General features: G+C 67.5%; 106 protein-coding genes, 1 tRNA gene and 1 riboswitch (1 of these 108 cut by a window edge). Of the genes, 57 read left to right on the forward strand and 50 right to left on the reverse strand.

Annotated features, from left to right (window positions below; translation table 11 throughout):
• Positions 1 to 17: 17 nt before the first annotated feature.
• From ASE96_RS16350 to ASE96_RS16400, 11 genes are all read right to left on the reverse strand, one after another.
• Entirely contained in the window at positions 18 to 974 is a 957-nt protein-coding gene (locus tag ASE96_RS16350; protein WP_082492822.1) for an IS481 family transposase, read from the reverse strand.
• Positions 975 to 1,319: 345 nt separating this feature from the next.
• Positions 1,320 to 1,640 (reverse strand): ferredoxin, encoded by a 321-nt coding sequence (gene fdxA, locus ASE96_RS16355; RefSeq protein ID WP_056432881.1) that lies wholly within the window; start codon positions 1,638 to 1,640, stop codon positions 1,320 to 1,322.
• 6 nt (positions 1,641 to 1,646) lie between these two features.
• On the reverse strand, positions 1,647 to 3,125 hold the full coding sequence (locus ASE96_RS16360; RefSeq protein ID WP_056432883.1) for an aldehyde dehydrogenase family protein: 1,479 nt from the start codon (positions 3,123 to 3,125) through the stop codon (positions 1,647 to 1,649).
• Between the two features lie 35 nt (positions 3,126 to 3,160).
• Entirely contained in the window at positions 3,161 to 3,946 is a 786-nt protein-coding gene (locus ASE96_RS16365) for an SDR family oxidoreductase (protein WP_056432886.1), read from the reverse strand.
• Complete coding sequence (locus ASE96_RS16370) at positions 3,946 to 4,872, reverse strand: dihydrodipicolinate synthase family protein (protein WP_156367644.1); 927 nt, start codon at positions 4,870 to 4,872, stop codon at positions 3,946 to 3,948. Before ASE96_RS16370 ends, ASE96_RS16365 begins: the two co-directional genes overlap by 1 nt.
• Before the next feature lie 32 nt (positions 4,873 to 4,904).
• Positions 4,905 to 5,744 (reverse strand): enoyl-CoA hydratase-related protein, encoded by an 840-nt coding sequence (locus tag ASE96_RS16375; RefSeq protein WP_235500307.1) that lies wholly within the window; start codon positions 5,742 to 5,744, stop codon positions 4,905 to 4,907.
• Positions 5,741 to 7,006, reverse strand: a complete 1,266-nt coding sequence (locus tag ASE96_RS16380) for a CaiB/BaiF CoA transferase family protein (RefSeq protein ID WP_056432889.1) — start codon at positions 7,004 to 7,006, stop codon at positions 5,741 to 5,743. Before ASE96_RS16380 ends, ASE96_RS16375 begins: the two co-directional genes overlap by 4 nt.
• Entirely contained in the window at positions 7,003 to 8,385 is a 1,383-nt protein-coding gene (locus tag ASE96_RS16385) for an FAD-dependent oxidoreductase (protein ID WP_056432892.1), read from the reverse strand. The genes ASE96_RS16380 and ASE96_RS16385 overlap by 4 nt, the downstream gene beginning before the upstream one ends.
• An 11-nt stretch (positions 8,386 to 8,396) precedes the next feature.
• A complete protein-coding gene (locus ASE96_RS16390) occupies positions 8,397 to 9,716 on the reverse strand; it encodes an MFS transporter (protein WP_442853911.1) in 1,320 nt (439 codons plus the stop codon).
• 176 nt (positions 9,717 to 9,892) lie between these two features.
• A complete protein-coding gene (locus ASE96_RS16395; RefSeq protein ID WP_056432900.1) occupies positions 9,893 to 10,501 on the reverse strand; it encodes a helix-turn-helix domain-containing protein in 609 nt (202 codons plus the stop codon).
• Positions 10,502 to 10,951: 450 nt separating this feature from the next.
• The gene (locus tag ASE96_RS16400) at positions 10,952 to 11,356 is read right to left on the reverse strand and encodes a DUF4383 domain-containing protein (RefSeq protein WP_235500308.1); all 405 of its coding nucleotides are present in this window, start codon (positions 11,354 to 11,356) and stop codon (positions 10,952 to 10,954) included.
• A gap of 252 nt (positions 11,357 to 11,608) precedes the next feature.
• Here ASE96_RS16400 and ASE96_RS16405 point away from each other — a divergent pair, with 252 nt between their 5' ends.
• A complete protein-coding gene (locus ASE96_RS16405) occupies positions 11,609 to 12,925 on the forward strand; it encodes a cell division protein PerM (RefSeq protein WP_056432903.1) in 1,317 nt (438 codons plus the stop codon).
• A 58-nt stretch (positions 12,926 to 12,983) separates the two neighbouring features.
• Here ASE96_RS16405 and ASE96_RS16410 read toward each other — a convergent pair whose 3' ends face one another.
• A complete protein-coding gene (locus tag ASE96_RS16410) occupies positions 12,984 to 13,421 on the reverse strand; it encodes a hypothetical protein (RefSeq protein ID WP_056432905.1) in 438 nt (145 codons plus the stop codon).
• Positions 13,422 to 13,460: 39 nt separating this feature from the next.
• On the opposite strand from ASE96_RS16410, the gene purN reads away from it, so the two are divergent.
• A complete protein-coding gene (gene purN, locus ASE96_RS16415) occupies positions 13,461 to 14,033 on the forward strand; it encodes a phosphoribosylglycinamide formyltransferase (RefSeq protein ID WP_056432908.1) in 573 nt (190 codons plus the stop codon).
• A 147-nt stretch (positions 14,034 to 14,180) separates the two neighbouring features.
• The gene (locus ASE96_RS16420; protein ID WP_056432913.1) at positions 14,181 to 15,110 is read left to right on the forward strand and encodes a hypothetical protein; all 930 of its coding nucleotides are present in this window, start codon (positions 14,181 to 14,183) and stop codon (positions 15,108 to 15,110) included.
• 68 nt (positions 15,111 to 15,178) lie between these two features.
• Here the strand turns inward: ASE96_RS16420 and ASE96_RS16425 are convergent, their stop codons facing one another.
• The gene (locus tag ASE96_RS16425) at positions 15,179 to 16,531 is read right to left on the reverse strand and encodes an MFS transporter (RefSeq protein WP_056432916.1); all 1,353 of its coding nucleotides are present in this window, start codon (positions 16,529 to 16,531) and stop codon (positions 15,179 to 15,181) included.
• Positions 16,532 to 16,691: 160 nt separating this feature from the next.
• On the opposite strand from ASE96_RS16425, the gene purH reads away from it, so the two are divergent.
• Positions 16,692 to 18,377, forward strand: a complete 1,686-nt coding sequence (gene purH / locus ASE96_RS16430; RefSeq protein ID WP_056432919.1) for a bifunctional phosphoribosylaminoimidazolecarboxamide formyltransferase/IMP cyclohydrolase — start codon at positions 16,692 to 16,694, stop codon at positions 18,375 to 18,377.
• A 542-nt stretch (positions 18,378 to 18,919) separates the two neighbouring features.
• On the opposite strand, the gene ASE96_RS16435 is transcribed toward purH, so the two are convergent.
• Entirely contained in the window at positions 18,920 to 19,921 is a 1,002-nt protein-coding gene (locus ASE96_RS16435; protein WP_056432921.1) for a trypsin-like serine peptidase, read from the reverse strand.
• A 247-nt stretch (positions 19,922 to 20,168) separates the two neighbouring features.
• On the opposite strand from ASE96_RS16435, the gene ASE96_RS16440 reads away from it, so the two are divergent.
• Positions 20,169 to 22,388 (forward strand): NADP-dependent isocitrate dehydrogenase, encoded by a 2,220-nt coding sequence (locus ASE96_RS16440; protein ID WP_056432924.1) that lies wholly within the window; start codon positions 20,169 to 20,171, stop codon positions 22,386 to 22,388.
• Positions 22,389 to 22,519: 131 nt separating this feature from the next.
• Here ASE96_RS16440 and ASE96_RS16445 read toward each other — a convergent pair whose 3' ends face one another.
• From ASE96_RS16445 to ASE96_RS16495, 10 genes are all read right to left on the reverse strand, one after another.
• Positions 22,520 to 23,074 (reverse strand): hypothetical protein, encoded by a 555-nt coding sequence (locus ASE96_RS16445; protein WP_056432926.1) that lies wholly within the window; start codon positions 23,072 to 23,074, stop codon positions 22,520 to 22,522.
• On the reverse strand, positions 23,071 to 24,231 hold the full coding sequence (locus ASE96_RS16450; protein WP_442853912.1) for a serine/threonine-protein kinase: 1,161 nt from the start codon (positions 24,229 to 24,231) through the stop codon (positions 23,071 to 23,073). The genes ASE96_RS16445 and ASE96_RS16450 overlap by 4 nt, the downstream gene beginning before the upstream one ends.
• A gap of 700 nt (positions 24,232 to 24,931) precedes the next feature.
• Positions 24,932 to 25,486 carry a hypothetical protein gene (locus tag ASE96_RS16455; RefSeq protein WP_056432933.1) on the reverse strand — a complete coding sequence of 185 codons (555 nt, stop codon included), beginning with the start codon at positions 25,484 to 25,486 and terminating at the stop codon, positions 24,932 to 24,934.
• Positions 25,487 to 26,356: 870 nt separating this feature from the next.
• The gene (locus ASE96_RS16465) at positions 26,357 to 27,427 is read right to left on the reverse strand and encodes a Gfo/Idh/MocA family protein (RefSeq protein ID WP_056432939.1); all 1,071 of its coding nucleotides are present in this window, start codon (positions 27,425 to 27,427) and stop codon (positions 26,357 to 26,359) included.
• Between the two features lie 102 nt (positions 27,428 to 27,529).
• Entirely contained in the window at positions 27,530 to 28,237 is a 708-nt protein-coding gene (locus tag ASE96_RS16470) for an ABC transporter ATP-binding protein (RefSeq protein WP_056432941.1), read from the reverse strand.
• Between the two features lie 2 nt (positions 28,238 to 28,239).
• Entirely contained in the window at positions 28,240 to 29,691 is a 1,452-nt protein-coding gene (locus tag ASE96_RS16475; RefSeq protein ID WP_056432944.1) for an ABC transporter permease, read from the reverse strand.
• A 191-nt stretch (positions 29,692 to 29,882) separates the two neighbouring features.
• On the reverse strand, positions 29,883 to 30,983 hold the full coding sequence (locus ASE96_RS16480; RefSeq protein WP_056432947.1) for a substrate-binding domain-containing protein: 1,101 nt from the start codon (positions 30,981 to 30,983) through the stop codon (positions 29,883 to 29,885).
• 62 nt (positions 30,984 to 31,045) lie between these two features.
• Positions 31,046 to 32,314, reverse strand: coding sequence for a multiple monosaccharide ABC transporter permease (gene mmsB / locus ASE96_RS16485; RefSeq protein WP_056432950.1), 1,269 nt, complete (start codon positions 32,312 to 32,314; stop codon positions 31,046 to 31,048).
• A 53-nt stretch (positions 32,315 to 32,367) separates the two neighbouring features.
• Positions 32,368 to 33,924 carry a multiple monosaccharide ABC transporter ATP-binding protein gene (gene mmsA / locus ASE96_RS16490; protein ID WP_056432954.1) on the reverse strand — a complete coding sequence of 519 codons (1,557 nt, stop codon included), beginning with the start codon at positions 33,922 to 33,924 and terminating at the stop codon, positions 32,368 to 32,370.
• A gap of 130 nt (positions 33,925 to 34,054) precedes the next feature.
• Positions 34,055 to 35,245, reverse strand: coding sequence for an ROK family transcriptional regulator (locus tag ASE96_RS16495; RefSeq protein ID WP_056432957.1), 1,191 nt, complete (start codon positions 35,243 to 35,245; stop codon positions 34,055 to 34,057).
• A gap of 263 nt (positions 35,246 to 35,508) precedes the next feature.
• On the opposite strand from ASE96_RS16495, the gene ASE96_RS16500 reads away from it, so the two are divergent.
• Complete coding sequence (locus ASE96_RS16500) at positions 35,509 to 36,300, forward strand: nitrilase-related carbon-nitrogen hydrolase (RefSeq protein ID WP_056432960.1); 792 nt, start codon at positions 35,509 to 35,511, stop codon at positions 36,298 to 36,300.
• Here ASE96_RS16500 and ASE96_RS16505 read toward each other — a convergent pair.
• Entirely contained in the window at positions 36,279 to 38,051 is a 1,773-nt protein-coding gene (locus tag ASE96_RS16505) for a PucR family transcriptional regulator (RefSeq protein WP_056432964.1), read from the reverse strand. The two genes, ASE96_RS16500 and ASE96_RS16505, sit on opposite strands and share 22 nt — an antisense overlap.
• 109 nt (positions 38,052 to 38,160) lie before the next feature.
• Here ASE96_RS16505 and ASE96_RS16510 point away from each other — a divergent pair, with 109 nt between their 5' ends.
• Together ASE96_RS16510 and ASE96_RS16515 are read left to right on the forward strand one after the other, a co-directional pair.
• Positions 38,161 to 39,696 (forward strand): amino acid permease, encoded by a 1,536-nt coding sequence (locus tag ASE96_RS16510; RefSeq protein ID WP_056432967.1) that lies wholly within the window; start codon positions 38,161 to 38,163, stop codon positions 39,694 to 39,696.
• Positions 39,693 to 41,396: a flavin monoamine oxidase family protein gene (locus ASE96_RS16515; RefSeq protein WP_200913079.1), complete on the forward strand. Its 1,704-nt coding sequence runs from the start codon at positions 39,693 to 39,695 to the stop codon at positions 41,394 to 41,396. Before ASE96_RS16510 ends, ASE96_RS16515 begins: the two co-directional genes overlap by 4 nt.
• 14 nt (positions 41,397 to 41,410) lie before the next feature.
• On the opposite strand, the gene ASE96_RS16520 is transcribed toward ASE96_RS16515, so the two are convergent.
• Positions 41,411 to 41,929 carry a gamma carbonic anhydrase family protein gene (locus tag ASE96_RS16520; RefSeq protein ID WP_056432970.1) on the reverse strand — a complete coding sequence of 173 codons (519 nt, stop codon included), beginning with the start codon at positions 41,927 to 41,929 and terminating at the stop codon, positions 41,411 to 41,413.
• 159 nt (positions 41,930 to 42,088) lie between these two features.
• Between ASE96_RS16520 and ASE96_RS16525 the strand changes: the two genes are divergently transcribed.
• A complete protein-coding gene (locus tag ASE96_RS16525) occupies positions 42,089 to 42,361 on the forward strand; it encodes a hypothetical protein (RefSeq protein WP_156367646.1) in 273 nt (90 codons plus the stop codon).
• Between the two features lie 82 nt (positions 42,362 to 42,443).
• On the opposite strand, the gene ASE96_RS16530 is transcribed toward ASE96_RS16525, so the two are convergent.
• Both ASE96_RS16530 and purU read right to left on the reverse strand, forming a co-directional pair.
• Positions 42,444 to 42,869: a class I SAM-dependent methyltransferase gene (locus ASE96_RS16530; RefSeq protein WP_056432975.1), complete on the reverse strand. Its 426-nt coding sequence runs from the start codon at positions 42,867 to 42,869 to the stop codon at positions 42,444 to 42,446.
• Between the two features lie 40 nt (positions 42,870 to 42,909).
• On the reverse strand, positions 42,910 to 43,770 hold the full coding sequence (purU, locus tag ASE96_RS16535; RefSeq protein ID WP_056432978.1) for a formyltetrahydrofolate deformylase: 861 nt from the start codon (positions 43,768 to 43,770) through the stop codon (positions 42,910 to 42,912).
• Between the two features lie 72 nt (positions 43,771 to 43,842).
• A riboswitch (ZMP/ZTP riboswitch) is annotated at positions 43,843 to 43,928 on the forward strand.
• 169 nt (positions 43,929 to 44,097) lie between these two features.
• Here purU and glyA point away from each other — a divergent pair.
• From glyA to ASE96_RS16590, 11 genes are all read left to right on the forward strand, one after another.
• A complete protein-coding gene (gene glyA / locus ASE96_RS16540) occupies positions 44,098 to 45,399 on the forward strand; it encodes a serine hydroxymethyltransferase (protein WP_056432981.1) in 1,302 nt (433 codons plus the stop codon).
• 4 nt (positions 45,400 to 45,403) lie between these two features.
• Positions 45,404 to 46,348 carry a bifunctional methylenetetrahydrofolate dehydrogenase/methenyltetrahydrofolate cyclohydrolase gene (locus tag ASE96_RS16545; protein WP_056432984.1) on the forward strand — a complete coding sequence of 315 codons (945 nt, stop codon included), beginning with the start codon at positions 45,404 to 45,406 and terminating at the stop codon, positions 46,346 to 46,348.
• A gap of 272 nt (positions 46,349 to 46,620) precedes the next feature.
• The gene (locus ASE96_RS16550; RefSeq protein ID WP_056433254.1) at positions 46,621 to 47,532 is read left to right on the forward strand and encodes an ABC transporter ATP-binding protein; all 912 of its coding nucleotides are present in this window, start codon (positions 46,621 to 46,623) and stop codon (positions 47,530 to 47,532) included.
• Between the two features lie 40 nt (positions 47,533 to 47,572).
• Positions 47,573 to 48,421 (forward strand): ABC transporter permease, encoded by an 849-nt coding sequence (locus tag ASE96_RS16555; RefSeq protein WP_156367651.1) that lies wholly within the window; start codon positions 47,573 to 47,575, stop codon positions 48,419 to 48,421.
• Positions 48,418 to 49,266 (forward strand): ABC transporter permease, encoded by an 849-nt coding sequence (locus ASE96_RS16560; RefSeq protein WP_056432987.1) that lies wholly within the window; start codon positions 48,418 to 48,420, stop codon positions 49,264 to 49,266. Before ASE96_RS16555 ends, ASE96_RS16560 begins: the two co-directional genes overlap by 4 nt.
• A 24-nt stretch (positions 49,267 to 49,290) precedes the next feature.
• Positions 49,291 to 49,647, forward strand: coding sequence for a VOC family protein (locus ASE96_RS16565; protein ID WP_056432989.1), 357 nt, complete (start codon positions 49,291 to 49,293; stop codon positions 49,645 to 49,647).
• Positions 49,648 to 49,771: 124 nt separating this feature from the next.
• A complete protein-coding gene (locus tag ASE96_RS16570; RefSeq protein WP_056432992.1) occupies positions 49,772 to 50,347 on the forward strand; it encodes a hypothetical protein in 576 nt (191 codons plus the stop codon).
• Positions 50,348 to 50,357: 10 nt separating this feature from the next.
• Positions 50,358 to 51,191: an exodeoxyribonuclease III gene (locus ASE96_RS16575; protein WP_056432994.1), complete on the forward strand. Its 834-nt coding sequence runs from the start codon at positions 50,358 to 50,360 to the stop codon at positions 51,189 to 51,191.
• A 17-nt stretch (positions 51,192 to 51,208) separates the two neighbouring features.
• Complete coding sequence (gene trpS, locus ASE96_RS16580) at positions 51,209 to 52,336, forward strand: tryptophan--tRNA ligase (protein ID WP_056432997.1); 1,128 nt, start codon at positions 51,209 to 51,211, stop codon at positions 52,334 to 52,336.
• A gap of 4 nt (positions 52,337 to 52,340) precedes the next feature.
• Entirely contained in the window at positions 52,341 to 53,006 is a 666-nt protein-coding gene (locus tag ASE96_RS16585) for a 2'-5' RNA ligase family protein (protein WP_082492810.1), read from the forward strand.
• Positions 52,951 to 54,117 carry a YihY/virulence factor BrkB family protein gene (locus ASE96_RS16590; protein ID WP_056433000.1) on the forward strand — a complete coding sequence of 389 codons (1,167 nt, stop codon included), beginning with the start codon at positions 52,951 to 52,953 and terminating at the stop codon, positions 54,115 to 54,117. The genes ASE96_RS16585 and ASE96_RS16590 overlap by 56 nt, the downstream gene beginning before the upstream one ends.
• On the opposite strand, the gene ASE96_RS16595 is transcribed toward ASE96_RS16590, so the two are convergent.
• From ASE96_RS16595 to sdhC, 5 genes are all read right to left on the reverse strand, one after another.
• Positions 54,080 to 54,844 carry an alpha/beta hydrolase family protein gene (locus ASE96_RS16595; RefSeq protein ID WP_056433004.1) on the reverse strand — a complete coding sequence of 255 codons (765 nt, stop codon included), beginning with the start codon at positions 54,842 to 54,844 and terminating at the stop codon, positions 54,080 to 54,082. The genes ASE96_RS16590 and ASE96_RS16595 overlap by 38 nt on opposite strands.
• Before the next feature lie 98 nt (positions 54,845 to 54,942).
• Positions 54,943 to 55,725, reverse strand: coding sequence for a succinate dehydrogenase iron-sulfur subunit (locus ASE96_RS16600; protein WP_056433008.1), 783 nt, complete (start codon positions 55,723 to 55,725; stop codon positions 54,943 to 54,945).
• Position 55,726: 1 nt separating this feature from the next.
• On the reverse strand, positions 55,727 to 57,526 hold the full coding sequence (sdhA, locus tag ASE96_RS16605) for a succinate dehydrogenase flavoprotein subunit (RefSeq protein ID WP_056433010.1): 1,800 nt from the start codon (positions 57,524 to 57,526) through the stop codon (positions 55,727 to 55,729).
• 126 nt (positions 57,527 to 57,652) lie between these two features.
• Positions 57,653 to 58,150, reverse strand: coding sequence for a succinate dehydrogenase hydrophobic membrane anchor subunit (locus ASE96_RS16610; RefSeq protein ID WP_056433014.1), 498 nt, complete (start codon positions 58,148 to 58,150; stop codon positions 57,653 to 57,655).
• 2 nt (positions 58,151 to 58,152) lie between these two features.
• Positions 58,153 to 58,533, reverse strand: coding sequence for a succinate dehydrogenase, cytochrome b556 subunit (sdhC, locus tag ASE96_RS16615; protein WP_082492811.1), 381 nt, complete (start codon positions 58,531 to 58,533; stop codon positions 58,153 to 58,155).
• A 326-nt stretch (positions 58,534 to 58,859) separates the two neighbouring features.
• Between sdhC and ASE96_RS16620 the strand changes: the two genes are divergently transcribed.
• The 24 genes from ASE96_RS16620 (at position 58,860) to ASE96_RS16735 (ending at position 84,902) form a co-directional block, all read left to right on the forward strand.
• Positions 58,860 to 60,029 (forward strand): mannose-1-phosphate guanylyltransferase, encoded by a 1,170-nt coding sequence (locus ASE96_RS16620; RefSeq protein ID WP_056433020.1) that lies wholly within the window; start codon positions 58,860 to 58,862, stop codon positions 60,027 to 60,029.
• Positions 60,030 to 60,158: 129 nt separating this feature from the next.
• Positions 60,159 to 61,358 (forward strand): amidohydrolase, encoded by a 1,200-nt coding sequence (locus ASE96_RS16625; protein WP_056433023.1) that lies wholly within the window; start codon positions 60,159 to 60,161, stop codon positions 61,356 to 61,358.
• A gap of 200 nt (positions 61,359 to 61,558) precedes the next feature.
• Positions 61,559 to 61,951 carry a MarR family winged helix-turn-helix transcriptional regulator gene (locus ASE96_RS16630; RefSeq protein WP_056433027.1) on the forward strand — a complete coding sequence of 131 codons (393 nt, stop codon included), beginning with the start codon at positions 61,559 to 61,561 and terminating at the stop codon, positions 61,949 to 61,951.
• A gap of 152 nt (positions 61,952 to 62,103) precedes the next feature.
• A complete protein-coding gene (locus tag ASE96_RS16635; RefSeq protein WP_056433031.1) occupies positions 62,104 to 62,535 on the forward strand; it encodes an organic hydroperoxide resistance protein in 432 nt (143 codons plus the stop codon).
• A complete protein-coding gene (locus ASE96_RS16640; protein WP_056433034.1) occupies positions 62,532 to 63,563 on the forward strand; it encodes an NADP-dependent oxidoreductase in 1,032 nt (343 codons plus the stop codon). Before ASE96_RS16635 ends, ASE96_RS16640 begins: the two co-directional genes overlap by 4 nt.
• Positions 63,564 to 63,846: 283 nt before the next feature.
• Entirely contained in the window at positions 63,847 to 64,956 is a 1,110-nt protein-coding gene (locus tag ASE96_RS16645; RefSeq protein ID WP_442853907.1) for a BMP family lipoprotein, read from the forward strand.
• A 167-nt stretch (positions 64,957 to 65,123) separates the two neighbouring features.
• Positions 65,124 to 66,803, forward strand: coding sequence for an ABC transporter ATP-binding protein (locus ASE96_RS16650; RefSeq protein ID WP_056433037.1), 1,680 nt, complete (start codon positions 65,124 to 65,126; stop codon positions 66,801 to 66,803).
• Positions 66,796 to 68,199 (forward strand): ABC transporter permease, encoded by a 1,404-nt coding sequence (locus ASE96_RS16655; RefSeq protein WP_056433040.1) that lies wholly within the window; start codon positions 66,796 to 66,798, stop codon positions 68,197 to 68,199. The genes ASE96_RS16650 and ASE96_RS16655 overlap by 8 nt, the downstream gene beginning before the upstream one ends.
• Positions 68,196 to 69,521 carry an ABC transporter permease gene (locus tag ASE96_RS16660; protein ID WP_056433043.1) on the forward strand — a complete coding sequence of 442 codons (1,326 nt, stop codon included), beginning with the start codon at positions 68,196 to 68,198 and terminating at the stop codon, positions 69,519 to 69,521. The genes ASE96_RS16655 and ASE96_RS16660 overlap by 4 nt, the downstream gene beginning before the upstream one ends.
• A 2-nt stretch (positions 69,522 to 69,523) precedes the next feature.
• Positions 69,524 to 69,928, forward strand: coding sequence for a cytidine deaminase (locus ASE96_RS16665; protein WP_056433046.1), 405 nt, complete (start codon positions 69,524 to 69,526; stop codon positions 69,926 to 69,928).
• Positions 69,925 to 71,247, forward strand: a complete 1,323-nt coding sequence (locus ASE96_RS16670; RefSeq protein ID WP_056433049.1) for a thymidine phosphorylase — start codon at positions 69,925 to 69,927, stop codon at positions 71,245 to 71,247. The genes ASE96_RS16665 and ASE96_RS16670 overlap by 4 nt, the downstream gene beginning before the upstream one ends.
• A gap of 139 nt (positions 71,248 to 71,386) precedes the next feature.
• On the forward strand, positions 71,387 to 72,037 hold the full coding sequence (locus tag ASE96_RS16675) for a DedA family protein (protein WP_056433052.1): 651 nt from the start codon (positions 71,387 to 71,389) through the stop codon (positions 72,035 to 72,037).
• A 97-nt stretch (positions 72,038 to 72,134) separates the two neighbouring features.
• A complete protein-coding gene (locus ASE96_RS16680; protein WP_082492812.1) occupies positions 72,135 to 72,950 on the forward strand; it encodes a DedA family protein in 816 nt (271 codons plus the stop codon).
• A 71-nt stretch (positions 72,951 to 73,021) separates the two neighbouring features.
• Positions 73,022 to 74,182 carry an adenosine deaminase gene (locus ASE96_RS16685; protein WP_056433054.1) on the forward strand — a complete coding sequence of 387 codons (1,161 nt, stop codon included), beginning with the start codon at positions 73,022 to 73,024 and terminating at the stop codon, positions 74,180 to 74,182.
• Positions 74,183 to 74,249: 67 nt separating this feature from the next.
• The gene (locus ASE96_RS16690) at positions 74,250 to 74,951 is read left to right on the forward strand and encodes a MazG nucleotide pyrophosphohydrolase domain-containing protein (RefSeq protein WP_082492825.1); all 702 of its coding nucleotides are present in this window, start codon (positions 74,250 to 74,252) and stop codon (positions 74,949 to 74,951) included.
• Positions 74,952 to 75,068: 117 nt separating this feature from the next.
• The gene (gene eno / locus ASE96_RS16695) at positions 75,069 to 76,349 is read left to right on the forward strand and encodes a phosphopyruvate hydratase (protein WP_056433060.1); all 1,281 of its coding nucleotides are present in this window, start codon (positions 75,069 to 75,071) and stop codon (positions 76,347 to 76,349) included.
• A gap of 258 nt (positions 76,350 to 76,607) precedes the next feature.
• Positions 76,608 to 77,354, forward strand: coding sequence for an FtsB family cell division protein (locus ASE96_RS16700; RefSeq protein ID WP_056433063.1), 747 nt, complete (start codon positions 76,608 to 76,610; stop codon positions 77,352 to 77,354).
• Positions 77,355 to 77,504: 150 nt separating this feature from the next.
• Entirely contained in the window at positions 77,505 to 78,209 is a 705-nt protein-coding gene (locus ASE96_RS16705; protein ID WP_056433261.1) for a DUF501 domain-containing protein, read from the forward strand.
• Positions 78,206 to 79,153 carry a Ppx/GppA phosphatase family protein gene (locus ASE96_RS16710; protein ID WP_056433067.1) on the forward strand — a complete coding sequence of 316 codons (948 nt, stop codon included), beginning with the start codon at positions 78,206 to 78,208 and terminating at the stop codon, positions 79,151 to 79,153. The genes ASE96_RS16705 and ASE96_RS16710 overlap by 4 nt, the downstream gene beginning before the upstream one ends.
• 135 nt (positions 79,154 to 79,288) lie before the next feature.
• Positions 79,289 to 80,689 (forward strand): S8 family serine peptidase, encoded by a 1,401-nt coding sequence (locus ASE96_RS16715; protein WP_056433070.1) that lies wholly within the window; start codon positions 79,289 to 79,291, stop codon positions 80,687 to 80,689.
• Between the two features lie 38 nt (positions 80,690 to 80,727).
• Complete coding sequence (locus ASE96_RS16720; protein ID WP_056433073.1) at positions 80,728 to 82,197, forward strand: NAD(P)/FAD-dependent oxidoreductase; 1,470 nt, start codon at positions 80,728 to 80,730, stop codon at positions 82,195 to 82,197.
• A gap of 121 nt (positions 82,198 to 82,318) precedes the next feature.
• Positions 82,319 to 83,266 carry an N-acetyltransferase gene (locus ASE96_RS16725; protein WP_056433075.1) on the forward strand — a complete coding sequence of 316 codons (948 nt, stop codon included), beginning with the start codon at positions 82,319 to 82,321 and terminating at the stop codon, positions 83,264 to 83,266.
• Positions 83,267 to 83,298: 32 nt separating this feature from the next.
• A tRNA-Leu gene (locus tag ASE96_RS16730) sits at positions 83,299 to 83,372 on the forward strand.
• Between the two features lie 177 nt (positions 83,373 to 83,549).
• Entirely contained in the window at positions 83,550 to 84,902 is a 1,353-nt protein-coding gene (locus ASE96_RS16735) for an ABC transporter substrate-binding protein (protein WP_056433078.1), read from the forward strand.
• Between the two features lie 644 nt (positions 84,903 to 85,546).
• On the opposite strand, the gene ASE96_RS16740 is transcribed toward ASE96_RS16735, so the two are convergent.
• Genes ASE96_RS16740 through ASE96_RS16755 form a run of 4 tightly spaced genes read right to left on the reverse strand, consistent with a single transcriptional unit; the run spans position 85,547 to position 89,651 of the window.
• Positions 85,547 to 86,320 (reverse strand): ABC transporter ATP-binding protein, encoded by a 774-nt coding sequence (locus ASE96_RS16740; RefSeq protein ID WP_056433080.1) that lies wholly within the window; start codon positions 86,318 to 86,320, stop codon positions 85,547 to 85,549.
• Positions 86,317 to 87,393: an ABC transporter ATP-binding protein gene (locus tag ASE96_RS16745; protein WP_056433083.1), complete on the reverse strand. Its 1,077-nt coding sequence runs from the start codon at positions 87,391 to 87,393 to the stop codon at positions 86,317 to 86,319. Before ASE96_RS16745 ends, ASE96_RS16740 begins: the two co-directional genes overlap by 4 nt.
• On the reverse strand, positions 87,390 to 88,358 hold the full coding sequence (locus tag ASE96_RS16750; RefSeq protein ID WP_056433086.1) for a branched-chain amino acid ABC transporter permease: 969 nt from the start codon (positions 88,356 to 88,358) through the stop codon (positions 87,390 to 87,392). The genes ASE96_RS16745 and ASE96_RS16750 overlap by 4 nt, the downstream gene beginning before the upstream one ends.
• 9 nt (positions 88,359 to 88,367) lie before the next feature.
• Positions 88,368 to 89,651: a branched-chain amino acid ABC transporter permease gene (locus ASE96_RS16755; protein ID WP_156367647.1), complete on the reverse strand. Its 1,284-nt coding sequence runs from the start codon at positions 89,649 to 89,651 to the stop codon at positions 88,368 to 88,370.
• A 552-nt stretch (positions 89,652 to 90,203) separates the two neighbouring features.
• On the opposite strand from ASE96_RS16755, the gene ASE96_RS16760 reads away from it, so the two are divergent.
• A complete protein-coding gene (locus tag ASE96_RS16760; RefSeq protein ID WP_056433089.1) occupies positions 90,204 to 91,130 on the forward strand; it encodes a Bax inhibitor-1/YccA family protein in 927 nt (308 codons plus the stop codon).
• A gap of 146 nt (positions 91,131 to 91,276) precedes the next feature.
• On the opposite strand, the gene ASE96_RS16765 is transcribed toward ASE96_RS16760, so the two are convergent.
• Together ASE96_RS16765 and galK are read right to left on the reverse strand one after the other, a co-directional pair.
• Positions 91,277 to 92,515, reverse strand: a complete 1,239-nt coding sequence (locus tag ASE96_RS16765; RefSeq protein WP_056433091.1) for an acetyl-CoA C-acetyltransferase — start codon at positions 92,513 to 92,515, stop codon at positions 91,277 to 91,279.
• Positions 92,516 to 92,535: 20 nt separating this feature from the next.
• Positions 92,536 to 93,696: a galactokinase gene (gene galK / locus ASE96_RS16770; protein WP_056433094.1), complete on the reverse strand. Its 1,161-nt coding sequence runs from the start codon at positions 93,694 to 93,696 to the stop codon at positions 92,536 to 92,538.
• A gap of 88 nt (positions 93,697 to 93,784) precedes the next feature.
• Between galK and ASE96_RS16775 the strand changes: the two genes are divergently transcribed.
• Genes ASE96_RS16775 through ASE96_RS16790 form a run of 4 tightly spaced genes read left to right on the forward strand, consistent with a single transcriptional unit; the run spans position 93,785 to position 98,089 of the window.
• The gene (locus ASE96_RS16775) at positions 93,785 to 94,774 is read left to right on the forward strand and encodes an aldose 1-epimerase family protein (protein WP_082492826.1); all 990 of its coding nucleotides are present in this window, start codon (positions 93,785 to 93,787) and stop codon (positions 94,772 to 94,774) included.
• A 48-nt stretch (positions 94,775 to 94,822) separates the two neighbouring features.
• Positions 94,823 to 96,184, forward strand: coding sequence for an AI-2E family transporter (locus ASE96_RS16780; protein WP_056433097.1), 1,362 nt, complete (start codon positions 94,823 to 94,825; stop codon positions 96,182 to 96,184).
• Between the two features lie 33 nt (positions 96,185 to 96,217).
• The gene (gene ilvA / locus ASE96_RS16785) at positions 96,218 to 97,456 is read left to right on the forward strand and encodes a threonine ammonia-lyase (protein ID WP_056433098.1); all 1,239 of its coding nucleotides are present in this window, start codon (positions 96,218 to 96,220) and stop codon (positions 97,454 to 97,456) included.
• A gap of 9 nt (positions 97,457 to 97,465) precedes the next feature.
• Positions 97,466 to 98,089 carry a rhomboid family intramembrane serine protease gene (locus ASE96_RS16790; RefSeq protein WP_056433099.1) on the forward strand — a complete coding sequence of 208 codons (624 nt, stop codon included), beginning with the start codon at positions 97,466 to 97,468 and terminating at the stop codon, positions 98,087 to 98,089.
• Between the two features lie 114 nt (positions 98,090 to 98,203).
• On the opposite strand, the gene greA is transcribed toward ASE96_RS16790, so the two are convergent.
• Together greA and ASE96_RS16800 are read right to left on the reverse strand one after the other, a co-directional pair.
• Positions 98,204 to 98,698, reverse strand: coding sequence for a transcription elongation factor GreA (greA, locus tag ASE96_RS16795; RefSeq protein ID WP_056433100.1), 495 nt, complete (start codon positions 98,696 to 98,698; stop codon positions 98,204 to 98,206).
• Positions 98,699 to 98,893: 195 nt separating this feature from the next.
• Positions 98,894 to 99,352 (reverse strand): DUF4307 domain-containing protein, encoded by a 459-nt coding sequence (locus tag ASE96_RS16800; RefSeq protein WP_056433101.1) that lies wholly within the window; start codon positions 99,350 to 99,352, stop codon positions 98,894 to 98,896.
• Positions 99,353 to 99,489: 137 nt separating this feature from the next.
• Between ASE96_RS16800 and mca the strand changes: the two genes are divergently transcribed.
• From mca to ASE96_RS16815, 3 genes are all read left to right on the forward strand, one after another.
• Positions 99,490 to 100,395 (forward strand): mycothiol conjugate amidase Mca, encoded by a 906-nt coding sequence (gene mca / locus ASE96_RS16805; protein ID WP_056433103.1) that lies wholly within the window; start codon positions 99,490 to 99,492, stop codon positions 100,393 to 100,395.
• A 110-nt stretch (positions 100,396 to 100,505) separates the two neighbouring features.
• Positions 100,506 to 100,826, forward strand: a complete 321-nt coding sequence (locus ASE96_RS16810) for a hypothetical protein (protein ID WP_056433105.1) — start codon at positions 100,506 to 100,508, stop codon at positions 100,824 to 100,826.
• A gap of 8 nt (positions 100,827 to 100,834) precedes the next feature.
• Complete coding sequence (locus tag ASE96_RS16815; protein ID WP_056433106.1) at positions 100,835 to 101,494, forward strand: HAD family hydrolase; 660 nt, start codon at positions 100,835 to 100,837, stop codon at positions 101,492 to 101,494.
• Between the two features lie 57 nt (positions 101,495 to 101,551).
• Here ASE96_RS16815 and ASE96_RS16820 read toward each other — a convergent pair whose 3' ends face one another.
• Entirely contained in the window at positions 101,552 to 102,223 is a 672-nt protein-coding gene (locus ASE96_RS16820; RefSeq protein ID WP_056433107.1) for a M15 family metallopeptidase, read from the reverse strand.
• A gap of 140 nt (positions 102,224 to 102,363) precedes the next feature.
• Positions 102,364 to 103,026, reverse strand: coding sequence for a PAQR family membrane homeostasis protein TrhA (gene trhA / locus ASE96_RS16825; RefSeq protein ID WP_200913082.1), 663 nt, complete (start codon positions 103,024 to 103,026; stop codon positions 102,364 to 102,366).
• A gap of 214 nt (positions 103,027 to 103,240) precedes the next feature.
• On the opposite strand from trhA, the gene ASE96_RS16830 reads away from it, so the two are divergent.
• Both ASE96_RS16830 and ASE96_RS16835 read left to right on the forward strand, forming a co-directional pair.
• Positions 103,241 to 104,002 (forward strand): isoprenyl transferase, encoded by a 762-nt coding sequence (locus ASE96_RS16830; RefSeq protein ID WP_056433269.1) that lies wholly within the window; start codon positions 103,241 to 103,243, stop codon positions 104,000 to 104,002.
• Positions 104,003 to 104,235: 233 nt separating this feature from the next.
• Complete coding sequence (locus tag ASE96_RS16835) at positions 104,236 to 105,678, forward strand: PhoH family protein (RefSeq protein WP_056433108.1); 1,443 nt, start codon at positions 104,236 to 104,238, stop codon at positions 105,676 to 105,678.
• 221 nt (positions 105,679 to 105,899) lie between these two features.
• Here the strand turns inward: ASE96_RS16835 and lepB are convergent, their stop codons facing one another.
• The 5 genes from lepB to ASE96_RS16860 form a co-directional block, all read right to left on the reverse strand.
• On the reverse strand, positions 105,900 to 106,382 hold the full coding sequence (gene lepB / locus ASE96_RS16840; protein ID WP_235500309.1) for a signal peptidase I: 483 nt from the start codon (positions 106,380 to 106,382) through the stop codon (positions 105,900 to 105,902).
• A gap of 5 nt (positions 106,383 to 106,387) precedes the next feature.
• Entirely contained in the window at positions 106,388 to 107,992 is a 1,605-nt protein-coding gene (locus ASE96_RS16845; RefSeq protein ID WP_056433110.1) for a multicopper oxidase family protein, read from the reverse strand.
• A gap of 84 nt (positions 107,993 to 108,076) precedes the next feature.
• Positions 108,077 to 108,607, reverse strand: a complete 531-nt coding sequence (locus tag ASE96_RS16850; protein ID WP_056433111.1) for a hypothetical protein — start codon at positions 108,605 to 108,607, stop codon at positions 108,077 to 108,079.
• Positions 108,608 to 108,675: 68 nt separating this feature from the next.
• Entirely contained in the window at positions 108,676 to 109,326 is a 651-nt protein-coding gene (locus ASE96_RS16855; protein WP_056433112.1) for a GNAT family N-acetyltransferase, read from the reverse strand.
• Positions 109,327 to 109,374: 48 nt separating this feature from the next.
• Positions 109,375 to 110,202, reverse strand: a complete 828-nt coding sequence (locus ASE96_RS16860; RefSeq protein WP_056433272.1) for a hypothetical protein — start codon at positions 110,200 to 110,202, stop codon at positions 109,375 to 109,377.
• A gap of 59 nt (positions 110,203 to 110,261) precedes the next feature.
• Here ASE96_RS16860 and ASE96_RS16865 point away from each other — a divergent pair, with 59 nt between their 5' ends.
• From ASE96_RS16865 to ASE96_RS16875, 3 genes are all read left to right on the forward strand, one after another.
• Positions 110,262 to 110,822 carry a prepilin peptidase gene (locus tag ASE96_RS16865; RefSeq protein WP_056433113.1) on the forward strand — a complete coding sequence of 187 codons (561 nt, stop codon included), beginning with the start codon at positions 110,262 to 110,264 and terminating at the stop codon, positions 110,820 to 110,822.
• A gap of 55 nt (positions 110,823 to 110,877) precedes the next feature.
• Positions 110,878 to 111,348: an NUDIX hydrolase gene (locus tag ASE96_RS16870; RefSeq protein ID WP_056433114.1), complete on the forward strand. Its 471-nt coding sequence runs from the start codon at positions 110,878 to 110,880 to the stop codon at positions 111,346 to 111,348.
• 152 nt (positions 111,349 to 111,500) lie between these two features.
• Positions 111,501 to 112,169 carry a vWA domain-containing protein gene (locus ASE96_RS16875; protein WP_056433116.1) on the forward strand — a complete coding sequence of 223 codons (669 nt, stop codon included), beginning with the start codon at positions 111,501 to 111,503 and terminating at the stop codon, positions 112,167 to 112,169.
• Positions 112,170 to 112,277: 108 nt separating this feature from the next.
• Here the strand turns inward: ASE96_RS16875 and ASE96_RS16880 are convergent, their stop codons facing one another.
• Together ASE96_RS16880 and ASE96_RS16885 are read right to left on the reverse strand one after the other, a co-directional pair.
• Positions 112,278 to 113,714, reverse strand: a complete 1,437-nt coding sequence (locus ASE96_RS16880) for a class II fumarate hydratase (RefSeq protein WP_056433117.1) — start codon at positions 113,712 to 113,714, stop codon at positions 112,278 to 112,280.
• Between the two features lie 70 nt (positions 113,715 to 113,784).
• Positions 113,785 to 113,917 carry the 3' end of a carbonic anhydrase gene (locus ASE96_RS16885; protein ID WP_056433118.1) on the reverse strand. It continues 482 nt past the right edge of the window, so only the last 133 of its 615 coding nucleotides appear in the window; its start codon lies beyond the right edge, outside the window; its stop codon occupies positions 113,785 to 113,787.

The following is a 113,917-nucleotide window of genomic DNA, read 5'->3' on the forward strand; positions in this document are numbered from 1 at the left end:
CTAGGTGTACTGAGCCATCAGGTTGGTGACACCCGGATGATGGGTGTGGTTCCGATGCCGGTGTGGATGCGTTCAGTGTTGTAGTGCTGGAGCCAGGGCGCAAGTGCGGCTTGGCGGTGGTTGCTGCTGGTGAAGATCTGCCGGTAGGCCCATTCGGTTTGCAGGGTCCGGTTGAAGCGTTCGGCCTTGCCGTTGGTCCAGGGGCAGTGGGGCTTGATGAAGCGCTGAACTGCTCCGAGGTCCGTCACGGCCTGACGGAACGCGGCGGAGTTGCGGTAAGCGAAGGCGTTGTCCGTGATGACGCGTTCGATCCGGTGGATGCCGTGGCCGGCGAAGTAGTCTGCGGCGCGGGTGAGGAACCCGGCCGCGGTGGCACCCTTCTCGTCGGGGAGGACTTCGGCGTAGCCGACGCGGGTGTGGTCATCGATCGCGACGTGGACGTAGTCGTAACCGATTCCGCGTCCCTTGACCTGCTCCGAGCGGCCATGGGCCCGCCAGCCGCCGCCGTCCGGGATGCGTCCGAGCTTCTTGACGTCCAGATGGACCAGTTCCCCGGGCCGTGCCCGTTCATACCGGTTGGTCGTTGTCCTGGCCGCGCGGATCGGCGCACCGGTCAGCGGATCGCAGTCCGCCAGCCGCGGAACCCCGTGCCGGTGCAGGATCCGGGACACCGTCCGGGCCGGGACGCCGGTGAGCGCAGCGATCCGCAGCGGCCCGAACCGCACCGACCGCCGGGCGTCCAGGACGGCTTGCTCACGTTCGGAACTCGTCCGGGCCGGTGTTGACCTCGGCCGGCTTGAGCGGTCCGGCAGGCCGGCCGCGCCCTCGGCCCGGAAACGTCTGATCCACCGGTACGCGGTCTGCCGGGAAACGCCCAGCTCCGCAGCGATGTGAGCGACCGGGCGGCCGGCGGCCACACGGTCAACGATCAGGCGTCTTCCATGAACTGTCAGTCGGGCATTAACGTGGGACACGAGGACCTCCGAGCGCAAAGTGTGTGAACTAGACAGCTCCACTTAGCCCGGAGGTCCTCCTCGTTTTCAAGCCTTACATGTCAACAACGTCCCGGCTCAGTACATCTAGCCGCGGGAACGGTCGGAACNCCTCCGAGCGCAAAGTGTGTGAACTAGACAGCTCCACTTAGCCCGGAGGTCCTCCTCGTTTTCAAGCCTTACATGTCAACAACGTCCCGGCTCAGTACATCTAGGTCGCGCCCCTGGGCGTGGACGACTGAACGCAAACGGCCGCTAAGCGAGGAGGCTTAGCGGCCGATTGTGTCGGATGGCGGGGCCAGACGGAGCGGGTGCAGGACAGCGCAGTCAGCGGGCCAGCACCGGCTCACCCGCCACGACCGCGTGGTCGCGGCCCAGGTTCCCGAGCGCCGAGGCGCCCTGCGGCGACCCCAGCTCCTCGAAGAACTCCACGTTGGCCCGGACGTAATCGGCCCACTCGTCCGGCACGTCGTCCGAGTAGTAGATCGCTTCCACCGGGCAGACCGGATCGCAGGCGCCGCAGTCCACACACTCGGACGGGTGGATGTAGAGCGCGCGTTCGCCCTCGTAGATGCAGTCCACCGGGCATTCGTCGATGCAGGCCTTGTCCTTTACATCCACGCAGGGCTGCGCGATCACGTACGTCACGGCGCGCTACACACCCGTGTAGACGGTCTTGCCCCAGGTGAAGAAGTCCAGCGCGGACTTCCCCTGCTCCCGGAACGTGTTGGTGGAGGAGTCCTTCACGCCGCCGAACGGGACGTTGAGGTCCAGGCCGGCCGTCGGACGGTTGACCTTGATGACGCCGGCCTGCGCCCGCGCCGCGAAGTCCGTGGACAACGCCAGGGAGTCGGTGCAGATGCCGGCGGTGAGGCCGTAGCGGGAATCGTTGATCGCGGCCAGGCCGGCCTCGTAGTCGGCGACCTCCAGTACGGCCACGACCGGCCCGAAGATCTCCTCGGTGACGGCGGCGTCGTCGAACGGCAGGTCGGTGAGCACGGCGGCCGGGAAGAGGAGCGGCCCGGCGGGGTCGCCGTCGTACGCACCGGCCAGCAGGACAGCGCCGCGGTCGACGGCGGAGCGCACCGCGGCCTGGTTCTGCTCGAACTGCTGCGGGCTGACCACGGCCCCCATGGCCGCGCCCATGCCGTCGCCGGGGGTGTAGGCGGCGGCTTCCTCGGTGAGGGCCTCAAGGAACGCGGCACGGATGCCGGGGGTGACGTAGACGCGGGACGTCGCGGTGCAGGCCTGGCCGGTGAGTCCGAACGCGCCGGCGGCGACCACCTTGGCGGCCTTGCGGGGATCGGCGTCGTCCAGGACCAGCACGCCGTTCTTGCCGCCCATCTCCAGCTGCACCCGGGCGCGGCGGGCGTTCAGGATCTCCTGCAGGCCCAGGCCCACCGCCGTCGAGCCGGTGAAGGACAGCCCGGCGATGCGCGGGTCGCGGGCCAGGGCGTCGCCCACCACGCGGCCCTTGCCGTGCACCACGTTGAACACGCCGGCCGGCAGCCCGGCGTCCTGCAGGGCGCGGGCGAGGTGGGTGGCGGAGAGCGGGGTGAGTTCGGCCGGCTTGATGACCACGGCGTTGCCGCTGATCAGCGCGGGGGCGGACTTCCAGGCCGGGATGGCGATGGGGAAGTTCCACGGGGTGATGAGCCCGACGACGCCAAGTGCCTCGCGGCGGGTGGTGATGGTGGTGTCCGGCAGGCCGCTGGGCAGGACTTCGCCGGTGGCGGCCCAGCCGAGGGAGCCGAAGAAGCGCAACACGTCGGACGCGCGCTTGACCTCGCCCTTGGCCTCCGCGAGGGTCTTGCCTTCCTCGCGGACCAGGTCCTCGGCGATGGCGGTCTGGCGGTCCAGGAGCAGGTTGCCGGCGGCCATCAGGATGGCGCCGCGGGACGGGGCGGGCAGGGCGGCCCAGGCCGGCTGGGCGGCGGCGGCCGCGGTGATGGCGGCGTCGACGTCGGCGGCGGTGCCGCTGGGGGAGAGGGCGGCGAGCTCGCCGGGGCGGGCCGGGTTCATCCGTTCGATGTCCGCGTCGCCCAGCCATTCGCCGTTGATGAGGTGCCGGGCGGTGATGAGCGCACGGTCGGTGGAGGTGGCCGTGGTGTGGTCTGTTGCCGTGGAAGTCATGGGGTTCCTTCGGGTCGTGGGAGAGTGCGGGACGTTTAGAGGCTGCGGATCAGGCCGCCGTCGCACCTGAGCGCGATGCCGGTGATGTAGGACGCCGGGGCGCTGCAGAGGAACGCGGCGGCGGCGCCGAATTCCTCGGGTTCGCCGTAGCGGCGGGCGGGGATGGTCTTGCGGGATTCGAGCTGGATTTCCTCGACCGTGGTGCCGCGGCGTTTGGCGGCGGCCTGGTCCAGTTCGGCCACACGGTCGGTGGCGATCCGGCCGGGGAGGAGCATGTTCACCGTGACGGCGTCCAGCGCGACCTCGGCGGCGAGGGTCTTGAGGTAGCCGGCCAGGGCCGCGCGCCCGGTGTTGGACACGGCCAGGTTGGGCAGGGGAGCCACCACGCCGCTGGAGCCGACGGCGAGGATCCGGCCCCAGCGCCGTTCCCGCATGCCGGGCAGCACGTGTGAAACGAGCGCGTGGTGCGGTTTGACCAGCAGCTCGAAGGCCGCGGCGATGTCGTCGGCGCTGAGGGTGGCAGCCGCACCGGGCTTGGGGCCCGGGCCGTTGAGCACCAGGATGTCGATGGGTCCCAGCGCTTCGACCGAGCGTTCGACGGCGGTTGCCACCCCTGCCGGGGTGCTCAGGTCGGCCTCTATTCCGATGGCGTGGTGCCCGTCGGCCTCCAGCTCGGCAGCGATCTCCTTGGCACGGTCCAGCCGGCGCCCGGTGACGGCGACGCGCACGCCTTCCCCGGCGAGGGCGCGGGCGATCGCGAGTCCCAGGCCGCCGGTGGAGGCGGCGACGAGGGCGGTCTTGCCGCTGATTCCGAGATCCATCAGAAACTCCCCGCCGTGGTGAGGGCAGGGCGCGCTTCGAGGGCCGCCGCGGCTTCCGCCAGATGATTGAGCATGCTCAGCCGGAGGACCTCCGGGAACGGTGCACCGGGCGCGCGGACGCCGGCGTCGGCGATGAGTCCGCGCTGGCGCAGGCATTCCTTCCGGACGGGCAGCGCGATGCGGGCCTGCTGCTCGAAGTTGATGAGCGGCAGGTAGGGCAGCAGGGCATCGCGGGCGGCCTCGTACCCGTCGGTCTGCCAGGCGCGGACGCAGGCAATGAGCGCTTCCGGGTAGGAGAAGCCGGTCATGGCCCCGGCCGCCCCGGACAGGAGCTCGTCCAGCAGCCCCTGGCCGCCGAGGCCGCCGAACACGGACACGTCCAGCGCCGCGGTGAGCTGCGCGGTGGCCACGGACGTGGGCGGGGCCTCCGCCTTGACCGCGATGACAAAGCGGCAGGCCTGCACCACGTTGATGAGGGACCCGGTGCTGATGCTGACGCCGCTGGCCAGGGGATAGTCCTGCAGCACCACCTTCGCGCCGGTGGCCTGGTGGATGGCGTTCAGGTGCGCCACCACCACCGCGGGGTTCGCGGAGTTGGCCTGCACCATCACGGCGGCCAGGCGCTCGCCGGCCACCTCCTGCGCCGCCCGGATTTCCTCGACGGCGGTGCCGGTGTACAGCGAGGTCACGCCCACAACGAGGGGAAGGCCGGTCTCTTCGACGGCGACCTCGAGGACCAGGCTGCGTTCGGCTGCCGTCAGCGCCGCGGCCTCGCCGAACACGCCCAGGACCGTGAGGCCGGTGGCGCCGATGGATTCGTAGTACTCCACGAGCCCGGCCAGGCTGTCGGTGTCGACATCCAGGGTGCTGCCCTGGAACGGCGTGGCGACGACGCCCCACACTCCGGGTGCCAGTGACTCCCGCATCGGATTCTCCTTAACTGGTTGTTCGTGCATGGTCAGCGTCCCGGCCACACGGGCCGGCGCTTTTCCTGGAAGGCGCGGACGCCCTCGGCCGAGTCCTCGCTGTCCAGCGCCGCCATGAGGGCCGGCAGCCGGAGGCCGCGGGCCTCAGCGGCGGTCAGGTGCCCGGTCCGGGTGACCATCTGCTTGACGGCCCGGACGGAGGTGGGCGCGCAGGCGAGGATCTGGTCCAGCCAGCGCTGCACCGCGGCGTCGAGTTCCTCCGCGGGGACCACCTCGTTGACCAGGCCCATGGCCTGCATTTCCGCGGCGTCGGCCTTCCGCCCGGTGAGGAGCATGCCCATCGCCTGGGTGTAGGGGATGCGGCGCACCAGCTGGTGGATGCCGCCGTCGAGCGCCAACCGCCCGACGCGTGGTTCCGTCAGCCCGAAGCGGGCGGTGTCCACGGCGATCACGATGTCCGCGCCGAGCACCATTTCCATGCCGCCGCCCAGGGCGTAGCCGTTGACCCGGGCGATCACCGGAATATCCAGGCTGGTGCGCAGGCTGAGCCCGCCGAACCCGTTGGGGTCCAGCCCGGCCCAGTACTCGAGCCCGGTTTTGTCGACGGCGGAGGAGGACATGTCCGCCCCGGCGCAGAACGCCCGGGTGCCTGCGCCGGTGATGACGACGGCGCGGACGTCGGGGTCGGCTTCGAGCTGGTCCCAGATCCCGTTGAGCCGGGCCTGGGCGCGGCCGTCGACCGCGTTGAGCACGTGCTGGCGGTCGATGACCACGGTCGCGACGTGGTTCTCGATGGTCAGGGTGACCTGATCCACCGGCGCGGCGGCGGCGGACGCGGCGCCCGCCGTGCTTTCCACTGACACCGCGGTCACCGGAGCACCCCCAGCTGCTGCAGGCGTTCGATGGTCTCGGCGTCGAAGCCGTTCTCCAGCAGGACTTCCACGTTGTGCTCGCCGAGCCGTGGCGCCACGCGGCGGACGGTGGGCGGGGTGGCGGAGAGCCGGATCGGGGCGTTGAGCATACGCACCGTGCCGACGCCGGGGTGCTCGGCCTCCACCACCATGCCGTTGGCTTCGGTCTGCGCGTCGGCGAGGGCCTGTTCCAGCGTGTGCACGGGGGCGTTCAGGAGGCCCTGGTCCTCGAGCCGTGTGGTCCAGTACTCGGTGGTGTTGGTGGCGATGCGCTCGCGGAAGATCGCCTGCAGCGCCGGCTTGTGCTGGAACTGCTCGGCCAGGGTCGCGAATTCGGGGCGCTGCGTGAGGTCCTCGTCCAGGTCGAGCGCCTCGGAAATGCGGGCCAGCGGGTCCGGGGTGAAGCCGCCCACCATGCATACGGCGCCGTCGGTGGTTTCGAAGACGCCGCTGAGCGGCATGGCGCCCCAGTTGACCTCGTAGCCGCGGTTGAGCTGCATGCAGGCCTCCTGCATCTGCAGGTGCAGCATGGAGTCGTACATGGTCACCTCCACCTTCTGGCCCACGCCGGCGGTCTCCCGGGTGCGCAGGGCCAGCAGGATGCCCTGCATCAGGTGCATGCCGGTGATGTAGTCGCAGAGTGTGGTGGGGTAGATCGACGGCTTCTGGTCCTCGGATTCGCGGCGCCACATCACCCCGGAGTAGGCCTGGGCGATCGCGTCCTGGCCGCCCTTGTGCGAGTACGGACCCACGGGGCCGAAGCCCGTGCCGGAGGCCCAGATGATGCCGGGGTTCTGCGCTTTGAGGTCCTCGTAGCCGAAGCCCATCCGTTCCATGACGCCGGAGCGGAAGTTGCTGACCACCACGTCGGCATCGGAAAGCAGGCGGTGGAGCACGTCCTTGCCCTCGCCCGTGCGGGTGTCCACGGAGATGCTGCGCTTGTTGCGGTTGATGGACAGGAAGATCGGGTTGTCCTGGCCGTCCTTGTCCGGGAACGAGTTGCGGGAGATGTCCCCGGCGCCCGGGCGTTCCACCTTGATGATGTCCGCGCCGTAATCGCCCAGCAGCTGGGTGCAGGACGGGCCCATGAACACCTGGGTGAAGTCCACGATCTTGATCCCGTCCAGCGGCAGCGGGGTGCCGGGGCGTTCAGCGGCGGGGGCCGCCGTCGTGCGTTCTGAAGTCTCGCCTCCGGCGAGGAGTTCCTCGATCACGGTGCTCATACCCCCACCACCGCGTCCAGGTCCAGCGTGGCGTTCGACGACGGGACGTCGCCCGGGTCCGCGCCGTGCCGGCGCATGCCCTGCTGGATCTCCAGCGGGGAGACTTCGCGGACGGTGACGCCCTGTTCGATGGCGATGGCGGCGGCCACGCCGACCGCCTGGCCCATGGCCATGCAGGGCGGGATCTCGCGGGACATCTTCTGCGCTTCCGGGGTGGCGGAGTAGTGCCGGCCGGCGACCAGGAGCTGGTCCACTTCCTTGGGCAGCAGCGACCTGTACGGGTAGTAGTAGTCGCGGCCGCGGGCCACGGTGTCCGCGAAGTGCCGGCGGGACGTGACGTCGTCCTTGGTCATGACGTACTCGCCTTCGAGCAGGCGGGTCTGCCGGACGCCCATCTGGGAGGCGACGTCCAGCATGTAGCAGTTCTCGAAGCCGGGCAGGTTGGCGCGGACGTAGTCCACGGCCTCGGAGATCCGGTCCCGGGCGGCGAACTCGGCGGCGGTCATGTCCGCAGGGTCGACGCCGTCGAAGCCGGTCATGTGCGGGGCGTTGCACCAGACGACGCCGTCGATGGGGGTCTTGAGCCACCACAGTTCCCAGGCGCCGCCGAGGAGGCGCTTGATCTTGCGGTTGATGGCGCGGGCTTCTTTCGGGTTGGCCTGCTCGAACGCTTCGGCGGCGTTGGTGTCCACGTTGCCGAGGCGGAAGACGAGGGTGGTGAGGTAGCTGTCCTTGACGTAGCTGGCACCGGCCCGGGAGGCGACGTCGATGTCGCCGGTGGTGTCGATGACGATGTCCGCCATAAACGCCTGCGGGCCGGACTTGGTCTCGCAAATGACGCCCTTCATCACGCCGTTGTCCACGATGGGGCGGGAGAACCAGGAGTGCAGGCGGAGGTTGACGCCGGCTTCGCGGACGAGGTCGTTGGAGACGCGCTTCCAGCCGTCCGGATCGAACGCCGCGGCGTAGCAGACCGGCTTCGGGGTGGTGTGGGAGTGGAAGTCGAAGGTGCCGTAGCGGCCCCACTTGTTCCAGAGTTCCTCGGAGGTCTTGCGGTCATCGGCCGGCGGCACAATGGCCAGGCCCAGCTTCTGGAGACGTTCGACGTACTCGGAGACGATGCCGGTGACGGTAATTTCCTGGCCGTTGATCATGTCATCGAGCACCAGGACCATACCGCCGGAGGCGAGGCCGCCGAGCGAGGAGTAGCGTTCCAGCAGCGTGACCGAGGCGCCGGAGCGGGCGGCCGTGACGGCGGCGGCCACACCTGCGGGGCCGCCGCCCACCACGAGGACGTCGGAGCGGGAGATGACCGGGGCGGTGAGGTCCGCCGTCGTGGTGCGGAGGTCCAGGGAGATTTGGGGGTCAAGGGAGTTCATGGGAGGGATCCTTACTTTCCGACGAAGATGCCGTTGGTGCGGCGGGCCGCGAGGTACAAAACGATGCTGAGGATGGACAGGACGGCGACGTACACCGGGAAGACCCAGCTGAGGTTCATGGACTGGAGCCAGACCAGCAGGTAGGAGGCGGTGCCGCCGAAGAGGGCGACGCCGATCCCGTAGCCGAGGGCCACGCCGGTGCCGCGGCAGTTCTTGGGCATCAGGGACGTGCTGACCACGTTGTAGAGGGTCATGTTCAGAACCAGAACCAGGGAACCGCCGAGCAGGACCGCCGCGAAGCCGCCGATGCCGGGCTGGACGTACATCAGCATGAGGAACACGGAGGGAATGGCCAGGATGCGGGTGATGAGGAACCAGCGGGACATCGACTTGCCGTCGGCCAGTTTGCCGATGATCCAGCTGCCGGCCACGAGGATCACGCCCAGCGCGGTGGTGAGGGCGAAGACCGCCGTCGGGTCTTCCTTGAAGCCGCTGCGGGCGGCGCTGGGGAGTCCGACGTTCCAGGCGTAGTTGTAGGCCTGCGCTGCACCGACGACGAAGATGATGGCCAGGACGGAGAGCCAGTGCTTGCGGACCCCGGTCCAGACGGCGCCGGAGGAGTTGTTGGCCATTTCTTCCGGCTTGAGGGTTTCCGGGAGGGCCCGGCGGAGGTATACGACGACGAAGCCGAAGGCCGCGCCGATGATGAACGGCACACGCCAGCCCCATTCGGCCATCACGGCGCCGCCGAGGGTGAGGCTGCACAGGAAGCTGACCAGCGAGGCGAGCAGGATGCCGATGTTGACGTAGAACGACATGATGCCGGCGACGTAGCCTTCGCGGCCGTCCGGGACCAGTTCCACGGCGTGGGAGGTGGAGAGCGGGGCTTCGATGCCGGTGGAGATGCCCTGCAGGATGCGGCACGCCACGAGGATGATGCCGGCCCAGACGCCGATCTGTTCGTAGCTGGGGCAGACGGCGATGACCAGGGTGGTGCCGGCCATCAGCATGATCGACATCAGCATCACCCGGCGTCGACCGATCCGGTCCGCGAGGGTGCCGAGCATGATGCCGCCCAGCGGCCGGAACGCGAAGCCGACGGCGAACACGGCGAGGGCGTTCAGCGTGGCGGAGAGGGGATCGGTGTTGGGGAAGAAATTGGGGCCGATGAAGGCGGAGAGGAGGCCGAAGACCATCCAGTCGTACCATTCCAGGGCGTTGCCGAGGCCGAGGCCCAGGAGGCCTTTGCGGACCTCGGGGGTGAATTTTTTGGTGTCTCTTGCGTTTTTCGGGGCCGTGACTGCGCTGTCAGGCCGGGTGCTGTCGAGCATGCGGGTGTCGAGCATGGAATTGTCCTTACGCTGACGCCATTGGGAGGCGGGGGAGGGTATGACGCATCGCCGTCCGGGGTTAAGGGGCGGTGGCTGCGAATGTGGCAAGGACTGTCAGCAGGCCGTGGGGGACCGCGACAGTGGGAAACGATAGGGGCCGCTTGGGGTCGGCGCCGCTACCACGCGTGAGGTGCGTTGACCCAGATCGCTACGCATACCTCTTCGTAGCTGTTCTTGTACCAGTGCGGGGTGTCCGAGGAGAAGGTGATGGAATCGCCTTCCTCGAGCGTGTAGCACTCGCCGTCCAGGAAGATGTCCTTCCGGCCGGCGAGGATGATGCCGAATTCCTCGCCGCTGTGGCGGAAAGGGGTAGCGCTGGTGTCATGGCCGGGCGGGCTGACGATCCATTGGGCTTCCAAGGCGCCGTTGAGGTCGGGTGTGAGCAGTTCATAGACTGCCTCGCCCACGGATTTCTTGGTGACGCCTTTCAGGTTGCGCCGATCGGCCTTGCGGACCACGGGGGACCTGGTTTCTTCCTGGCCGATGAAGAATTTCCCGACCGGGATGTCCAGGCCGTGGGCCAGCTGCGCCAGGGTGGTGAAGGACGGATTCGCCAGGCCGCGTTCGATCTGGCTGACGATTGCCGGGCTGAGGCCCGTGATCTCCGAGAGCTTGGCGAGCGTCATGCCCTTTTCCTTGCGCATGGAGCGCACCTTGTTGCCGACCGTGGCCAACAAGGCGCTGGTGGCAAGGGGGGCACTGCCCGTGGTGCTCTCGGCGGTCATTCGATGTCCTTCACTTAGTGAGCTGACTCACATAACTATAGTGAAGATTTTTAGCAGGTCAATGATTCAGTCCTAATTAAAGTGAAAATATTTACAGGAGTGCGGTTTCGTGGGTGAGAGTTGCGCGGGTCGGGCGTGCGGTGCGTTGGGGATTTGCGGGCGTGCGGGCACCGGAGGCTGACGTGGACAAAGGATGCGGGGTGACGGCTCTGCGCCGGTGGGAAGGGCCGCAGGCCGACGCGGAGGGGCGGTGATGTTTCGACCGCTCTCGCGTCGCGCGACCAACGCCCTAACCATCAGGGACCCCACGCGCCGCCACCAACCCCAACCACAAAGAAAGCTGGTGCAGCCGCTGCGTTTCCGCGAGGCGACTGCACCAGCAGGTAGTACGAATTTTCAGATTGCTATGAAACGTTACTCATTCGCGGCTCCCTTTTTCCCGGTGTTCGCTTACCGGGTTTGTGCATCGTCGGCCAGATGCCTCGACATCAGCCAGCCGGCGACTACCATTGCTACGCCCAAGATCATAAAACCCCATACACCCATGACATTCAGCGACAGGAAATTGGCCGCCGCCCCCACACCGACAATGAGCGTGTAGGCGCTCAGGACGACGTACAGCAGGCCAAAGCCCATGAGGAAGTTCCGGGCGCCCATGGGGTTGTTCCGGGACATCACCACGCCGATGGTGCCGATGAGGGCCTGGATCACGTTCAGCAGCATCGATACCTGGAACAGGCCCAGGAACAGGGCCGTGGAATTCGGTCCAACGATCGCCAATGAGTTGTACTGCGTGGTGATGCCGGGGATGAACCCCAGGATGCCCACGACTATAAGGACGATACCTACACCCATGCCGACGTTCTGGACATCTGTGCGTCCGAAGTGAACGCCATGTGCATGTGGAGATGCGGTAGTCATTTTCTGCCTCCAACCACTGATTGCGGACATTCCAATTTTACGGCCGGGTAGGGAAAAAAGCGCTGGATAGGGGAACAGTTGAACTGAGGGCGCACTACCTGAAACGGGGAAGAATCCCTGCCGAAATCGGCACTTTGAGCCTGTCGTACCGGGCGGGAACCCCTGCACATGGCACGATGGAACACGATGAAACTGCGCGCTGATCAGACCGGGGAACGTGGACTTCCGATGCCGTTGTGGCTGCAGGGAGCCCTCGAGTCCGCGCAGGCAGCCTTCATCTCCGCCCTGGTGGTGGCGGCGCCGATTCTCGCCGTGTGGGCCACCGCCGGTTTCCTGAATGGGGCGCCCGATGCCCTGGCCCGCCTCGCCGGCCAGGCCTGGCTGCTGATCCACGGCGTTCCGCTGCTTCTGGACACCGCCGGCGTCGGATCCGCGGCCCAGCCGGAATCCGGCGTCCTTTCCCTAATCCCGCTCGGGCTGACGCTCGTCCCGTTCCTGCTGGCCTGGCGCGCGGGCCGGCGGCTCGCCCGGGCGTCCTACACAGACCAGCTCTGGCAGGCGCTGCTCGGCTCGTGGCTGATGTACGCCGCTTTCGGCCTGACCACGGGCTTTGTCTGCCGCACGCATGACGTCGGCGTGGGCCTGTGGTCCGCCGCCCTCATTCCGCTGATCCCGTTCGCGCTCGGCATGGTGATCGGAGCCCGCCGCGAGGCCGGCTCCTGGAGCCGGCTGATCGGCGTCGACGCCGTCGCCTGGCTCTCCCGTACCAGCCAGCACTCGCGCTGGGCCGGCTCCTACCTCGGGTCCGCGATCAAAGCCGGCTTCGTGGCGCTGATGGCCAGCCTGGCGATGTCCTGCGTGCTGCTCGCCGCCACCTTGTTCATCCACTGGAACCTCGTGATCGCGGTCTATGAAGCGCTCGACGCCGGAGCCTGGGGCGGTGCCGTGCTTACCATCGCGCAGCTCGGCTTCCTGCCCAACTTGGCGCTGTTCGCGCTCGCGTGGACGTCCGGTGCGGGCTTCGCCCTCGGTGTCGGCTCCCAGGCTGGGGCGCTCGGCACCGCCGTCGGGCCGCTGCCGTCGATCCCGGTGTTCGCTGCGCTGCCGGCCGGATCGATGGAGTTTGGTGCCGCGGCGCTGGTGGTACCGGTCCTCGCCGGGATCCTGGCCGGCTGGTGGTTCCTGCGGGAGGGCGAAAACCACTTCGACGAATGGCTCTCGATCAAGGTCCGTGCGCGCTGGTTCACCGCCACGGTGTCCACCCTGGCGCTCGGCGTGATGGTCGGCGGCGTCGCCGGGCTGCTCGCGGCCGGTCTGGCCTGGTTGGCCCGCGGCTCCGCCGGCATCGGGCGGCTCACGGACATTGGACCCGATCCGCTCCGGACGGCACTGTTCGTGGCCGCGGAAGTGGGGATCGGCGTCGTGATCGGTTACGCCGCCGGACCGTGGCTGGAACGCCAGCAGAAGCTGCGCGAAGCGGACCTGGAGCCGGCGTCCCTGTGACGCGGCTCTGCGTTTAGCGGGACTGCGTTCAGCGGCACCGCGTTCGGCGGCACCGCGCTTAGCGGAACCGGGGCAGCGATTCTTCCAGCTGGGTCTGGCACTTGGAGGCCGCCTGCTGGGTCAGGGCCTGTCGGCTGCACTGCTGGTAATCCCGGACCTGGTTGAAGAACAGGGCCGAGGATACAAGCAGCAGCACCTGCACGGCCACAACCACCAGCCCGGAAATCGTTCCGAACAGCACAAACCTGGATTCCTTGAACTTGGCGTACCGGATCAGCACCATGATGCCCAGCACGATCGCGGCCACCGTCAGGAGTGCACTCAGCCAGAGGTAATTGATGTCCAGCTGGTAGACGAAGAACGACCCCAGCACCGCCACGATGAAGCTGCGGAACAGCATGTGGGTTTTCGCCTGCGAGGCCTTGGCCGCGTCGCTGAGCGGATGCTGGCCCTGCGGCTGGCCGCCCTGCCTGCCGGAGTCGTTCGGGGGATTCATGTTTTCCAGCCTACGCGAGCGGCCCCATAAGCTAAGACCATGCGCATCGTAGTCCTCGTCTCCGGCACCGGCTCCAACCTCCAGGCCGTCATCGACGCCGTGAAAGAGGGCAGGCTCGACGTCGAGATCGCCGCGGTCGGCGCGGACAGGCCGGGCACATACGGGGTGGAGCGCTCCGCCGCCGCCGGCATCCCGACCTTCGTCGTGGACTTCAAGGCCTACCCGGACCGGGCTGCGTGGAACACGGCGCTCACCGAAGCCGTGGCCGCTTACGCGCCCGACGTCGTCGTGTCGTCAGGGTTCATGCGGATCGTCAGTGCGGACTTCATCGACGCGTTCGGCGGCAAATACCTCAACACGCACCCGGCCCTGCTGCCCGCGTTCCCCGGCGCGCACGGCGTCCGCGACGCGCTGGCCTATGGCGTGAAGGTCACCGGCTGCACGGTCCACTGGGCCGACGCCGGGGTGGACACGGGCCCGATCATCGCGCAGGAAGCCGTGACGGTCGCGGACGGCGAGACCGAGGACTCCCTGCATGAACGGATCAAGGTGGTGGAACGCCGGCTCCTGGTCTCCACGCTGGCGTCCCTCGCCGCCGCAAAGACGCCCTGACCGCGAGTAGCCTGCCCACCCAACTGACTCGCAGCAGGGGCCGTTTTGGACGCTTAAAACGGCCCCTGCTGCGAGTCACTTTCATAGGCCGGCGAATGCCTGTGGATAACTCTCCGGAGCAGTACCTGGCTTTGCGACGATGGGTCGATGAAGACACCCCGACCGCTCCCGGCGGCGTTGTCGGCGCCGTTTACCGTCCAAGAGGCAGCCGAGGTCGGGGTCAGCCGGCGCCGGCTCAAGCACAGCTCCCTGCACATTCCGAGCCGCGGGATCCGATTGCTGGCTGAACTGCCCGATTCACTGAACCTCCAAGCCCGGCCCCTGACCCTAGTGACGCAATTCTCCGCGGCCTCCCACGCGACAGCATTCCTGATCTGGGACTTTCCGGGCTTCCTACCGGGCTCGCATGCTCCCGGCATCCACATTTCCCGCCCTGACACGATGGCGATACCGCGGCGAAGGGGCGTGATCGGCCACGTCGGGCAGTTCTTCGACGACGAAATCACCAGGGTCGACGGCGTGCTGGTCACCACGCGGACCCGGACGTGGCTGGACTGCGCGCGGAAGATGAGCGTTGACGAGCTGACCGTGGTGGCGGATCACCTATTGCGCCATCCCCGGCCTGCAATCGAGAACCGGACGAAGCCCTACGCCAGTCCGGGGCAACTGGCCGAGATGCTGGATCGGCACAAGGGTACGCCCGGCATCCGCAAGGCGCGGCTGGCCCTCGAACAGGCCCGGATCGGTGCGGACCCGGCCCCCGAGACGAGGCTCCGGCTCGCGCTGTGCCGTTCGGGACTGCCGGAACCGGACCTAAACGTGGGCACGGTCCTGCGCCCCGGCGTCGTGCGTCAACCTGATCTTGCCTATCCGAAGTACCGAATTGCTGTGGAGTACGAGGGCGCCGTGCATTCCGAAGCAGCCCAAGTCATCCGCGACATCGCCAAGGAAGAGGACTTCAGCGGGGCTGGGTGGATCCTTGTCCGGATCTCCAAACGGCACATGGCGAACGACGCACGCGCCGCCGTCGCCAAGGTCCGGGCCGCTCTCGCCAGCCGTGGCTGGCAGCCCAACTGACTCGCAACAGGGGCCGTTTTGGACGCTCAAAACGGCCCCTGCTGCGAGTCAGTTGGCGGAGTGAGCGCCTAGGCGAGCTGGCGCTGCTTGGTCTCGGGCGCGAAGAACGCCATCCACAGCACACTCAGGAGCACCAGCACACCGGCGATGGCGAACGACGTCGCGAGCCCCAGTTCCGGCCAGAGGAACGCCGCGAAGACCAGCGGGCCGAAGCCGGCGCCGAGTCGGGAGAACGTCGAGGCCCAGCCGAAGCCCGAGCCGCGCAGCTCCGTCGGATACAGCTCGGAGACATAGGCGTAGAGCACCGGGATGGCCACCTGCACCACAAAGCCGAACACCAGCAGCCAGAACACGGCCGCCGTCGGGATGTCCACCACGATCGCGACGATCACCAGGGTCAGCGCGGACAGCGGACCGGTGATCGCCAGGATCCACTTGCGCCCCACGCGTTCCACCAGCAGCGCCGCCACCACCACCCCGAGGAGCCCGACGGCGGCCATGGAGGCGGTGGTGAGGAACGCCTTGTACTCCTCGAATCCGGCGCCGATCAGGATCCGCGGCATCCACGTCAGCGACAGGTAGTAGACCAGCAGGATGCTGAAGAACAGGGACCAGGCCGCCGTCGTGATTTTCCAGTCGTACTGCCAGAGCAGGCGCAGCTGGGTCCAGGCGCTGCCGGCGGAGAGCCGGGGCGCATCCTGCGCCTCGGGCAGGCTGTAAACGCGGGGCTCCGCCCCGGTCGCGGCGACGAGGTCATCGATCACCTTGGCGGCCTCGTCCCGCCGGCCCTTGCGGATCAGGAACAGCGGGGATTCGGGGACGCTGCGGCGGACCCAGAAGACCAGCAGCGCCGGCAGCACCATGACCAGCATGGTCAGCCGCCAGTCCCCGTACAGGGCCACGAGCCCGGCGGACACGAAGCCGCACAGCGCGGCCCCGATCGGCCACCAGCCGTCCATTGCGGTGAGCACCTTGCCGCGCTGCTTGCGGGGCGTGAACTCGCCCACCAGTGCGTAGTCCACCGGGATGCAGCCGCCCAAGCCGAAGCCGGCCATAAACCGGAAGGCGACAAACCAGAGGAAGTCGGGGGAGAAGGCGCCCAGCACGGTGAAGAGCGAGAAGATCAGCAACGTGGCGGTGAAGGCCTTTTTGCGCCCGATCGTGTCCGCTATGGTGCCCCAGATGAAGGCGCCCAGGGCCATGCCGATCAGGTTCGAGGCGCCGATCCAGGCGGCCTCGCCCGGGCTGAGGGACCAGTGCTTGGACAGCAGCGGAATCAGGATGCCGTTGAGCGTGACGTCCCAGGCGTCGAACATAAAGCCCAGGCCGCCGATCAGGAAGATCCGGCCCTGCACCTTCCAGCGCCAGGGCAGTTCCTGGACCACCTGTTCGCCGCTGGGCACCGTGGTGTATGTATTCATCTCAGCCTCCTGGGAAAACTCTACGTGGCCGCGCGCGGGTGCGGCGCGCTTCATACTCCGGCGCGCGGGCATCCCGGCGGACGGCAGAGGGCGCTGACGCGATAAACTGGCCGCATCCCCACCACCCGCGGCCCCGCCGCGATATAAGACGGAGACTTTTGTGAGCTTCACGCAGCTTGACCGTGTATCCATCGACCGTGTTCCCATCCGCCGGGCCCTGATTTCGGTCTACGACAAGACTGGTCTGGAGGAGCTCGCGAGGGGCCTGCACGACGCCGGCGTCAAGATCGTCTCCACCGGCTCCACTGCCAAGAGGATCGCCGCCGCCGGCATCCCGGTGCAGGAAGTCGAGGAAGTCACCGGCTCCCCGGAAATGCTGGACGGCCGCGTCAAGACCCTCCACCCGCGCGTCCACGGCGGCATCCTCGCCGACCGCCGCGTCCCGGCCCACATGGAGACGCTCGCGTCGATGGACATCGAGCCGTTCGACCTCGTCGTCGTGAACCTCTACCCGTTCGTGGAAACCGTGAAGTCCGGCGCCGCGCAGGACGACGTCGTCGAGCAGATCGACATCGGCGGCCCCGCGATGGTGCGCTCCGCCGCGAAGAACCACGCCGCCGTCGCGATTGTGGTGGACCCCTCCTCGTACCACGACGTCGTGGCTGCCGCCGCTTCCGGCGGCTTTGACCTGAAGGCCCGACGCCGGCTGGCCGCCAAGGCCTTCGCGCACACCGCGACCTATGACACCGCCGTGGCCAGCTGGACCGCGAGCCAGTTCCTCGACGAGGACGGCGACGGCGTCATCGACTGGCCCGCCTACGCCGGGCTGGCCCTGGAGCGCTCCGAGGTGCTCCGCTACGGCGAAAACCCGCACCAGCAGGCCGCCCTCTACGTGGACAAGGCCGCCCCGGCCGGCATCGCGCAGGCCGACCAGCTGCACGGCAAGGCCATGAGCTACAACAACTTCGTCGACGCCGACGCCGCCCTGCGCGCCGCCTTCGACTTCGCCGAGCCGGCCGTCGCGATCATCAAACACGCCAACCCCTGCGGTGTGGCCGTGGGTTCGGCCTCCGCGGCGGACCCCATCGCTGACGCGCACGCCAAGGCGCACGCCTGCGACCCGGTCTCCGCGTTCGGCGGCGTGATCGCGGCGAACCGTACGGTCACCGCGGGCATGGCCCGGACCGTCGCGGGCATCTTCACCGAGGTGGTCATCGCCCCGGGCTTCGAAGACGAGGCCGTGGAGATCCTGTCCAAGAAGAAGAACATCCGCCTCCTAGCCCTGCCCGAGGGCTACGGCCGCTACCCCTCCGAAATCCGCCAGGTCTCCGGCGGCGTGCTGGTGCAGATGTCGGACCGGGTGGACGCCGACGGCGACAACCCCGCCAACTGGACCCTCGCCGCCGGTGACGCCGCCGCCGCCGGCACCCTGGCCGACCTCGCGTTCGCCTGGACCGCCTGCCGCGCCGCCAAGTCCAACGCCATCCTGCTGGCTTCGGATGGCGCCGCCGTGGGCATCGGCATGGGCCAGGTCAACCGGCTCGATTCCTGCAAGCTCGCCGTCGAGCGGGCCAACTCGCTGGGTGTAACTGTGGACTCCGATGTTGACGGTGCGGGCGGCGCTTCCAACGCCGACGCCGCCGGAGCCCCGGAACGTGCCCGCGGGGCCGTCGCGGCGTCGGACGCGTTCTTCCCGTTCGCCGACGGGCTGCAGATCCTGATCGACGCCGGCGTCCGCGCCGTCGTCCAGCCCGGTGGCTCGGTCCGGGACGACGAAGTCATCGCCGCAGCCAACGCCGCGGGCATCACGATGTACTTCACCGGCGCCCGGCACTTCTTCCACTAAGTAGCTGCTGGCGGGGTTGCTCGTCGCGGAGCCCGGCGCGCGGTCGGTCGCCCGAGCGGCGGGTGTCGCTGAGCCGCGGACCGGCGCGGCCGCAGCACCAAGAATGGACATGCCCTCCCCTCGCGGAGGGCATGTCCATTTTTTGTGGCCGCGGATGGGCATAAAGGGATTGTGCCCAGTCCTTCGTTCCGGGCGAGGGCATGTCCGGCGGTGCCCGGGGGATTGCGCCCAGTCCTTCGTGCCGTGGGAGGACATGTCCCGTGGCTAGGCCGTAGTTGCCAGGATTATTGGGGTCAGGCTGGACGCGCGTAGCGAGCAGGGCGGGGACAAGCTCATTGTTCGAGCCCAGGACTGGGCACGAGGGGTATATGTCCAAGCCAAGGCGCCAAGGGAGGACATGTCCCGTAGTGCCCGGGGGAGGGCATGTCCCGTGGCCGAGGGCACGATACGAGGCCGAACGCCAAAGCGGGGCCACCTGGGCCCATCCCCGCTGCTGGAGATGGGCCTCGAGTGACCCCGCGTCTGTGTAGCCGGGTGGACGTCTAGGCGGCGGCCGCGCTGCTGTAGGCCTGCTGGATGACGGAGCCCCAGTACGGGCCGTACATCGTGGTGGACTTGCTGCCGTAGCCGTAGCTGTTGACCGAGTTCTGGTAGCCGGTGGAGCTGGTGCCGATGAACCACGGCCCGCCCGAGGACCCGCCGGTCATGTTGCAGGGAATGCCCTGGCTGTTGAACTGCGGGTTGTACGGGTCATTCGTGGCGGTGCCGCTGCAGCTCTTGAGGGACTCGCCGTTGAAGGGCGCCGCTGCGGGGTAGCCGAAGGCCTTGTAGCTCAGGCCGCGTGCGGCGTTGAACTGTACGCCCGAGGCACCCACGACGTCGGCCAGTTTCTGGCCGTTGAGGGTGTTCATAACGGCGAAGCCGGTGTCGTACGTCATGTCGCCGCCGGAGCTCCACTGGGTGGGGGCGTGGAGGGACTTGGCCGTCCACATACCGTAGGGCGCGGAGCCGTTCAGGTAGGCGGGGACAAACGTGAACTTGGTGGCGAAGGCGCCCGGGCCCTCGTTGACGCAGTGGCCGGCGGTGGAGACGGTGCTCTTGTTCGTGGAGGAGACCGAGTTGCCCGAGCAGACGTAGTTGGTGCCGCCCAGGGTGAAGAAGACCTTGCCGATGTGCTTGACCGGTGTCTCGCTGGCATTTGCCTTGGGCTGGACTTCCTTGGCCTGGCGCAGCGGGCTCTGGGCCTCCACCGTGCTGGGCGCCCCGGCTTCGGCCGGCCGGCTCAGGGCGGCCGTGGAGTTGGCGCTCCGCTGTTTGGCCTTTTCGGCCAGCACGTCACCGGGGATGGCGTTGCGCATCCGCTCGGCCGTCCAGTACTCCGCTCCGCCGGTCTCGACGACGGTGTGGCTGCTGACCCCCGACGTCTCCGTCGGTGCCTTGCCGGGTGCCGGGGCTGCGCTGGCTGCCCCCGCAGCGCTCAATGCCAGGAGTGCTGCGGCCGAGAGGCTCAATAGGCTGGTGGCCAGAGTTTTGGGTGTTCTCATGGTTGTCCTAACCGGTGGAAAGCGGTGCGGCTGCCGGTGGCGTCCGCTGTGATGGGAACGAAACTACGGGACTTTGACCAATCTGTAAAGCATCTTGTCAAGTCTTGTCATGACGGGTTGTGCGCTTCATGGAGTCCGGGGCGGACGACGCCGGTAGGCGGCAACCCGGCTCCCTCGGGTAAGTTAGTGATGTTGAGATAACACAAAATTCCGGAAATACCCAGACCTTCAGGGAGACGCCCGAGCAATGGCAAAGATTATCTATACCCACACCGACGAAGCGCCGATGCTGGCAACCTATTCGTTCTTGCCGATTGTCGAAGCCTACGCTTCGACGGCCGGTGTGGAGGTGGAGACCCGAGACATTTCGCTGGCCGGCCGCATCATCGCCGCGTTCGGCGACTACCTCACCGAAGAGCAGCGCGTCAGTGACGCCCTGGCCGAGCTTGGCGGCCTCGTCAAGAAGCCCGAGGCCAACATCATCAAGCTGCCCAACATCAGCGCCTCGACGCCGCAGCTGAAGGCCGCCATCGCGGAACTCCAGGGCCAGGGCTACGCCCTTCCGGACTACCCGGACAACCCCTCCTCGGACGAGGAGACGGACATCCGCTCCCGCTACGACAAGATCAAGGGTTCCGCCGTCAACCCGGTGCTCCGCGAGGGCAACTCGGACCGCCGCGCGCCGCTGTCGGTCAAGGCCTATGCCCGCCAGAACCCGCACAGCATGGGCGCCTGGACCCCCGAGTCCAAGACCAACGTCGCCACCATGGACGCCGATGACTTCCGCTCCAACGAGAAGTCCGTGGTCATCAAGGCCGACGGCAACGTCAAGATCCAGCTGGTCAAGGAGGACGGCACGGTCAAGGTGCTCAAGCGTGCCTTCCCCGTCCTCGCCGGCGAGGTCATCGACGGCACCGTCATGCGCGCCGCCGCGCTGGATACCTTCCTCGCCGCACAGGTGGCCCGCGCGAAGGAAGAGGGTGTGCTGTTCTCCGCCCACCTGAAGGCCACCATGATGAAGGTCTCGGACCCGATCATCTTCGGCCACGTCGTCAAGGCGTACTTCGCCGACCTCTTCGACACGTACGGCGCCCAGATCGCCGCCGCCGGCCTGAGCCCGAACAACGGCCTCGCCTCCATCCTCAACGGCCTCGAGGACCTCCCCGAGGAGATCCGCGCCGACGTCGAGGCAGCCATCCAGAAGGGCCTGAACGATGGCCCCGAGCTGGCCATGGTCGATTCCGACAAGGGCATCACCAACCTGCACGTCCCCTCCGACGTGATCGTGGACGCCTCCATGCCGGCCATGATCCGCAGCTCCGGACACATGTGGGGCCGCGACGGCCAGGAAGCCGACACGCTCGCCGTCCTCCCGGACAGCAGCTACGCCGGCATCTACCAGGTGGTCATCGACGACTGCCGCGCCCACGGCGCCTTCGACCCCACCACGATGGGCACCGTCCCGAACGTCGGCCTGATGGCCCAGGCCGCCGAGGAATACGGCAGCCACGACAAGACCTTCGAGATCCAGTCCGCCGGCACCGTGCAGCTGATCGGCGACGCCGGCACCGTGCTGATCGAGCACCAGGTCGCCCCGGGTGACATCTGGCGCGCCTGCCAGACCAAGGATGTCCCGGTCCGCGACTGGGTCAAGCTGGCCGTCACCCGCGCCCGCGCCTCCGCCACGCCGGCCGTCTTCTGGCTGGACAAGAGCCGCGCCCACGACGCCCAGATGATCGCCAAGGTGGAGGAATACCTCAAGGAACACGACACCGAGGGCCTGGAGATCGCCATCCTGTCCCCGGTCGAGGCTACGGCCTTCACACTGGAGCGGATCCGTAAGGGCGAGGACACCATCTCGGTGACCGGCAACGTGCTGCGCGACTACCTTACGGACCTGTTCCCGATCCTGGAACTTGGCACCAGCGCCAAGATGCTCTCCGTGGTGCCGCTGATCAACGGCGGCGGCCTCTTCGAAACCGGCGCCGGCGGCTCTGCCCCGAAGCACGTCCAGCAGCTTCTGAAGGAAAACCACCTGCGCTGGGACAGCCTGGGTGAGTTCCTGGCACTGGCCGTCAGCTTTGAGCACCTTGCCACGTCCACGGGCAACGCCCGCGCGCAGATCCTTGCCGACACCCTGGACCGCGCCACCGGGACGTTCCTGCTGGAGAACAAGTCCCCGAAGCGCAAGGCCGGCGAACTGGACAACCGCGGCAGCCACTTCTACCTGGCCAAGTTCTGGGCCCAGGAACTGTCCCGCCAGACCGACGACGCCGAGCTGGCCGCGGCCTTCGCCGCCGTCTCCGGCGCGCTGGATGCCGGCGAGGAAACCATCGTCGGAGAGCTCCTGGCTGCCCAGGGCTCGCCGGTGGACCTCGGCGGGTACTACCACCCGGACGAGGCCAAGGTCACCGCAGTCATGCGGCCCTCGGCCAAGTTCAGCGAAGTCCTGTCGATGCTGGGCTAGGACCGCCACGCCGTTTCACCGGCGACAGGCAACGCCGAACGGCGCAGCGGAAACTTCCGCTGCGCCGTTCGGCGTTTTTTGCCCTGTCAGGGCCGCTGCCGGCGTCGCCGTCGGAACGGCCCGGCGCGGCTTCAGCCGTTCTTGCCCTTACCCTTCGGCTTGCCCTTGTCGGCCGGCGCGGGCGCGACGGCGGGCGGGGGAGCCGCAGCGGCTGCAGCGGCCTGCGCGGCTGCTGCCTGCGCCGCCGCTTTTTCTGCTTGCGCCTTGTCTGCCGCGGCCTTGTCTGCCGCCGCTTTGTCTGCGGCGGCCTTGGCCTTCTGCTCGGCGGCAACCCGGGCGGCTTCGGCCTGCCGGGCCTTGAGGTCCGCTCGGACGGCGTCGACGGACTTGCTGATGCTCTGGTGCCGTTTGAAGGACACGTCCCCGCGGGCAGCCGCCTCATCCAGTTCCAGCACGAACGCGTCAAGGTGCTTCAGTGATGCGGCCGGATCGTTGGCGGCGGCAGCCCCGGTCAGGGCAAGGACCTTGGATTGCAGCTGCCGGGCAGCGTTGCGGTCCAGATCCGGGGCGGCGGCGCAGCCGCCAAGGGTGGCGGTGACGAGCGCCATGCCAAGGACCGCGCCGGCGAGGCGCAGACGACGGCTGTTGCGCCCGGCGCCGCGGGTCCGCCGGTTAATCAGGCTCATGGTTCCACGCTCTTCTGCAGCTCTTTCAGGTGCTCGCCAAGCTCCCCGGGCACAGCCGGATAGGGGGCGACGTCGGGCGGTTCAGGGGTTGCCAGGGCGACGACGGCGGCGACGCCTCCCGTCACGACGGCCAGCAACGCTAGGGACAGCAGGATCCGGGTGCGGCGGCGGGACCGCCTGAAGCGTGCAGCGGACCGCATCAGGAGTGACCTACGGCCTGGGCGGGCCACTGCATCCGGGTCCAGCCGGTGCAGGGCCAGCGTCCCCCCGCCCGAGCGGGTGGGGGAGGCGTCATCGGGAGCCGGTGCCGCGGCAGGCAGCCGCGGTGGCCGGGCCGGAGGGGCGGGCAGCACCCGGGTACGCTCTTCGGCCAGGAGGCCGGGAAGGGCACCGGGCGAGATCAGGGCATGCCGCAGCGCCACCTCGAGGTCCGCTGCAGACGGACGGTCCAAGGGGTCCAGCGCTGTCATGGACCGGATCAGCTTGGCCCATTCGGCGGGGACGGAATCGGGGATGCCCGGTGCCCTGTGCAGTCTCGCCACCGCGGATTCCACGGCGCTGCCGGGATATTCGATCTCGCCCTTGAGGCATTCGAGCAGGACCAGCCCCAGGGAATAGATGTCGCTGGCTGGGCCCAGGTCCGCGCCCCGGGACTGTTCCGGGCTCAGGTACGCGGCGGTGCCCACCATGGTGCCCGTCGCTGTCAGCCGGGTGCCATCCATCATGCGGGCGATCCCGAAGTCGGTGAGTTTGGGCCGCAGCGGTTCCCCGGGACGGACCGGAACCAGGAGGATGTTCGCCGGCTTGATATCCCTGTGGATGATGCCGAGCGAGTGCACGTAGGCCAGGGCGTCCGACACTCCGGCTCCGATGACCGCGATCTCAGCCAGGGGCAGCGGGCTGTGCCGGATCCGCGTCCGGAGGTCCTGTCCGTCAACGAGTTCCATCGTGAGGAAGGGGCGGGGTTCCCCGGGGATCCGGGTGTCCGTGCCGGCGTCGAACAATGTGACCAGGCTCGGATGGTTCAGGGTTGCCAGGAGTTGAATCTCGGCTTCCTGGCGCTTGAGTTCGTCGGCATCGGCGGACTGCGGCGCAAAGAGTTTGAGCGCCACGTCGCGGCCCAGGTTCATGTCCTTGGCGGCGTAGACGGAAGCCATGCCGCCCCGGCCGATCACTTCCCCCAGTTGGTATCGGCCGCCCAGGAGCTCGGCCGTGACGATATCGGGCGAACTGTCCACGTTTGTCCCCGTCCCTTCTCCGTGCGCCACGGCGGCGCACCTCCTGAATGATACCGGGACGGGTATCGGCTCCCCGCACGGCGGCCAAAGACCGATGGCCGCTGTGGGGGGGCAGAAGCTTCCGCAGCCTGTCTGCCGTTGAGTCCCCCAGCGGACCCAACGACGGATTGCCTTGCCGGAGCCTGTTCACCGTTGAGTCCCCCAGCGGACCCAACGACGGATTGCCTTGCGGGGCCTGTTCACCGTTGAGTCCCCCAGCGGACCCAACGATGGACTGCCTTGCCGGAGTTGTGGGCCGTTGAGTCCCCCAGCGGACCCAACGACTTCGCTCCGGCCTCACAAAGACCTGGCGGGAGCGGGGCTCTTAGGGCGGGCGTTCCTCCTGCTGGGGGCAGGGTTTGCGGCGCGCAGGGGGGCCTCCGGGGCTGGCCGGCGCGGCGTCCGGTCCTGCAGGCGCTGACGACGTCAGTCCCGAGGCGGGGGAGGCGAAAGAGGCAAACGGGGTGCCGGAGTACCGGCGGTGGACGGTGGCGTCCATGGGGAATCTCCTGAATGACTGTTAACGGGCGCTCAACGGCAGCCCGAATGGCCGTGCTCTGTGGAAGGCAGAGACGGCTAACTAGTCAGGGGAGGAACCGGGGTCAGCAGCGTCGGCGGAATGGACGTGCTGAAGCGGGCCGCGGATTGGTTCCGCGCCGGCGGTGGGAATGACCAGGTACTGGTTGGGAAGCCAGGCGGCTCCACATCCGGGGCCGCCGGACGAGACCGTATTTCCGGTTCCGGAGCCGGGAGCCGCGGGCAGGGCGTTGGGGGCGGGCAGACCTGTCCCGTTGGGCATGGGGCCAGGGCGGTGCTTACCGCTAGGGGCCGGCGGCGCAGGTTCTCCCGGTGCCTTTTCCTGCGGGGGCGTGCTGCCGGGCTGCTGGACCTTCCCCGTCAGGCTGATCTCTCCTGCCAGCACCGGGAGGTACAGGACCCTTCCCAGGAACTCGTTGCCCGACGCCCACCTGGCGCGCTGCAGGTCCCTCAAAGCCTGGCCGCCGACCTGGCAGCCGGCGGGGATTCCGGATGCACGTGCATCCGCGGACGCCGGAGAGACCACCGTTGCCGGTGCGACCACGGACGCCGTCGAGACCACAGGTGCCGGTGCGACCACGGGTGCCGGTGCGACCACGGGGCCCGGGGCAGGGGGAGACGTTTCGGGGAGAACGACGTCCTGGAGATCCGGCCCAGGACCGGTTGGATCAACGGGCGGTGCCGGGCTTGTCGCTGGCGGCACTGACGGCACCTGGCCCGCCCCCACCGGATCGGCGGGCACCGAATCCGGGACCGGGGCCGGGGTTGTGCCTGGAGGCGTGGGGTCCGGGGCCGGGGCGGTCACGGGAGGGGATGGATCGGCAGCCGGCGGTGCGGGATCGGGCGCCGGAGTGGTCACGGGTGGAGCTGGATCGGGTGCAGGAGCGGGCGGAGCGGGCTCCAGCACAGGTTCAGGAACGGGAGGAGCGGGAGGAGCCGGCGGTGCGGGAGGAACAGCAGGGGCCGGAGGGTCGGGCGCCAGAACGGGCGCGGGGACAGCAGGCTCGGGCGGAGGCGCCGGAGTTGGGGGGTCTGGAGTTGAGGGGGTTGGGGCTGGTTCACCGTCGGGGGTCGGAACCGGAACAGCTGCCCAGGTGGTTTCCGCGGCCGTGGGCACGGCAGCGACAATGACGTGGGCTACCGTCAAAACCGTTGGAACCGGGTTCGCTGTCGCCGGCGCTGCTCCCGCGGGGACCGTCATGACTGTGGCGGCCGCCGTCGGAGGGGGAGAAGCAGCCTCGTCAGCGCTGGCCGCCGTCGCTGCGAGCGTCAGCCAGGCGATCCCGGCGACACCGCCCAGAATCACCCGCCGGAAGGTTCGGCGCGCGCGTAGCGGGACAGCTGCTGGGTCCAAGTGCACACCCCATTCCCCGAACGCTCGATGGTTCCCTATAGGGTAAGTCCGCGCGCGGTGGAGAGTCCAGAGTGCATCACAAACTCGGCTGGCCCCAATCGCCGAAAACGGCCGTCACCGGGCGTCGTTGGGATAAATCACGCCCAGCTGCGCGCGCACCCCGTCGAACAACCGCATGGTGTTGAGGGAATCCTCAAGCGGCATCACGGGGCTCTCGGTGAGTCCTTGCTGGATGCAACGGGTCACCTCGCGCAGTTCGTAGCTGTAGCCCCGCCCAACGACGTCGAAGAATTCGCTGCGCGGCTCATCGAAGCCCACCCGGACCAGAAGCTCCTTGGGGTTGTTGATCGAACCGAGGGACTGCAGGAAGCCATGGCTGCCGGCCACCGTTGCGGTGCGGGGGCCGTGCGCCAAAAGGGAGGAGGTCAGCTGCGCCTGGGCGCCGTGGTGGTAACCGAGCGTGAGCGCGTTCTGGGCGTCCACGCCGTCGTCGTTCAGCCAGCCGGTGGCACTGACCGTCTGCGGGAAGCCCAGCGTGCCCAGGGCCCAGAGCAACGGGTAAACGGTGAGGTCCAGCAGCGCGCCGCCTCCGTCCTTGGGTGCCCAGAGGCGCGAGGCGGGCGAATACGGCGCCGGGAAGCCCAGGTCCGCCCCCACCCACTTGACCTCCCCGATCTCGCCGGAGGCGGCGATCTCGAAGGCCCGTTGCATGCTGGGCAGGAAGCGGCTCCACATGGCCTCCATCAGGAACAGGCCCTTGTTGCGCGCCAGCGACACGAGCTCCGAGGCCTCCCGGGCGTTGACAGTGAGCGCCTTCTCGCAGAGGACGTGCTTGCCCGCGGTCAGGGCCGCCAGCGCGATCTCATGGTGGTGGGCGTGCGGCGTAGCGACGTAGACGACGTCGACGGCGTCGTTGGCAAGCAGCCGTTCATAACCGGTCTGCCCGTTCTGGTCCCCGTACGCACGCGCGAAGCCGAAATCGGAGGCGAAGGCATCCGCTGCCGCCTGCGTGCGCGAACTGACGGCGTGGAGTTCGGCATCCGCCAGGAGTTCCAGGTCGCGGGTCACGGACGCCGCGATGCCTCCCGTGGCGATGACACCCCAGCGCAACCTGGCGCCTGTTGCAGTCCGGGGATCGGTGTCCGGCTGACTGAACAACCAGGGCTTGGCGATGAGGGCGGTCATGGTGCCATCTTCTCACCCGGGGCAGGGAGCGTCGGGGAGGGAGCCGCGGAAGCTGAGGGAGCGTCGGGGAGGGGAGCGCCCCGGGCTTCCGCGGCCGGCAGGTCAGGCCGGGGAGCCTGCCGCGGCCCGGTTGCGCGCGCCCTCCTCCGTCAGCCGGCCCTGCTGGAGCCGGAACCTCCGGTCGGTCTTGTTCGCCAGGGAGCGGTCGTGGGTCACCACGAGGATGGTGGTGTTGTGGTCCCGGCTCAGCGAACTGAGGAGCTCGATGATGTGCTCCCCGGTCTGTTCGTCGAGGTTGCCCGTGGGTTCGTCCGCCAGGATCAGTTGGGGGGAGTTGGCCAGCGCGCGGGCGATCGCCACGCGTTGCTGCTCGCCGCCGGAGAGCCGGTTGATACGGCGGACATGCTTGTCCGGATCGAGCTGCACCTGCTCCAGCAGTTCCCGGGCACGCCCCAGGCGGACGGCCTTCCGGATCCCCGCAAACTCCATGGGCAGCATGACGTTGTCCACCGCGGACAGGTTGGGAATCAGGTTGAACTGCTGGAACACGAAGCCGATGTCCCGCCGCCGGTACTCGGTGAGCTTGCTGTCGGGCATGCCGGCCAGGCTCACGCCGTTGACCAGCACATCCCCGCTGGTCGGCTTATCGAGGGCGCCGAGGAGGGACAACAGGGTGCTCTTGCCGCTGCCGCTCTTGCCCACGATGGAGGCCAGCGTGCCCTGCTCGAGCTCGAAGCTGACATCATTGACCGGCTTAATGGTGCGGTCGCCGGACTTGAACGTGCGGACCAGGTTCTTGACTTCAATCATGGCTACTCTCCCCGGAGGACTTCGATGGGACGGATGCGGGCGGTCAGGAGGGCCGGAACCAGCGCCCCGATGATGGCGACACCAAACACCGCGGCAATACCGGCGGCGATCACACCGGGCGAGGCGCTCGCGGTGACGGACGTCAGCAGCTGGCTGGCCCCGCCGAGGGGTCCTTCGCCGGGCGCGCCGGGGAATCCGCCGGCCGGCGCGCCGGGGAATCCGCCGGGCGTGCCGCCAGGGATGCCGCGCTGGCCGGCCACGGTGGTGGCGGTGGCCGTGTTGGAGCTGATCAGCGCGGAGGCGATGCCGCCGCTGGCGAAGGACGCGACGGCGGCACCCACCGCGCTGCCCAGGGCCACCAGGACCAGCGCCTCCAGCACGAACTGCAGCCCGATGGTACGATTCCGGGCGCCGATCGCCTTCAGCACGCCGATTTCCCGGCGGCGCTCGCGGACCAGCATGACCATGATCAGCAGGATGATCAGGCCCGCGGTGGCGAGGGCCGCCACGAAGGCGATGAAGGAGATGTTCTTGACGCTGCCGAGCGAGCTGACCGCGCTTTCAAGGTTGCGCTGGCCCTGGCTGACGTCGGCCGCATCGGAGCCCAGCGCCTCCTGCAGGGCCGTCTTGGCGGCCTCGACGTTTTCCATCGAATTCACGGTGGCGATCATCGTGGAAAGTTCCCCGGGGAGTTCCGCGAGTGTCTGGGCCGCAGGGAGTGTCAGGTACAGGGCGTTGTTGCCGAACGCGGTGCCGGCGTCGAACAGGCCAGCCACGGTGAAGCTCTGGTCGTTGATGGTGAACGTCGAGCCGACGGCAAGGCCGTTCTTCTCGGCCAGGGTGGTACCGAGCAGGGCACCGGTGGAGGCGGCCGTGTAGTCGCCCAGCCCCGTGCCCTCCGTCAGTTCCAGTGCCTTGCCGGTGGTGTCTACCTCGGCGCCGATGCCGGTGGCTGTGATGGGCACCGAGAACGCCGGCGCCGTCCCCGACGTCCCGGACGTCCCGGTGGAGGCCTGGTTGCGGGCGCCGAGCGTTCCGGCGTCGACGGCGGCCGTGAGACTCGTAGTCAGCGTGGTGGCGGCCTGCCCGCCCGGTCCACCCTGTCCGCCAAGACCTCCCGGACCTCCGGTCTGGGCGGCGGCCGCATCGGCGTTGCGGAGCCGCAGCGCCTTGGTGCCGACCACCGTGCTCACGTTCGGCACGGAGGCCGCCGTCGTGGCCTGTTCCGCGGTCAGCGGCTCGCCGCCGCCTTCGAAGCCCTGGCCGCCCGCAGGATTGACGGTGAGGACGGTGCCCACCGAGGCATTCAGTTCCGCGACCTTCCCCGCGACGGCCTGGTTGGCCACCAGCATGGCCAGTGCGAGGCCGATGGCAACCGCCAGAACGGCCACCACGGCAGCTGTTCGGACCTTGTTTCTGAAGGCGTTGCCTACACTCCGGGCAAGGACGCTCACGTGACTCCTAGGGATCTTGGGTCGGCCGGAATAGCCGGCGGTAGACACCACACTGGTACGGGCTGCTGTGCGGACCGCTTTCCGGAGCTATGGATCCGCTGTGAAGGTCTGCCCCGGAGTGAGGGCAGCAAAAAGCCCCGGCCCGCCAGGAGGCGGAGCCGGGGCTCCTTGAGGTGCTGTCTACACAGGAACTACTGCGTCAGCGGTCCAAGGACCGGATCGTTGACGTAGGCCGTCTTGACGTTTTCCTGCGTCACGATGACCGGTTCCAGCAGGTACGCGGGAACAATCTTGACCTTGTTGTCGTAGGACTTGTCATCGTTGATCTCCGGCGTCTTGCCGGCCTGGAGGTCCTTGACCATGGTGATGGCATGCTCCACGAGCTTGCTGGTGTCCTTGTTGATGGTGGAGTACTGCTCACCGGCCATGATGGACTTCACGGACTCAACCTCGGAGTCCTGGCCTGTGACAACCGGAATCGGCTTGCCGGCGGCCTTGACGGACGTGATGATGGCGCGGGCCAGGGTGTCGTTCGGGGACAGCACACCGTCAAGGGTGGCGCTCGCGTAGGTTCCGGCGAGCAGGGTGTCCATGCGCTTCTGGGCGTTCTCTGCCTTCCAGCCCTGGGTAACGGCCTGCTCGAAGGAGGTCTGGCCGGAGAGCACCTTCAGGGTGCCGTCGTCCATCTTCGGCTTCAGGACGCTCATGGCGCCGTCGAAGAAGACCTTCGCGTTGGCGTCATCAGGCGAGCCTGCGAAGAGCTCGATGTTGTAGGGGCCTTCCGGCTTCTTGGTCTTCATGCCCTCCAGCAGGGCCTGGCCCTGGAGCTCGCCGACCTTGAAGTTGTCGTAGGCCACGTAGTAGTCCACGTTCGGGGTGTTCAGGAGCAGCCGGTCATACGCGATGATCGTGGCGCCGGATTCCTTGGCCTGCTGGAGCTGGGTGCCCAGCTGCGCACCGTCGATGGCGCCGACGATGATGACCTTGGCGCCCTTGGTGATCATGGCGCTGATCTGGTTCTGCTGTTCCGAAACGCCGCCGTTGGCGAACTGCACATCCGGCTTGAAGCCGGCTTCCTTGAGTCCGTCATTGAAGAGCGTCTCTGCCAGCACCCAGTTTTCGCTGGTCTTCTGGGGGAGCGCGACGCCGATCAGGGAGTCCTTCGGGAAGGCCTCGCCGCCGGTGGTGGAACCGCCGGTCGCCCCGCTGTCGGAGCGGCCGCAGGCTGTCAGCGCCAGTGCCGCAATAGCAGCGATTGCTGCTGCCTTTCCTGCTTTACCAATCATTCGCATTGCTTGGTTCACTTTCTTTAGATGGTGTGCGGAGAATCGTGATGGAGCGGATCAGGGGCGGACTAGGCGCCGCGGGAGATGACCTCTTTGGTGGAGGTGGTCTCGTCGGCCTTCATCTCGCTGCTGCGGCCGAAGTTCTTGAACATCAGGCCGATGATGGATTTCTTGCCCTGGGTCTTGTTGTAGACATCGAACGCGACGGCGATCAGGAGCACCAGACCCTTGATGATCTGGGTGAGGTCGGCGCCGACGCCGAGGAGCTGCAGGCCGTTGTTCAGCACGGCCATCACCAGGCCACCGACGATCGAGCCGATCACGGTGCCGACGCCGCCGGTCACCGCTGCGCCGCCGATGAAGACGGCCGCGATGGCATCCAGTTCCCAGCCGACGCCGTCGAACGGGCCCGACGCGGTGGAGCGGCCGACGAAGATCATGCCGGCGAGGCCGGCCAGGATGGACATGTTCATCATCACCAGGAAGTTGACCTTCTTGGACTGGACGCCGGAGAGCTCGGCGGCGTGGCGGTTGCCGCCGACGGCGTAGATGTGGCGGCCGATGACGGTCTTGGAGGAGATGAAGCCGTAGACGATGACCAGGACGGCGAGGATCAGCCCGGGGATCGGGAAGGACGTGCCCGGCCGGCCGGTGGCGAAGAGGTAGGTGGCGTACAGGATGGCGCCGCAGATCAGGACCAGCTTGACGACGCTGACCCAGGCTTCGGGTACCTCGGCGCCGAGGGCCTTGGCGTTGCGGCGGGAGCGGATCTCGCTGAAGACCACGAAGGTGACGGCGGCCAGGCCCAGGAGCAGGGTGAGGTTGTTGTAGCCGGTGCTGGGTCCGATTTCGGGAAGGTAGCCGGAGCCGATGTACTGGTAATCCCCGGGAACCGGGATGGTGTTCGACTTGCCGACGAACTGGTTGGCGCCGCGGAAAATGAGCATGCCGGACAGCGTGACAATGAACGCCGGGATGCCGACGTAGGCCGTCCAGAAGCCTTGCCAGGCGCCGATCAGGACGCCCAGGAGCAGCCCCATGAGGACACCCAGGTACCACGGGATGCCCCAGTCCCTGATGAACAGGGCCACACAGACGCCCACGAACGCCGCAACCGAACCGACGGACAGGTCGATGTGCCCGGCGATGATCACCAGCACCATACCGATGGCGAGGATCAGGATGTAGGAGTTGCCGTTGAAGAGGTTGATGACGTTGCCCGGGGTGAGCGTGCGGCCATCTGTTGCAATCTGGAAGAAGATGATCAGGGCCACCAGGGCGAAGATCATGCCGAATTGGCGGGTGTTGCCGCCAAAGAGCTTCTTGAGCGCGTTCATTGTTTCAGTCCTTGTTTCCGGAGGGTTCGGAGTGTTCTGGATGGCCCAGCGGGTCAGGCGGTCTTGCGGGCGGAGGTCATGAGCTTCATGAGGTTTTCCTGACTTGCTTCGTCCTTGTTGAGCACGCCGGTGATGGCGCCTTCGAAGATGGTGTAGATGCGGTCCGAGAGGCCCAGCAGCTCGGGCAGCTCCGAGGAAATCACAATGACGCCCTTCCCCTGGTTGGCCAGCTGCTGGATGATGCCGTAGATCTCGTACTTGGCGCCGACATCGATCCCGCGGGTGGGCTCGTCGAGGATCAGCAGCTCAGGATCGGTGAACATCCATTTCGCCAGCACCACCTTCTGTTGGTTGCCTCCGGAGAGTTTTGCCACGCCTTCCTCCACCGAGGGCGCCTTGGTCCGCAGCGATTTGCGGTACTGCTCGGCCACGGTGAAGACCTTGTTGGCGTCGATGACGTTGTGCTTGCTGACCTTGCGCAGGTTGGCGGAGACCGTGGTGGCTTTGATGTCGTCCAGCAGGTTCAGCCCGAGCATCTTGCGGTCCTCGGTGACGTAGCCCAGGCCGGCGTCGATGGCCTGGCGGACGCTCTTGAGCTCCACCTCCTTGCCGTCCAGGTACACCTGCCCGGAGAGGAACCGGCCGTAGGACCGGCCGAAGACGGAGCGGGCCAGTTCGGTACGGCCCGCGCCCATCAGCCCGGCGAAGCCGACGATCTCGCCGCGGCGGACGAAGAAGTTGGAGTTCTTGCAGACCATGCGGTCCTGGACCTGCGGGTGGCCCACGTTCCAGTTCTTGACTTCGAAGAAGACCTCGCCGATCTTCGGCTCGTGGTCCGGGAACCGGGATTCCAGGGTCCGGCCCACCATGCCCTTGATGATGCGGTCCTCGTCGACGCCGTCGGCCTTGACGTTCAGCGTCTCGATCGATTTGCCGTCACGGATGATGGTGATGGAGTCCGCGATCTGCTCGATCTCGTTCAGCTTGTGGGAAATGATGATGGACGTGATGCCGCGGCCCTTCAGGCCGAGCATGAGGTCCAGCAGGTGCTGGGAGTCGGATTCGTTCAGTGCCGCCGTGGGCTCGTCGAGGATGAGCAGCTTCACCGACTTGTTCAGGGCCTTAGCGATTTCTACAAGCTGTTGCTTGCCGACGCCGATCTCCTTGATCGGGGTTTCCGGGTCCTCACGGAGCCCCACCCGGGCCAGCAGTTCGGTGGAGCGGATCCGGGCCTCGGCCCAGTCGATCACGCCGCGCTTGGTGGGCTCGTTGCCCAGGAAGATGTTCTCCATGATGGACAGCTCGGGGATCAGCGCGAGTTCCTGGTGGATGATCACGATGCCGGCGTGTTCGCTGGCCCGGATGTCCTTGAATTCCTGGACTTCGCTCTGGTAAACGATGTCCCCGGTGTAGCTGCCGAAGGGGTAGACCCCGGAAAGCACCTTCATCAGGGTGGACTTGCCGGCGCCGTTCTCACCGCAAATCGCGTGGATCTCACCGGCCTTCACCCGCAGGTTCACCTCGGCCAATGCTTTAACGCCGGGGAACTCTTTGGTGATGGAGCGCATCTCGAGGATTACCGGATCGCTGTGCGTGTTGAGGGACGTCATCTGCCCTTACGCCTCCAATGCATGACTTCGTTGTCCGCCCCTGCAAACCGCAGGGCCGTCTGATGAGAAAGTAAACTGGATCACAGGCGTTGTCGTCAAGTCTTTAACGCAACGGCCCGGTAACGAAAACTTAGTTCCGCCGGATTCCGGCGTGCTGGAAGACCAGTGCGGTGGCCCCGAGGGCCTCGGCGCGGTCACCCAGCGAGGACATGGTGAGCGTTGTCGTCTCGCCGATCACGGGCACCGCGTGCCGGACCAGGCCGCGCCGGATCGGATCCAGCAGCAGTTCGCCGAGCCCTGCCAGCGGCCCGCCGACCACAATCACTTCGGGGTTGATCAGGTTGGCCACATTGCCCAGCGCGCGGCCGACGGCGAGCCCGGCGTCGTCGACGACGCGCAGGGTCGCGGAGTCCCGCGCGATGGCCTTGCGGACGATGTCCTCGGGGGTGATCGGTTTGTCCTCGCCGCGGCTCAGGAGCTCGATCATGGTGGTGGTCGACGCGATGGTTTCCAGACAGCCGCGGTTGCCGCAGCGGCAGACCAGCCCGTGCTCGTGGATGGTCGCGTGGCCGATTTCGCCGGTGATGCCCACGTTGCCGTAGTAGGGCATGCCGTTCAGGATCAGCCCCGCGCCGATGCCGGAGCCGATCTTGAGGAACATCAGGTTGCTGATGCCGGTATGCGGCCCCCAGGTGACCTCGGAGAGGGCGCCCAGGTTGGCGTCGTTGTCCACGAAAACCGGGAGATTCAGGGCGTCCTCGAGGCGCTGCAGGATGTTGATGCCCACCCATTCGGGCAGGATGGCGCCCTGCGCCACCGTGCCCGTCCGGCGGTCGATGGGGCCGGGGATGCCGACGCCGGCCCCGACGACGGCGCTGCGTTCCACGCCGCTGTTGGCCAGGAGCCGGTCAAGGAGTCCGACGGCGGCCACGATGCCCTCCTCGGCGTGGTGGCCCAGGGGGAGCAGGATCGATTCTTCGGCGATCACGTGATAGCTCAGCGAAGCCAGCACGACGCGCAGGTGCCGGCGGCCGAAGTCGATGCCGACGGCCACGGCGCCGTTGCTGTTGAGCCGGACGTTCAGGGCTCGCCGCCCGGAGCTGGTGATCGGTTCGGTGGAGGCCAGCCCGGCGTCCTGCATGATCTTCACGATGTTCGAGACCGTGGCCGTGGAGAGGCCGGTCTGCCGCGCGAGTTCCGCCTGTGTGGAGGGACCGGCGAGAAGGCATTCGATGATCCGCTGTTGGTTCAGATGCCGGAGTGCGGATTGAGATCCGGGGTTCTTGGTTCGGCTCCTCGTTGAGCGCGTTGGTGAGGGCATGCAATGAAGATTGCCCCATCCGCCTCTTGTAGTCAAGAAGTTAACGCATGGCGGGTCGGGGGAGTCCGCCGGTGGGCCTCTGAGGGCCGGTGCGCGGGCTGGTGCCGCGGCTGCCGGGGCACCTGCCGGGCCCGGTGGGGCATTCCGCCCTGCTACCCGGACGGGCGGGCGGAAATGCACCGGGACGGCGATGCCGGCGGGTGGCTACGCTTGGGGAGCGAGAGTCCGCCGCCAAGGGCGGACCCCGGGATCCTGAGGTGGTAATGGTGCTGCTGGCCCTGATGCAGGCGAATGCCGCCGTACTGGATGTTGACGCCAATTGCGCCGCGGTGGATGCCGCCGCCGGCAAGGCTGCGGCGGCCGGCGCCCAGTTGCTCCTCACCCCGGAGCTCTTCCCGGTGGGGTATGCGCCCCTCCGGCTGCGGGCGGAGTTCGACCCGGCGGCGCTGCCTTCCCTCCGGCGCGCCCTGGCAGACGTGGCCCGCCGGAACGGCATTGCGCTGGTCTACAGCCTCCCCGCCGTCACCGCCGCGGGGGACTGGCAGATCACGGCCACCCTCGTCGATAAGGACGGCGACGAGCTTCTCAGCTATGCCAAGGTCCATCTCTTCGGGCCGGAGGAGCGCCAGGCCTTTGCCCCCGCAGGCGCCAGCCCCGGCGTCGTGGACTTCCACGGACTCAGGACCTCACTGGTGATCTGCTACGACGTGGAGTTCCCCGAGGCCGTCCGCGCCGCCGCGGTGCGCGGGGCCGAACTCTTGCTGGTGCCGACCGCCCTCGCGAAAGGATTCGACGCCGTGCCGCAGGTGCTGATCAGGGCGCGGGCGCTGGAGAACCATCTGACGGTGGCCTATGCCAACCACTGCGGGACGGAGGAGGGCTGCGACTTCCTGGGCGGCAGCGTCATCGCAGCCCCGGACGGCGGTCTCCTGGCCTCGGCCGGCACCGGAGCCGAACTGCTGTTCGCCGAGCTGCAGGAGCCGGGCGCGACCGGGCCCGAGGTCGCATACCTGGATGATCTCCGGCCGGAGATCTACCGTTCCTGGGGCGGCTGACCGGCGCCGGACTCCGGGGCCTCCGGCGCCGCCCGCATCCCGGGCAGTTCGTCCGTGTACTGCAGGGCAATCCAGAGCTCGGCCCGGGCCTGCGCGTGATTGAAATCCAGGTCCAGCAATTCCGCGAGAGTGCCGATCTGCCGGCGGATGCTGTTGCGGTGCAGGCCGGTGGCTTTGGCCGTGGCATCCCAGCTGCCGTTCGCGCCGAGCCAGGCACGGAGGATGCCGAGCAGGGCGTCCCGCCGTTCCGGTGCCAGCGCCAGCACGGGCGCCAGCAGCCGGGCGGTCAGCATGGCGCCGGCCTCCTTGCCGAGCAGCCCGGCCACGGACCACGTCACGTCATCAACCCGCACGCTGCGTCCGGTGGTCCCGACGCGGCCGCGAAGGGACCAGGCCCGCTGGTAGGCCTCCGCCAGACCGGAGAGCTCGGTGGCGCTCCCGACCACCAAGCGCCAGCCGAGCCGTTCCGCGGCGGCCAGCAGGGCGTCGTCGACCTTCAGCCGGGTGATGGTGGCAAAGCCGAAGTCGGTGATCTCCACCAGCTTGGTATCAAACATCCGGCGCCACTCCAGCAGCTCCCGCACGGGACTCTCGCCGGAGCGGCCGGCGCGGCCCGGTGCGGCGGCGGCGCCTGCCGGGACCGCGGTGGCTGCGGCGGCTGCCGGGGCGTCCGGCGCCCCTGCAGCCTGCGGGCGGATGCCCAGCACCACGCGCAGCTGGCCGGACCGGGTGGAGGAGACGCTCTGCGCCAGCAGGTCCTTGAGTCCGTTGAGTTGGCGGGTGCCTCCGGACGCCACGCTGTCCGGATGCAGCAGCAGCGCGGTGGCCAGCTGGCTGGGGGCCAGTGAGCCGCTGGTGCGCTGGCGCACCAGCAGTTCCAGCAGCCCGACGGCGGTGGAGACGACGCTGTTCTGGGCGGGGGTCAGCGGGGCGTCGGTGCCCAGGACCAGGGCGCCCAGGTTGGCGTCCCGGGTGCTGCGCAGGGGATACCCGAAGACCAGCGCCGAACCTGCCGTGCCAAACGAGTCCAGCTCCACCCGCGGGCCGCTGCCGGACAGCAGCCTTGCCAGCAGGGGCGCCAGCGCTGCCGCATCCGCGCCGGGCGTGGCGGGGGCTCCGGCTGCGCCGGCGGTTCCGCGGGCGCGCACCCGTCCGTCCGCGCCCACCAGGACTGCCCAGACCGGAACCCGCTGTACGAGGGCGGCCAGGAGCTCGTGCTCCGGCCGCGCCGACAACACTGCACGCATCAGCTGCCGGTTCGTGTCCGCGAGCTGCCGGAACGTCGCGGCGTTGTCCGATTCCAGCAACTGGGAGAACTCCAGGCCGACGGCGGCGAAGGGAACGGTTTTCGGGACGGCCACGAGGGTCAGGTTGTGGCGCCGGCAGGCCTGCACCACAGAATTGGGTACCGCGTCGAAGTACGGTTCCAGGCCGAAGCCCAGGGCGGAGACGCGCGCACGGACCAGCCGCCGCACGTAGGCGTCCACAAATTCTTCGGCGCCGCCCCCGCCCAGAAACGGCAGGCCGGCGGTGAGCAGGAACTCGCCGTCGAGCAAGTATGGGGTGGGATCCTCCAGCTCGCTCGGCTCCACCCAGCGCAGCCGTTCCGCCCCGTTGCCGCCGTCGTGCAGAACCGACAGGTCCGGCGGCAGCTGGCGCAGGAACTGCGCCAGGGTGACGAAACCCAGCCGCTCGGCGTCGTCAGCAGCCACGGCCGCCACGGGCGCCCGGGGCCGGGAGCTGCGGTGCATTAAGTCTCATGACTGAAGACTACAGGTCATTTTGCACAACCGTGAGAGCTGGCTCACAAGCCTAGGCTGGACGCGGGGAAAGACCACTACTGAAGAACGGACGTCAACGATGACTGTGCCAACTCTTATGGGAGAACGGCCACCGGTCACCACGGGCCGTCCCGGACTGACCGCGCAACTGCTTCGCCGCAAGCCGATCGGGCAACTCGTCAGCGAAGCCGAAACCGGCCACGGCGGCACGCGGCTGGTCCGCAGCTTCGGCGTGCTGCAGCTGACGATGATCAGCGTCGGTGCCACGCTCGGCACCGGTATCCTGGTCATCCTGGGTGAATCCGTGCCGCTGGCGGGCCCGGCCATCTGGATCTCCTTCGCGATCGCCGGGGTCGCTGCGCTGCTCTCCGCCGTCTCCTACGCCGAAATGGCCGGAATGGTGCCCGCGGCAGGGTCGAGCTACTCCTACACGTACGCGACCATGGGCGAAGGCATGGCCTGGATCTGCGGCTGGTGCCTGGTGCTCGAATACGCCGTCTCCGTCGCCGCCGTCGCCGTCGGGGCCGGCCAATATGTCAACGAAGCCCTCGCAGTCTTCGGCCTGGCGCTGCCGGACGCAATCTCGCAGCCGCCCGGGGACGGCGGCGTGCTGAACGTGCCGGCGATCGTGATCGTGGTCCTGGCCACGGCGCTGCTGGTCCGCGGCGCCAGGGAAAGCGCCTGGATCAACACGGCCATTGTGGTGATCAAGGTCGGCATCCTGGTGTTCTTCTGCGCCGTGGCCTTCACCGCGTTCAACGCCGCACACTTCGAACCGCTGCTGCCGATGGGAGCAGCCGGCGTCTCCGCCGCGGCCTCCCGGGTGTTCTTCTCCTACATCGGGTTCGATGCAGCCTCCACGGCCGGCGAGGAAGCCCGCAATCCGAAGCGCGACCTGCCCCGGGCCATCCTGCTTTCGATGCTGATCGTCACCACCATCTACGTGCTCGTCGCGGTCGCCGCGATCGGCGCGCGGCCCTGGGGCTGGTTCGACGGCACCGAAGCCGCCCTCGTGAAGATCCTGGAAGAGACCACCGGGCAGCCCTGGATTGCGCTGGTGTTCGCCGTCGGGGCCGTGCTGGCCATCGCCAGCATCGTGCTGACGGTCCTCTACGGCCAGACCCGCATCCTGCTGTCGATGTCACGGGACGGCATGGTGCCCAGAATCTTCGGCCGCGTCTCGCCCCGCACCGGCACTCCGGTGGCCGGGACCCTGATTGTGGGCACCGCCGTCGCCCTCACCGCGGGCCTCGTCCCGCTCGGTGCGCTGGCGGATGCCACCAGCATCGGCACGCTCTTCGCCTTCGCCCTGGTCAACGTCGCCGTCATCTACCTGCGGCGCCACCGGCCCGAACTCACGCGAAGCTTCCGCGTCCCGCTGTTTCCGCTGACCCCCATCCTGGGAGCCGCCATGTGCGGCTACCTCATGCTCAACCTGGGCGCCGACACGTGGGTGGTCTTTGGACTGTGGATGCTGGTGGGACTGGCCGTCTACTTCGGCTACGGCCGCAGGCACTCCAGGGTAGCGGCGCTCAGCCACGAGGAATACCGTGAATTATCCGCCGCAGCCCCGTCCGACCCCACACCCGAACCGATGAAAGCACACCACTCATGACAACCGCCACAGAATTCCCGGCCCCCGGACCGGCAGCGCCCGGCTCCGGCGACCGGGCCCCGATCACCATGCTGAATCCCGACTTCCCGTTCAGCTACGACCACTACCTGGCCCACCCGGACGGCCTGGGCACCGTCCCGGCCGGGCTGCACGGAACCGAAGTTGCCGTGGTCGGCGCAGGGCTCTCCGGACTGGTGGCGGCCCACGAGCTGATGAAACTGGGCCTGCGCCCGGTCCTCTACGAGGCGGACCAGATCGGCGGCCGGCTGCGGACCGCGAGCTTCCCCTCCGCCGCCGGCGTGGTCGCCGACCTCGGCGGGATGCGCTTCCCGGTGTCGGGCAAGGCGTTCTACCACTACGTCGAGCTGCTCGGTCTGGAAACCCAGGAGTTCCCGAACCCGCTGGCGGCGGCGACCTCCAGCACGGTGATCGAGCTCGCCGGGCAGAGGCACTACGCCCGCACCCCGGCGGACCTCCCGCCGTTCTTCCGGGAAGTCGCCGAGGCCTGGAAGGCCGCCGTCAACGACGGCGCCAAGTTCACCGAGATGCAGGACGCCATCCGCGCGCGGGACACCGCCCGGATCAAGGAGCTGTGGAACGGGCTGCTTCCCCTGCTGGATGAACAGACCTTCTACGGCTTCATCGCCGGCAGCGACTCGTTCAAGCAAGCCGGTTTCGCGCACCGCGAGGCGTTCGGCCAGGTGGGCTTCGGCACAGGCGGCTGGGACACGGACTTCCCCAACTCCATCCTCGAGATCCTGCGCGTCGTCTACACCGACGCCGACGACGCGCACCGGCTCATTGCCGGCGGGGCGCAACGGCTCCCGGAGGCACTCTGGCAGCACGCGCCGTCGGGCATGGCCCACTGGCCCGAGGGGACGTCGCTGGCGTCGCTGCACGCCGGTGCCCCGCGCGGCGCCGTGGACCGGATCGCCCGGGACGGCAGCGGCGACTTCCGCATCAGGGAGCGGTGGGGCCGCGAGGCTGCCTATCCGGCCGTGATCACCACCTGCCAGTCATGGCTGCTGTCGACACGGATCCACACCGAGGAAACCCTGTTCCCGGCAGAGCTGTGGACCGCGATCGAACGCTCCCACTACATGCAGTCGTCCAAGACCTTCGTGATGGTCGACCGGCCCTTCTGGAAGGACATCGATCCCGCGACGGGCCGCGAGGTCATGTCCATGACGCTGACCGACCGGCTGAACCGTGCCACGTACCTGCTGGACAACGGGCCGGACCAGCCCGCCGTCATCCTGCTCTCCTACACCTGGAACGACGACGCGCTGAAATGGCTGGCCCTGGACGCGGACCAGCGGGTGGAGCTGATGCTGCACTCGCTCGAGCAGATCTACCCGGGCGTGGACATCGCCGGCCACATCGTCGGCCAGCCCATCACCGTCTCGTGGGAAGCGGACCCCAACTTCATGGGGGCCTTCAAGGCCAACCTGCCGGGACACTACCGCTACCAGCAGCGCCTCTTCAGCCACTTCAAGCAGGACCGGCTCCCGGAGGAGCAGCGCGGGATCTTCCTGGCCGGCGACGACGTGTCGTTCACCGCCGGGTGGGCCGAGGGCGCGGTGACCACCGGACTGAACGCGGTCTGGGGCGTCGTCAACCACCTGGGCGGGGCCTCGGCGGCCGGGAACCCGGGGCCGGGCGATGTGCTGGACGAACTGGGCCCGATCTCGCTGGACTGAGTCTCCCAGCGTGCTTAGCCGTGCAGGTCGCGGTGCGCCCGGGCCAGCTCCCGGTAGTGCGCCGCGTTCTGCTGCACCCCGGCGAATTCCTCGTCGCTCAGCTCGCGCCGGACCTTGGCCGGCACGCCGGCCACCAGCGAGCGGGGCGGGACTACGGTTCCTTCCAGGACCACGGCGCCGGCCGCGACGAGCGACCCGGCGCCGATCACGGCACCGTTGAGGATGGTGGCGCTCATGCCGATCAGGCAGTCGTCCTCGACCGTGCAGCCGTGCACCACGGCGCTGTGCCCGACGCTGACCCGGGCGCCGACGGTGCAGGGGAAGCCGGGGTCCGCGTGCAGCACCACGTTGTCCTGCAGGTTGGTGCCGGCCCCCACGGTGATCGCGGCGGTGTCGGCCCGGACGGAGACGCCGTAGAAGGCGCTGGAGTCCTCGGCGAGGGTGGCCTTGCCGATCACCGAGGCGCTCGGTGCGATGAAGGCGGATTCGTGAACGGCCGGGGTGTCCCCGGCGAAAGCGTAAATGGGAGCCATGCCTCCAGCCTAGGACACGCCCCCGGCCCGTTGCGCTATCACTTGTGGTGGTTCTCCGGGCTGAGAACCACCAGAAGTGATGGGTCAACGGGGGTTGAACCGTGCCCGGAGCTGAGTAGGATCGGGCCATCAAATGCGCCGTCCGGGAGGTGGTCCGTGGTGACCGAGAACGTGTTCCTGCGAACGATGCGGCGGCTGGAGAACGCGGACCGCCTTGACCCGGCCGTCCGGGTTGCGGACCGCGCCACCCGGCGCGTCGGCGTCGTCCATGCCGCCGCCAACCTCGCCGCCACGCTCATCTTCCTGGCGTCCTGGGCCGCGCGGACCCGGGACCGGCACGGGTTGGGCGTGGGACTGGCCCGCGCAGGCGGAGCCCTGCTGATCATCGGCGGTTTCCTGGGCGGGTACATGGGCCGTGCGCGCCGCCCCTGAGCCCGTCCACCCACCGTTGAGCTATCACTTTTGGTCCCTTCCGGGCCCTCAGAACGACAACTACTGATAGGTCAGCGGGGGGTTAGGCGGGGGAGCGCAGGACTGTGAAGCCCGGTCCCTGGCCTGGTCCCTGTTCCGCAGAACCCGGCTCCGGGAGCACGACGGCGATCGGGGCGCCGGGCGCCGCCACCCGCTCGAGTTCGCGGACGACGTCGCCCCATTCCTCCGGCGGCAGGCCGGCCAAGGCGTCAACCGCCCATACGGATGGGAAGGCCGAATCGGCGAACGGCAACGACGGGGGGCCGGCCACCGAGGCTTCCAGCCCGTGGGCCCGGGCGGAATGGATGTGCTCCTCGGACCGGTCGACGCCGGTGAAATGGATGCCGGAGCGCACAAAGCGCAACCCGTCCTCGCCCTGGCCGCAGTCAAGGCCCAGCACACCGTTGCGGCCCTCGGATTTGAGCAGGGCCACAAATTCCGAGAGCGGGTCTTCCGGGGAAAGTGCCATACCCCTATTCAATGACCAGCGTCAGGTGAATACAACAGGGTCAGTTGAATACAACCGTCCGGTTTCCGTCGAGGAGGACCCGGTGCTCGGCATGCCACTGCACCGCCTGGGCCAGCGTGCGTCCCTCCACGTCGCGGCCCATCTGGACGAACTGCTCGGCCGTCCGCCGGTGGTCCACGCGGATGACTTCCTGCTCGATGATGGGGCCCTCATCCAGGGCCGCGGTCACGTAATGCGCGGTGGCGCCGATGAGCTTCACACCGCGGGCGTGCGCCTGGTGGTAGGGCTTGGCCCCCTTGAACGACGGCAGGAAGGAGTGGTGGATGTTGATGGCCTTGCCGGTCAGCTCCTGGCACAGGTCGTCGGAGATGATCTGCATGTAGCGGGCCAGGACCGTGAGCTCGACGTCGTGCTCGGCCATGAGTGCCCGGAGCTGGTCCTCGGCCTGGACTTTGGTTTCCGGGGTGACCGGGATGTGGTGGAAGGGGATGCCGTAGAACTCGGCCAGGCCCGCCAGGTCGCGGTGGTTGGACACGATGGCCGGGATCTCGATCGGCAGCGTGCCGGAGCGCTGCAGGAACAGCAGGTCGTTGAGGCAGTGCGCCGACGTGCTGGCCATCAGCAGGGTGCGGACCTTCCTGCCGGCCGGGTTGAGGCTCCACTGCATGCCGAACGCCTGGGCCACGGGCTCCAGGGCGGCCTGCAGCTCCAGCTGGGAGGCCGCCGTCGTGGCCTCGACGCGCATGAAGAAGGTGCCGGTGCTCTGGCTGCCGTACTGCTGTGAGTCGGTAATGTTGCACCCCGCGACGAGCAGGGCGCCGGCGACGGCGTGCACGATTCCGGGGCGGTCCGGGCAGGAGAGGGTGAGGATATAGGAAGCAGTCAGCTGGTGGTCAGTCACGGAGGATAGCCTACCCGCGGCGGCGCAGGGGCAGTGCGCAGGCTGTGGCCGGGAGCCCGGCCTGGGGTAGGCTGGAAGGGTCGCAACTGGCGTTGGGTGGCTAACCACCAGGGAGCGGCAATCACGAAGACCACGGATCGTACGCCTGGGCCGAGGGTCATGTTTTCCGGTCGGGAGCACCTGCTGCCGGTCCGCGTCGGTACCCCGCATACGGGTGCCGGTCCCTTGGCACGTCCCGTCTTCCGGGGCCGTAATCTAGGGGCGCCGCCGCGGACGAGCCGGTAACCTGACCTTAAGCAGTGCCCGTTGCCTAGCCAGGAGTTCCCCGTGACCACCTCTCTTAGCCTTTCGTCAGCCGCCGTGAGCAACCAGCCGCTGGCCGACCTCGATCCCGAAATCGCCGCCGTCCTTGCCCAGGAGCTGGGCCGCCAGCGCGGCACCCTGGAAATGATCGCCTCCGAGAACTTCGCCCCGCGCGCTGTAATGGAAGCCCAGGGCTCGGTCCTGACCAACAAGTACGCCGAGGGCTACCCCGGCCGCCGCTACTACGGCGGCTGCGAATACGTGGACATCGCCGAGCAGCTGGCGATCGACCGCGTGAAGGAGCTGTTCGGCGCCGAATACGCCAACGTCCAGCCGCACTCCGGCGCCCAGGCCAACGCCGCGGCCCTGTCCGCGATGATCAAGCCGGGCGAGAAGATCCTCGGCCTGTCCCTGGCCCACGGCGGGCACCTGACCCACGGCATGAAGCTGAACTTCTCCGGCAAGCTCTACGACGTTGCCGCCTACCAGGTCGAGGAAGGCAACTTCCGCATCGACATGGACAAGCTCCGCGAGCAGGCCATCGCCGAAAAGCCCCAGGTGATCATCGCCGGCTGGTCCGCCTACCCGCGCCACCTGGACTTCGCCGCGTTCCGCTCCATCGCCGACGAGGTCGGCGCCCTGCTCTGGACGGACATGGCGCACTTCGCCGGCCTCGTGGCCGCCGGACTGCACCCCAGCCCGGTCCCGCACTCCGACGTCGTTACCTCCACGGTGCACAAGACCCTTGCGGGGCCCCGCTCCGGCGTGATCCTGGCCAAGCAGGAGTGGGCCAAGAAGATCAACTCCAACGTCTTCCCGGGCCAGCAGGGCGGGCCGCTGATGCACGTCATCGCCGCCAAGGCCGTGGCGTTCAAGATCGCCGGTACGGAGGAATTCAAGGAGCGCCAGGAGCGCGTCCTGGAAGGCGCCCGGATCATCGCCGACCGCCTGAACCAGGCCGATGTGTCCGACGCCGGCGTGTCCGTCCTCACCGGCGGCACCGACGTGCACCTGGTCCTGGTGGACCTGCGCAACTCGCAGCTCGATGGCCAGCAGGCCGAAGACCTCCTGCACTCGGTGGGCATCACGGTCAACCGCAACGCCGTCCCGTTCGACCCTCGCCCGCCGATGGTCACCTCGGGCCTGCGCATCGGCACCCCCGCCCTGGCCACCCGGGGCTTCGGCGCCGAGGAGTTCACCGAGGTCGCGGAGATTATCGCCACAGCGCTGAAGGCCGGCTCCGCCACGGACGTGGAGGCGCTCCAGTCCCGTGTGGACAAGCTCGCCGCCGACTTCCCGCTGTACCCGCAGCACGAGCAGTGGTAAGCGGATGACAACGGAGACCACAAGCATCCCCGCAAACACCGCCCGGATCCTTGACGGCAAAGCCACCGCCGCGACGATCAAGGCCGAACTGACCGAACGGGTCGCCGTCCTCAAGGCCCAGGGCATCGTTCCGGGCCTCGGCACCATCCTGGTGGGCTCCGACCCGGGCAGCACCTGGTACGTGGGCGGCAAGCACAAGGACTGCGCCGAGGTTGGCATCACGTCCATCCGCCGGGACCTGCCGGAGGACACCACCCAGGAGGAGCTGCTGGCCGTGGTCCGGGAGCTCAACGACAACCCGGAATGCACCGGCTACATCGTCCAGCTCCCGCTGCCCAAGCACATCGACCAGGACGTCATCCTGGAGGCCATGGACCCCGAGAAGGACGCCGACGGCCTGCACCCGATGAATCTCGGCCGGCTGGTGGCCAACGTCGGCGGCCCCATGAAGTCCCCACTGCCCTGCACCCCGAAGGGCTGCGTGGAACTGCTCACCCGGCACGGCATCGACCTCAACGGAAAGCGTGTGCTGGTGGTGGGCCGCGGCGTCACCATCGGCCGACCGGTGGGACTGCTGCTTACCCGCAAGGACGTCAACGCCACGGTCATCCTGGCCCACACCGGCACCGTCGACCTGCCTGCCGAACTCCGGCAGGCCGACGTCGTGATCGCCGCGGCCGGCCAGCCGCACATGATCAAGGCGGCGGACCTCAAGCCGGGCGCCATTGTGCTCGACGTCGGCGTCAGCCGCGTCGAGGACGGCTCCGGCAAGGCCGTGGTCACCGGAGACGTGGACCCCGCGGCGGCCGATGTCGCCGCCTGGCTCTCCCCGAATCCCGGCGGAGTGGGCCCCATGACCCGCGCCATGCTGCTGGCCAACGTGGTGGAAACCGCGGAACGGCACGCTGCCGCAGGCAGTAGAGAAAGCAGCAGCTCCGGCCACGCCTAGTCTCGGAGACGGAACGATCGACCCCAGGGCGCCGCCTCCTTCGAAGGAGGCGGCGCCCTGGACGTTTGAGCCCGGGAGATAACGGAACGGCAAACGTCTGGATTTTTTACGAAAAGACTCTTTCATAGTTCGGCTGTTTCCATTACCGTGTTCGGGTGCCTGAACTCGCCTCAAAGCAAACCCCACCCTCGGAAGCCTCCCAAAAGGACGCCACCCAAAGCCGTCCCTCAAGTGCCGGCAGCCCCTCCGCTACCGGCGCTCCGCAGTACGTCATCACTGCCGAAAACCTGACCAAGCGCTACGGGGATGTCGCCGCCGTCGACGGTATCTCCTTCTCCGTGCCCGCCGGCGAGGCGTTCGGCCTGCTCGGCCCGAACGGCGCCGGCAAGTCCACCACCATGAAGATGATCGGCGGGGTGTCCCAGCGGACCTCCGGAAACCTCACCATCATGGGCCTGGACCCGGACCAGAACGGCCCGGAGGTCCGCGCGCACCTTGGCGTCGTCCCGCAGCAGGACAACCTGGACGAGGAGCTCAAGGTCCGGGACAACCTGCTGGTCTACGGCCGCTACTTCGGCCTGCCCATGAGCTACCTCAAGCCCAAGGCCGATGAGCTGCTGGAGTTCGCCCAGCTCACGGACAAGGCCAAATCCAAGGTCGATGCGCTCTCCGGCGGCATGAAGCGCCGGCTCACCATCGCGCGCTCCCTCATCAACGAACCGCGGATCCTGCTGCTGGACGAGCCCACCACCGGGCTGGACCCGCAGGCCCGGCACATCCTCTGGGACCGGCTCTTCCGGCTCAAGGAGCAGGGCGTCACCCTGATCCTCACCACCCACTACATGGACGAGGCCGAGCAGCTCTGCGACCGCCTGATTGTGGTGGACAAGGGCAAGATCATGGCCGAGGGCTCGCCCGCCAGCCTGATCCGCGAGTACTCCACCCGTGAAGTCCTGGAACTGCGCTTCGGCTCGGAACGCAACGCCACCGTCGGCGCCGAACTCGAAGGGATCGGCGAACGGCTGGAAACCCTGCCGGACCGCGTCCTGATCTACGCGCACGACGGCGAGGCCGCCCTCGAAGAGGTCTCCGCCCGCGGACTGCGCCCGGTGACCTCGCTGGTGCGCAGGTCCTCGCTCGAGGACGTCTTCCTGCGCCTGACCGGCAGGAGCCTCGTTGACTAAGAAGGCAGAGCTGACGAAGAAGGCAGAGCTGACTCACTCAATTCCGGCCGGCACGACGGCGGTGCCCGCCCTCCGCGCGCATTCGCCGGAGGTCTCCGCGGCGAAGGCCCGGAAGTGGGGCGCGTTCTACTACGCCGAGCAGGTCCTGCGCGTGATGAAGGGCTACGGCTGGACCATCGTGATGTACGGCGTCGGGCAGCCAGTCGCCTACCTCTTTGCGATGGGCGTCGGGCTCGCCACCCTCGTGGACACTAACAGCACGGCGGCGTTCGGCGGGGTCAGCTACCTGGTGTTCATCGCGCCGGCGCTGCTGATCTCGGCCGCCGTGATGACCGCCGCGAACGAGTTCACCTTCCCGGTGATGGACGGTTTCAAATGGCGCCGGGTCTACTACGGACCGCACGCCTCCCCGTTGACGCCGGAGCAGATCGCGCTCGGACAGATCATCGCCGTCACGGTGCGCCTGCTGCTGCAGTCCGCCATCTACTTCGGCGTGGTGGCGTTGTTCGGCGCGTCCCCGAGCCCCTGGGGCTGGGCCTCCGTCCTGGTCGCCACCCTTGCCGGGCTGTCCTTCGGCCTGCCGCTGATGGCCTATGCGGCTTCCATCAAGGAGGACAAGGGCCAGTTCGCCATGGTGATGCGCTTCATCGTGATGCCGTTGTTCCTGTTTTCCGGGACCTTCTTCCCGCTGGACACCCTTCCCCTCGCCGTGCGCTGGATCGGCTGGATCTCCCCGATCTGGCACGGAACGGAGCTGGGCCGGGTGCTTAGCTACGGCTACGAGGAGCCCCCGCTGCTGACCATCGCGCACGTTGTGTTCCTGCTGGCGCTGTGCGTCGTCGGCTGGGTCCTGACCAAACGCCAGTTCGTCAAAAGGATGGGCGGATGAGCGCCATCACCACCGGCCCGGGGCCGGGGAACACCAGCGTCACCGAGGCGGCCCGCAACCGGCACTTCGGGTCGCTCTACTCCCGCAACGTCCGCGCCGTCGTAGCCCGCGGGCTGATGGCCACCAAGAGCAGCAACTGGATGGTGATGCTCTCGGGCTTCTTCGAGCCGGTGCTGTACCTGATCTCGATGGGCGTGGGCCTGGGCGCGATCGTCGGCTCGGTGCAGGGGCCCGGCGGCGGGGAAATCTCCTACGCGGCGTACATCGCCCCGGCCCTGCTGGCCGTGTCCGCGATGAACGGCGCGGTCTACGATTCCACCTGGAACGTGTTCTTCAAGATGAACTTCGCCAAGCTGTACCAGGGCATGCTGTACACCTCACTGGGCCCGCTGGACGTCGCCATGGGGGAGATTTTCCTGGCCCTGCTCCGCGGCCTGATGTACGCTACAGGATTCACCGCGGTGATGGGCCTGATGGGGCTGATCACCACACCGTGGGCCATCCTGATGATCCCGGCCGCGGTGCTGATCGCCTTCGGCTTCGCGAGTTTCGGCATGGGCATCACCAGCTACATGAAGACGTTCCAGCAGATGGACTGGATCAACTTCGTGATGCTGCCGATGTTCCTCTTCAGCGCCACGTTCTACCCGCTCAGCGTCTACCCGCAGTCCATCCAGTGGCTCATCCAGGCCATGCCGCTCTGGCACGGCGTGGAGCTGCTGCGGCAGATCAGCGTGGGAGTCTTCACCCCGGCCACCGCAGTGCATATTGGCTACTACCTCGTGATGATTGCCCTCGGCGTCCTGCTCACCACCGGCCGCCTGCGCAAGCTGTTCCTCAAGTAGGCATCCTTCGAAATAAGGAGAACCATGATCGGCAAATGGCAGGCCCTCGTCATCGACTGCGAGGACCCGGACAAACTCGCCAGCTTCTACCAGGAGCTGCTGGGCATGATCCGGGTGCAGGAGGAAGACGAATTCATTTCCATCGGCGACGCCGCCGACCGTCCCGCCATCGCGCTCCAGCGCGTTGAACGGCTGGTCCGTCCGCAGTGGCCCGACGCCGACCACCCGCAGCAGATGCACGTGGACGTGCTCGTCGGGGACCTCGACGCCGCCGAAGCGGAGGTGCTCCGGCTCGGCGCGACCAGCCTCGACGCCGGCACGGACACCTTCCGCGTCTACACGGACCCCAGCGGCCACCCGTTCTGCCTGGTCCTGTCGTAGAACCAGTCCTGTCGTAGAACCAGTCCTGTCGTAGAACCTGTCCTGTCTTAAAGCCGTGTCCCACGTCTGTTCGCCCGGGGTGGAAGCGGGCCGGGCCGCGGCGGGGGTTTGCGATAATGGGCTCATGCAATCTCTGGGCAACTCCGAGTCTTCCAAGCCGTCCGCGTACAACACCGCCACGGGCAAGTTCTCCATGCTCCGCATCAGCGGACCCGGAATGATGGTGTTTATCATCGCGTTCGTCGTCGCGGTCATCTTCGCTGCGAACCAGAACGACGTAGTCGGCTGGATCGTGGCGATCATCGCCGGCTTCTGGCTCGCCCTGGCCGCCTTCGTCGTCTTCAGCATCCAGAAGGCGGCCCGGAAGGCCGGCGCCAAGCTCACCGAAGCGCAGAACGCCTTCAACGCGGCGGCCGGCCGGGCGCCGTCGTCGGGCAGTGTTGACCACGGCAGCACCCGCGTCGTGGAGGTCCGCCGGGAAGCGGACGAGGTCCGGGACCTGAAGCTGGACCACTCGTTCAAGATCGTGCAGGTGCAGGTCCGCGTCGTCGAGCAGGAGCGGGCGAAGGGCTCGGCCTCGGACCAGGACACGATCCGGCGCGCGCTCGAGACCATCGAGATCACCGCCACTAACGCCCGGGACATGATCAAGTCCTCCGGCGGCAGGGACGAGCCCGTCTCCGGAACCATTGTCGACTAGAGTGGATCGGGTGAGCTCGGCATTGAAGAAGGACAACCTTCGCATCGCATCAGTCAACGTCAATGGCCTCCGTGCCGCCTACAAAAAGGGCATGGCGGAGTGGCTTGAGCCGCGAGAGGTGGACATCCTCTGCCTGCAGGAAGTCCGCGCGCCGGACGCGATCGTCCACGAACTGCTCGGCGAGGGCTGGTACATCCTGCACGCTGAGGCCGAGGCCAAGGGCCGCGCCGGCGTCGCGATCGCCTCCCGCACCGAACCCCAGCAAACCCGGGTGGGCATTGGCGATGACTACTTCGCCACCGCCGGGCGCTGGGTCGAAGCGGACTACACTGTCCGCAACTCGGCAGGGGAGGCCTCGCAGCTGACCGTGGCCAGCGCGTATGTGCACTCCGGCGAGGCGGGCACCCCCAAGCAGGACGACAAGTTCCGTTTCCTCGACGTCATGGTCAGCCGGCTCCCCGAACTGGCCAAACACAGCGACCACGCCCTGGTGGTGGGCGACCTCAACGTCGGCCACACGGAGCTGGACATCAGGAACTGGAAGGGCAACGTCAAACGTGCCGGCTTCCTGCCGGAGGAGCGCGCCTACTTTGACCGCTTCTTTGGCGAGGAGATCGGCTGGAAGGATGTTCACAGGGGCCTGGCGGGTAACGTCGACGGCCCCTACACTTGGTGGTCGCAACGGGGACAGGCCTTTGATAACGACACCGGCTGGCGCATTGATTACCACATGGCCACGCCCGACCTCGCTGCTGCCGCAGTGTCGGCCGTTGTTGACCGCGCACCGTCCTGGGACACCCGCTTCTCCGACCACGCCCCGCTGGTAGTGGACTACCGGCTCTAGTCTTAAGGCCTCCACGAATGACCTCTTCTTCCACTGTGACTCCCGTGAACGACCCCGGCGCCGCACCCGCCACGGCTGCCTCCGCCGCTGCCGTCCGCGCCGCCGCCCCCGTTCCCTCAACAGGGACGCGCCAGCGCATCCTCTCCGGCATGCAGCCCTCGGCGGATTCCCTGCACCTGGGCAACTACCTCGGCGCCCTGGTGAACTGGGTCCGGATGCAGGACGAGTATGACGCCGTCTTTTTCATCCCGGACCTGCACGCGATCACGGTTCCGCAGGATCCGGCCGAACTGGCCCACCGCACCCGCGTCACGGCCGCACAGTACATCGCCGGCGGCGTGGATGTGGACAAGTGCACGCTCTTTGTCCAGTCCCAGGTGCCCGAACACGCCCAGCTGGCCTGGGTCCTGAACTGCATCACCGGCTTCGGCGAGGCCTCCCGTATGACCCAGTTCAAGGACAAGGCCTCACGGCACGGCTCGGACCAGGCCAGCGTTGGGCTGTTCACCTATCCCATCCTGCAGGCCGCGGACATCCTCCTCTACCAGCCGCACGGCGTTCCGGTGGGCGAGGACCAGCGCCAGCACGTGGAGCTCAGCCGCGATCTGGCCCAGCGCTTCAACTCACGTTTCGGGGAGACCTTCAACGTTCCGGCGCCCTTCATCCAGAAGGAATCGGCGAAGATTTACGACCTGCAGCACCCCACCGCCAAGATGTCGAAGTCGGCGGAATCACCGGCGGGCCTGATCAACCTGCTGGATGATCCCAAGGTCATCACCAAGCGGATCAAATCCGCGGTGACGGATGCGGAAACGGAGATCCGGTTCGACCGCGAGGCCAAGCCGGGGGTCTCCAACCTCCTGACCATCTACTCGGCCATTACCGGCCAGAGTGTTGAGGCCCTCGTCGCCGCCTACCAGGGCAAAATGTACGGCCACCTCAAGGTTGACCTGGCCGAGGCTGTCGCGGAGCACCTGACCCCCATCCGCGACCGGGCCAACGAACTGCTGAATGACCCCGCGGAGCTTGACCGGCTGCTGGCCCTCGGCGCTGACAAGGCCCGCGAGATCGCCGCGGTCACCCTGACCGATGTCTACGCGAAGGTGGGTTTCCTGCCCTACGCCGGAACCCGGGGAGTCCGCTAGGCCAATGTCCTCCGTCAGCAAAGTCACCGCCAGCGAGCCGAAACGCGCCACCGCGCGTGCCGTCAGGCGCGCCGCTCCGGATGCCGCGGACGCGGGGGACAACGGACAGGGCAGCGAGGGCATCGGCGTCGGCGTGATCCTGGGGTTCCCGGACGAGATCGCCGAGGAGCTCCAGCGCTGGCGTGCGTCGTTCGGTGATCCCATGGCGGAAGTCATCCCGGCCCACATCACGCTGGTGACCACCACCATGACCCAGGACTGGGAAGCGACCCGCAGCCATGTCCGCGAGATCGCCAGCCAGCAGGAGCCGTTCAACGTGACCATCGCGGGCACCGGATCCTTCCGGCCGGTGTCCCCGGTGGTGTTCCTGAACGTCGAGGACGGTTTCGGGGATTGCGTGAACCTGCACCGTCAACTGCAGTCCGGACCCCTGGAACGGGACCTGCCGTTTGCCTATCACCCGCATGTCACGGTGGCCCACGACGTCGCCCCGGAAAGTCTCGACGAAGCCGAAGCGGTCCTCAAGGATTACCGGGCCACGTTCCCGGTGGCTAGCATGGGACTCTACGAGCACGATGACAACGGCATTTGGCAGCTACGGGAAGAGCTTGACTTTGGGACCAAACCTGACGACGACAGAGGCCAGGACGGCACCGCAGGCGCCCGGTAAGCCGCCCCTTCCCACCGACCTGGCCGGGCTGAAACTGGAGGTCATCCGCAAGCGGGTCGATTGGGGCAAGGCCCGGCGGTCCGGCGGCGGGCGACTGGCGTCGCTCATGGCCATGGTCGGGTGGATGCTGGCCCGGCTCAACACCTTGTTACCCCTGCGCGCTTTCCAGCACTACGGCCGCCAGCACGGCCCGCTGATGAGTGCCGGCATCGGGTTCAGGATGTTCTTCTCCATCACAGGTCTGTTGGCCACGGGGTTCTCTCTGGCCGGCCTCTTCCTGAGCGGTCAGCCGGCGCTGCTGGACCAAATCATCAAGAGCGTGGCCCTGACCGCGCCCGGCCTCCTGCAGGTGGACGGCAGCGAGGGCCTGGTTGACCCGTACGCGCTGTTGAACCCCACCAGCCTGGGCTGGGCGGCCGTGATCGCCGCCGTGGTGACGGTGTTTACGTCCCTGGGCTGGATCAGCGGCATCCGCGACGGCGTGCGGGGCATGATGCAGCTCGGCCCGCGGGGCATGAACCCGGTCCTGCAGATACTGCTCGACGTCGGCGCGCTGATCCTGCTGGGAGTGGCCCTGGTGATCAGCGCGGCAGCGTCGCTGGTGTTCGGCACGGCGGCCGACTGGGTGACGGAGCAGCTGAGCCTCGATCCGTTGCTGGCCGGCCCCCTGACCACCTCCGTGACGATCCTCGTGCCCCTGCTGCTCGGCTGGGGAACCGCCCTGATCATGTTCCGGGTGGCGGCGGGGCTGAAGCCGGCCCGCCGCGCCCTCCTGGAAGGCACCATCCTCGCCGCGGTGGGCACCACCGTGCTGCAGATTTTCAGCACCCAGCTGCTGGCCAGTGCGGGCAAGAACCCCATTCTGGCGCCCTTCGCCATCATCATCGGCCTGCTGATCTGGTTTAACCTGGTCAGCCAGGTCTACGTCATCTGCGCCGCGTGGATGGCCATCCGGGAGCAGGACCGCAACACGGCGCCGGGTACCACAACCACCGGGTGGGGCGCCCGGCGCGTCCAGCCGGGCAAAACGCCGGCGGAGCCCCGGCCCGGGCGGACGGCCTGGTCCGCGGCGTTCAGGCGTCGAGGTACTGGTCGGCCCACGCCGAAATAATCTTCCCGGCACGGGCCGCCTGGCCCTTGGCCGTCAACAGGTGATCGCTGCCCTCAAGGGACACAAAACTGCGCGGATGCCGCGCCGTCTGGAAGATGGTGCTGGCGTTCTCGATCCCCACCGTGTTGTCCGTGGGGGAGTGCATCACCAGCAGCGGCTTGCCGAGCCGCTTGATGCAGTCCGTGAGGTCCGCCTTCTCCAGGTCCTCCACGAAGTGCCGCCGGATCTCCACCCGTTTGCCGCCAAGGTCCACTTCCGCGCTACCCTCACTGAGGATCCGGTCCAGGGCGGCGTCAAACACGTGGGCCACGTGTTTGGGCGAGAACGGCGCCCCCACGGTCGCGACGGCGTCGAGTTCCGGGATGGCGCCGGCGGCAGCCAGGACGGCAGCCCCGCCGAAGGAATGGCCCACCAGCAGCGAGACGGGCCGGCCCGAGTCCCGCATGAACTCGGCCGCCTTGACGGTGTCGGCCACTTTGTGGCTAAAGGACCCCTCCGACCACATCCCCGCTGACTCGCCGAGGCCCAAGTTGTCGAACCGGAGCATGCCCACGCCGTTGTCCGCCAGGGCCTTGCACAGCCGCGACGCCGAGGGACTGTCCTTGCCCAGGGTGAAACCGTGCGAGAAGACGCCCCAGCCCTTCACCGGGCCCTCCGGGACATCAACAATGCCGGAGAGCAGTTCGCCGGTGGAACCCTGGAAGCTGACTTTTTCGGAGCGGGACACGGTGTCCCCTTTCGTGAGAGCGGGAGGACGACGACGGCGCCCCCACCCGTGAGGTGAGAGGCGCCGTCGTCGTGATGAATGCTGTGAGTGGCCGGTGGCTAGATCTTGCGGGACAGAATGGCCTGCTTGACCTCGGCGATGGCCTGCGTGACCTGGATGCCGCGCGGGCACGCTTCGGTGCAGTTGAAGGTGGTGCGGCAGCGCCACACGCCTTCCTTGTCGTTGAGGATCTCCAGGCGCATGTCGCCGGCGTCATCGCGGGAATCGAAGATGAAGCGGTGTGCGTTGACGATCGCGGCCGGGCCGAAGTACTGGCCGTCGGTCCAGAACACCGGGCAGGACGAGGTGCACGCGGCGCAGAGGATGCACTTGGTGGTGTCGTCGAACCGCTCGCGGTCCTCGGCGGACTGCAGGCGTTCCTTGGTGGGCTCGTGGCCCCGGTTGATCAGGAAGGGCATAACCTCGCGGAAGGACTGGAAGAACGGCTCCATGTCCACGATCAGGTCCTTCTCCACCGGAAGGCCCTTGATCGGCTCGACCGTGATGGGCTTGGACGTGTCCAGGTCCTTCAGGAGGGTCTTGCAGGCGAGGCGGTTGCGGCCGTTGATGCGCATCGCATCGGAGCCGCAGACGCCGTGGGCACAGGACCGGCGGAAGGAGACGCTGCCGTCCATCTCCCACTTGATCTTGTGCAGGGCGTCGAGGACTCGGTCGGTGCCGTACATGGTGACCTTGAAGTCATCCCACGTGGCGTCCTCGGAGACCTCAGGGTTGTAGCGGCGCACGCGCAGGGTCACATCGAAGGACGGGATCTCCCCGCCGCCTCCGATGTGGGCGGGCAGTTCGATCTTGGAGGCTGGCTCAGCGAGTTCAGCGGTCATCTTAGTACTTCCTCACCATCGGCTCGTAACGCGTAAAGACCACCGGTTTGGTGGCAAGCCGGATGCCCGCAATGGCCTCAGCGGAACCATCCGCCGGAGCATGCTCATCCTTATACGCCATGGAGTGCTTCATGAATTTTTCGTCGTCGCGTTCGGGGAAGTCCTCGCGGAAGTGTCCGCCGCGGGATTCCTCGCGGTGCAAGGCCGCCACGGTCATGACCTTGGCGAGCTCCAGGAGGAAGCCCAGTTCCACGGCTTCGAGGAGGTCAAGGTTGAAGCGCTTGCCCTTGTCCTGGACGCTGATGCGCTGGTACCGCTCCTCGAAGGACGCGATGTCCTTCAGGACCTGGTTCAGCGTCTCGGCGGTGCGGAACACCTGCATGTTGGCGTCCATGGTGTCCTGCAGTTCCTTGCGGATCGCAGCGACCTTCTCGGTGCCGTCGGAGGTGCGGACGTGGTCCAGCAGGTTCAGCGTGTAGGCCTCCGGGTCAGCGGGGAGCTCCACGAAGTCCGCGGTCTTGGCGTATTCCGCGGCGGCGATGCCGGCGCGCTTGCCGAAGACGTTGATGTCCAGCAGGGAGTTGGTGCCCAGGCGGTTGGAGCCGTGCACGGACACGCAGGCCACCTCACCGGCGGCGTAGAGGCCCGGGACCACGGTGTCGTTGTCCTGGAGCACCTCGGCGCTGATGTTGGTGGGGATGCCGCCCATGGCGTAGTGCGCCGTCGGGAACACCGGAACCGGCTCCGTGTACGGCTCGACGCCGAGGTAGGTGCGGGCGAACTCGGTGATGTCCGGCAGCTTGGCATCGATGTGCGCCGGCTCAAGGTGCGTCAGGTCCAGGAGGACGTAGTCCTTGTTGGGGCCGCAGCCGCGTCCCTCGCGGACTTCGTTGGCCATGGAGCGGGCCACGATGTCGCGGGGGGCGAGGTCCTTGATGGTGGGGGCGTAGCGCTCCATGAAGCGCTCACCCTCGGAGTTGCGCAGGATGGCGCCTTCGCCGCGGGCAGCCTCGGAGAGGAGGATGCCCAGGCCGGCGAGGCCTGTCGGGTGGAACTGGAAGAACTCCATGTCCTCCAGGGGGATGCCGCGGCGGAACGCGATGCCCATGCCGTCGCCGGTGAGGGTGTGCGCGTTGGACGTGGTCTTGAAGACCTTGCCGGCGCCGCCGGAGGCGAACACCACGGACTTGGCCTGGAAGACGTGCAGTTCACCGGAGGCGAGGTCGTAGGAGACGACGCCGGCAACACGCTTCTGCTTGTACGCGGTGCCGTCCTCGCGGACGGCGTCTTCCTCGACGGTCAGCAGGTCAAGGACGTAGTACTCGTTGTAGAACTCGACGTTGTGCTTGACGCAGTTCTGGTACAGGGTCTGGAGGATCATGTGGCCGGTGCGGTCCGCGGCGTAGCAGGCGCGGCGGACCGGAGCCTTTCCGTGGTCGCGGGTGTGGCCGCCGAAACGGCGCTGGTCGATCCGGCCCTCGGGCGTGCGGTTGAACGGCAGGCCCATCTTTTCCAGGTCCAGAACGGCGTCGATCGCTTCTTTCGCCATAACCTCGGCCGCGTCCTGGTCGACCAGGTAATCGCCGCCCTTGATGGTGTCGAAGGTGTGCCACTCCCAGTTGTCCTCTTCGACGTTGGCCAGGGCTGCGCACATGCCGCCCTGCGCCGCGCCGGTGTGGGAGCGGGTGGGGTACAGCTTGGTCAGTACTGCTGTTCGGGCGCGCTGACCGGATTCGATCGCCGCGCGCATCCCGGCGCCACCGGCACCGACGATGACGACGTCGTACTTATGGACCTGCATACCAGACGCTCTTTCTCTCAAAATTCGCTAACAACACCGGCCGGCGGAGCCAGCCCGGTGAAATCTCGTGGAACTCCCTGGCCTGCACCGGGCAGGCAGGGATCGGTTGCCGCTGGGGTCGCGCCGCTACGGGGCGGGGCAGAAGCCGCCGGGCAGCTGGACGCCGTTCACGACGGGGCAAGGGTCAAACGTGAAGATGACCAGGGTGCCCAGGATGATGATGACGGTGGTGGCCGCGTAGAGCACGATCTTCAGCCACAGGCGCGTGGCGTCCTTTTCGGCGTAATCGTTGATGATGGTGCGCACACCGTTGGTGCCGTGCAGCATGGCGAGCCACAACATGGCCAGGTCCCAGATCTGCCAGAACGGGTCGGCCCACTTGCCGGCCACAAAACCGAAGTCGATCGCGTGGATGCCTTCGCCCACCAGGAGGTTGACGAACAGGTGTCCGAAGATCAGCACCACCAGGACAACGCCGGAGAGCCGCATGAAGAGCCATGCGAGCATTTCGAAGTTCCCCTTGGAACTGCCGTTGCGGCGGTACTGAGGAGCGATCCGGTTGCTGCCCACCTTGGCGGCGGGCGCCTTGGCGCTGCGCGGGCTCTGAATCTCAGTTGCACTCATGGCTAGTGACCTCCAAGGGCGAGGGAAAGGTGGCGGATGGAGAAGCCCACCATGACGACAGCCCAGAGAATGAGCACCGTCCACAGCATCTGGCGCTGGTACTTGGCGCCCTTCTTCCAGAAGTCGACGGCGATGATCCGCAGGCCGTTGAAGGCGTGGAACACGATCGCTGCGACAAGGCCCGTTTCACCCAGGGCCATCAGGGGGTTCTTGTAGGCACCGATCACGGCGGTGTAGGCCTCGGGGGACACACGCACCAGTGAGGTGTCCAGCACATGGACCAACAAGAAGAAAAAGATCACTACACCGGTAATGCGATGTCCAACCCAGGACCACATGCCTTCACGGCCGCGGTACAAGGTGCCAGCTGGTTTTGTCGGCACTGAATAAACCTCCCTGCAACACAGCGGCGCTGGCATGGGATCCACGCGGGGGGAACGCCTGCTGCGAGAGCACTCGTAAGCTCAAGCCTAAATCTAGGCTTCGCTTACAGCTTATTCAATTCAGCCACCCCTCGGTGACGGCGCCCGGCGGGGATTTTCCCGGGTTTTGAGACGAACGCCACATTCGTTGGGGTGCTGGGCCCCCGGGGAGTTCCTTCCCAGCGCTCCGGCGCCCGGTGCAGGATGCGCCTTCCTGTGCAGAGTGCGGTGTCGTGTCCGCCGCCGGATCAGGGACCGACGCATCACGGTCGGCTAAAGTAGCGGTGATGACTACAGACAATGTGACAAGCCAGGACTCGCCGCAGGTATCGGCGCAGGTATCTGCTCAGGGTTCGGCCCTGGGCCGCTTTATCGCGGTGATTCCTGCCGGCGGCGTGGGAACCCGGCTCTGGCCGCTGTCCAGGGCAGCAGCCCCCAAGTTCCTTCACGACCTCACGGGCTCGGGCAGCACCCTCCTGCGTTCCACCTACGACCGGCTTGAGCCGCTCGCCGGCAAACACATCCTTGTGGTGACCGGCATGGCCCACCGCGACGCTGTCTGCAACCAGCTCCCCGAGATCGACGACGCCGACCTCGTGCTCGAGAGCGAACCCAAAGACTCCGGCGCCGCCATTGGCCTGGCCGCGGCGATCCTGCACGAGCGCAATCCCGACACCATCATGGGATCGTTCGCCGCGGACCAGGTGATCAGCCCCGATGAGCTGTTTCACGATGCTGTCCGTGAGGCCATCCACGCGGCCGCGGCCGGCAAGATCGTCACGATCGGCATCAAGCCCACCCACCCGTCCACCGGCTTCGGCTACATCCGGGCCGGGAAGAACCTCGGGGTGGACGGCGCCCCCAGCGCCCAGGCCGTCGTCGAGTTCGTGGAAAAGCCCAGCGAGGAGATCGCCCAGGAGTACCTCGACAGCGGCGAATATGTCTGGAACGCCGGAATGTTCGTGGCACCCGTCTCGCTGATGCTCAAGCACCTCGAAGCCAACGAACCCGAGCTTTTCGCCGGGGTCCAGGAAATCGCCCGGGCCTGGGACACCCCGCAGCGCGACGAGGTCAAGTCCCGCGTCTGGCCCACCCTGCCCAAGATTGCGATTGACTACGCGGTGGCCGAACCGGCCGCCGCCGCCGGTGATGTCGCCGTCGTTCCCGGCACGTTCCGTTGGGACGACGTCGGGGACTTCGCCTCGGTGGGCCGGCTCCACAGCGCGAAGGAAGTCAAGGACGTCACCGTGATCGGTGAAGGCGCCCGCGTCTTCACCGAGGACGCGAGCGGCGTGGTGGTCTCCGATACCCAGCGCGTGATCGCGCTGATCGGCATCAAGGACGTGGTCGTGGTGGACACCCCTGACGCCCTCCTGGTGATGCACAAGGAACATTCGCAGCGCGTGAAGCAGGCTGTCGACGCGCTCAAGGCCAGCGGCGACACCGACGTTCTCTAATTCCGGCGTCCTTTCGTTCCGGCGTCCTCCGGGCCCTTCGGCCCTACCGGGGGCGCCGGAAGTGTTTCCCGGTTCGTAACGCGCCGGACGCGATGCCGCTATTTATTGTCCGCTCGCTAGAGTTATTCTGTGCGCAACTACTCTACTGAAGCTGAGCCCACCACATTGGTGGGGCCGTGGCTCGAGCCTCTCCTGCCGGAGCTGATCGCCTTCCGGCGGGACCTGCACGCACACCCGGAGCTCTCTTTCAAGGAATTCCGCACCACGGACAAGCTCGCCAAGCGGCTCGAGGAAGCCGGACTCAAACCCCGGCGCCTCGAAGGGACGGGCCTGACGGTTGACATCGGCGACGGCCCGATCGCCACCGCCCTGCGCGGCGACATTGACGCCCTGCCCATCATCGAGGAAACCGGGCTGCCGTTCGCCTCGAAGAACCACGGCGTCACCCACGCCTGCGGCCACGATGTCCACACCGCGACCATGCTCGGGGCGGCCCTGGTGCTGCAGCGGATGCACGAGGAGTCGCCGCTGCGCGGTTCCGTGCGGATCATCTTCCAGCCGGCCGAGGAAACCATGCCCGGCGGCGCCCAGAGCTGCATCGAGCAGGGCGTCCTCGAGGGTGTTCCCCGGATCCTGGCGCTGCACTGCGACCCCCGGATCGAGGTGGGAAAGATCGGCACCCGGATAGGTGCCATCACCTCCGCCTCGGACACCATCAAGATCGAGCTGACCGGCCGCGGCGGCCACACCTCCCGCCCGCACCTGACCGAGGAACTCGTCTTCGCCCTCGCCCAGATTGCGGTCAACGTTCCGGCGGTCCTGTCCCGCCGGGTTGACGTCCGCAGCGGCGTCTCGGTCGTCTGGGGCCACATTTCGGCCGGCTCCGCCCCCAACGCGATCCCGGCCAGCGGCTACATGGCCGGCACCATGCGCTGCCTGGACCGCGACGCCTGGCACAGCGCCGGCAAGATCCTCGACGAGGTGGTGCAGCAGATCGCCGCACCGTACGGCGTCGACGTGCACCTGGAACACACCCGCGGCGTGCCTCCCGTGGTGAACTCCGAACACGAGACCGCCCTGATCGAAGCCGCCGCCCGTGCCGAGATCGGCGAAGGCGCCGTTGTCCTGACCCCGCAGTCGATGGGCGGCGAGGACTTCGCCTGGTTCCTCGCGGACCTCCCTGGCGCCATGATGCGCCTCGGCACCAAGACCCCCGGCGGCGAGGAGTACGACCTGCACCGCGGAGACTACATCCTGGACGAACGCGCGCTGGGCCTGGGCGTCCAGGTCCTCACCGCCGCGGCGCTGCGCACCATCCGCGACCTCTAACCGGGGCGCGGGTGGGCACGCCCCCGCCCAGGTGAGACTTCGCGCCCATCCTGCGGAGTGTTATGGCGCGAACCCTCACCTCGGCGCAACAAGGGCAGCGTATTTGAGTTGTGCACAATTTAATTGTGGGCTATCTTATTTATGTGACCAACGCTCCCCGTGACAACGCCCCCCGACTCGACAAGCAGTTGTGCTTCGCCATGTACTCGGCTTCGAGGGCGGCGACGGCGGCGTACCGCCCCATCCTCGACGAACTCGGCCTGACGTACCCGCAGTACCTCGTCATGCTGGTGCTCTGGGAGGCTCAACCCCGCAGCGTCCGGGAACTGGGGGAGGAGCTGGGACTCGACTCTGGCACACTCTCGCCGCTGCTCAAGCGGCTCGAGGCGCTGGGCTTCGTGGAACGGCGCCGGTCCGCGGCGGACGAACGCCGGGTGGAGGTCTTCCTGACCGACGCCGGCTCGGCACTCAGTACGCGGGCGTCCGCCATCCCGCAGCGCCTCGCTGACGCCGCCGGGCTTTCGCCCGCCGAACTTGAGCAGCTCCGCGAGACCCTCGGCCGGCTCACCGCCGCCCTGCACGGCTCCCACTGAAGCCCTCGCGCCAGCGGCCGACGTCGAAACCCGCACGCCGACGTCGAAATCGCCGGGGGCGCGCCAGTTCGCCGGAAGCATACGGCGCCTGCGCAGGTTTCCGGCGTGTTCGCCGCCGGCCACCAGATTTTTCCCAACAGATTGGATTTCCCATGAAGACTCTCTACACAGCCGAGGCCCTGGCTTCGGGCGAAGGCCGCGACGGCACCGCCGTCACCAAGGACGGCCGGCTGAGCGTGGCCCTGGCCAGCCCGGTGGAACTCGGCGGCAACGGCGAAGGGACCAACCCGGAACAGCTCTTCGCCGCCGGTTACGCCGCCTGTTTCCACTCCGCCCTGCGCCTCGTGGGGCGGCGGCAGAAGGCCGACCTCACGGATTCCGCCGTCGCCGCCAAGATCCACCTTGGCGCCCTCGCCGACGGATCCGGCTACGGCATCGCCGCTGAACTCGAGATCGCCCTGCCTGCCGTTGACCGGGAAACGGCGGAGGCCCTGGTCGCCCAGGCGCACGACGTCTGCCCCTACTCCAACGCCACCCGCGGAAACATTACTGTCGACATCAAGATCCTGGAGGTCGCCGCATGAGCGCCAACACCGAAACCACCACCCGTCCCGCCACAACCCGCGAGATCCAGCTGGCGTCCCGCCCGCACGGCCGGCCCGTGCCGGAGAATTTCCGCCTGGCCGAGACCGCCTTGCCTGAACTCCAGGACGGCCAGGTCCTGGTCCGCAACCTCTTCATCTCGGTGGACCCCTACATGCGCGGCCGGATGAACGATGTCAAGTCCTACTCGGCGCCGTTCGCGCTGGACGCCGCGCTCGACGGCGGCGCCGTCGGCGAGGTCATCGCCTCCCGTTCCGCTGACCGCCAGGTGGGCGACGCCGTCGTCCATTCCCTGGGCTGGCGTGAATATGCCGTGCTCGACGCCGGCGCCACCACCCCCGCCCGCACCGATCTGGCCCCCGCGCAGGCTTTCCTCGGCGCGCTGGGCATGACCGGCCTGACGGCGTATGCCGGCCTGCTCAAGGTCGCGGACTTCAAGGCCGGGGAAGTCGTCTTCGTCTCAGGCGCCGCAGGTGCCGTCGGCTCCCTCGTGGGGCAGATCGCCAAGGCCATGGGCGCCTCCCGCGTCATCGGCAGCGCGGGGTCGCCGGAAAAGGTGGCCCGGCTGCTGGAGCTGGGTTTTGATGCGGCGTTTAACTACCACGACGGCCCGGTGGCCAAGCAGCTTGCCGAGGCTGCCGGCGAACGCGGGATCGACGTCTACTTCGACAACGTCGGCGGGGAGCACCTTGAAGCTGCGCTGTCGGCGCTCACGGTCGGTGGCCGCGTGGCCATGTGCGGAGCGATCTCGCAGTACAACGCGACAGAGCCCACGCCGGCTCCGCGGAACCTCATGCAGGCCATCGGCAAGCAGTTGACCCTCAAGGGATTCCTGGTCGGCGGCTACTGGCAGCACATGGCCGAGTTCGTCGAAACCATGTCCGGCTGGCTCGCGGACGGCACCGTGCGCTACGACGAGACCATCGTGGATGGACTGGAGAACGCTCCACAGGCGTTCATGGACCTCCTGGACGGCGCCAACACCGGCAAGATGCTGGTCCGCCTCTAAGCCCGTAGGCCCCACCCCGCCCACTCGCGGAAAGCCCCGCTCCGGAATGCCGGTGCGGGGCTTTCCACGTCTACCGCTTGGTAACAAGTTCTCAACAATCTGTGGAATCGCTGTGAACTGTGCTACTTGGACGTGTCTCAGGCCACTAAAGTGTCTTGCATCAGTGCGCCTTGGCGCAGTGCTGCGAAATCCATCAGTGAAAACAGCGTTTCAGCGGCCACGCCGCCAACAGACACTCATTGAGCACCCGTCGTAGCGCCTACTTTTTCTTCCTGGAGGAACATTGAAGAACTCTCTGCGTGCAACCGTCAAGCGCGGTTCGATGGCCGGAGTCGCCACCGCCGGTGCGGCTGCACTTCTGCTGACCGGCTGCGGCGCCGCCCCGACGACCGGCAGCAGCGCGGCCCCCACGGCCAGCGACTACACAGGCTGCATCGTCTCCGACTCGGGCGGATTCGACGACCAGTCGTTCAACCAGTCCTCCTACGAGGGTCTGAAGAAGGCTGAGCAGGACCTGGGCATCAAGGTCAACCAGGCCGAGTCCAAGACCAACAACGACTTCGAGCCGAACCTCCGCGCCATGGTCTCCGCCGGCTGCGACCTGACCGTCACGGTGGGCTTCCTGCTCGGCGACGCCACCAAGTCCCAGGCCACGGCCAACCCGGACAGCCACTTCGCCATCATCGACTTCGGCTACGAGACCCCGATCAGCAACGTCAAGCCGATCATCTACGACACGGCCCAGGCTGCGTTCCTCGCCGGCTACCTCGCCGCCGGAACCACCAAGACCGGAACGGTTGCCACCTTCGGCGGCATCAAGATCCCCACGGTCACCATCTTCATGGACGGCTACGCCGACGGCGTCAAGTACTACAACGAGCAGAAGGGCAAGGACGTCAAGGTTCTTGGCTGGGACAAGGCCAAGCAGGACGGTTCCTTCACCGGTGACTTCGAAAAGCAGGACAAGGGCAAGCAGTTCACCCAGAACTTCCTGGACCAGGGCGCGGACATCGTCATGCCCGTCGCTGGCCCGGTCGGCAAGGGTGCCGGTGCGGCCCTGAAGGAAGCCAAGGCCGCAGGCAAGGACGTCAAGCTCATCTGGGTTGACTCCGACGGCTTCCTCACGGCACCGGACTACAAGGACATCATGCTCTCCTCCGTTATGAAGCTGATGGGCGAGGCCGTTGAAACCGTTGTGAAGCAGGACAAGGACGGCGAATTCAACAACACTCCGTACGTTGGCACCCTCGCAAACGACGGCGTCCAGCTGGCTCCGTTCCACGACCTGGACTCCCAGGTTCCGGCGGAACTGAAGTCCGAGCTGGAGCAGATCAAGAAGGACATCGCCGACGGCAAGCTGAAGGTTGAATCCGCAGCCAGCCCGAAGGTCTAACGTCCTTTCGCTAAGCGCCACGGCCCGTCCGGTCACCACCGCACGGGCTGTGGCGCTTTTCGTTGAGCGGACCGGCTCCGCTTCCGGCTGCAGGCACTAGGCTGGGTCTGCAGCCCCATCATCCGTCCGAGCCATGACTGCCGGACACTTCGAGATTGGTCAGAGTTTTGAAACTTGAACTCAAGGGGATCACCAAACGCTTCGGCTCCCTGGTAGCCAACGATCACATTGATGTGGTTGTTGAACCCGGGCAGATTCATTGTCTGCTCGGCGAGAACGGCGCGGGTAAGTCCACGCTGATGAACGTCCTGTATGGACTGTACGAGCCCACCGAGGGCCAGATCCTCATCGACGACAAACCCGTCACTTTCCGCGGCCCCGGCGACGCCATGGCCGCGGGCATCGGCATGGTGCACCAGCACTTTATGCTGGTCCCGGTTTTCACGGTGGCCGAAAACGTCGCGCTGGGCGCCGAAGCCACCAAGGCCGGCGGATTCCTGAACCTGGATGACACCCGCCGGAAGATCAAGGAGATCTCGGACCGCTACGGCTTCGACGTCGACCCCGATGCGATGGTCGAGGACCTCCCGGTCGGCGTGCAGCAGCGTGTGGAAATCATCAAGGCACTGGTCCGCGACGCCAAGGTGCTCATCCTCGATGAGCCCACGGCCGTGCTGACCCCGCAGGACACCGATGAGCTGCTGGACATCATGCGCCAGCTCAAGAGCCACGGCACCTCGATCGTCTTCATTTCGCACAAGCTCCGCGAGGTCAAGGCCGTCTCCGACACCATCACCGTGATCCGGCGCGGCAAGGTGGTCGGCAGCGCCGATCCCGGCGCCTCGACGACAGAACTGGCTTCCTTGATGGTGGGCCGGGCCGTGAACCTGACCCTGGACAAGGCCCCGGCCAAGCCCCAGGAGACCACTTTCCAGGTCAAGGACCTCACCGTGATCGCGCCCAGCGGCCAGCACGTCGTGGACGGCATCAGCTTCGACATCGCACGCGGCGAGATCCTCGCCGTCGCGGGCGTCCAGGGCAACGGCCAGACGGAACTGACCGAGGCCATCCTGGGCCTCCATGAACGCGCCCAGGGATCGATCCTGCTGGACGGCGAGGAACTCCTGGGCCGCAGCGTCAAGGACGTCCTCAACGCCGGCGTCGGCTTCGTGCCGGAAGACCGCTCGGTGGACGGACTGATCGGCACCTTCTCGATCGCCGAGAACCTGATCCTGGACCGCTATGACAAGGCCCCGTTCGCCAAGGGCATCAGCATGAGCCCGGCCACGGTCCTGGAGAACGCCAAGACCCGGATCGAAGAGTTCGACGTGCGCACCCCGTCAGGGTCGCTCGCGGCCGGCACACTGTCCGGCGGCAACCAGCAGAAAGTCGTGATGGCCCGGGAACTCTCCCGGCCGCTGCGGCTGTTCATCGCCTCCCAGCCCACCCGCGGCGTGGACGTCGGATCCATCGAATTCCTGCACAAGCGCATCGTGGCCGAGCGCGACCACGGCACCCCCGTGATGATCGTCTCCACCGAACTGGACGAGGTGATCGAGCTCGCCGACCGGATCGCCGTGCTCTACAAGGGAAAGCTGGTCGGGATTGTCCCGGCCGGCACCGGTCGTGACGTCCTCGGCCTGATGATGGCGGGGCTGTCCCCGGAGGAAGCCCTCGCGGACGCCGCGAGGAAGCAGCCGGCCACGGATCCCGGGGGAGCGGCTGCCGCCGACGCTGCCGCCGGCGCTGCCGCTGGACCCGCCCCAACCAAAGAATCGAACCAGGCGCCCGCCGCCCACCCCGTGCAGGAGTCCAGCTCCGGCGCTGTAGGAGACGACCATGAGTGAGAACAACCAGCCGCGACACTCGGCTGAACCGGATCCGGAGCGGATTCCCACAACCCAGTCCCCGGATGCGGGGCCCCAGGACCCCCTGGGGGACGACGCCGAATTCGTGACCACGCTGGACACCGCCGGCGGGGCGATGCGGCCATCGGCTGTCCCGGTCTCCGCCCAGAGCGGGAAGATCCCCGGCGCTGAGGAACCGGATTCGGTGCTGCGCAAGATCTTCACCGGCAACGGCATTGTCACCATCCTGGCCGTCCTCCTCGCCCTGTTCCTTGGCGGACTCCTCATTGCCGCCACGGACAAGGTGGTCGCGGCCACGTCGAGCTACTTCTTCGCCCGGCCCACCGATTTCCTCGCCGCGGTCTGGTCAGCGGCCACGGGCTCCTACGTCGCGCTCTTCCAGGGATCGGTCTTCAACCCCCGGGGCAACGGCGTTGCCGGACAGTTCGCCCCGCTGATGGAAACCCTCACCATCGCCACACCGCTCATCACCGCCGGCCTCGGCGTCGCACTGGCCTTCCGTGCGGGCCTGTTCAACATCGGTGCGCAGGGGCAGATCATCATGGCCGGCATCCTGGCCGCCTGGGTGGGCTTCGCCCTGGACCTGCCGGTGGGGCTTCACCTGCTGCTCGTCCTGATTGCAGGCATCGTCGGCGGTGCCGTCTGGGGCGGCCTCGTGGGCGTGCTCAAGGCGAGAACCGGCGCCCATGAGGTCATCGTGACCATCATGTTCAACTACATCGCCCTCTACTTCCTGCGGTACCTGCTGGACACGGACTTGTTCCAGCGGCCGGGGGAGACCACCCCGATTTCCCCGATCCTGGACCCGTCTGCCCTGTATCCGCAGATCTTCGGCAGCCAGTACCGGCTGCACCTTGGCTTCCTGCTGGCCATCGCGGCGACAGTTTTTGTCTCGTGGCTGTTGAACCGGTCCACGATCGGTTTCGAATTCCGCGCCGTCGGTGCCAACCCCAAGGCGGCGCTGACCGCCGGAATCAACGTTCCCCGCGCCACCATTCTGGTCATGACCCTGGCCGGCGGCCTGGCCGGCCTGGCCGGCGTCGCGCAGGTGGCGGGCACCGAAAAGGTCCTCACAGACGGTGTCGCGGCGACCTACGGCTTTGACGCCATCACCGTCGCACTGCTGGGACGTTCGACGCCGTGGGGCACGTTCGCCGCCGGCATCCTGTTCGGCGCCTTCCGCGCCGGTGCGGTCCAGATGCAGATCCAGACCGGCACCCCGATCGACATCGTGCTGGTGGTCCAGTCGCTCATCGTGCTGTTCATCGCGGCGCCGCCGCTGGTCCGGGCGATCTTCGGAATGAACCCCCGCAAGAAGAAGGCCGCAACCGCCGGCAAGACCCAGAAGGCAGCAACCACCGGAGGTGCAGCATGAGCACAACAGCAACAGCGCCCGTACCGGGTGGCCCGCAGGGCAAGCCGGAGCAGGCAAAGGAACGCAAGCAGACAGTATCGGCCAAACCCGTCACGTGGAAACTGCCCGTGACACTGATGGTGCTGGCCGTCGTCGCGTTCATCTTCTTTGGCCTGATGGGTCCCCAAAAGACCGCCAAGTTCGGCGTATCCTCCGGCGGGGACTTCTTCCAGTTGCCCGCGATCGAAGTGCCCGCCTTCCTGTCCGGCATCGTGCTCTCCGTGATCTTGCTCGTCCTGGCCGGCTACTCGATGGTCCTGAAAACGAACAACCGGCATTCCCCGCGCTGGTTGCCGGTGGTGTTCACTGTCATCTTCGTGGTTGCCTTCCTGATTTGGGTGGTCGGCGGCGCCAGGACCCCCAGCATCTCGCTGGCCGGCCTCATCGCCGGGTCCGTGACCCTCGCCGTCCCGATTGTCTTCGGCTCCCTCTCCGGTGTCCTGTGCGAACGCGCCGGCGTCGTGAACATCGCCATCGAGGGCCAGCTCCTCGGCGGCGCCTTCACGGCCGCGATTGTCGCCAGCCTCACCGACAACCCCTACCTCGGCTTGGTCGCGGCCGCCGTGGCGGGCGCCCTCGTGTCGATGGTGCTGGCCGTGTTCAGCATCAAGTACGTCGTCAACCAGATCATCGTCGGTGTGGTGCTCAACGTCCTGGTCTCGGGCCTCACCGGCTTCCTGTTCAGCACCGTGATGCAGGCGAACAAGGAAATGTTCAACTCGCCCGGCAGGCTACCCATCATCGAAATCCCGATCCTGTCCAGCATTCCGGTCATCGGTCCCATCCTGTTCAAGCAGTCCGTCGTGGGCTACCTCATGTACGTCGCCGTGATTGTTGTATGGATCGGGCTGTTCAAAACCAAGTGGGGCCTGCGTGTCCGCTCCGTCGGTGAACACCCGCAGGCCGCCGACACCCTGGGCATCAAGGTCAACGCGACCCGCTTCTGGAACGTCACGCTGGGCGGCGCCGTCGCCGGCATCGGCGGATCCTTCTTCACGCTCGTGGCGATTGACAGCTTCACGAAGGAGATTTCCGGTGGCCGAGGCTTCATCGCCCTCGCCGCAATGATCCTGGGCCGCTGGAACCCGATCGGGGCGTTCTTCGCCGCGCTGCTGTTCGGCTTCGCCGACAACCTGCAAAGCATCGTGACGATCATCGGCACCCCGGTGCCGAGCCAGTTCATGGCGATGCTGCCATACCTCGTGACCGTGTTCGCCGTCGCCGGGCTCGTCGGCCGCTCGCGGCCACCGGCCGCAAGCGGCATACCGTACGTCAAGGGTTGACGATGGACAGCGCCGACGTCGACTGGGCCGCCCTCGAGGCCGCCGCGGTCGCCGCCATGGAGAACGCCTATGCGCCGTATTCGAAGTTCGCGGTGGGGGCAGCAGCCCTCACCGCGGACGGCCGGATTGTCAGCGGCTGCAATGTCGAAAACGCCAGCTACGGGCTGACGCTGTGCGCCGAGTGCGCCCTTGTGGGCAATCTGCACATGACCGGAGGCGGCCTGCTCCGCGCCTTCTACTGCGTAGATGCTGGCGGTAATGTCCTGATGCCTTGCGGACGTTGCCGGCAGTTGCTGTACGAATTCAGGGCTCCCGACATGGAGCTCATGACCACCCAGGGAATCAAGACCATGGACCAGGTCCTTCCCGATGCCTTTGGCCCCCAACACCTGGAGGAACCCCGGTGACACAGACCACCAGCAACACTGAAGCATTCGACGCCGTCGACATCATCCGCATCAAGCGGGACAAGGGTGTCCTCAGCCCGGCCCAGATCGACTGGACCATCGACGCGTACACCCGCGGCGCCATCGCCGACGAGCAGATGGCCGCACTGAACATGGCGATCCTGCTCAACGGCATGGACCGGGCCGAGATCTCCCGCTGGACGGCGGCAATGATCGCGTCCGGCGAGCGAATGGACTTTTCCAGCCTGCGCCGCCCCGACGGCAGTGGGAAGCCCACCTCCGACAAGCACTCCACCGGCGGGGTGGGGGACAAAATCACCCTCCCGCTGGCACCCCTGGTGGCCGTCTTCGGCGTTGCCGTGCCGCAGCTCTCGGGCCGCGGCCTGGGCCACACCGGCGGCACGCTGGACAAGCTCGAATCGATCCCGGGCTGGCGCGCCGCACTGAGTAACGAGGAAATGCTGGCCCAGCTCCAGGACGTCGGCGCGGTCATCTGCGCCGCCGGCGCGGGACTGGCCCCGGCGGACAAGAAGCTCTACGCGCTCCGCGATGTCACCGGAACAGTGGAGGCCATCCCGCTGATCGCGTCCTCGATCATGAGCAAGAAAATCGCCGAAGGCACCGGTTCGCTGGTGCTGGACGTCAAGGTGGGCAGCGGCGCTTTTATGAAGGACGAGGCCCGCGCCCGCGAACTCGCCGAGACCATGGTGGCCCTGGGCAAGGACGCCGGCGTCAACACGGTGGCCCTGCTCACCAACATGAACACGCCGCTGGGCCTCACCGCCGGCAACGCGATCGAGGTCGAGGAATCGGTGGAGGTCCTTGCCGGCGGGGGACCGGAAGACGTCGTCGAACTCACCGTCCGGCTCGCAGAGGAAATGCTGGCGTGCGCCGGCGTCCGCGACGCCGATCCCCGGGCCGCGCTCCGCGACGGCCGGGCCATGGACGTCTGGAACCGGATGATCGAGGCGCAGGGCGGGGACCCTCGCGCCAAGCTTCCGGTCGCCCGGGAATCCGAGGTCATCTACGCCCCGGCCGACGGCGTGCTGGTGGAGCTCGACGCGATGGCCGTCGGCGTCGCGGCCTGGCGCCTCGGCGCCGGACGTGCCCGCAAGGAGGACCAGGTCCAGGCCGGCGCCGGCGTGCGGATGCACGCCAAGCCGGGCGCCACGGTCAAGGCCGGTGAGCCGCTCATGACGCTCCTGACGGACACCCCGGAGAAGTTCGAGCGGGCCCGGGAAGCGCTGGAGCACGCCGTCGTGATTGCCCCGGAAGGCTCCCGCCCGGCGCAGCAGCTCATCATCGACCGCATCTCCTAGCAGCCGGCAGCAGCCCGTTGCCCCATCACTTGTGGTCGCTAAACCCCCGGGTTGGCGACCACAAGTGATAGGGCAAGCTGCGGCCTGCCCCGCAGTACACTGGCACGACAGCCGTCCTCCCGTTGTTTGTTAGGAAACCGTGCAGGCAATCAACGACTTCATCCTGGCCGCAGCCGGGCAACCCTGGGTACTCGTCCTGGTGTTCGCGTGCTGCGTGATTGACGGCTTCTTCCCGCCCATTCCGAGCGAATCGGTCGTCGTGGGACTCGCCGCCGTGGCCGCCACCGCCGACGTCCCCAACCCGGCGCTCCTGGCCGTGACCGCCGCTGCCGGCGCCTTCATCGGCGACAACATCGCCTACCTGATCGGCCGCAGCACCGGCACGCGGCGCTGGACCTGGATGCGCGGCCAACGAATGCAGCGGGCCTTCCGGTGGGCGGGCGCGGAACTGCGCAAACGGCCCGCCTCGCTGATCCTCGTGGCGCGCTTCGTGCCGATCGGCCGCGTCGCCGTCAACCTGACGGCCGGCGCCACACACTTCGCGCAGTCACGCTTCGTCGCGCTGACCGTCCTCTCTGCCGTCCTGTGGGCCGCCTACTCTGTCGCGATCGGCCTCTTCTTTGGCCAATGGTTTGAAGAGAACCACCTGCTGGGCGTCATCGTCGCCGTCATCTGCGCGGTCGGCCTGGGCATCCTGGTGGACGTTGTCATCAGCAAGGTCCGGGGTCCGCTTCCCGGGGACGCCGGACAGCCGGTCCCTCCGGCGGAGCCCAAAAAGACGGAGCCCTGAAACGCATCAGATTTATCCTGATGGAACGTAGCGCATCCCTGTCCGTCATGGGACACTGAAGAGCGCTTTTCGTCACTTTCCTAGGAGCAACGCCCGCGTGGAATTTATCAATGAGGCTATTCTCCATGCCGCGGGACAGTGGTGGATTTATCCGATTCTTACGATCTTCTGCTTCATCGACGGTTTCGTTCCGATTCTGCCGAGCGAAACCCTGATCGTCGCTTTGGGTGCCCTCTCTGTCACGTCCGGCCAGCCGAACATGTGGTGGGTCATGGCCGCGGCAGCCGTCGGGGCCATTGCCGGGGACAACATGGCGTACATGCTGGGCCGTCATATCGGCGTCGAACGGTTCCGCTGGATGCGCAAACCCAAGATCCACCGCGCCCTGAACTGGGCGCGCTATGAACTCGACAAGCGCGGCGCCATGTTGATCTTCACCGCACGGTACATCCCGGTGGGGCGTGTGGCCGTGAACTGGATCGCCGGCACCACCGCGTACCCGCGCCGCCGCTTCGTCGTTCTTGACGTCTTCGCCTCCGTCACCTGGGTGGCCTACTCGGCCGGCGTCGGCATCGTCGCCGGCAACTGGGTCCACGAACACCCGCTGCTCGGGGTCGGGATCGCCATCGCTTTTGCCATCGTCCTCGGCATCGTGATCGACCACCTGCTGACCTGGCTGCACCGCTGGCGCGACACCCGTGGCGCTGCCGCGGCCGCCAGCCGGGCCGCCACGCTCGCGGCAGAAGCCAAATTGGCGCACGCCCAGGCCCAGGACGCCCAGGCCCCGCACGCCCAGGTTCCGCAGACCACGGTTGGAGCTACGGAAACGGGCGCTGCGCCCGCGCACCGGCACGGCTCCGGCACCACCCCGTTGCCCGCGAAGATGGCCGCACCGGCCGACGTCGAGGCCTGATCCCACCGCCCGGACGGCGTCTGCCGTCGGACCGGCTGGTGTTGCCCGGCCTCCGACCCTAAGGTTGGAACGTGACTGAGATAATTCTTGACGCTGCCCCTGACCTCGAATTCGACCTGAAGGGCCTCCCCAAGGTTTCCCTTCACGACCACCTGGACGGCGGACTCCGTCCGGCCACCATCATTGAACTTGCCGAGGCCGTGGGACACACGCTGCCGTCCACGGATCCCGTCGCCCTGGGGGAGTGGTTCCGCGAATCCGCCGACTCCGGCTCGCTGGTCCGCTACCTCGAGACGTTCGACCACACCATCGCCGTGATGCAGACCAAGGACGGGCTCTTCCGCGTCGCCAAGGAATTCGTCGAAGACCTCGCCGACGACGGCGTTGTCTACGGTGAAGTGCGCTGGGCCCCCGAACAGCACCTGACGAAGGGCCTGAGCCTGGACGACGCCGTCGAGGCCGTGCAGGCGGGCCTTGATGCCGGCGTCGATGCCGTCGCCGAGACCGGCCGCGACATCCAGGTCGGCCAGCTCATCACCGCCATGCGCCACGCCGACCGCGGCCAGGAAATCGCCGAGCTGGCCGTCCGCCACCGCAACAACGGCGCCGTCGGCTTCGACATCGCCGGCGCTGAGGACGGCTTCCTGCCGTCCCGGTTCAAGGACGCCTTCACCTACCTGGCCGAGCATAACTTCCCGGCCACGGTCCACGCCGGCGAAGCCGCCGGACTTGAAAGCATCCAGTCCGCCCTGGTCGACGGACGCGCGCTGCGCCTGGGCCACGGCGTCCGCATCGCCGAGGACGTCACTGTTGAATTCGAGTCGGACGATGATTCGGCCGATAACAGCGGCGACGAGCTCGACGACAACATCGGCATGGTGACCCTCGGCGAGCTGGCCAGCTGGGTGCGGGACCGGGGTATCGCCCTGGAGATCTGCCCCTCCTCCAACCTGCAGACCGGCGCTGTCGCCGGCTTCGGCGAGGGCATCGAAAGCCACCCGCTGGACATGCTCTACCAGCTCGGCTTCAACGTCACCATCAACACGGACAACCGCCTCATGAGCGGCGTGACGCTCACGGACGAGTTCGAACTGCTGGTGGAGACGTTCGACTACGACCTCGACGACCTGCTGGAGCTGACGCTGAACGCAGCCGAGGCCGCCTTCCTGCCGCTCGAGGAGAAGGAAGCCCTCGTCGAATACATCAACGAGGCCTACGCCGATCTTGGCTAACAAGGACTCCAATGCGGTGGGTGCGCTGGTCGAGTGCATTGGCGAACTGCGCGCCCACTGCCCCTGGATGGGTGCCCTCACCCACGAATCCCTCGTGGAGTACCTGCTCGAGGAGGCTTACGAGGTGGCGGAAACCATCGAGACGGCCGGCGGCGACGCGGAGCTGAAGGCAGAACTGGGCGACGTCCTGCTTCAGGTGGTCCTCCACTCCCGGCTCGCCGAGGAGCGGGGGGCCTTCGGTCTCGACGACGTCGCCCGCGGCCTCACCGCCAAAATGGTCCGGCGCAACCCGCACGTGTTCCGTCCTGACGGATCCCTGCAGGAGTCCTTCCCGGCGACGGTGGAAGAAATCGTCCGCACATGGGACGCCGTCAAGCGCTCGGAGCAGGTCCTGCACTCCGGGGCTGCGGATGCGGGCGCTGAAGGCTCCCGCGTTGATCCTTCCCGCGCTGATCCCTCCCGGCTGGGGGCACTCGGGGGCGTCCCCGGCGCGCTCCCGGCGTTGGCGCGGGCGCAGAAACTGCTCGACCGCGCCGAACGGGCCGGACTGCCGGCCCCCGCCAGGCCGGTTGACGTCCCGACGTCGGAGGCGGACCTGGGGGAGTTGCTGTTCGCGATCGCGGCCTCCGCACGGGACCAGGGGCTGGACGCCGAACGCGCCCTCCGCGGCGCCAACCGCCGCTTCCAGGCGGGACGGCCAGCGGCTCCGCCGCATGAACCGTCCCGTAATCCGCCAAATGACGTCCGGGGACTGGATAGGTTTCTGTAACTTATCCCACTCTCGACTAGGCTGGGTAGCGACGAGGACGTCGGTTTTTCAGCTTGATTACCAGCTAGATTTCCCATCAGATTCCCAGCAGATCGCTTCACCCAAAGGAGCCTATCCATGGCGCTTATCGATGCCATCCACGCCCGCGAGATCCTCGATTCCCGTGGCAACCCCACCGTAGAAGTTGAAGTCCTGCTCTCGGACGGTCAGATCGGCCGCGCAGCAGTTCCCTCCGGCGCCTCCACCGGCGAGCACGAGGCCGTGGAACTCCGCGACGGCGACAAGGGCCGTTACCTCGGCAAGGGCGTCCAGAAGGCCGTCGACGCCGTTATCGACCAGATCGCCCCGGCCCTGATCGGTTTCGACGCCACGGACCAGCGCAGCATCGACCAGTCGATGATCGACCTGGACGGCACCGCCAACAAGAGCAAGCTCGGCGCCAACGCCATTCTGGGCGTGTCCCTGGCCGTCGCCAACGCCGCCGCGGCGTCCGCCGACCTGCCGCTCTACAAGTACCTGGGCGGGCCCAACGCGCACGTCCTGCCCGTACCGCTGATGAACATCCTCAACGGCGGCTCGCACGCCGACTCCGACGTCGACATCCAGGAATTCATGGTTGTCCCGCTGGGTGCCGAGACCTTCTCCGAAGGCCTGCGCTGGGGTGTTGAGGTCTACCACGCCCTCAAGGCGGTCCTGCAGGCCAAGGGCCTGTCCACCGGCCTCGGCGACGAAGGCGGCTTCGCGCCGAACCTGCCGTCCAACCGCGCCGCCCTGGACCTCATCCAGGAAGCCATCCGGAACGCCGGTTACACCCCGGGCCAGGACATCGCCCTTGCCCTGGACGTTGCCTCCTCCGAGTTCTTCAAGGACGGCGCCTACCAGTTCGAAGGCAAGACCCTCAGCTCCTCCGAGATGAGCGCCTACTACGCCGAACTCGTCGCCGACTACCCGCTGGTTTCCATCGAGGACCCGCTGGACGAAAACGACTGGGAAGGCTGGAAGACCCTCACCGACGCCATCGGCGACATGGTCCAGATCGTGGGTGACGACCTCTTCGTCACGAACCCGGAGCGACTCCAGACCGGCATCGATTCGAAGACCGCCAACTCGCTGCTGGTGAAGGTCAACCAGATCGGTTCCCTGACCGAAACCCTGGACGCCGTCTCCCTCGCCCAGCGCGCGGGTTACACCACCATCACCTCGCACCGCTCCGGCGAGACCGAGGACACCACGATCGCGGACATCGCCGTTGCCACCAACGCGGGCCAGATCAAGACCGGTGCCCCGGCCCGCTCCGAACGCGTCGCCAAGTACAACCAGCTGCTGCGCATCGAAGAGGAGCTCGACGACGCCGCACGTTACGCCGGCCGGAGCGCTTTCCCGCGTTTCAACGGCTAGTAACCGCCGGAACCGCGAACCGGTGGCTATGGTTGAAAGACCATGGCCACCGGTTCCTTTTTTGGCACTGTTCCTTATTTGGCACCGTTCCTTTTTGGCACCGTTCCTTTTTGGCGCGGTTCCGCTTCTGGCGCCGCGCCGGCGCCGCTCAGCCGGCTTTTGCCGGTGCCGGTCCGGGCCACGGGGATGAGCATTGAATAGCGCTGAATCAGCAAGCCCCAAGCCAGCCGGATCAGCGCCCGGCATTACAGGAGTGACATGGCCACCCGCCGACCCAAGGTTCCCCGGGCCACGCCTGCGGCGCCGAAGTCTCCGGATACCGGCGACGGCGGCGACGTCATCCAGGCTGATTTCGGCAACTCCCGCGGGACCCAGCCGAACCCGGCCGGCACGGCTGTTCCGGCCCCCCGCCAGCACACCGGCAACGCAGCCACCGCCCGTCCGGCTGTAACCCGCCCGGCCGCAGCGCCAGGTGCAGGAACGCCGGCGTCCGCAACCGCTCCGGGGGCTCCCCGGCCGGGTGAAGCAGCGCCGGGTGCAACAACGCCGGCGGCAGCCGGGAACAGCACTGCCCCATCCTCCGGGAAGGGCGCCGCGCCGGCGGAGGACCACCCCGTGCCGGCCAAGGCATTCTCCGGCCGCATGCTGGCGCTGCTCGTCGTTATGATTGCCATCACCATCATGCTGGCGCCCACCGTCAAGATCTTCTTCGAAAAACGTGCCGAAATCGCCGAGCTGCAGGCGGACATTGCGGCGAAACAGTCCGAGCAGAATGATCTCCGGCGCCAGGTCTCCCGGTGGCAGGATCCTAACTACGTGAAGCAACAGGCCCGCGACCGCATTAACATGGTTATGCCCGGCGAGACGGGCTACTGGGTCTTTGGCAGCGATCTTCCCGCCGGATCAACCAGTGGCGCGGCCGGTACAGGATCAGCCCAAGACCCGGCCGAGCTGCCCTGGGTGGATTCCCTCTGGGAGTCCATCCGGCGCTCGGCAACAGATTAAGAAGCGGCGCCCGCCGCAGGATTGTCCGCCGGACAAAGCCAGACAGGGCAGGAAGGTGCCGCCCCCGTGGACGAGAACCGAGTGGACGAGGCCCCCGCGGCAGCGGACCCGAGCGCACACAACCCGGCAACCCCGGATTTATCCGGCTCCGTGGCGGATTCCCGCCGGCCCTCGCCCCGCGACCTCGATGTCCTGAGCAGGCAACTAGGGCGCCCGGTGCGTGACGTCGTCGAGATCCCGGCCCGCTGCGTCTGCGGCAACCCGCTGGTGGCGGCCACTTCGCCGCGGCTGAGCAATGGCACACCGTTCCCCACCACCTTCTACCTCACGCACCCGGTCATTACCTCGGCGGTGTCACGGCTGGAGGCGGCGGGCCTGATGAACGAAATGAATGAGCGGCTCGGGGGAGACGCGGACCTCGCGGCGGACTACCGCGCCGCGCATGAGGCCTATCTGGCCTCCCGCGCGGAGATCGGTGCCCGGTCCGGCATCGGAGCTGTGCCCGAGATTGACGGCATCTCCGCCGGCGGCATGCCTACCCGCGTCAAGTGCCTGCACGTCCTGGTGGGGCATTCGCTGGCCGCCGGACCGGGCGTGAACCCGCTCGGGGACGAGGCCATCGCAGCCGTCAGCGAGTGGTGGACACCAGAGCGCTGCTATTGCGACGGCGCGTGGGACACCGGCGGCGAAGCCCCCTCCCAGGACCTCAGCCGGCACGGCCCGCAGGGGCTTCCGGAGATCGTGGGTCGGCCGGCCCCGGTCCGGAAGCCGCGCACCGAAGACCCCGGCAGCGCCGGAGACGCCGGCGCCGCCGGAACCGCCGGTTCAGCGGACGCCAGCGGGGCCGGACAGTGACCCGCGTGGCCGCCGTCGACTGCGGCACCAACTCGATCCGCCTGCTCATCGCCGATGTGGAATCGGACGGCGGTGCTCCCCGACTGGCCGACGTCGTGCGCGAAATGCGCGTCGTCCGGCTCGGCCAGGGCGTGGACGCCACGGGCGAGCTCGCACCGGAGGCCCTGGACCGGACCTTCGCCGCGGCCGCGGACTATGCCGGGCTGATCGAGAGCCACGGGGCCACCAGGGTGCGCTTCGTCGCGACCTCGGCCACACGCGACGCCCGCAACCGGCAGGACTTCGTGGACGGCATCCGCGGGCTCCTCGGCGTCGAACCCGAAGTGATCACCGGGGACGCGGAAGCCGCGCTGTCCTTCGCGGGCGCCAGCAGCGTCCTGCCCTCGCGCGGCGAGGATCCCGTCCTCGTGGTCGACCTCGGCGGCGGGAGCACCGAGTTCGTGCTGGGCAACGCCGACGGCGTCATCGCTGCCAGGTCCGTCGACGTCGGGTGCGTCCGGATGACAGAACGCCACCTGCGCAGCGACCCGCCCACAGCCGAGCAGATCGCCGCAGCGGAGGCCGACGTCGACGCTGCCCTCGATGAAGCAGCGATGACTGTTCCGCTGGACCGCAGCACCGCCGTCGTTGGTGTGGCCGGTTCGGTCACCACCATCACGGCCCACGCGCTCCGGCTGCCGGAATACTCCGCGGAGGCCATCCATGGCACCGAACTTTCGCTCGACGACGTGCGCCGGGCCTGCACCGAACTGCTCGCCATGTCCCACGCGGAGCGCGCCGCCCTGCCCTACATGCACCCCGGCCGCGTGGACGTGATCGGGGCAGGCGCCCTCGTCTGGCGGCGCGTCCTGGAACGGCTGGCCGACGCCACCGGCCACAGGGTCACGACGGCCGTCACCAGCGAACACGATATTCTTGACGGAATTGCCTTGAGTATCAGCTAGGCCGCAGGCCGGCCGCATGGCCGGCGGACGCCCGCCCGAACGGCGCCCGTTCGCACCTCCCCACCACGATCCCTCGGCGTTCCGCAGCGCCACCGCAACCGCAGCGCCACCAGCTGTCCCGCCGATAGGACCCGAATGACCAGAGCAACAGACCGGCGACGCCGGGCCGCCTCCGCGTTGATGGCCTTGGCCCTTGCGGGCGGTACCCTTGCGGCCGGCTTGACGGCCGCGCCCGCCGCGCACGCCGATGACTGGCGCAAAAAGCAATACTGGCTCGCGGAGTCCGGCATCACCAAGGCCTGGGAGGTGTCCAAGGGCGCCAACGTCAAGGTCGCCGTGATCGACAGCGGCGTGGACGGCAAACATCCCGACCTGGCCGGCGTCCTGACCGGCGGCGTCGATGTCTCCGGTGCCGGGAGCACGGACGGCCAGAAGAGCATCGGAGCGAAGCCCGAGCACGGAACCCTTGTCGCCACTATGCTCGCAGGCCGGGGCCACCAGCCCGCGAAGTCGACGGAAAAGGCGAGCCCCAGCCCCAGCCCCAGTGCCGGGCCGACCGTCGGACCGGACGGAATCGTCGGTGTGGCCCCCGAAGCGGAGCTGCTGTCCGTTTCGACGTGGCTCGGATCGGCGAACCCGGGCGGCAAGAGCGACCAGGACCAGATTCCCCAGGCCGTCCGCTGGGCTGTCGACAACGGGGCCCGCGTCATCAACATCTCCCTCGGCAGCACCTCACCGGAATGGCCGCAGAGCTGGGACGCGGCGTTCCTGTACGCCGAGCAGAACGACGTTGTGATCGTTGCCGCCGCAGGCAACCGTGGCGGCGGCAACGTCCAGGTCGGGGCCCCCGCCACCATCCCTGGTGTGCTTACCGTCGCGGGCCTGGACCGCAAGGGAAAGGCCAGCGTCGATTCCTCGTCCCAGGGGATCAGCATCGGCGTGGCGGCCCCCGCAGAAGACCTGATCGGGGGTATGCCCGGCGGCGGCTACGTGGAATGGGCGGGCACTTCCGGCGCCACCCCCATCGTCGCCGGTGTTGCCGCGCTCATCCGTTCCAAATGGCCGGACATGACGGCCAATCAGGTCATCAACAGAATCGTGAGCACCGCGAAGGATGCCGGCGCTCCGGGGAAGGACCCGCTGTACGGATTCGGGATCCTCAACGCCGAAGCTGCGCTGAAGGACGATGTGCCGGAAACCCGGGTCAATCCGCTGGGGTCGATTTCCGACTGGATCCGGGTGCACCGTCGGGGCAACCTGTCCAGCGCACCGGCCGCAGCCGCGCCGACCCCGTCCAGCGCCGCGCCCACCCTCCCGGAGCCCACTGTCCCGGTGGCGGAGGCCCCGTCCGGGCTGGACAGCGCCGTGCCGGCCATGGTGGTGCTCGGCTTCGGCGGACTGTTCCTGTGCATCGTGGGAGCCGCCTTCTTCCGGCTCCGGCGTGCGGTCCGGACGGACCCGAAGGCCGGGTCCGACAGCTCCGGAAACCCGGAAACCGGGGTGCTTGATTCCGCGGATTCCAGCGGGAAGCCGTAGTTAGTGAAGTTTTTCACAAAGTGCGGTATTCTTGGGGAATGGCATCCTCCCCTCAGCTCCAGGACCGTCCCAGGGTACTCGTCGTCGGCGGCGGGTACGTCGGCCTGTACGTAGCCCTCAAACTGCAGAAGAAGATCGCGAATGCCGGTGGCATCGTCACCCTCGTTGATCCCCTGCCCTACATGACCTACCAGCCCTTCCTCCCCGAAGTTGCCGGCGGCAACATCGAGGCACGCCACGCCGTTGTCTCGCACCGCAAGCACCTCAAGCAGACGGAACTGATCCAGGGCCGCGTCACGTCGATCGACCACGCCAGCCGCACGGCTGTTGTGGCCCCGGCCGACGGCGGCGAGACCTTCGAGGTTCCGTACTTCGACGTCGTGGTGGCCGCAGGCGCGATCACCCGCACGTTCCCGATCAAAGGGCTCGCGGACAAGGGCATCGGCCTCAAGACCATCGAGGAAGCCGTCGCCCTGCGCAACGGTGTGCTCGAGCGGATCGAAGCCGGCTCTCTGATGACCGACCCGGTGGAACGCGCCCGGGCCCTGACCTTCGTCGTCGTCGGCGGCGGCTTCGCCGGCATCGAATGCATCACCGAAATGGAAGACCTGGCCCGCGCCGCGGTCAAGAACAACCCGCGCGTCAAGCAGGAGGAAGTCCGCTTCGTCCTGGTCGAGGCCATGGGCCGGATCATGCCGGAAGTCACCGCCAACCAGGCCGAGTGGGTTGTCGAGCACCTCCGCAGCCGCGGCATCGAGGTCTTGCTCAACACCTCCCTCGACAACGCCGAGGGCTCCTTGAAGCTCATCAACCTCCCGGACAAGACCCCGGCCCAGGAATTCGAGTCGGACACCCTGGTCTGGACTGCCGGTGTGCAGGCCAACCCGATGATCCGTTCCACTGACTTCCCGCTGGAGCCCCGCGGCCGCGTGCGCGTCCTTCCGGATCTGCGCATCGCCGGGGACGAAGGCATCATCGAAAACGCTTGGGCCGCCGGCGACATTGCAGCCGTGCCGGACCTCACGGGCAGCGGGCTGCCGGACGGCACCTGCGTCCCCAACGCCCAGCACGCCCTGCGCCAGGCCAAGCGGCTTGCCAAGAACCTGTGGGCATCCCGCTGGGACAAGCCCCTCAAGGACTACAAGCACAAGAACCTGGGCGCCGTTGCCGGATTCGGCGAATGGAAGGGTGTCGCCAACCTCAACATCGTCGGCCGGATTGGTCTCAAGGGACCCCTCGCCTGGCTGGCACACCGCGGCTACCACGGCCTGGCCATGCCCACTGTGGAACGCAAGCTCCGCGTGATCTTCGGCTGGATCCTGGCGTTCTTCGTCGGCCGCGACACCACCCAGCTGGTCGATCTGGACAACCCCCGCGGTGCGTTCGTTGCCGCCGCGACGCCGGCACCCAAGCCGGCTGCGGCTCCCGCCGCACCTTCGGCTGAGAAGCCGGCGGCCGGGGCGGGCAAGGCTGCCAACAAGGAAGCCGTGTCGGCAGACTCGAAGTAGCCTGCATCACCGTTCGACGGCGGCCGTTCCCCTGTGGGGGAGCGGCCGCCGTCGCTGTTAAGCCGTCATCATCCGCCGGATCCCGTCCCGCACCCGGCGGTGCCCCGCCTAGACTTGCCCCATGACAGCTGAAAAGGACCTCCACACCCTGCTGGCCACCATGCACCCGGAACTCCGTGAGGGCGAGTTCGTCTACGTCCTCTGGCCCCACGGCAGGCCCCTCGCCGGTGCGGTCGCTGCCGCCGTCCGCGAGGCAGAGGGCCTGACCGTCGTCCTGCCGCGGGCCGAAGCCGACAGCCTCGGACTGTCCTACGACTTCGTCGGAGCATGGATCACCCTCCAGGTGCACTCCTCCCTCGAGGCCATCGGTCTGACCGCCGCCGTCAGCGCCGCCCTGACCGAGGCCAAGATCAGCTGCAACGTCCTGGCCGGCTTCCATCACGACCACATTCTGGTCCCTGTCGCGGACGCCGACCGGGCGCTAGAGGTGCTGCACGAGCTGGTCGCGGCCAGCGGGGAGCACAAGCCCGCCCCGGAACTGGTGTTGCGCAGTGAACAGCACGCGGACCGGCCTGCCGTCCTGGCCCTCACCGCAGCGGCCTTCGCGGTCTCACCGGTCACCGGGCTGCCCGTCCAGGGCGAGCCCGAGGAAGTGGCACTCCTGGCCGCGCTCTTCGAGTGCGAGGACTACCTGCCGGAGTTCAGCGTCATCGCTGAGCTCGGCGGCGAGATCGTCGGTCACGTCATCAGCACCCGTGCCTGGGCGGGGGAGCTGGCGCTATTGGGCCTGGGCCCCATCGGCGTCGTCCCGCGCCTGCAGCGGCACGGCATCGGCAGCGCGCTGATGAAGGAAACGATCGCCCGGGCCAACGCCGCGGGGGAGCGCGGCATCGCGCTGCTGGGCGATCCGGAGTACTACTCGCGGTTCGGCTTCGTGGCGTCCACCTCCCTCGGCGTGGAGGCCCCCGACCCGGCCTGGGGCGGGCATTTCCAGCTGCTGCCGCTGGCCGTCTGGCCCGGCGGCGTGAGCGGGACATTCCGCTACGCCAAGCCGTTCGGCGTCGCCTAGCCGGCGGTCCGGCGGGATACCATTGACCGGGCGCCCCAGTAGCCCAATTGGCAGAGGCAGCGGACTTAAAATCCGCGTGTTGTGGGTTCGAGTCCCACCTGGGGCACTGTTCCTGGCGCGCCCGGGTCCGGCGGCCAGATTTCCTCTATGCAACGAGTGTTATAAGGATGTGACCGTAGTCACTTTGGATCGGGCCGGAATTGCACTAGCTTGAAGTTAAATCAGGAACACCTGATCATTCGCATCAAAGGCCGTTCGCACCTTTAGATCGAGGAGATTGTAAATGACTTCACTCCCCCAGGTGGCACCCCGCATCGCTAAGCTGACCGCGCTTAGCATCGGCGTCGCCCTTCTGGCTACGGCTTGTGGTGGCTCGTCCACCCCGACGTCGACCGGATCCGCCTCTGCCAACGCCGCGGGCATCGCCTGCCCGGCACCCAGCGCTGGAGCTGGCGCCGGAACATCGGCCGCGACCAACACCGGCCAGGTTCCTGCTTCCACCACCACCACTGACACCCCGCTGAAGATCGGCTCGCTCCTGCCGACCACCGGGTCGCTGGCCTTCCTTGGCCCGCCCGAGATCGCGGGTGTCAACCTTGGCATCAAGGAAATCAACTCGGCCGGCGGTGTGCTGGGTAAGCCGGTGCAGGTCATCCACCGCGACTCCGGCGACACCAAGACCGACATCGCCACGCAGTCCACCACCGCCCTCCTGGGCCAGGGCGTCGGCGCCATCATCGGTGCCGCATCCTCCGGCGTTTCCAAGACCGTGATCAACCAGATCACCGGCGCAGGCGTCATCCAGTTCTCCCCGGCGAACACCTCGCCTGACTTCACCGACTGGGACGACAAGGGCCTCTACTGGCGCACCGCTCCCTCTGACGTGCTCCAGGGCAAGGTCCTCGGCAACTACATGGCCACCTGTGGCGCCCAGACCGTTGGCATGATCGTCCTGAACGACGCTTACGGAACAGGCCTCGCGAAGAACGTGAAGTCGGCGTTCGAGGCAGCCGGCGGCCAGGTCGTCGCAGAGGAACTCTTCAACGAAGGTGATTCCCAGTTCAGCAGCCAGGTGGACAAGGTCATCGCCGCGAAGCCGGATGCCATCGCCCTGATCACCTTTGACCAGGCCAAGAGCATCGTGCCGCTGATGACCGGCAAGGGCATCAAGCCCACGCAGCTCTTCCTCGTCGACGGCAACATGTCCGACTACAGCAAGGACTTCCAGGCCGGAACCCTGAAGGGCGCCCAGGGCACCATCCCGGGCACCTTCGCGAAGGAGGACTTCAAGAAGAAGCTCCTGGCCATCGATCCCGCGCTGAAGGACTACAGCTACGCAGGCGAATCCTACGACGCCGCAAACCTGATCGCACTGGCTTCCGAAGCCGCCAAGAGCACCAAGGGCGTCGACATCGCCAAGCAGCTCAAGGCAGTCTCGGAAGGCGGCGAAAAGTGCAGCGACTTCCCGACCTGCGTCACCCTGCTCCGCAACGGCAAGGACATCGACTACGACGGCCAGTCCGGCCCCGTAACGTTCTCCGACGCCGGTGACCCGACTGAAGCATACGTCGGCATCTACGAGTTCCAGGATGACAACACCTACAAGGCATCCAAGGAAGAGTTCGGCAAGCTCTAAGCCCACCCTTCCGTAGCCACCAGGAGACCCCCGCCCCTTGGGCGGGGGTCTTTTGCGTGCCGGGGGAGCAGTCGGGGCGGGGCGTCAGGCGCAGCGGCCTTTTGAGCGTCATAGGACTGCCCGACGGCGGGAGCCCGGCTCCGTGGTTCGACGGCCCGGCCAGAACGCTGCGCTGCATGACGCCGTCGTCGATCTGGTCAAGCGACTGCGCCGCGTGACACCGCGTCGTTTTGGGAGGGAGCGGCAGGTGGGATTAACGCTGAGGGCGACGGAGGCAGATGCTTGTGAAAGCGCCGTGGTTGCGCTGGGCCCACGGGGGCGGGGTTCCCTGCCCGAGCGTGCGAGGGGAGGGGGCCGCCGGGTGGGGCCACGGGGGCGGGGTTCCCTGCCCGAGCGTGCGAGGGAGGGGGCCGCCGGGTGGGGCCACGGGGGCGGGGTTCCCTGCCCGAGCGTGCGAGGGGAGGGGGCCGCCGGGGAGGGACGAGCGCAGGCGCCGAGCAAGCGGCTGCGGAGGCGCCCGGAGGTCACCACGGAGGCGCCCGGAGCCGCCGGGGACGGCGGGAAGCCCGGACGTTGGACCCCGGGCACGCAGAAGGGCCGCCACCGGCTGGTGACGGCCCTTCTGCTGCGGTGCTGCCGGGGGATTACTCGACGGTGTCGGCGAGGGTGCCCAGGTATAGCTGAATGACCTTCGGGTCCTTCATGAGCTCCCGGCCGGTGCCGGTGTACGCGTCCTTGCCCTGGTCCAGGACATAGCCGCGGTCGCAGATCTGCAGGCAGCGCCGGGCATTCTGTTCCACCATGATGACCGAAACGCCTGCACGGTTGATCTCGTGAACCCGGAGGAAGGTCTCATCCTGCTTGACAGGGGAGAGGCCCGCCGAGGGCTCGTCGAGCAGCAGCACGGCCGGGTCCATCATGAGGGCCCGTCCCATCGCGACCATCTGGCGTTCGCCGCCGGAGAGCGAGCCCGCGCGCTGGGCGCGCCGCTTGCCGAGTTCCGGGAACAGGCCCGTGACGAAATCGAAGCGCTCCGCAAAGTCCTTGGGCCGCTGGAACATGCCCATCTGGAGGTTTTCCTCGATGGTCAACGCGGCGAACACGTTGTTGTTTTGCGGCACAAAGCCGATGCCCCGGCTGACGAGCTTGTTGGCCTTCAGCCCGGTGATGTCCTGCCCGCGCACCACGACGGAACCCGAGTGGACCTTGACCAGGCCGAACATCGCCTTGAGCAGGGTCGACTTACCTGCGCCGTTGGGACCGATAATGCCAATCAGCTCACCCTTGCGGGCCTCGATGCTGCAGCCGTTGAGGATGTTGACGCCCGGGATGTAGCCGGCCACCAGATCGGTGACCTTGACGACCGAATCCTCGTCATGGACTGGTGTGGCGGCGGCTGCCGCGCTGGTGGCGCTCATTCTGTGTCCTTCTCTGTGCGGGTCGGCTCCTCGGCGCTGCGCCGTCCGCGCGGCGGACCGTTGCTGTCCGGGACCGCGGGCGAATCCGTTTCACCGGCGACGACGTCGAGCGAGATGATGCCGGCATTTTCGGTGCCGACGATCGATTCCTCATCGGCGACCAGTTCAGCGGCCAGCTCCTTGATGCCTTCCGAGTCACCGAGATCCACGTCGTGGTGGGCGCCCAGGTAAGCGTCGATCACGGCCGGATTCTTCATGACCTCGACCGGCGGGCCTTCGGCCACAATCTTGCCTTCGGCCATGACCACGACCCAGTCGGCGATGTGCCGCACCATGTGCATGTCGTGCTCGACGAACAGCACGGTCATGCCCTCGGCCTTGAGGTTCTTGATGTGGTCCAGCAGCGACTGCGTCAGCGCCGGGTTGACGCCTGCCATCGGCTCGTCGAGCATAACCAGCTTGGGCCGGACCATCAGCGAGCGGGCCATTTCCAGGAGCTTGCGCTGTCCGCCGGACAGGGACGCGGCGTAGTCGTCCTTCTTGGCGTCCAGCTTGAACTTCTCCAGCAGCACATTGGCTTCCTGGGTGATCTTCTTTTCCTGGCCGCCCCAGATACCCTTGAACAGGGCCTTGGACAGCCGCTCGCCGGACTGATGGGAGGCGCCGAGACGCATGTTCTCCATCACGGTGAGCTTGCCCATGACCTTGGTCAGCTGGAACGTGCGGACCATGCCCATCCGGGCCACCTTGTAGGAGGAGACCCCGGCGAGGCTGTTGCCCTCGAACTGCCACTTGCCCGTGTTGGGGGTGTCGAAGCCGGTCAGCAGATTGAACAGCGTGGTTTTGCCCGCACCGTTCGGGCCGATCAGTGCGGTGATTTTGTGCCGCGGGATTTCGAGATACTCGACGTCGACGGCGTTGATGCCGCCGAAGCTGCGGGTGACGTTTTCCGCGACCACGATCGGATCGCGCTTCTTGCAGCCGGGGGCAGCCTCGCCCGCGGCGATCGGACGCGTGTCCGTCATGTAGTCGATATTTTCCGACTCTCGGGGTTCTTCGCTCTGCGTGCTCATGCGAACGCCAGCTCCTTCTTGTTGCCGAGGACACCTTGGGGCCTGAAGATCATCAGCAGCATCAGCGCGACACCCACCAGGATGTAGCGCAGCTGGCCGGCCTGGACGGTGTTCAGCCAGGTGATGGCGCCGGATTCGATCAGGCCGTACAGGATGCCTTGAGTGAGGGACAGCACGACCCAGAAGATCATGGCGCCGACGACCGGCCCCAGCACCGTGCCCAGGCCGCCGAGCAGCAGGCAGGTGTAGAGGAAGAACGTCAGTTCGGTGCCGTAGTTCGCCGGCTGGACCGCGCCGCGGGGGAGGGTGAAGATCATGCCGGCCAGGGCGCCGAGGACACCACCGATGATCAGGGCCTGCATCTTGTAGGCGTACACGTTCTTGCCGAGCGAGCGGACGGCGTTTTCGTCTTCACGGATGCCCTTGAGGACGCGCCCCCAGGGGCTGCGCATCAGCAGCCACACCAAGGTGCAGAACAGGGCCACGACTGCCCAGGCGACTACCCGGATGAAGAAGTCGCGGTTGTTCATGCCCATGTAGGAACCCGGAGGGAACGGGTTCATCGCGTAGAAGTCACCTTCAAACGCGGCGAGGCCGTTGGCCGAACCGGTGATGGCGGTCAGCTGGTTGGTCGTGACGATGTAACGGACGATCTCCGCCGCCGCGATCGTGACGATGGCCAGGTAGTCGGCCCGCAGCCGGAGGGTGGGAATACCCAGCAGCAACGCGAAGATGGCCGAGCAGACCACGGCGATCAGAAGACCGACGAAGAACGGAACACCGAACGTCAGGGTGGAGATGGCGAAGCCGTAGGCTCCCACCGCCATGAAGCCGGCCTGGCCGAAGTTGAGCAGGCCGGCGTAGCCGAAGTGAACCGCAAGGCCGAGCGTGGCGAGGGCGTACGCCGCCGTCGTCGGGCTAAACAGTTCTCCGGCAGCGCTGGAAAAAATAAATCCGAAGTCCATGGCTGTCTCCTAACCCACGCGCTCGCGCCGGCCCAAGATGCCTTGGGGCCGGATCAGAAGGACAATAATCATGATGAACAGTGCTCCCACGTATTTAAGGTCGGCGGCGAGGCCGAACACGGTGGTCAGCTCCACGAAGATGCCGACGATGATGGAGCCGATCAGGGCGCCCCACACAGTGCCGAGGCCACCCAGCGTGACGCCGGCGAAGATGAGCAGCAGGATCTGCGAACCCATGTCGAACGTGACACCGGGCCGGTAGTACGCCCACAGGATGCCGCCGAGGGACGCGAGCATGCCGCCGGTGACCCAGACAATCCGGATGACGGAGTCGACGTCAATGCCGGAGGCCGCCGCCAGCGCCGGGTTGTCGGCGACCGCGCGGGTGGCTTTGCCGAGGCGGGTCTTGAGCAGGACGACGCCGAGGATCGCAATGACCACCGCGCTGATCACGAGGGACCAGAGGTTGTTGGGGGAGATGGAGATCGGGCCGAGCTGTATCTCCGAGCTCTGGGCGAACGGCAGCTGCTGGGTGGCGCCGCCGAAGAAGAACTGGATCACGTAGCGGACGGCCAGCGCGAGGCCGATGCTGACGATCATCATCGGAACCAGGCCGGTGCCGCGGCGCCGCAGCGGCTTCCACAAGCCCGCGTCCTGGACGTATCCGAATAGACCGCCGCCGAGCAGCGCGAGCAGGATGGCCAGCCAGAACGGAAGGTTCATGGCGTTGAAGGAGAACACCAGGACGGCGCCGAGGGTGACCATTTCACCGTGGGCGAAGTTGGTCAACCCGGTGGTGCCGAAGATCAGCGAGAGGCCAACGGAGGCAAGGGCCAGCAGAAGACCGAAGCTCAGGCCCGCCACGAGGCGGTTGATCAGGTTCTGGCCGAAATCCTGCTGCTGCACCACGATGCCTTCGCCGAAGGCGAAGATCACCGAGAGGTTGGAGGTCTGGCTGAAGGTGACTTCGCGGGGGTTTTGCTGGCCCTCCGCGAGCTGAATGCCCTCCGGGAGCGTGGATTCATCCAGCTCGACCTTGTAGGTTCCCTGGGTGGGTACCCCGATAGTCCAGGAGCCGTTGGCATTCGACGTCGCCGTTCCGGTGAAGTCGCCGTTCGTGGCGGTGATGGTGACGTCAGCGATCGGGGCGCGGTCGTCGCCGCGCAGGAAGCCGCTGATGCTGTTCTGGAACGTGGTTGCCGACGGGGATGGTGTCGGAGAGGGGCTCGTGGCCTGTGATGCCGGCGCGACGATCAGCAGTAGCGCGGCCACGGCGGCAAAAACAGCCCCCACAACTTTCAGCAGTCTGCCGCGCCGTCTCTGCGACAGGCCTCTCGGTGTGCTTCTCAAAATGAAAACCTCCACATGGGGGTGGTGTGGGTTGCGCCATTGCAACCGCTGCGAACAGTCAGGGGGACGGAGGGTGGTGCGTGGTGCGATGCGGTGGAGCGGTAAGGCTTGTGATATCCGTCACCCTGTTTGGCTTATGTTACAGCCCGCGCGGGGCAAAGAATGCCGTCGCGAGCAGGCGGAACGTCGCGATCGGGTAACAACCGTGAAGCCCGGGCGGCGGGGTGCTTTACCTGTCCTAAAGTAAACTTTTGTTGATCCGGAGTATGCCTAAACATTCCGTCGCCGCGCAGCGCCGTCCGGAGCCGGAACACGGCGGAGAGGTCACGGTTGGGTTGCGGGAGCGGCGTCCCGGGAACTATCCCTGCATGCCAGCTGTTGGAATTGGTAGCGTGTTGTAACGAGCACCGACTTGTAACGAGCCCCGACTCGTAACGAGTTCCGACAGATCACCACCGGATCAATACTCACCCCCTTATTTGGAGGACACCAGCAATGGCACTTGGCGGAAACCCAGTCTTCAACGGAAAGAACTTCCGTGGAGCCACCCAGGCACCGCCTGCCCCGCAGGCGTACGGACAGGGCCACTACGGACAGGGCCAGTACGGCCAGGTTCCGGGCCGCGCCCCGGGCCAGGTCATGGACGGCCAGGCCGGCTGGAGCGCTGCCCAGCAGGGCATGACCCAGGGCCAGCTCCAGGACATGTACAACCGGCCCGCCGCCGGCCCCGCCGACACGGGACGCATGACCTACGACGACGTCATCATGAAGACCGCGGCCTGCCTCGGCGCCGTGGTTGCCGGTGCCGCCGTCACCCTGGTGGTGGCAGAGGGCCTGGCCTACATGCTCATGATCGTCGGCGCGCTGGGCGGATTCGTCCTCGCCCTGGTCAACACCTTCAAGAAGCAGCCGTCTCCTGCGCTGATCCTGGCCTACGCAGCCCTCGAGGGTCTTTTCCTCGGCGGCCTGACGCGGATCCTGGACAACATGTACCCGGGCGTCGGCCTGCAGGCCGTGATCGGCACGCTCTCCGTGTTCGCCGTGACCCTGGTGCTCTTCCGGAGCGGCAAGGTCCGGGCCACGCCGAAGGCCATGCGCTTCTTTATGATCGCCACCATCGGCTACGCCGTCTTCGCGCTCATCAACATGGTCATGATGTGGACCGGCGCCGTCGATTCCCCGTTCGGCCTGCGCACCTCAATGGAGATCATGGGCATCCCGCTGGGCGTCTTCATCGGCGTGCTGGCGATCGGCCTGGCCGCGTTCTCGCTGATTATGGACTTCACCAGCATCGAAGCCGGCGTCCGTAGCGGCGCCCCGCAGCGCTTCTCCTGGACCGCGGCCTTCGGCCTCACGGTGACCCTGGTGTGGCTCTACGTTGAGATCATCCGCCTCCTGGCGATCCTCCGCGGCGACGAGTAACACCCGCGGCTGATTGCCGGTACCTGAGAACCAAGAAAGAGGAGCCCCGCCACACGGCGGGGCTCCTCTTTGCAGTTGTGGCGGCGCTGTGCGCCAATCTTGTGCGGTGGCGGGCGGCGGCGGTGCCGACGGCGGTAGGCGCCCGCTCAGCCCAGCCGCTCCAGCACCACGGCCATGCCCTGGCCGCCGCCGACGCACAACGTGGCCAGCCCCAGGGTCGCATCGCGTTCCCGGAGGCCGTTGAGCAGGGTGGTGGTCATCCGGGCGCCGGTCATGCCGAAAGGATGGCCCAGTGCGATGGCGCCGCCGTGGACGTTGAGCTTGTCATGATCGATCCCGAGTTCCTTGGCGCTGGCGACGACCTGCACCGCGAAGGCCTCGTTGAGTTCCACCAGGTCGATGTCCTGGATACCCAGCCCGGCCAGGTCCAGCGCCCGTCGGCTCGCCTCCACCGGGCCCATGCCCATGAGCTCGGGGGAGAGGGCGCTGACGCCGGTGGAGATAATCCGCGCCAGAGGTTCCAGCCCGAGTTCGCGCGCCCGCGAATCGCTCATCACCACGACGGCGGCCGCTCCGTCGTTCAGCGGGCAGGCGTTGCCGGCGGTGACGGTGCCCTCGGCGCGGAAGACCGGCTGCAGGGCGCTGACCGACTCCATAGTGACGCCGGCCCGCGGGGAGTCGTCCCGGTCGATCACGGTGCCGTCCCTGCGGGTGTAGGCGGTGATCTCGCGGGCATAGAATCCGGAGGCGATGGCTGCCTCGGCGCGGTTCTGGCTCAGCACGGCCCAGGCGTCCTGGTCCGCCCGGCTGATGCCGAAGCTGGTTGCGACGTTTTCGGCGGTCTGGCCCATGGCGATATAGATGTCCGGCATACGGCCGCCCAGCCGCGGATCCGTCCACGGGGTATTGGACCCCGCCCTGGCGGCGGTGCGCTGCCGGGCGGCATCAAAGAGCGGATTGTGCGTGCTGGCGTCCGTCTCTCCCGCGCCGGCCCAGTCACGGTAACGGGACACGGACTCCACTCCGGCGGCAACAAACGCGTGTCCTTCGCCGGCCTTGATGGCGTGGAAGGCCATCCGGAGCGTTTGCAGGCTGGAGGCGCAGAAGCGGTTGATCGTGGCCCCGGGAACGTTGTCCAGTCCGGCCAGGATGGTGACCACCCTGGCCATGTTGGAACCGGCTTCGCCGCTGGGCTCGGCGCAGCCCAGATAGAGATCGTCCAGGCCCCGGCCCGCGTCGTCGGCCGCGTCGAAGGACGGAATCCGGGCCAGCGCCGCGGTCACCATGGCAGTCGCGAGGTCGTCGGGCCGTTCGTCCTTCAGCGACCCTTTGAAGGCGCGTCCGATCGGGCTTCTGGCAGTGGAAACAATGACGGCTTCTGGCATGCGCCCAGCCTACGCTCCGCCTATGCCAGGCGCATCGCCCCGGCTGCCGGCCGGACGCTGAAGATCTCCGGTGGCGCGTACCCGGCCGCCGCGAAGGCAAGTCCGACGGCGGCGCGCACCTGCCGCTCGGCCGCTGCCGGGGTGAGCGCGATGGCCGAACCGCCGAAACCGCCCCCGGTCATCCGGGCGCCGACCGCGCCGGCGGAACGGGCAGCCTCGACGGCGACGTCCAGTTCCGGGCAGGAGATCTCGAAGTCGTCCCGCATCGAGGCGTGGGACGCATCCAGCAGCGGTCCGATCGCCGCCGGCCCGGCGGTTTCCAGGACCTTGACCGCCTGCAGGACCCGCTCATTTTCCGTCACCACGTGCCGCACCCGGCGGAACGTCTCCGGGTCCAGACGGCCGGCCGCCGCGTCCAGGTCGTCCGGCCCGACGTCGCGCAACGCCTTGACTCCGAGGATCCCGGCACCCCGTTCGCAGGAGGCGCGCCGGGACGCGTAGCCGCCGCCGGCGTGGGAATGCGACACCTTCGTGTCGATCACGAGCGGCACCAGCCTGGCGCTGTCGGCGTCGAACGGCACCAGCCGGATGTCCTGGCTGCGGCAGTCGAGGAAGAGGACATGCCCGGCCGCCCCGCGCAGGGACGCTGACTGGTCCATGATGCCGGTGGGGGCGCCGACGAAGTCATTTTCCGCGCGCTGGGTCGCCAGGACCATCTCCCGAGTATCCAGGCCCGCCGCGGCGAGCTCGTTGACCGCTGTGATGACGGCGCATTCGATGGCGTGGGAGGAGGACAGCCCGGCGCCGCGCGGAACGTCGGAGTCCAGCAGCAGGTCCAGTCCGCCCACGTGGAGTCCGCGCTGCTGCAGCGCCCAGAGGACCCCCAGCGGATATTTGGTCCAGCCCCTCGCCGTGCCCCGGCTGAGGGATCCGGCATCCACCGTGGTCAGTCCTTGGTTGCCGAAGGTGGACAGCAGCCTGATGGTGGAGTCCGAACGCCGGCGGACCGCCACGCGGGCGGTCCTGTTGATCGCAAACGGCAGCACGAAACCCTCGTTGTAGTCGGTGTGCTCGCCGATCAGGTTAACCCGGCCCGGGGCCTGCCACACCCCGTCCGGCGCAGCGCCGAAGACGGACTGAAACCTGGCGGCCAGCTGCCCGGCATCGAGGCGCGGCGTCATGCCGCGCCGGCTGCGGTGGCGGTCCTAAAATGGCGCGTCATGGATCCACGGTATACGCCGCGGCGCGCGGCTGGGTACGGTGGGGACCATGGACCTGCAAAGCCCCGCTTCCCCGGAATCCCCCCACAGCGCGAACTCCACCGACGGCCCCGGCCCGGACCCTTCCGTCCGGCGCTATGCCACGGGCCGGCAGTATGAGCTGCGGCGCGGTGACGCGCTCGCCGTCGTCACCGAACTGGCCGCCGGGCTGCGGCTGTACAGCCGGGGCGGCGCGGCACTGACGGAGAGTTACGGGGACGGGGAGATTTCGCCGGGCGCCGCCGGCATTACGCTGGCGCCGTGGGCCAACCGCGTGGAGGACGGCGTCTGGTACCTCAGCGGTAAGAAGCAGCAGCTGGACATCACCGAGGTGTCCCGCAACAACGCCAGCCACGGACTGCTGCGCAACGCCTCCTATGAACTGGTCGACGAATCCGAATTCTCGGTCACCCTCGAATCGGCCGTGTTCCCGCAGCACGGGTATCCCTTCCTGCTGCGCCACCGGGTGCGTTACGAACTGGCCGCGGACCTGGGCCTTGTGGTCCGGCAGCAGCTGATCAACGATTCCCAGGAGCCGGCTCCGTTCGTCCTCGGCGCCCATCCCTACCTCCGGCTTGGGGACGTGCCCAGCGAGCAGCTCACTGTCACTGTGGGTGCCCGCACAAGGCTTGTGACGGACCAGCGCCTGATCCCGCGCGGCACGGAACCCGTGAGCGGCGACTTCGACCTCCGTGGTGGGCGGCTGGTGGCCGATCTGGACCTCGATTCCGCCTACACCGACCTGGCGTTCGACGCCGGCATTGCCCGCCACACGCTGAGCGCACCGGACGGGCGCCACGTGAGCCTCTGGCAGGACGCCAGCTGCGGCTACGTCCATGTCTTCGTCACCACGCAGTTCCCGGGCAGGGCCAAGGCCGTGGCGATCGAACCGATGACCGGTCCGGCCAACGCGTTCAACAGCGGCGACGGCCTCCGCTGGCTGCCGCCGGGGGAGCGGTTCGCCATGACGTGGGGGATCAGCGCGTCCCTTGAGCCGTGAGGGACGGCAGCGTTTCCCATCCGGGCGGCGCTGGTGAATCATGGGGCTATGACCCCAGCTGACCCGGCCGCCCCGCGAGACCACTCCGACGCAGCCCGTGCTGCCACCCGTCACTCGGCCGGCGCCGCCGCCACATTCCCCGCCGGCGTCTCCACCGCACAGGTGCGGGCTGTCACGGACCGGGAAATCGACCAAGACATCCCGTACGGCGTGCGGATCGCAGCCTCGTGGTCCTGGCGCCTCGGGCTCATCATTCTTATGGCCGGCGCGCTGGTGTGGCTGCTTAGCAGGGTCAGCTTCCTCCTGATTCCGGTCATGGTTGCCGCGCTGCTGGCCGGGTTGCTGGCGCCGGTGAAGAACTGGCTCCGGCGGAACCGGGTTCCCAACGGTCTCGCGGTCGCCATCACCGTCCTGGGCTTCATCGGTGTGATCGGCGGGGCGCTGGCCCTCGTCGGCCGGCAGCTCGTAGCCGGCTTCGCCGAGCTGTGGAGCGAGGCGCTGACCGGGATCCAGAAAATCCAGGTCTGGCTCGCGGACGGCCCGCTGCACCTCTCCGCGGCCCAGATCGACCAGTACCTGAAAGAGGGCACGGCCGCCCTGCAAGACAACAGCAGCAGCATTCTCAGCGGCGCGCTCTCCTTTGGCAGCACGGCCGGGCACTTCGCGGCCGGCATGATCCTGGCGCTGTTCATCCTGATCTTCTTCCTGCTGGAAGGAGACCGCATCTGGGCCTTCCTCGTGCGGCTCCTGCCCCGGAAAGCACGCGCCGCAACCGACGGAGCCGGCCGCGTCGGCTGGGCCTCGATGGTGAGCTACGCCAGGATCCAGATGTTCGTCGCCTTCGTGGACGCAGTCGGGATCGGTGTCGGGGCCGCGATCATCGGCGTGCCCCTGGCCCTGCCGCTGGGTGTGTTGGTGTTCCTCGGCTCCTTCATCCCGATCGTCGGCGCCCTCGTGACCGGCGCCGTCGCCGTCCTGCTGGCGCTCGTTGCCAACGGCTGGGTCAACGCGCTGATCATGCTGGGGATCGTTTTGCTGGTCCAGCAGCTGGAGAGCCACATCCTCCAGCCCCTGGTGATGGGCAAGGCCGTCTCGCTGCACCCCGTGGCCGTCATCCTGGCCGTCGCCGCCGGGTCCTACCTTGCCGGAATTCCCGGGGCCCTGTTCTCTGTTCCCATCCTGGCCGTAGCAAACTCGTCGATTCGCTACATTGCCGGCAGAACGTGGGAACATGAAAGTGCGCCGGCCACCTGGGGCCAGCAGGACATTCCTGGACCTGCGTCCGGCGCGGAAATCCCCGTGGGGGACGCCCGCCTGCCGGGCGTAGCCTCCGGCCGCGGCAACGGCGCCGCACCCGACGACGGTTCCCCGGGCAGCGATGCCGGACGGGGTGCCGGGTCCACACCCTGATCCGAAGTCTGATCCGAAAAAGGAGACTAGTTCGTGAACACCCTTGAGAGCCTGCCCGTCACGCTGGACGATGTCCTGGAGGCGCAGAAGCTGCTCGACGGGATTATTACGCGGACGCCAGTTGAATCCTCCCGCGCCCTGGGCGCCATGGTGGGCGGCGAGGTCTTCCTCAAGTGCGAAAACCTGCAGCGGGCCGGGTCCTTCAAGGTCCGCGGCGCCTACGTCCGGATGGCCAAACTCTCGCCGGAGGAGAAGAAACGTGGCGTCGTCGCGGCCTCCGCCGGAAACCACGCCCAGGGTGTGGCGGTCGCGGCAAAGAGCCTGGGCATCAAAGCGCGGATCTATATGCCGCTGGGCGTCGCCCTGCCCAAACTTGCCGCCACCCGCAGTCATGGCGCCGAGGTGGTCCTGCACGGCCACAACGTCGACGAGGCCCTCGCCGAAGCGAAGCGCTATGCGGACGAGACCGGGGCCGTCTTCGTCCACCCGTTCGACGACGTCGACGTCGTTGCCGGCCAGGGCACGGTGGGACTGGAAATCCTGGAACAGGTGCCGTATGTCGACACCATCCTGATGGGCGTCGGCGGCGGCGGACTCCTCGCCGGAGTGGCCGTGGCCGTCAAGGCCAGGGCCAAGGAACTGGGCCGTGAGATCCGGATCATCGGCGTCCAGGCCGAAAACGCGGCAGCGTACCCGCCCTCCCTCGCGGCGGACGCCCTGGTTCCGCTCAAACGCGTCTCCACCATGGCCGACGGCATTGCCGTCGGCCGGCCCGGCCAGCTTCCGTTCAGCATCATCCGGGAACTCGTCGACGACGTCGTCACCGTCAGCGAGGACGCCCTGGCACGCGCGCTCATCTTCCTGCTGGAACGCGCCAAGATGGTCGTCGAGCCGGCCGGGGCAGTGGGCGTCGCGGCGCTGATGGAAGGCAAAATCGAGAACCCGGGAACCGTCGCCGTGGTGCTCTCCGGCGGCAACATCGACCCGATGCTGATGCTCAAGGTCATCCAGCGCGGCCTCTCCGCCGCGGGACGGTACATGACCGTGCGCATGATGCTGGACGACCGTCCCGGCTCACTGGCCACGATCGCCCGGATCATCGCCGAGAACGACGCCAACGTGACAGGCCTGGACCACACCCGCGTGGGCGGCTCGATCAGCATGGGCGATGTGTCCATTACCGTGAACCTGGAGACGAAAGGCCACGAACACTGCGAGAAGGTCCTCGCGGCGCTCCGGGCCGAAGGCTTCCAGCCGATTGTGGTGCACTAGGGGGCAGCGATGCTTGACTCCACCCGGAACGGCAGGCCGCGCGCCGCCGATACTACCGCCGCGCGCGCCCGCAAGGGACTGCTGGTGGTGGGATCGTTTGTCCTGGTGCTGTACGTCATCGAGATCATCAACACCCTGATGCTCCGTTCGCTCAACGGCACCTTCGGCCTGCGCCCGCGCAGCCCGGACGGGCTCCTGGACATCCTGACCTTCCCCTTGCTGCACGCCAACCTGGCACACCTGTTCTCCAACACGCTGCCGCTGATCATCTTTGGCTTCCTGGTGCTGCTGTCCGGGACCCGCGTCTTTTTCACAACCCTGGCACTGAGCTGGCTGGCCTCCGGGGTTGTGGTGTGGCTGATCGGCGGATTCAACGTCACCGTGGGGGCGTCGGGGCTGGTGTTCGGCCTCTTCGCGTTCCTGCTGGTGCGCGGTTTCTTTAACCGCAACTGGTGGCAGATCCTGCTGTCAGTGGTGTTGTTCCTGACCTACGGGGGGATCCTTTTCGGCATCCTCCCCACGGTGGCCGGCTATGTCTCGTGGCAGGCGCACCTCGGCGGGGCCGTCGGCGGCGTGCTCGCCGCCCTGCTCCTGAGCGTCCCGCGGGCAGGAGCTCCGCGCACCCGGCAGTAGCGCACTGCGCCGAAATGAACTGCGCCGAAATGAACCGCGCCGCAACGCACGACGCCGGCCCTCCCGCTAGGGGAGGACCGGCGTCGTGCGCTGCGGTGCAGCAGGTGAACAGTATTAGCCGGCGTACGGCTTGGCGGAGACGATTTCCACGGTGATGTCCTTGCCGTTCGGGGCGGTGTAGCTGAGCTTGTCGCCTTCCTTGTGGCCGACGATGGCAGCACCCAGCGGTGACTTCTCGCTGAAGACATCCAGATCCGAGTCGCCGGCAATTTCGCGGGAACCGAGCAGGAAGGTTTCCTCATCGCCGGCGATCTTGGCCACAACAATCATTCCGGGTTCGACGATTCCGTCGTCCGCCGGGGATTCGCCGACGTGGGCGTCCCGGAGCAAAGCGGTCAGCTGGCGGATGCGGGCTTCGATCTTGCCCTGCTCCTCTTTGGCCGCGTGGTAGCCGCCGTTCTCCTTGAGGTCGCCCTCCTGGCGCGCCGCCTCGATCTTCTGGACGATTTCCGCCCGGCCGGGGCCGGAGAGGTGGTCCAGCTCTGCCTTCAGGCGGTCAAAAGCTTCCTGGGTAAGCCAAGCTGCAGTTGCGCTGTTGGTGGTAGACACGGACTTCTCCTTTATGGTCAAACAAGCAAAGACCCCGCCACGGTGGCCACTTTTGGGACTCAGCAACCAGCTCAGCGGGGGAAAGGTATTGATCCATTGTAGTCAATCCTGTGGATAAACCAAAGAACCCTGCGGCGTGTATCACACCGCGTTACGGCCGCCCGGCGACCGGCGGGCCGGCTTACTGCCGCGACGCTAGTTGCCGGCGTCGGGGATCCAGCAGCTGTCGACGACGCCGGACACGGCCTGGGACTCGGTGCGCACCGTGGCCCGGTGGACCGTGGTGCGGCCGCCGTCGGAACCGGCGTCGGCGGCGTTGGGGGCGATGTCCACCACTTTCCAGCCGACGACGGCGAACTTGGAATCCAGCGCCTTGACCGAGCACTTGGCCGCGGTGGCCGGGTCCTTGGTGACTTGAAAATCGATCTCCGCCACAGTGGCGTCCGGCGTGCTGTAGCCGATGTCCTTGAAGGTGACGCTCTCGGTCGCGTTCGACGTCGATATCCAGGCCATAAAGCCCATTCCGGCCGCAAGGGCAAGGATCAGGATGGTGCGTTTGGCTTTACCGCTCAGCGTTCGCTTTTGGCCGCCGTAACGATTGGCTAGGCTGGGAGATGCCGGGGCAGGCGCGGCAGGCTGATCCTTGGAAGTCACCAGTCCAGTTTAGTGTGGATCGGGAGGGGTGTCCGCCGGTCCGGTCCGATACCCCTGCCTCAAGACCTGCCTGAAGCCCTGCCTGAAGATAGTTACCCCAAGATGAACCCCGTAGATGAAAGAGGAGCCGTCCCACGATGACAGCGTCCACCAGCCCGTCAGCGCCGCTTCGACTGCTGGCTGTCCATGCTCATCCCGACGACGAATCCAGCAAGGGCGCCGCCACGATGGCCATGTACGCCGCGGCCGGCGTCGAGGTCCTGGTGGCGACGTGCACCGACGGTTCCCGTGGCGACATCCAGAACCCGGCAGTGGCGGGGGAACCGCACCCCAAACGCGACATGGCCGGCGCGCGCCGGCTCGAGATGGAGCAGGCCGCCAAGGTCCTGGGCATCAGCCAGCGCTGGCTGGGCTTTGTGGATTCCGGGCTCCCGGAAGGCGACCCGCTGCCGCCGCTGCCAGCCGGTTCCTTCGCGACGCTGCCGCTGGAGCGGGCGGCCGCGCCGCTGGTCCGGCTGGTCCGCGAGTTCAAACCCCAAGTGGTCCTGAGCTACGACGAGAACGGCGGCTACCCGCACCCGGACCACATCATGGCGCACCGCGTCGCCGTCGAGGCCTTCGAAGCCGCGGGCGATCCGGACCGCTACCCGGGAACCGGTGAGCCCTGGGCTCCCAGCAAGCTCTACTACGACCGTGCCTTCAGCCCCGAGAGGTTCCGGGCCCTGCATTTTGCGCTGGAGGCATCCGGGCTCCAGTCCCCGTACGCCGAGCGAATCGCGGCCTGGCTGGAAGCCGACGCGGAAGGCCACACCCCGCCGGCACCCACCCACGCCACCACCACGCAGATCGAGTGCGGGGATTACTTCGAAGCCCGCGACGACGCGTTGCGGGCGCACCGCACGCAGGTGGACCCTGAGGGCTTCTTCTTCGCGGTCTCTCCGGCGATGCAACGCCGCGTGTGGCCCTGGGAGGACTACTCGCTGATTCAGTCCCGGGTCCCGGCCGACCTGCCCGAGAAGGACTTCTTCGCCGGGCTAAGATAGACCGACAGGCCATTTCTATGACGTGTAGAAGACGTTGTGGATTCAGTTCAACGCTGCTCGGCGGCCAGCCCCCGCCGGCCCGCCATTCAGCCCCATAGAAGGTCCCCACCGTGCACTCCTTGCTCCTCGCCCTGGCAACCACCCCGGCGCCCGCCCCCACGCCGTCGCTGCGCCCCGGACTGTCCCAGGACCAGGTGACCCCCGGCCTGCTGGGTTTCCTCTTGACCGCCTTCATCGTGGTGCTGACGGCCCTGCTGATTGTGGACATGGTGCGTCGCATCCGGCGGGTCCGTTACCGGGCCCAGGTGGAGGAAGAACGCGCCGCCGCCGAAGCGGATGCCGCTGACGGGCAGCCCGACGTCCGGTACGACGCCGGCCAGCCCGGCGGCCGTCCGGAAGCCAACGGCGAGGCCGGACCCGGAAACCGCTGACTGGCGCAGTGACTGTTCACGGATTCGACCTTGTTGTCTTCGACTGCGACGGTGTCCTGGTCGATTCCGAGGTGATCTCCGTCCGGGTGGACCAGTTGGTGCTCGCGGACCTCGGCTGGGCGCTGGAGCTGGAAGAGATTGTAGACCTCTTCGTCGGCCGGTCAGAGGCCGATTTCATTGCCACGGTCGAAGATCAACTGGGCATCGAACTGGGGGAGGGCTGGGACCGGAAGTACGTCCCCTGGTACCGGGCGGCGTTCGAGCGTGAGCTCACTGCGGTGGACGGTGTGGTGGAGGCGCTGGACGCGATCGTCCACCCGCACTGCGTGGCCTCCAGCGGGAGCCACGCCAAGATGCGGCGGACGCTGGGCCAAACTGGACTCTGGCACCGCTTCGAAGGCCGGATCTTCAGCGCATCGGAGGTCGCCAACGGCAAACCCGCCCCGGACCTGTTCCTGCATGCCGCCGCGACGCTTGGAGCCGCACCGGAGCGGTGCGCCGTCGTCGAAGACAGCGCCCACGGCGTCCAGGCGGCCCGGTCGGCCGGGATGCACGTCTTCGCGTACGCCGGCGGCGTGACCCCGGAGGGACGGCTGGCCGGTCCCGGGACCACCGTTTTCCATGACATGCGGCAGCTGCCCGCGCTCATTGGGGCCGGACGGCCTTGACGACGGCCGTTCGGTCCTTCGGGGCTCGGCCAGCCACGCCACGGGGAAGAGATTCCACTACGGGAGGTAATCCGGGGCTGCTTCCAGCTGGAAGTAGTCTTCCAGGGTGGCGACGTTTTTCATCTCCTGGGCGACCACCTTTCCTACGTACCGCAGATGCCACGGCTCGTAGGTGTAGCCGGTGGTGCCCTCGGCCCCCGCTGGGTAGCGGATGATGAAACCGTAAGTCCGGCTGTTATTGGCCGCCCACTTGCCGGCCGGGGTGTTTGCGAAGCAGGCCTGCAGGGCGCAGACTCCGCTGGCGTTGCCGATGTCCATCGCCAGGCCGGTCTGGTGTTCGCTGTAGCCGGGCCTGGCGGCGAGGGTATCCGCAGTCGCCTGGCCGTACTGGCGCACGTAGCTGTCGTAGAGGCTGGCCTGCTGGCTGTACGACCGGTAGCCGCTGACCGGAATGATGTTCACGCCGGCCGTTTTGGCGGCTTTGGCCAGCTGCTTGTAGGCGTCCGCGGCCTCTAACCGCAAGCGTTCGCCTTGGATCCTGACCAGCTGCCCTGGCACATACGTGGCCGGATTCAAGGGCCGGTGCTTATTAACCACCACCTGCAGGCTGGAGGCTGAGTCGATGTCGTAGGCGCCCGGGGCAACCGCCGTCGCCGATGGTCCGATCATGCCGAGCGAAAGCACCAGCGCCGCCACAGCGCCTGCCATCCTGCTGATTCCGTTGAGCATGATGGCCTCCAAGAAAGTGTCCGGGACAGATGCGGGAACTCTAACGGTCGGCAAGCGCTGAGTCGAGGGGTCACCGGCACCCCGGAGCATCAAGTTCCGGCGGATGCACAGCCCAGGCCGCGCCCCGGCCCTCGGGGACTTCAGCTCAGGACGGCGATGGCAATCGCGATGTAGTGCGCGGCGAAGGCAAAGACAGTAAGGGCATGGAACAGCTCATGGAAACCGAAGTGTGAGTAGCTGATGTTCGGCTTCTTCAGCGCGTAGAAGACGGCGCCGGTGATGTACAGGGCGCCGCCCACGCAGATCAGGACGGCGGAGGCCACGTTGGCGGCGAAGAAATCCGGCAAGTAGAACAGCGCGCCGCAGCCCAGGGCGATGTAGATCGGCACGTACAGCCAGCGCGGGGCATGGGTCCACAGCAGGCGGAACAACACGCCCAGGATGGCCCCGGACCAGATCACCCACAACAGCAGCTCGGCCTTCGGCCGGTCCAGGAGGGCCCAGGCCAGCGGCGTGTAGCTTCCGGCGATCACCAGCATGATGTTCGTATGGTCCAGCCGCTTCAGCACGATCTTGACGCCGGGGGACCAGTTCCCGCGGTGGTAGATGGCGCTGACGCCGAACAACAGCACCCCGGTGAAGGCATAGATGGCGCAGGCGATCTTCAGGTCCGGCGTCGGCGCAAGAATCACCAGCACCAGACCGGCGGCCAGCGCCAGCGGAGCCGTCACGGTGTGGATCCAGCCGCGCCATTTCGGCTTGATCATCAGGAGTTCCGCCAGCCGGACCGCCGCGTCGTCCATCGGGCCGGTTTTACGGTCCGCAGGCTGCTCCGGCCGGGGCTCGGGGGTGTGGCTTTCCATGCCGCAATAATAACCTACGGCCCAGTAAGTTACCCGCGAGTAACAAGGGGTGCTAGCAGGAATGCTGACGTCCCTGGGCTCCGGCCTGCGCTCCGGCAGGTAGCCTAGGATGTGCACAAGAGTCGTACTTCAAGGAAGCCAGGTGAATCTCCGGATGGAAATGCCCGGGTTCCTCTATGGCTTCTACGAGCGCAAACTCCAGCATTCCCTGGACCCGGAGCGTATCCCGAAGCACATCGGCGTGATGGTGGACGGCAACCGCCGCTGGGCCCGGCAGTTCAACGCGCCGACCAGCCAGGGACACCAGGCCGGGGCCGACAAGATCCACGAGTTCCTCGGCTGGTGCCAGGAACTCGGTGTCAAAGTTGTCACCCTCTACATGCTCTCCACGGACAACATGAACCGCTCGGGCGAAGAACTTGACCTGCTCATGGGGATCATCGCCAACACCCTGGACAGGCTGGACGAGGACGCCGAAATCTCGGTTCACGCCATGGGCGCCCCGGAACTGCTTCCGGACTACCTCGCCGAGCGGCTGAACAAACTCACGGCCCGCACGCCCGCGCACGAAAAGCTGCACGTCAACGTCGCCGTCGGCTACGGCGGGCGCCGCGAAATCGTCGACGCCGTCCGCGAACTGCTGCACGATGCCGTCGCACGCAATGCGGACATCGGGAAACTGGCCGACGGGCTGAGCGTCGACGACATCTCACGTTTCCTCTACACCCGAGGCCAGCCCGATCCGGACCTCGTGATCCGCACTTCCGGGGAGCAGCGGCTCTCCGGTTTCCTGATGTGGCAAAGCGCCTACAGCGAGTTCTATTTCTGCGAAGCCTTGTGGCCCGCGTTCCGGAAAGTGGACTTCCTCCGGGCCCTCCGGGACTACGCCGGCCGGCAGCGCCGCTACGGCTCCTGAAGCGTCAACTGCTGTTCACACGATGGCAACAAGAATCGCCGAGAAATAGCCGCGGAAACGCCGCACCCCGGACGTACGTTAATCCCATCAGCAGGCAAACCGCCGGCTGATCGGGGAGGCCAGTACATGGAGCGGAAGTCCGCACCGGGTGTATGGGAGGCCGCGTCCGGCCTCGTGGCCGAGCCGCCTCACCAATAACAATTCCGGGCATGCGCCCCGGGGCTGGAGTCGATGTGGCTATTTCTGAACAACTGCCCGACGTCGTGACCGACCAGGGACAGAAAGCTACCTCTCGCGCCAAGCGAGCCACCTCAAAGACCGGTGCAGCGGACAGTGACGCTGCAGCCGGTCTTGCTGTTTCCGGGGAAGGGACAGCAAACAAGGAAACGGGCCGCAGCTTCGTGATCGACACCTCGGTGCTGCTCTCGGACCCGCGGGCACTGCTGCGGTTCGCGGAGCATGAAGTGATCCTGCCGATCGTCGTCATCACCGAACTCGAAGGCAAGCGGCACGACCCCGAGCTGGGCTATTTCGCCCGCAAAGCGCTCAGGCTCCTCGATGACCTGCGGGTGGAGCACGACGGACTGGACCGCCCCATCCCGCTTGGCCACGACGGCGGCACGCTCATGGTGGAGCTGAACCACATCTCCGCCGAAGTGCTTCCGGCCGGCTTCCGTGGCGGGGACAACGACAGCCGGATCCTCGCCGTCGCGAAAAACCTCGCCAACGAGGGCCGCGACGTCACGGTGGTCTCCAAGGACCTCCCGATGCGCGTCAAGGCCTCGGCCATGGGGCTCCAGGCCGACGAGTACCGCAACGAACTGGTCAAGGACTCGGGCTGGACCGGCGTCGCGGAAATTGACGCCACCGAGGAGGAGGTTTCCACCCTCTACGGCCATGAACCGGTCTTCATCCCGGAAGCGGCCGAGCTGCCGACGAACACCGGCCTGGTGATCCTCTCCCAGCGGGGATCAGCGCTGGGCAGGGTGGGCGCCGACAAACAGGTCCGCCTCGTCAAGGGCGACCGCGACGTCTTCGGGCTCCACGGCCGCTCGGCCGAGCAGCGGCTCGCGATCGACCTGCTGATGGACCCGTCGGTCGGCATCGTGTCCCTCGGCGGCCGGGCCGGCACGGGCAAGTCCGCGCTGGCCCTGTGCGCCGGTCTTGAGGCCGTCCTGGAGCGCCGGGAACACCGCAAGGTGATCGTCTTCCGGCCCCTCTACGCGGTGGGCGGCCAGGAGCTCGGCTACTTGCCGGGATCCGAGGCGGAGAAAATGAACCCGTGGGCGCAGGCGGTCTTCGACACGCTCGGCGCGCTGGTCAGCCAGGAAGTGGTCGAGGAGGTGATGGACCGCGGCATGCTCGAAGTCATGCCGCTCACGCACATCCGCGGCCGTTCACTCCATGACGCTTTCGTGATCGTGGACGAGGCCCAGTCGCTGGAGAAGAACGTCCTGCTCACGGTGATGAGCCGGATCGGGCAGAACTCGAAGATCGTCCTGACCCACGACGTCGCCCAGCGCGACAACCTCCGCGTCGGCCGGCATGACGGCGTTGCCGCCGTCGTCGAGACGCTCAAGGGGCATCCGCTCTTCGGCCATGTCACCCTCACCCGCTCGGAGCGCTCGCCGATCGCGGCGCTCGTGACGGATTTGCTCGAAGGGGCGGAGATCTAGCTCGTCGGCGGCTTCGCAGGGCGGCGGGAGAGTCACCTACGCGGGGCGGCGGCGTCCCGCCGTCGCTTAGACACCTCCCGCCGCTTCGCTGCGGTCGCTGGGCGACCTACGCTTCGCTTTGGTCGGCGATGCGCTCCTTTGCGGGACACCGCCGCCACGCTTGCGGGTCGCTTCTGCAGTCGTAGCGCTGGGCGACCTCAGCCCCGTTCGCCTTTGGATTCTTACTGTCCCAGGACGGTGCCTTGGACTGCTGTGACGGGGATGGGGCCGAAGTCCCGGGAGTCTACTGAGGATTCGCGGTTGTCGCCGAGGACGAAGAGCTGGCCGGCCGGTACCGTCACGGTGCCGAAGTAGACGCCGTCGATGGTGCGCTGGTCGACGAAGGGTTCTGTGGCTTCGGCTCCGTCCACGAAGAGCACCCCGTCCCGGATGGCGACGGTCTGGCCCTCGGTTGCCACGACGCGTTTGAGCAGCACGGCTTCGTTGGGCATCTCGCCGTCGTCCGGTCCCTTGAAGACGACCAGCTGGCCGGGCTGGACCCCGGCCAGGCGCGGGCCTGCCTTGTTAAGCCAGACGATGCCGCCGGCCGCGACGGTCGGTTCCATGCTTTCCGAGCTGACCGTGATCGGTTCGACCACCCAGAGCCGGAGCGCCAGCAGTCCGCCCAGGAAAAGGGCAGCGCCGGCCATGGTGCGCTTCTGCACCGGGTTCAGCCCTGCACTGGATCCCAGACGGCCGGGGCCGCCGTGATCGGATCGTTCGGGTCCGCGTCGTTGGCGCCGAGCCCCACCCGGAACTGAAGCATCATGGAATGGTCCTCGTGCGTCAGGTTGTGGCAGTGGAGCATGTATCGTCCACGGTGGGGCCCGAAGTGGACCAGTAAGCGCACGGTTTCGTTCTCGCCGACGTACACCACGTCCTTGGGGCCCTTCTCGTACGCGAACGGGGGCCTGCCGTTGCGGCTGAGAACCTGGAAGTCCACAAGATGCATGTGCATGGGATGGAACCAGCCCCCGGAGCCGTTCTCCAGCTCCCAGATTTCCACGGCGTCCAGGGCCGGATCTGCCATCACCCGCTTGAATCCGCTGGCGATGACCTCCTCCCAGGTCAGGTCGTCGATCATCCAGATATTGGTGTCGTCGTCGTGCTTGATCCGGAACCTGCGGGTCTTGATGGCATCGGTGGCTTTGAGGTCCATGGGATGGCTGGTAGCCAGCGTGGTCGGGATCGAGTTCCACGTGGGGTCCGACGTGTTGACGGGGTCCGCCACGACGTCGAACCGCATGATCTTTCCGGTGTTGTCAAAATCGCGGTTGTTGGCGTTTGACGAATTGCGCAGTTCGATTCGGGTGCCCGCGGCGTACTTGCGGAAGTCAATCAGGACCTCGTAACGCTCGGCGCCGCCGTGGCGCCAGGACCCGACCGTCTGCGCCACGGGCACCAGCCCGGCATCGGTGGCCACCACGGTGACCGGGTCCCCGGTGCTGAGCTTGAAGTTGTACGACCGGGACACCGAGGCGTTCAGGATCCGGAAGCGGTAGACCCGCTTCTGGACCTTCATGACCGGCCAGGGCTTGCCGTTGACCAGGATGATGTCGCCCCACAGGCCCGAGTGCTGGCGGTCGTCAAAGCCCAGTGCGCCGTTGGCCGCGAACATGGCGTCGCTAATGGTGAGGGGCACGTCGAATTGGCCCTGCGGCAGCAGGCCTTTCTCGACCGGATCGCTGATCAGGTACTGACCGGCCAGCCCCGAGTAGACGTTCTGCGCTGTGAAGTGCACCGCGTGATCGTGGTACCAGAGGGATCTCGCCGGTTGGAAATTCGGATAGTGGTACTCCTTGTAAAACCCGGGCAACGTGAGGTCATTCGCATAACCGTCGTACTGCGGAAGCGACGCGGAGCCGTGCAGATGTGTTGAGGTGGGGAGGGCATACCCGAGCGTCGGATGCTTGGCCGGCAGCTGGTTGCGGACGCGCACGATGGCCCGGGTTCCCCTGTCGATCCGGATGGTGGGGCCGGGGAAGATGCCGTTGTAGCCCAGGATGGGCGTGGTCAGGCGGGACAGGATCTTTGCGCTGCCCAGCCGTTGGGTCATGGTGTAGTGGCGGGTGGTGACGCCGTCGGCGTCGACGGTTGTCTGGTAGGCCAGCGGCGGGGGGATGGTGAGCGGTGTCCCGTAGGGACGCGGCATGTCGCTGTCACTGAGTTTGCTGGCAGACTTCGCGCTGACGCCGGAGAGGGGCACGGTCACGATGCCCGCCCCGACCACTCCGACTCCGCCAAGGATGAGTGCTTGCCGCCGTGTAAGGGACATGTTGACCAGTTTCCTTTCAACATCGGTAATTCTTCCGACAGCATGGGCGGGGGAACTTGGAAAAACCTAAGGACGTGACAGCTGCTAGGGGGTGTGGTGGGACAGGCCCAGCGACAAGCGGGAGCCGCCGGGGCCGTCCAGGACCAGGGCGATGGCCCTGTCCGGGACTTCGAAGATCAGGGTGGCGCCGGCAGTCGTGCCTTGCGTGAGGTCCACGACAGGCGGTGATTCCCAGAGCGGCCGGAACCGCTCCCGGCCCAGCCCGGAGATGCTGAAGTCGCCGGTATCCAGCCGCAGGCCGCCGGGCTCCAACGCCGTGATCCGGACCAGGACCCGGACCCTGTGGCTGCCGTCCGCCGGGGCGCCGTCCAGTGCGTCGTCGTTGTCCTCCGGTTCCCAGCCGTCGTCCTCGACCGGGACGATCTCGCCGATGCTAGCCATTCCGCCGGGGATGGAGGCCGAAGCGCCCAGGGGAACGCTCGGTTCGGGCTGCGCCGTGAGGAACAGGTATGTAAGGGCAAGTCCGATGAGGCCCAGCAGGGCGACGGGAATCAGCACCAGACGCCGTCGTCTGGCGCTGGGTGTGGGCGTGGCTTCCAGCTCGGTGGCGGACATGCGGCCAGTCAAGCCCGCCCGGCTTGGGAAAAGCCGGTGCCGGTGGTTCTAGGGGTACTCAGCCAGGTCTACGTCCCGATGCCCAGGAATTCCGCCGTGGCATGGTGGCCGGCAACCTGCAGCCGCCAGTCGGGGCGGTTGAAGGTTGCGGGGGTCAGGCGGACGTTTTGGACTTCCTGGCGTTTGCCGCCCCAGGCCGCGCGGGTGACGCCGTTCAGTTCGTATCCAAGGGAACGCGAGACGCCGAGGGACTGCTGGTTCCAGGCTGCCGCTTCGGATTCCGCGGCCTCCGCGCCAAGCCAGTCAAAGGCATAGAGGGCGACGGCGGCCCGCATCTCCTTGCCAAATCCCCGGCCGTGCACGCTCTGCCGGAGCCACGAGCCCGTGCTGACGGTTTTCAGGGTGGCGAAGTCCTTTGCCGCGACATCCTGGCAGCCGATGAACGCGCCGTCGTGCCAGATGCCCAGCAGCAGCGTCCATTCCTGCGGCGACATGTTCCCGCGGCACCGCCAGTACCACTGCGCCATGTTCGGGCCGAGTTCGCCCGCCGGGGCCTCCGCCCACGGCCGGCTGAAGGGGCTGTGCCCGGGTTCGTGGATGCCGCTCATGGCCGCCTCTGCCGCCGCCGGGATCTCCTCGTCACGGATGGGCCGCAGGACCAGGCGGGGTGTGGTCAGGGTGAGGCCGAAGGGCGGCCAGTAGGCGGCGAGCTCAGTCATTTGGGAAGCCTAGCCGAGCGGGGAACTCCCAGCGAGTCACACGCCCGGTCAGCCGGCGGGGAGTTCCCAGCTGATGTGCCGGCGGACATCCGTCAGGTTCATGGACTCGGCGAGGAACAGGTCATCCAGCATGTATTCGTCCACGGCCAGGATCCGGAGCCAGTGCCCGTAGACGTCCGTCCCGTCATCTTTCTGCCCGCCCTCCAGCCACCGGCTCGCGACACATACGCCCGTGCCGGCGTCGATCCTCACGAGCGTGCGGCCCGGCCGGCACAGCGGCGCGCCGGGGTCGCTGGGGCGGTATCCGGGGTTCGGTGTCACGGTGGCTTCCAGGGCGGGACGGCCCTCGTGGACGACGTCGGTGATGGTGCCCAGTTCCACGGGGTTGGCGTTGGGGAACTCGAGGGGCACGGGGGCGTTGCCAGCCAGTTCCACGGGGTCCAGCGCGGCGGCGAAGCGCCCGTTGCCGAATCCGGGTTCGCCGTATGCTGCCTCGGGCCGGCGGCGGACCAGCCCGTGGTCGTCGTAGACCGGGGTGACGAGGTGGGGCGGCAGCAGCCAGGTTTTCCGGGTGGAGCGGGTGTAGAACACGTCACGGGAATCATTGATTCCGGTGGTGCTTTGCAGGACCAGCCCGTCCGCGGTTTCCAGCCGCAGGGCTCCCGGACGGCGCAGCCACGCGCGGACCCGGTCCGGATCCGGTGCTGCTCCCGGAGAACCTGGTTCGGCGGCGAGTGGCCGGTCCAGGTACTCAAAGCGCAGCGAATGCCACTTCCACGGTGAGGAGCGGCACAGGTCCCGGAAGGCGGCCGCCTGTTCCGCGGCGTCCCGGGGCGGGCGCGGCTCGCGCCGGTTCGAGGTGTCCCATGCGGCCATATCCACAGTTTACGCGCGGGCCCTGCTCCGGCGGCCGGAATTTCCAGTAGCATCCGAGGGTGATCCAACGACTCGGCGCACTGGGTGAAGCGACCCCGCTGGCCTTCTGGCTGGTGCTGCTGGCGTGCGCCTATCTGGCGGTCGTGGCCGTACGGCTCACGGTGATTGACGTCCGGCACCATCTGCTGCCGGACCGGATCGTCTTTCCGTCCTACGCCGTCGCCGGAGTGCTGCTCCTGGGCGCCGCGGCGGTCCACACTGTGTCGGGGACCGCTTCGGCAACGCTGCCCGACGGCGGCGCGGGGCTCTTCGGGGTCCCCGGGCTCCGCGTTGTGGCCGGGGGAGCGGCGCTGTGGCTCTTCTACTTCCTGCTGCGGGCCGTCTATCCGCCGGGGATGGGGTTCGGCGACGTAAAGCTGGCGGGCGTCCTGGGCATGTACCTGGGCTTCCTTGGCTGGCCGCACGTCTTCGCGGGGACGTTCGCCGCGTTCCTCTTCGGCGGGCTGTGGAGCCTGGCACTCCTGGCCACGCGGCGCGGCACCCTGAAATCAAGCATCCCTTTCGGGCCGTTTATGCTGGCCGGCACCGCCGCTGCCATGCTCCTGCTCCCGGCGTCCTGAAGCGCGGCCCGGACCCCGGTGCACTGTCCCGGCGCACCTTGGCTAGGCTGGCCGGATGGCTACCCCCGATTTCATTCTCAAGCTCCGCGCCAGGATCGGCCACGAGGCCCTTTGGATCCCCGGTGCCCGGGCCGTCGTGTTCGACGACGCCGGCCGGGTCCTGCTCGGCCAGCGGGCGGACAACGGCCAGTGGGGTCTGATCACCGGGATTCTGGAGCCCGGGGAAGAGCCTGCGGCGGGCCTGCTGCGGGAAGTCCTGGAGGAGACCGGGGTCGTTGCCGCCGCCGAACGGCTCGTCTCGGTGGACGCCGTCGGACCCACCATGTATCCGAACGGGGACGTGTGCCACTTCCTGACCCTCGAGTTCCGCTGCCGCTATGTCTCCGGGGAGGCGCGGGTCAACGACGACGAATCCCTCGCAGTGGGCTGGTTCGGCCCGGAGGAGTTCCCGGAGCTGATGACCGGGCATCTGGAGAGCATAGAACGTGCGCGGCAGGCAGACGGCGCCGCCCACTTCCGGCGCTGAGGGCCAACCGCGGGAACACTTACGGGCACGCCGCACCCTCCGGAGGCGGGCTTCGCGCCTTTTTTGTCAGTGCCCCGGCATAAGCTGCTCCTGTCCAGCCAGCCGCTGGATAAAAGTTGGCCCGGGTGCGCCCGGACCGGAAATGGGGCAGCATGACAGATTCCGCGCTGACGCACATTTACGTCCTCCTGGACCGCTCCGGGTCCATGAGCACCATCGCAGACGATACCGTGGGCGGCTTTGCCGCGTTCGTCCGTGAGCAGCAGTCCGTTCCGGGCCGCTGCCGGCTCTCGCTGGCCCAGTTCGACGATAGCTACGAGCGGGTCTATGCCTCGGTGGACATCCAGGATGTGCCTGCCCTTGACCTGCAGCCGCGCGGCAGTACCGCGCTGCACGATGCCATGATCCGGCTGATCGGCGAGGCCGGCGCGGAGCTGGCCGCACTCCCGGAGGACCAGCGCCCCGGCACGGTGCTTGTGGCTGTCCTGACCGACGGCCACGAGAACTCCTCACGGGAGGCCACGGGCGCCATGGTTAAGGAGCTGGTCGAACGGCAGCAGAGCCAGTGGGGCTGGCAGTTCACGTACCTGGGCGCCAACCAGGACGCCGTGCTGACCGCTCACGGGCTCGGAATCCGGGCCGAGGACGCCCTGACGTACGCCGCCGGAAACGTGGATGCGGCCTTCCACGTCCAGTCGGCCAAGACGCGGCGGTTGAGGGAAGCGCGGATCGGCGGGGCGAGCCTTGCCGACGCCGCCGCCGCGGCGGCCTACACGGCGGACGAACGGGACGCAGCCGGGGGAGGGACCCCGGCGCCCTGAGCCGGCGCAGGCAGCAACGGAAACGGCGGCCGGCGCCTTTCGCGGGAAAGGTTCCGGCCGCCGTCGGACGCTACCGCGCCGGGAAGGCGCGGCGGCTGGGCGCGGGTGTCAGGCCTTGTGCGGGGGACGGGTCATGGACATCACGTCCAGGGCCGTGTCCAGCTGCTCCTCGGTCAGTTCGCCGCGGTCCAGGAAGCCCATTGCCACCACGGTTTCGCGGATGGTGAGGCCCTCGGCGACGGACTTCTTGGCGATCTTCGCGGCGTTTTCGTAGCCGATGAACTTGTTCAGCGGGGTGACGATGGACGGCGAGGCCTCGGCGAGGAAGCGGGCGCGCTCGACGTTGGCGGTGATGCCGTCAATCATCTTGTCCGCCATGACGCGGCTGGTGTTGGCCAGCAGGCGCGTGGATTCGAGCAGGTTGGCGGCCATCACGGGGATGCCGACGTTGAGCTCGAAGGCTCCGTTGGTGCCGGACCAGGCGATGGCCGTGTCGTTGCCGATTACCTGGGCGCAGACCATGATGGAGGCTTCGCAGATGACCGGATTGACCTTGCCGGGCATAATCGAGGAGCCCGGCTGCAGGTCAGGGATCGCGATTTCGCCGAGGCCGGTGTTGGGGCCGGAGCCCATCCAGCGCAGGTCGTTGTTGATCTTCATGAACGAGATCGCGATGTTGCGCAGCTGGCTGGAGGCCTCGATCAGGCCGTCACGGTTCGCCTGTGCCTCGAAGTGGTCGCGGGCCTCGGTCAGCGGCAGGCCGGTGTCGGCGGCCAGCAGTTCAATGACACGCTCCGGGAAACCGGCGGGGGTGTTGATGCCGGTGCCGACCGCGGTGCCGCCCAGCGGAACTTCCGCGACGCGGGGGAGGGCGGCATTGATGCGCTCGACGCCGTATCGGACCTGCGCCGCGTACCCGCCGAACTCCTGGCCCAATGTCACCGGCGTGGCATCCATCAGGTGCGTGCGGCCGGACTTGACGACGTCCTTGAACTCGACGGCCTTGCGCTCCAGGGACTCCGCGAGGTAGCCCAGTGCCGGGATGAGGTCGTTGATCAGGGCGGACGTGGCGGCCACGTGGACGGAAGTGGGGAAGACGTCGTTGGAGGACTGCGAGGCGTTGACGTGGTCGTTCGGGTGGACCACCTTGTCGCTGCCGCCGGCCTTGAGCGCGCGGGTGGCCAGTTCGGCGAGGACCTCGTTGGTGTTCATGTTGGACGAGGTGCCCGAACCGGTCTGGAACACGTCGATCGGGAAGTCGCCGTCGTACTTTCCGGTCGCGACCTCATCGGCGGCGTCCGCGATCGCCTGGGCGAGCTCGCCGTCGAGCACTCCCAGTTCTGCGTTGGCCTGGGCCGCGGCCTTCTTGACCCGGGCGAGGGCTTCGATGTGGGCGCGTTCCAGTGTCTTACCGGAGATGGGGAAGTTCTCGACAGCACGCTGCGTCTGGGCGCGGTACAGGGCGTTCACGGGGACGCGGACTTCGCCCATCGTGTCGTGTTCAATGCGGAACTCTTTGGTGTTCAACTCTTCTGTGGAAGTCATGGGGCTAGCTTATTGGGCGGAGGCGTTCCACCGAAAACCGTGAACGGCTTGCTACCCGCGCTGCAGGACGCTAGAGCTCGCCGATTCCGGACACGAGGTCCGCCCTGCCCTCGGCCAGGCTGTAGGCCAGGCCGATCACTGCCGCCCGGCCGCCGCCGACGGCATCGGAAATGACCCGCGAGCTGTCTACGAGCCGCTGCGAC

Source organism: Arthrobacter sp. Leaf69 (assembly GCF_001422645.1).
Classification (GTDB): Bacteria; Actinomycetota; Actinomycetes; order Actinomycetales; family Micrococcaceae; genus Arthrobacter.

What these genes read in the sequence shown, in the direction of transcription:
- ASE96_RS16360 (WP_056432883.1), bottom strand. Translation starts at nt 3,125, where the DNA reads ATGACTTCCACGGCAACAGACCACACCACGGCCACCTCCACCGACCGT.
- ASE96_RS16365 (WP_056432886.1), bottom strand. Translation starts at nt 3,946, where the DNA reads ATGGATCTCGGAATCAGCGGCAAGACCGCCCTCGTCGCCGCCTCCACC.
- ASE96_RS16370 (WP_156367644.1), bottom strand. Translation starts at nt 4,872, where the DNA reads ATGCGGGAGTCACTGGCACCCGGAGTGTGGGGCGTCGTCGCCACGCCG.
- ASE96_RS16380 (WP_056432889.1), bottom strand. Translation starts at nt 7,006, where the DNA reads ATGAGCACCGTGATCGAGGAACTCCTCGCCGGAGGCGAGACTTCAGAA.
- ASE96_RS16385 (WP_056432892.1), bottom strand. Translation starts at nt 8,385, where the DNA reads ATGAACTCCCTTGACCCCCAAATCTCCCTGGACCTCCGCACCACGACG.
- ASE96_RS16390 (WP_442853911.1), bottom strand. Translation starts at nt 9,716, where the DNA reads ATGCTCGACAGCACCCGGCCTGACAGCGCAGTCACGGCCCCGAAAAAC.
- ASE96_RS16395 (WP_056432900.1), bottom strand. Translation starts at nt 10,501, where the DNA reads ATGACCGCCGAGAGCACCACGGGCAGTGCCCCCCTTGCCACCAGCGCC.
- ASE96_RS16400 (WP_235500308.1), bottom strand. Translation starts at nt 11,356, where the DNA reads ATGGGTGTAGGTATCGTCCTTATAGTCGTGGGCATCCTGGGGTTCATC.
- ASE96_RS16405 (WP_056432903.1), top strand. Translation starts at nt 11,609, where the DNA reads ATGAAACTGCGCGCTGATCAGACCGGGGAACGTGGACTTCCGATGCCG.
- ASE96_RS16410 (WP_056432905.1), bottom strand. Translation starts at nt 13,421, where the DNA reads ATGAATCCCCCGAACGACTCCGGCAGGCAGGGCGGCCAGCCGCAGGGC.
- purN (WP_056432908.1), top strand. Translation starts at nt 13,461, where the DNA reads ATGCGCATCGTAGTCCTCGTCTCCGGCACCGGCTCCAACCTCCAGGCC.
- ASE96_RS16420 (WP_056432913.1), top strand. Translation starts at nt 14,181, where the DNA reads ATGAAGACACCCCGACCGCTCCCGGCGGCGTTGTCGGCGCCGTTTACC.
- ASE96_RS16425 (WP_056432916.1), bottom strand. Translation starts at nt 16,531, where the DNA reads ATGAATACATACACCACGGTGCCCAGCGGCGAACAGGTGGTCCAGGAA.
- ASE96_RS16435 (WP_056432921.1), bottom strand. Translation starts at nt 19,921, where the DNA reads ATGAGAACACCCAAAACTCTGGCCACCAGCCTATTGAGCCTCTCGGCC.
- ASE96_RS16440 (WP_056432924.1), top strand. Translation starts at nt 20,169, where the DNA reads ATGGCAAAGATTATCTATACCCACACCGACGAAGCGCCGATGCTGGCA.
- ASE96_RS16445 (WP_056432926.1), bottom strand. Translation starts at nt 23,074, where the DNA reads ATGAGCCTGATTAACCGGCGGACCCGCGGCGCCGGGCGCAACAGCCGT.
- ASE96_RS16450 (WP_442853912.1), bottom strand. Translation starts at nt 24,231, where the DNA reads ATGGCTTCCGTCTACGCCGCCAAGGACATGAACCTGGGCCGCGACGTG.
- ASE96_RS16465 (WP_056432939.1), bottom strand. Translation starts at nt 27,427, where the DNA reads ATGACCGCCCTCATCGCCAAGCCCTGGTTGTTCAGTCAGCCGGACACC.
- ASE96_RS16470 (WP_056432941.1), bottom strand. Translation starts at nt 28,237, where the DNA reads ATGATTGAAGTCAAGAACCTGGTCCGCACGTTCAAGTCCGGCGACCGC.
- ASE96_RS16480 (WP_056432947.1), bottom strand. Translation starts at nt 30,983, where the DNA reads ATGCGAATGATTGGTAAAGCAGGAAAGGCAGCAGCAATCGCTGCTATT.
- mmsB (WP_056432950.1), bottom strand. Translation starts at nt 32,314, where the DNA reads ATGAACGCGCTCAAGAAGCTCTTTGGCGGCAACACCCGCCAATTCGGC.
- mmsA (WP_056432954.1), bottom strand. Translation starts at nt 33,924, where the DNA reads ATGACGTCCCTCAACACGCACAGCGATCCGGTAATCCTCGAGATGCGC.
- ASE96_RS16495 (WP_056432957.1), bottom strand. Translation starts at nt 35,245, where the DNA reads ATGCCCTCACCAACGCGCTCAACGAGGAGCCGAACCAAGAACCCCGGA.
- ASE96_RS16500 (WP_056432960.1), top strand. Translation starts at nt 35,509, where the DNA reads ATGGTGCTGCTGGCCCTGATGCAGGCGAATGCCGCCGTACTGGATGTT.
- ASE96_RS16505 (WP_056432964.1), bottom strand. Translation starts at nt 38,051, where the DNA reads ATGCACCGCAGCTCCCGGCCCCGGGCGCCCGTGGCGGCCGTGGCTGCT.
- ASE96_RS16510 (WP_056432967.1), top strand. Translation starts at nt 38,161, where the DNA reads ATGACTGTGCCAACTCTTATGGGAGAACGGCCACCGGTCACCACGGGC.
- ASE96_RS16515 (WP_200913079.1), top strand. Translation starts at nt 39,693, where the DNA reads ATGACAACCGCCACAGAATTCCCGGCCCCCGGACCGGCAGCGCCCGGC.
- ASE96_RS16520 (WP_056432970.1), bottom strand. Translation starts at nt 41,929, where the DNA reads ATGGCTCCCATTTACGCTTTCGCCGGGGACACCCCGGCCGTTCACGAA.
- ASE96_RS16530 (WP_056432975.1), bottom strand. Translation starts at nt 42,869, where the DNA reads ATGGCACTTTCCCCGGAAGACCCGCTCTCGGAATTTGTGGCCCTGCTC.
- ASE96_RS16545 (WP_056432984.1), top strand. Translation starts at nt 45,404, where the DNA reads ATGACAACGGAGACCACAAGCATCCCCGCAAACACCGCCCGGATCCTT.
- ASE96_RS16560 (WP_056432987.1), top strand. Translation starts at nt 48,418, where the DNA reads ATGAGCGCCATCACCACCGGCCCGGGGCCGGGGAACACCAGCGTCACC.
- ASE96_RS16565 (WP_056432989.1), top strand. Translation starts at nt 49,291, where the DNA reads ATGATCGGCAAATGGCAGGCCCTCGTCATCGACTGCGAGGACCCGGAC.
- ASE96_RS16570 (WP_056432992.1), top strand. Translation starts at nt 49,772, where the DNA reads ATGCAATCTCTGGGCAACTCCGAGTCTTCCAAGCCGTCCGCGTACAAC.
- trpS (WP_056432997.1), top strand. Translation starts at nt 51,209, where the DNA reads ATGACCTCTTCTTCCACTGTGACTCCCGTGAACGACCCCGGCGCCGCA.
- ASE96_RS16585 (WP_082492810.1), top strand. Translation starts at nt 52,341, where the DNA reads ATGTCCTCCGTCAGCAAAGTCACCGCCAGCGAGCCGAAACGCGCCACC.
- ASE96_RS16600 (WP_056433008.1), bottom strand. Translation starts at nt 55,725, where the DNA reads ATGACCGCTGAACTCGCTGAGCCAGCCTCCAAGATCGAACTGCCCGCC.
- sdhA (WP_056433010.1), bottom strand. Translation starts at nt 57,526, where the DNA reads ATGCAGGTCCATAAGTACGACGTCGTCATCGTCGGTGCCGGTGGCGCC.
- ASE96_RS16610 (WP_056433014.1), bottom strand. Translation starts at nt 58,150, where the DNA reads ATGAGTGCAACTGAGATTCAGAGCCCGCGCAGCGCCAAGGCGCCCGCC.
- ASE96_RS16620 (WP_056433020.1), top strand. Translation starts at nt 58,860, where the DNA reads ATGACTACAGACAATGTGACAAGCCAGGACTCGCCGCAGGTATCGGCG.
- ASE96_RS16630 (WP_056433027.1), top strand. Translation starts at nt 61,559, where the DNA reads ATGTACTCGGCTTCGAGGGCGGCGACGGCGGCGTACCGCCCCATCCTC.
- ASE96_RS16635 (WP_056433031.1), top strand. Translation starts at nt 62,104, where the DNA reads ATGAAGACTCTCTACACAGCCGAGGCCCTGGCTTCGGGCGAAGGCCGC.
- ASE96_RS16640 (WP_056433034.1), top strand. Translation starts at nt 62,532, where the DNA reads ATGAGCGCCAACACCGAAACCACCACCCGTCCCGCCACAACCCGCGAG.
- ASE96_RS16655 (WP_056433040.1), top strand. Translation starts at nt 66,796, where the DNA reads ATGAGTGAGAACAACCAGCCGCGACACTCGGCTGAACCGGATCCGGAG.
- ASE96_RS16660 (WP_056433043.1), top strand. Translation starts at nt 68,196, where the DNA reads ATGAGCACAACAGCAACAGCGCCCGTACCGGGTGGCCCGCAGGGCAAG.
- ASE96_RS16665 (WP_056433046.1), top strand. Translation starts at nt 69,524, where the DNA reads ATGGACAGCGCCGACGTCGACTGGGCCGCCCTCGAGGCCGCCGCGGTC.
- ASE96_RS16690 (WP_082492825.1), top strand. Translation starts at nt 74,250, where the DNA reads ATGGGTGCCCTCACCCACGAATCCCTCGTGGAGTACCTGCTCGAGGAG.
- eno (WP_056433060.1), top strand. Translation starts at nt 75,069, where the DNA reads ATGGCGCTTATCGATGCCATCCACGCCCGCGAGATCCTCGATTCCCGT.
- ASE96_RS16700 (WP_056433063.1), top strand. Translation starts at nt 76,608, where the DNA reads ATGGCCACCCGCCGACCCAAGGTTCCCCGGGCCACGCCTGCGGCGCCG.
- ASE96_RS16715 (WP_056433070.1), top strand. Translation starts at nt 79,289, where the DNA reads ATGACCAGAGCAACAGACCGGCGACGCCGGGCCGCCTCCGCGTTGATG.
- ASE96_RS16720 (WP_056433073.1), top strand. Translation starts at nt 80,728, where the DNA reads ATGGCATCCTCCCCTCAGCTCCAGGACCGTCCCAGGGTACTCGTCGTC.
- ASE96_RS16725 (WP_056433075.1), top strand. Translation starts at nt 82,319, where the DNA reads ATGACAGCTGAAAAGGACCTCCACACCCTGCTGGCCACCATGCACCCG.
- ASE96_RS16735 (WP_056433078.1), top strand. Translation starts at nt 83,550, where the DNA reads ATGACTTCACTCCCCCAGGTGGCACCCCGCATCGCTAAGCTGACCGCG.
- ASE96_RS16740 (WP_056433080.1), bottom strand. Translation starts at nt 86,320, where the DNA reads ATGAGCGCCACCAGCGCGGCAGCCGCCGCCACACCAGTCCATGACGAG.
- ASE96_RS16745 (WP_056433083.1), bottom strand. Translation starts at nt 87,393, where the DNA reads ATGAGCACGCAGAGCGAAGAACCCCGAGAGTCGGAAAATATCGACTAC.
- ASE96_RS16750 (WP_056433086.1), bottom strand. Translation starts at nt 88,358, where the DNA reads ATGGACTTCGGATTTATTTTTTCCAGCGCTGCCGGAGAACTGTTTAGC.
- ASE96_RS16760 (WP_056433089.1), top strand. Translation starts at nt 90,204, where the DNA reads ATGGCACTTGGCGGAAACCCAGTCTTCAACGGAAAGAACTTCCGTGGA.
- ASE96_RS16765 (WP_056433091.1), bottom strand. Translation starts at nt 92,515, where the DNA reads ATGCCAGAAGCCGTCATTGTTTCCACTGCCAGAAGCCCGATCGGACGC.
- galK (WP_056433094.1), bottom strand. Translation starts at nt 93,696, where the DNA reads ATGACGCCGCGCCTCGATGCCGGGCAGCTGGCCGCCAGGTTTCAGTCC.
- ASE96_RS16775 (WP_082492826.1), top strand. Translation starts at nt 93,785, where the DNA reads ATGGACCTGCAAAGCCCCGCTTCCCCGGAATCCCCCCACAGCGCGAAC.
- ASE96_RS16780 (WP_056433097.1), top strand. Translation starts at nt 94,823, where the DNA reads ATGACCCCAGCTGACCCGGCCGCCCCGCGAGACCACTCCGACGCAGCC.
- ASE96_RS16790 (WP_056433099.1), top strand. Translation starts at nt 97,466, where the DNA reads ATGCTTGACTCCACCCGGAACGGCAGGCCGCGCGCCGCCGATACTACC.
- mca (WP_056433103.1), top strand. Translation starts at nt 99,490, where the DNA reads ATGACAGCGTCCACCAGCCCGTCAGCGCCGCTTCGACTGCTGGCTGTC.
- ASE96_RS16820 (WP_056433107.1), bottom strand. Translation starts at nt 102,223, where the DNA reads ATGCTCAACGGAATCAGCAGGATGGCAGGCGCTGTGGCGGCGCTGGTG.
- trhA (WP_200913082.1), bottom strand. Translation starts at nt 103,026, where the DNA reads ATGGACGACGCGGCGGTCCGGCTGGCGGAACTCCTGATGATCAAGCCG.
- ASE96_RS16830 (WP_056433269.1), top strand. Translation starts at nt 103,241, where the DNA reads ATGGAAATGCCCGGGTTCCTCTATGGCTTCTACGAGCGCAAACTCCAG.
- ASE96_RS16845 (WP_056433110.1), bottom strand. Translation starts at nt 107,992, where the DNA reads ATGTCCCTTACACGGCGGCAAGCACTCATCCTTGGCGGAGTCGGAGTG.
- ASE96_RS16850 (WP_056433111.1), bottom strand. Translation starts at nt 108,607, where the DNA reads ATGTCCGCCACCGAGCTGGAAGCCACGCCCACACCCAGCGCCAGACGA.
- ASE96_RS16855 (WP_056433112.1), bottom strand. Translation starts at nt 109,326, where the DNA reads ATGACTGAGCTCGCCGCCTACTGGCCGCCCTTCGGCCTCACCCTGACC.
- ASE96_RS16860 (WP_056433272.1), bottom strand. Translation starts at nt 110,202, where the DNA reads ATGGCCGCATGGGACACCTCGAACCGGCGCGAGCCGCGCCCGCCCCGG.
- ASE96_RS16870 (WP_056433114.1), top strand. Translation starts at nt 110,878, where the DNA reads ATGGCTACCCCCGATTTCATTCTCAAGCTCCGCGCCAGGATCGGCCAC.
- ASE96_RS16875 (WP_056433116.1), top strand. Translation starts at nt 111,501, where the DNA reads ATGACAGATTCCGCGCTGACGCACATTTACGTCCTCCTGGACCGCTCC.
- ASE96_RS16880 (WP_056433117.1), bottom strand. Translation starts at nt 113,714, where the DNA reads ATGACTTCCACAGAAGAGTTGAACACCAAAGAGTTCCGCATTGAACAC.